The following is a 112,898-nucleotide window of genomic DNA, read 5'->3' as shown; positions in this document are numbered from 1 at the left end:
GACCGTAAGGGCTCCAGTGTCCGAGGAAGGGTTTCAGGTCGTCGGCTTGTGGCTTGGGAATGTCGGGCAGCCGGGGCGGTGTGTTCAATGGGTCGAGGCGCTCAACGGTGGCCGCTGCCCAGCTGATCCATTCCTCGGCGTCGGTTCTGGCCTGGCCCGGAGGCATGGCCTCGACTCGCGTGCGTACGGTGCTCACGTATTGGGTCAGTTGGGTGGCGTGGCGCCATGCCGATTCCTGGGCTTCTAGGTGCCTGACGCGGTACGCCTCGGCGTAGCGGATGCGGGCTTGTTCCATGGCGGCTTCCCAGCGGATGCGCTTCTGGCGTGCCGCTTCGGCCTCGTCCTGGCGTCTGCGTTCGGCGGCTTCGCCGCGGAGGGTGACCTCCTGTGCGATCTCGGCGAGCTGCTCTTCGAGGGCGCGGCCGGGAGCGTCGGCCCATTCGCTCGCCCGGTGTGGCTGGCCGCCGCTGAGGATGATACGGAGGCGTTCGGATGAGGTGTAGTCGAAGCGGGGGATTCTGACCCAGGAGTGCTTCTTGGCGTCGGCGAGTTCCTTCTCGGTGGCGACGTGCTCGGTCCGGTCCTGTTCCTGGAGTACGAGAAACCCCACGGGCTGGCCCTGTGCGGTGATGGTGAAGTGAGGATGTGCCCTGCGGCGGCGATGAGACGGGGGTGCGTAGCCGGTCTGCCCGGCTGAGCAGGTGTGTCCTTCGGCCTCGGCAGTGGTGATCAGTGCCTGGATGAGTCGGAGAGCGCGTCCTTGGACGGGCTTGGTCAGGCCGAGCGGCTGGCGTTCGTTCTGCATGGCCTGGACAACGGTGTGCGGCCGAGTGAGCCGCGAGGGCACGGGGACGGGGTCGAGGACTGCAAGGCGCCAGGCGGGGATGTCGACGAGCTTGATCTCGTACCCGTCGCGGCACCAGTTTCCGTACAGCTCCTTCGTCTCCGGGATCCTTCCGGATCTGCGTGCGGCGGCGACGCGGGACGGCCACTTCTCCAAGTCGGGACCGCTGCCGCTCTTGACGATCTTGCCGCCGGCCTCCGCGAGCTCCTGTAACAGCTGCTCCGTGAGCGTCACACGAGGATGTGAGGGAGGGCTTGGCTTCCGCTCGGTGGCCGGAGTTTCCTGCGCTCTGGTGGACTTAGGTCGTGGACCGGCGGCCTGGGTCTTCCGCGGGCGTGATCCGCGGGGAGGGTACGTGCCGTGCGCCAGGTAGTGCCGACCGACGCTTGTCAGGGCGACGCTCCACTGCCCGGCCTTCCGGGAGACCGTGACCAGGCCACGGTTGTGCAGTGCCTGGCAGGTGGTCTTGTAGGAGCTGGTCTCCCATACGCCGGCAGGGCACCCGGCTCCCACCCACTGCAACACCGACAGCTGCCGCTCACTGACCCGCCGTTCCAATGGCCCGCCTTCTACTCGAAGTGACGCACGACGGCGGCATGGTGCCAGTTCTTGGGGTAGGCGGCCGGCGCTTCGAGTCAATTCGCTCGGACGAGCGGGCTGACGTGGCTGCAAGCCAGTCAGACGGAGAAGAGTAGGTGGGCGCTTTCCTACGCAGGGGGTCTGACTCCTGAGATCTCTGACCGGGGTGTCCTGATCACACTGTGTCGACCGCCGACCCGGGGATAGTGCGTTTGCTGGTCTCGGGCTGACCGGGCGTGTCTCGATAGGGGCTTGCCGGACAGGCGTCATCACGATTCTGACCGTCCGCACGGCCCGGTGCCGGCTACGGGACAAGCCGTCGGCCTGGAAGGGGAACGAGCATGACCGGCACGTCCTCCGCTTCGCGTCCTCGTCGGCGCCGGCCAGCGGCGGAGGTGGTCCTGGGAGTGGACACGCACCGGGATGCCCATGTGGCCGCTTTGCTGTCCCTGGTGGGGGAGGTGATCGGCACCGACGAGTTTCCGGCCACCGCGGCTGGATACCGAGACCTGCTGGGGTGGGCCAGGGCGTCGGGTACGGTGCGCCGGGCCGGAGTGGAAGGGACCGGTTCCTTCGGGGCGGCCCTGTCCCGCTACCTGCTGGCCCAGGGCGTGGACGTTTTCGATGTGAACCGGTTCGACCGGGCCGACCGCCGACGGCGAGGCAAGTCCGACCCGCTCGATGCCGAGAACGCGGCCCGTGCAGTGCTGAGCGGACGGGCGCGCGCCCAGGCCAAGACTGGCGACGGGCCAGTGGAGATCGCCCGGATGTACAAACTGGCCAAGGACTCGGCGGTCAAGGCCCGCACCCAGGCGATCAACCAGCTCAAGGTCGTCCTCATCCGTGCCGATCCGCAGCTGAGAGAGGAACTTGCCGGGCTGGGCAATGCAGAACTCTTCCGCACCTGCGCACGGCTCGTCGACGACAGCCTGAACCACGAGGCCGACGAAGGGGCGGTGCTCCACGCTACGCACATCACCCTGTGCCTGCTGGCCAGGCGCATCAGTCAGCTCAGCGAAGAGATCCAGGACCTGGAAGGCCGCCTGACCCGGCTGGTGGAACGCCACGCTCCGCAGTTGCTCGCGGTGGTGGGCATCGGTCCGGATACGGCCGTCACTTTGCTGATCACGATCGGAGACAACCCGGAACGCCTGGGCAGTGAAGCGTCGTTTGCAGCGCGGTGCGAGGTCAGCCCCGTCGAGCGTTCCTCGGGCAGTCGGCAGTACCGTCGCCTCAACCGCGGCGGCGACCGGCAAGCCAACGCGGCCCTGCACCGGATCGTGCAGACCCGCCTGCGCGTCGACCCGCGCACCCAGGAGTACTACGAGCGCCGCAGCAAGGAGGGCAAGACCCGGCGCGAGATAGTCCGAAGCCTCAAGCGCTACGCGGCCCGGGAGGTCTTCCACCTGGTCAGACCAGTGCAGTCGTCACCTCCGTTATAGGGGCAGTGTGATAGGCGAGTGATACGGTGAGGCCCCGCCGGGGTCCGTCCTGACGGGACTTTGAGCCGAGCCGTGAGACGACGAAGTGCATCAGAGCGCTCCGGTGCGGCTTCGTCAGAGACCGGCTGCGCTGGCGCGCACGATGCGGTTGGCGCTTCATGCGGTCCGTGTTCCTGTGACGCTTCTAGGGTTCGCCCACTTTGCGATTGCACTCGTTGGGAGAGGAGTCCATGTATTCCGGGCGTGTGTTGTCAGTGCCCCCTTGTACCGTCCGGATGTGCCACGCAACCAGCGCTCCTTGAGCGACCAACAAGCCCAGTGGGTACTCCAGTCCATGGCCGGCGGCCACACCACCAGGGCGGAGGCTGCAGACGAACTGGGTGTATCGCGTGCTGTGATCGACGGCATCGTCGGGGGCCGGAGCTACCGTCACCTCCCCCGGCCTACGTCCCTGCCGCTACCACGACCGCGCACCTACCGCGGCAGCGCAGAAACGCCAGGGCGCAGAGCCTTGCGGGAGGCACAGTTCTGGACATCAGTGGACACGTCACCGGGCGAGACTGAATGCTGGCCCTTCCTCGGCGCGCTCAACATCGACGGCTACGGCCAGTACTACGCCGGACGGACTCTGATCGGTACCGTCAGTGCTCATCGGGTTGCGTATGTGCTGGCTCATGGCCTGGCCTCGAACCTTCCCGCACACAGGCTCGTTCGGCATCTATGCGCCAATCCCCCCTGCTGCAATCCGGCACACCTGACGGTTGGCTCGCAGCGAGACAACATGACGGACCGCTTTCGCCTTCATCGGGACCGGCCTGGCCCCCACGCGGTGCGAACCTTGATCCCACCGCCTCCCGGCGGGCGGAGGGTGACGAGCGGCGACCTGAAAGAGCTGGCACGAAAGGCACTCGAGGCGGAGTTCTGGCGGAAGATAGACCGCAGCGGCGGCGACGCCGTGTGCTGGCCCTGGATGGCGGCGAGTCGGCATGACTTCGGATACGGCTTCGTGTATTGGGAAGGTCGCCACACGCAGGCTGCCCGGGTCGCTTATGTCCTGCACCACGGTCTGACCCTGGCGTGTATCGACAGTGATCTTGTTGTTCGGCATCTGTGTCCTGGGGGCAGTAATCCGGGCTGCTGCAACCCGCGCCATCTCAAGCTGGGGACACAAAAGCAGAACATGCATGATCGTCTGGCGCAGGGCAAGTATGACCGGGGAGATGACCACTTCGCGACCAAGGTGTCCAACCGGGAGGTCAGGGCATTGCGGGAGGAGTACTGGAACGCTCCTCATGGGAAGCGGCCTAAGCTCGAAGTCCTTGCCCAGCGGCATGGCGTGTACTGGGGGACCATTCACCGTTGGTTGCGCGGGGCCGGCCGCCAAGAAGCAGGCGGCCCCACCGGCGAGCTGGAGCCCGAGGCGGAGGCACGGACAAACCATGCACGCGGCGAAGCCCACCGCATGGTGAAGATTTCCGACGCTCGGGTGCGCGAACTGCGCGAGACATACTGGAGCATGCCCACGAAGCAGCGGCCGTCCACCGTGTCGCTAGCCGCACGGCTGGGCACCGACTCCAAGACCGTGTGGAACTGGCTGCACGGAAAGTCGCGGCTATCGGCGGGCGGCCCCACCAGCTCCTCTGAGAACAGCGGGCAGCAATCCGGGAAAGAGCCCATACCTGATCGGCAGTCGTGACGAGCTGTACCGGTGTCAGCGGGATCCCTCGGGTTCGATCACCGCCGTTCGGCTCGGAACAGTCAATGGGTTGGTAGTAAGTCGTCGGCCAATCACTCACCAGCCGGTCACTGGGCCTGCGAAAGCCCACGCGCGGGCGGGTCGGGGCAGGCATGTCTCCGAGCAGCAGCTGACGGCACGCGCAATCCGAGTGCGGCGCGGGCAGGTGGTTGCGTCTCTGGAAGTGGTGTACCGGTTCCCACCTGATCCGGGTGTTTGTCCCGGCGTCGGAGTGAGGGTCCGGATATGAGAACGGCCACCGGCTGATCTTCGAGATGTCTAGGCTCGAAGGAGATCAGCACGATGACCGCACCAGACAGTCTGCCCCTGCACGCTCTCGCCGAGGACAACCTCGCCGCGGCGAGTCCCGATCTGCTGCGCGCGATGGTCAAGACGTTCGCCGACGCGCTCATGTCCGCGGAGGCCGATGCCCTCTGCAATGCCGAATACGGGCAGGTCAGCGAGGAACGCGTCAATCACCGCAACGGTTATCGCCCGCGCGAGTGGGACACCCGCGCAGGGACCGTCGAACTCGCCGTCCCCAAGCTGCGGCAGGGCAGTTACTTCCCGCACTGGCTCCTGGAACGCCGCCGGCGGGCCGAGCAGGCCCTCGTCTCGGTGGTCGCCACCGCCTACCTGCTCGGTGTGTCCACCCGCCGCGTCGAGAAGCTCGCCGAGTCCCTCGGCGTCACCCAGCTGTCGAAGTCCCAGGTCAGCGCGATGGCCAAGCATCTGGACGATCAGGTCACCGCGTTCCGCAACCGGCCGCTCGATGCCGGGCCCTACACGTTCGTCTGGGTGGACGCGCTGACCCAGAAGGTCCGCGAGGGCGGCCGCATCATCAACGTCCACGCTCTGATCGCAGTCGGCGTCAACGCCGACGGACACCGCGAGATCCTCGGCATCGACGTCGCCACGGCCGAGGACGGTGCGGGCTGGCTCGCCTTCCTGCGCTCCCTGACCGCCCGCGGCCTGTCCGGTGTCCAGCTGGTCGTCTCCGACGCGCACACCGGCCTGGTGAACGCGATCGGCGCGGTCCTGCCCGGCGCATCCTGGCAGCGGTGCCGCACGCATTACGCCCGAAATTTGCTGAGCCAGGTCCCGAAGTCCGCTCAGCCGTGGGTGGCCACCCTGCTGCGGACCGTCTTCGAACAACCCGACACCGACGCTGTCCAGGCCCAGATGCGGCACGTTCTGGATGCCCTGGAAGCCAAGTTCCCCAAGGCAGCAGCCCACTTGGACGCCGCTCAGCACGACCTGCTGGCCTTCACCGCCTTCCCACGCGAGATCTGGCGGCAGATCTGGTCGAACAACCCACAGGAACGGCTGAACAAGGAGATCCGACGTCGCACCGACGTCGTCGGCATCTTCCCCGACCGCACCGCGCTGATCCGCCTGGTCGGCGCCGTGCTGGCCGAGCAGAACGACGAATGGACCGAGGCCCGCCGCTACATGGGACTCGACCTGCTGGCCAAGGCCCGGCTCCACCCGATCGAGTCAGAAACCGACGAGACCGTCCTCCCGACCGAACTCACCGCATAGCCTCAAAACGAGATCACCGAGTGGCCGGCGATACACCACTCCAGCGGACGTGACCGGGCAGGTAAGCGAACAACAACCGTCGTACGGCGCCGGAACCCTCTGGCCTACCTCAAATCAGCACGGCCGACCGGTGCGGTCTCACACAGTGGGCTCATGACAACGGTCCGCACCGTGCGCACCTACGGGCAACTCGCGCTGCTTCCCCTCGGGTTCGCGAGCATCATGTACGGCGACCTGCTCTTCCGGGACGGCCAGCGGGGGCTCGGCAAGTTCCTCTTCATCAGCGGATGGGTGGTGGCGCTTTCCGGGATGCCAGCCCTGAACCGCTACCTGAAGGCGAACCATCTCCGTGAAGGCATCCTCAAAATCTTCGTGATCCTGTTCATCGTCGGGAGCTTCGCGGTCCCCGGCCCGATCGTCAGTCTGGTCAAGGTCTTCGACGGCACGGCGCAGCCGGTCAACTACCGGCAGGCCGCGCTCTCGCTGGCACTGATCTACATCGCGCTGACGATCACGTCTCGGATCGCCGAGCCGAAGGACCACGTCCTGGAGCGGCTCGCGAGCCGTATCCAGCGAGCGGCTGTCTTCCGGGCGCTGGCGAACGTGACCGGCATCTTCGCCGTGGTGGCCTTCCTGGGGGCACGGTTCGTCGCCACACACCCGGTGCCTCTGATTTCCACTGGCCTGACGCTCGTGGTGGCCGCCGCGGTGGTCACCCACAAGACATTCGCCCGGGCGCGGAAGCTGTGCACGCAGATCCACGCCGACACGCAGACCCTGCTGAGAGACCTCGACGAGCTCGACCAGGCACGCAGCCGCAGCACGACGAGCACGGCGAAGCCCTGGATCCGGCGGCTGCGCGGCGAGCGGCAGGCGGGCGGCGGCCACGCCGACGAGCAGAAGGCGGCGCTGCGGGCCTGGGACGCCGTCAAGCTCGGCCTGTCCACGCCCGTGGACACCGGCTACCGCCGCATCGGCCTGCCGTTCCTCACCGACGAGGTGGTGGCTGAGATTGAGGCGAAGGTGCGGACAGCCGTCCACGGCGGAAGCGCCGGCCCTGCGCGGGCGGACCTGCAGGCCATTCAGCGGGCGTGCTCGGGGCGCGTCGACGTCCTGGCCTAGACCAGTAGTTCCGTATGTGGGGGAGGGCGTCCAGCATCGGGTCGTGACGACCGAGCTAGACACCCTCTTGACCGCACTGTTGTCGTCCGAGAATGCTGGGCTCTGCATGACCTGAGAGGCGCGCAGGGTGGAGCGGCGGTGGACGACGGTCACGGAGCGGGCGAAGCGGGTGCGGAAAGTGGCTTCCTCCATGGTGGTGTCGCCCCCGCCGACGTTCTGACCGCGACGCCGTGAATGGTCCACTCAGAGGCGCGGGCCGATGAAGCACCGGTCGTAGCCGTCACGGAAGGCCACGGTCCGGGCGGGACTACGTGTCGTCACCGTCCTCGAGGACGTCGACGCTGATACTCGCGAGATTCGCCTCTCGGTGCTTCGCACCGAAGCCGTCCTCGGGGATCAGGTACTTGTCCGGTGGGAAGCCCCAGGGCAGGCACCAGGTCATGGCCTTGCCGCGCATCCCGTTGTCGCGCGTGATGACGGTGATCTGACGCGGTGCGATGGCCTGCTGCAGGTGGGCCGCGCGGGCCACGGCTTCGTCGTCGTTGTTCGGCAGGCGTCGGTGCCCAAGCTCGTCGCGTAGGACCTGGACCTCCGTGCCGTCGTGCAGTTCGAAGCGACCTTCGGTGGACAGCCCCTTGAGGACGTCGCCCAGCAGCTCGTAGACCCCGCGCGCCCGTTTCCTGATCTTTTCGCTGCCCTCGGAGTAGGACTTGGTGTCGATCTCTTCCACCACCACGTGCGGGATCACCAGCGTTGCCGGGCCCTTCCCGCACACCCGAGACCACGGGATTTTGTCGAAGCGCTGACAGTGCAGCAGGGTGTTCGCGTCCACGACCAGCACACGCTGCCGGTAGCTGCGGTACTCCTCCACGGTCTGCCGCATCTGGTTCTGCAGTTCCATGAAGTACGTCGCCAGCTCGTCCAACTCCCAGTGCAGCAGCAGCGCGGTTCGGTAGGGCGTCAGGGGGCTGTGCACGATGTGGCTGTAGTGCTCGCCGCGCAGCCGCGCTGGCACCGCCGGGTCGGCGAAGACATCCGCCAGTTGCCGGGCGGTCGTCGCGGTCCACTCGGTGTACTGCCGTAGCGTCACCACCAGGTCGGGCCCGGCCAGCTTCGAGGGTTCCACGCCCGCCAGCATCGGCTGGGCGAAGTTCGGGACGGAGTTGCGGACGTCGTTGAGGCCGCCCTGGACCAGGTCGTCCAGGAACCTGATCGCCTTCTCGCAGGTGACCCCGGGCCGCAGCAACATGGACGACTCCCTTGCTTCTCGGGCTGCCGCACCGTTGCGGGCGACTTCGCCAGCCACATCGTGGCAGCCGATCCCGGCAGGCGGCCACCGAGATCCGCGAGCCTTGAGAGCGATCAGGGCTGAGTTGGTTCGCTGGCCGAGCCTCTAGCCCCTCGCGCACCAAGGCTCTGCAGCGTAATGTCCTCTGCTGGCGTGGTGTGAGTGCCAGTGAGGTCTTCGACTACGGCGAAGTCGAGTTCGGCGGCACGCTCCCACATGTACATCTGCTGCTCAGGGGTCAGTCCCAGCGCCTCGTCAGAAGCGATGAGTTGAAGGGCGGCGGCGGCTAGTCCTGGCGCAGCCGCAGCCACGGCCTGGCGCATGGCCTCGTCGGCGGCATCGGCCGCAGGCAGGTCATCGGCGTAGCGCGCGGCCATCCCGTGGACCTCGACCGCCCGAGCGCTGATCCGCTCCAGGGCGGCGTTCGCGCAGGCATCGCCTTGGTCGGCGCGCAGCACGGGGTCCACCCGGTGGTGGCCCGTGGTCGCGGCGGCCGGTCGCGGCGGTACGTGCTCGGGACCGGATTCCTGGGCGGGCTCGGGGCGGGTGGCTGCAGCGACCCTCGGTGAGCGGCTGCGCAGCTTGTCCACGCGTTGGCGCACCCAGGCGTTGACGCGAGGGCGGGCGGTGGCGAAGCCGCGGGCCGCCGCGTCATATGCGAGGTCCCCCAACCACTGGACCACCTCGCGGGCGAGCAGGTCCCCGAGGTAACGGAGGAACTCGTCGTCGTGGGACCGGTGGTCGTAGCCGTCCTGGTAGCCAGCGGCGTACCGGTCGGGGACGTCGAAGAGTTCGGCCTGGCCGATGAGCGAGTTGTCCCGGTCGTCGCGTACGTTGCCGCGCATCCCGTTGGAGGAGACGCGGGAGTGGTCGAGGTGGGTGCCGGCGGGATACACGGCCTCAACAAGCCTGCGGTTGGGCGGCCGTTCGTTGTCAGACATGGAAGCACTGTAGGAGGCGGCACTGACAGCACGGGGGTGAAGCCACCATCGCGTGAGTGACGCCGAAGGCACCCTTGGCGGGGAGCCCCGGCTGGACACGGGGAGGCGGGCGACTCCGCCACCTCAGAACGCTGCCGTCTTCCGATCGGGAGCAAGAGCTGGGCAGGCCAAGCCAGAAGTCCGAGATCATTCACGAAATCGCGACCAGAACCAAATTCGAATAAGCCCATCAACCCGAACCGGGCAGGCGCCGGTCGCGCAGTCCTCGTCCGTGGAGTCTTCGATCGAGGTCAGCTCGTAGGCCGCGAACTCTTCGGCGGAGATCCGCTCGTACGGCGCCGGGAGTCGGGTGCCGTCGACCATGATCGTGGTGCCCTTCAGGTTACCGGCGCGCCGCCGGCTCGGTCAGCGCTCCTCGGTGGCCCGCTCGGTATGGAGTCCTCGTGGGCGGGCGCCCAGTCGAGCAGACTGGACGCCCGTTCCAGCAATGGCTTGGGTTCGGGCGACCGTCAGCAGCAGAACCTGCGGGTCGTGGCCCGGGGTTCGACGTCCGTGTAAGGCTTGAACCACTCGTCCCACAGGTCTTCTTCGGCCACGTCTGCTTCCAGGAAGTCGTGCGCCCTGTCGCTGACGTCGAGCAGCCCGCTCTCATTAGCGAGGAACTCCCAGTCATAGTCGAACCGAGAGGTCGGAAGGGTCTGATAGACCTCGTCCGCGTGGACGGACTCGATACTGAACCCGCCGATGCCATCCACGGCGTAGCCGAATAGCACGCTCTCGGCCAGACAGCGCGGCTCCGGGATACCGCCGGCAAGTAGATCGGCCGCGAGGTCGTCGTACGCGCGAGCGCAGTGAAGAAGGAACCAGTCCGACTGAGTCCCCGCGCTGACCGGAACGCTGTGCTCCCAGAAGTCGGGGTCATAAGCGGCACGGTACGTCTTGTCCGCAAGGTCCCTCAGCTGCCGATGGAGAACGAATGCGGTCCTGGGCGTTACCCCAACGCCGCCGCAGTCCCCACAGCCGCGGCCCCGGGGGGACGAGCCGCAGACGGCGCACTTCGCGCAGTCCTCGGCAACATTGCAGCCGCAGCTTAGACACCGTTTCCTTTGGCCGTAGTCACGCCAGGGTGCGGGTTCATGGTGGCAGTACGGTGGGGCCGCCCTGATCCACTATGTCTGCGAGGTTGGTCCGATCATGCACGGAGACTTGGACAGCACGTCGGCGCGGGCGCTGGCATGCTCGACTGGACTGCGGATCGGAGGGGCCCTGTACATCCTCGCTGAGCGGGCTGGACTCGCTGACCCGTACTACCTTGCCGATGCAGGTCTACGGGCCGGTCTGCGGGGCGCACCAGGTCGGACGCTCGATCAGGATGTACTGCAACATGCTCGGTCCGGCCTGGATGCTGCTCAGAGCAGCTACTCGGTGGACCGTGCCGCACCATTCACCCAGGCCGGCTTCATGCTGATGGGGCGAATCTTGCAGGCGCTTGAGCAACCTGATGAGCATTACGGTTTGCCAGAGATCCACTCCCTTGCTCGAAGCACCGCAGCCCTGTGGCCGGGTTCGATCGGCCTTGAGATTGACCCTGGCGGCAGCCTGATGTCCTACGAACGGGCCTGTCAGATCGACGCTCAGCGAGAGTTGGAGGCTGGCGGCCTTGATAGGCTTCGTCAGGTTCTGGGCGCGCAGGAGCTGGGCTATCGCCGTCTGGCCAGAGCCCTCGCCTAGGCGGCCGGCGAGCGTGCCAGCCTGCGGTGGCTGATCAAGGCAGCGGCGATGCCTACGAAGGCCAGGAAGTGCTCGGCCTTGCGCTCGTAGCGACGGTGTAGGCGGCGGCATCCGGCCAGCCAGGACACCGTGCGCTCGACCACCCAGCGGTGTCGACCGAGCCTGTGTGAGGACTCAATCCCTTTGCGGGCGATGCGGTGACGAATGCCCCGCTGTCGGAGCCATTTGCGCAGGTGGTCGTAGTCGTATCCCTTGTCGGCATGCAGTTTCGCCGGCCGTCGTCGACGTGGTCCGCGCCGGGAGCGAATCGGCGGGATGCCACACACGAGCGGCTTGAGTCCAAGGCTGTCGTGGGTGTTGGCGGCGGAGATGCCCAGCGACAGGGGCAGGCCGTTGCGGTCGGTGATCAGGTGGATTTTCGATCCGCTCTTGCCACGGTCGGTCGGATTCGGTCCAGTCAGTAGCCCCCTTTTGACGCCCTCAGGCTGACGGAGTCGATCGCGCACCGCGACCAGTCCAGGTCGCCTCGGGCACCGAGCTCGTCGAGGAGGACGCGATGCAGTCGGGCCCAGACGCGCCCCCGACTCCATTGGGCAAAGCGACGGTAGACGGTAGGCCATGCAGGGCCGAAGACCGGCGGCAGTTGCCGCCACGTACAGCCTGAATTGGCTACGAAGATGATGGCGGCCAGCGTTTCGCGGTCACCCGCCCGACGCCGTCCACCGCCCTGCGGACGCTTGATCTCCATGGGTGGCACCACTCGCCGGAACAGCACCCACAAGTCATCCGGAACCAGCCGCTCAACCAGGTCTGTCACAAATCACCCAACGACCCAGCAGCACCAAAGGAAACGGTGTCTTAGGGGGGGCACAGAGCCGCGGGCACACCCGAGTGCGTGACCTGTGAACGTCGACCGCACGACGGCCCGTCCGCTACTGATGGACTTCAATCGGGTCCCCGTCGTGCCGTCGGAGTGGGATCTTGACTCTATGGCCGCGGAGATGACGACGGCCGACGCGCCCACCGAGACCGAGTACGCCCAGTTTCGCGAGACGTACGGCACGGACGTCACCGAGGTGCGAAGGATACGAGTTCCTCCTCGCGAGTTGCGCATGGCAACCTACAAAGCCCCGTATGACGCCACGCGACCGAGTGGCAAGCAGAGGCTCAGTACCGTGTCGACTGCCTGCATGGCCGTGCAGCGCCGTGACCCTGGAACTGGAGAGGGATCCATGTAACCCTCACGAACACTCCGACACTCAGGTGTTGTAGCTCTTCAGTTTCACTTCGCTCCCCAATTGCCTGCGCCCTCCACTGGTATGTCTGCAGCGTAGCCGGTGACCTCCGCCGCCTTCTTTTCGGAGGTTGTCGGCCGCTCGTCCGGGCTGGTCCCTGGCATCGTGCACATCGACATCACGGTGCGACCGAGTCAGGTGAAGGAGGAGCACGCCTTGCCCTTCTTCTCCGACGGAACGCCCCCTGCGTCTTTCGGTTGGCCTTCCCGCGGCTCGGCATTCGCCCACGGCAGACGAGAAATAGCCCCGAAGGACTGGAACCTCCTCTGGGAATATGTCAACGTACAACGTCCCGGAAAATACCAGGTCAGTGGCGGGATTCAGGATTCCAGGCCGACCTGCATGTCGGCCATGACGACATCCGACACCTCGCGCTGCTCGGCCTCATCGCGGAGGCCCCGACCCAAGGAGCACCCCTGTCGAATGCCGCTCTCCGATCGGTCCGATTCAACGCCCCCATCTGCTCGACACTTGGCGCCCTGAACGTATGGACCACATCGGAGCGAGAGGATTGCGCCGCTCCTCCCCGGCGCTGTGCCTCTGTGTTTGTGCGACCGCGTTGACAACGGACTCGGGGCGTTCGTGACGGACGGCGCGGCCTCGTTCTCCGATCGCGCCGACTGGCCCCCTGTGTTTCGTTCGTTGCAGTCGTCCGTGAGTTGCCCTGCGGGGCGCAACATAGACCACGATCGCCGGTTGGCCAAACCGGCGATCGTGACGACCATTGAGGTGTTCTCAGCGGCTGTGCTTGGCGGTGGAGCCGTTCGGACACCATGGCCCTTCATGTCGGCGACCAGTAGTCCCCGTAACTGACAGAGTTTGCACATCAGTTGCGGCGGAGCGGTGCAAGTCGAGCACTGCTGCTTGGGCCGCCGACATATCTGGAACATCTGAGGAAACATCAATGGCTCGTCCACCTGCGCTCAAGCTCGCCGAGGTCCTAGCGGAAATCAGGATGAGCCCGTCGGCTTTCTATCGCCTGCGCGCTCGCGGTCAGGCACCCCGAATGATCAAGCTGCCCAATGGTGAACTGCGCTGCCGCCGCGCCGATCTGGATGCGTGGTGGGATGCGTGTGAAAGGGATACGCCTGGATGGCGATGAGTTATAACGTCCGCTTCTGGGAGATACGTGAGCGCCCCGACCGGCGCAAGCCTTTCCAGATTCGGTGGACGGTTAACGGGCGAGAGAAGTCTGAGTCCTTCATCGCGTTCGCGCTTGCTGACAGCCGGCGTGCGAAGCTGATGACAGCCGCGCGCGAGGGTGAGCCGTTTGACGAGCACACAGGTCTGCCAGCATCCGAGTTGCGGGCCATCAAGCAGCGCACTACGTGGTACGACCTGGTGCACGAATACATCGAGCAGAGATGGGAGCGCACGCCAGGGAACACCCGCCGCACCCTGGCTGATGCCTTCGCTACGGTCACGCCCGCCCTGGTACGCCCCGGCGCAGCGTATTCCGATCCGCGGGTACTGCGGCGTGCCCTGTACTCGTGGGCATTCAACAAGAAAGCCTGGGAGTGCGAGCCCACCGAGGAGTGGCTCCACGCGCTGGACTGGATGAAGCGTAACTCGCTGCCGGTCAGCGCCCTCGCGGAAGCCGACGTTCTGAGGCGGGCCCTCGATGCGATGTGCCGCAAGCTGGACGGCAAGGCGGCTGCGGCTAAAACAGCCCGACGCAAGAGGGCTGCGTTCAACGAAGCTCTCAACACTGCAGTGGAAAAAGGGGTACTTCGCAGAGAATCCCCTCAAGGGGCTCCGGTGGCAGGCGCCGGCAGTCAATGAGGAGGTGGATCCCGCCGCCGTTCCCAATCCGGCCCAGGTGCTTCGGCTGCTCGAGGCCGTTGCTCGCCAGCGGGGGCGGGGTCCTCATCTTGAAGCATTCTTCGGTTGCATGTACTTCGCGGCTATGCGGCCAGCTGAGGTCATCCACCTTCGGATCGAGCAATGCCACTTGCCAAAGACGGGATGGGGGATGTTGAACCTCTCGGGCGGGGTCGTCACGTCTGGCAAGGAGTGGACCGACGACGGTGAGGTGCATGAGGTGCACTCGCTCAAGCGTCGCGCGGCAAGCGCGACGCGGCCTGTTCCCATCCCGCCGCAGTTCGTACGCGTGCTGCGTGCCCGTGTGAATCGGTTCGACGTGGCACCTGACGGTCGACTTTTCCGGAACCAGGCTGGCAACTACGTGGACGCTGCCGCCTACGGCATCACATGGGCGCGGGCCCGGGAATACGCCCTGACCCGTACTGAGCGCACTTCTCGCCTGGCCAAGCGGCCTTACGATCTCCGTCACGCCGGGATCTCGTTCTGGCTCTACTCCGGAGTGGACCCGGCCGAGTGCGCCCGCCGCGCCGGCCAGAGCATCGAGGTTCTCTTTCGCCACTACGCCAAGTTCCTTGACGGCCTTCGAGAGCAGGCAAACCGTCTCATCGAGCAGTCCATGAACGAGTGGCAGCGCGTCAGTCAAGCTGACGTTCCCGAGGGCTGAACCGGGGGTTTGGTCCGTGACTGGTCCGGAAGCACTGGTCAGGAGGGGTGCAGTCGTGGGAGGAATTGGGAGTTAGTACGCAAGTCGGGCCCGGTCGAGAGTGGGTTGCACGAAGGGCGCCTGACGGGTGAAACCCCAGGTCAGGCGCCTTTCCTCGTGCCTCTAGAAGAAGCCGAGCTTCTTCGGCGAGTATGACACCAGCAGATTCTTGGTCTGCTGGTAGTGCTCCAGCATCATCTTGTGCGTCTCGCGGCCGATCCCCGACTGCTTGTAGCCGCCGAACGCGGCATGTGCCGGGTACGCGTGGTAGCAGTTGGTCCACACCCGGCCGGCCTGGATCGAACGGCCCGCGCGGTAGGCGGTGTTGATGTCGCGGGTCCAGACACCCGCGCCGAGGCCGTACAGGGTGTCGTTGGCCATTTTGATCGCGTCGTCGAAGTCGTCGAAGGACGTCACCGAGACGACCGGGCCGAAGATCTCCTCCTGGAAGATCCGCATCCGGTTGTCGCCCTCGAAGATGGTCGGCTGGACGTAGTAGCCGCCCTTCAGCTCGCCGTCGTGCTCGATGCGTTCGCCGCCGGTGAGGATCTTCGCGCCCTCCTGCCGGCCGATGTCGAGGTAGGAGAGGATCTTCTCCAGCTGGTCGTTGGAGGCCTGGGCGCCGATCATCGTGTCGGTGTCGAGCGGGTGCCCCGGCTTGATGAGGCGGGTGCGGGCGACCGCCGCCTCCATGAACTCGGCGTAGTGGCCGCGCTGGACGAGGGCGCGGGACGGGCAGGTGCAGACCTCGCCCTGGTTGAGCGCGAACATCGTGAACCCTTCGAGGGCCTTGTCGCGGAAGTCGTCGTCGTGCGCCCAGACGTCGTCGAAGAAGATGTTCGGGGACTTGCCGCCGAGTTCGAGCGTGACCGGTTTGATGTTCTCCGAGGCGTACTGCATGATCAGCCGCCCGGTGGTGGTCTCGCCGGTGAAGGCGACCTTCGCCACCCGCGGGCTGGACGCCAGCGGCTTGCCCGCCTCCACACCGAAGCCGTTGACGATGTTCACCACGCCCGGCGGCAGCAGGTCCGCGATCAGGCTCATCCAGTAGTGGATGGAGGCCGGGGTCTGCTCGGCGGGCTTGATGACGACCGCGTTCCCGGCGGCGAGGGCCGGTGCGAGCTTCCAGGTGGCCATCAGGATCGGGAAGTTCCACGGGATGATCTGCGCGACGACTCCGAGCGGCTCGTGGAAGTGGTAGGCCACCGTGTCGTCGTCGACCTCGCCCAGCGAACCCTCCTGCGCGCGGATCGCCCCCGCGAAGTACCGGAAGTGGTCGATCGCCAGGGGGATGTCGGCGGCCAGCGTCTCTCGCACCGGCTTCCCGTTCTCCCAGCTCTCGGCGACCGCGAGCGGTTCGAGGTGGGCCTCCATCCGGTCGGCGATCTTCAGGAGGATGTCGGAGCGCTCCGTCACCGACGTACGGCCCCAGCCCGGCGCGGCCGCGTGCGCCGCGTCCAGCGCCCGCTCCACGTCCTCGGCGGTGCCTCGCGCCACCTCGGTGAACGGCTGCCCGTTCACCGGCGACGGGTTCTCGAAGTACTGCCCCCGGGTCGGCGGCACCCACTCGCCGCCGATGAAGTGGTCGTAGCGCGCCTGGTAGGAGACGATCGCGCCTTCGGTGCCGGGCGCCGCGAAACGGGTCATGGTGGCCTGCCTCCTTGCAGATGCGCTGCCCGCCGTCGGGCAGCTCCCGGCGCGGAGGCTAGGGGAGCGGACGTTGCGAACACGTTGCGCCGCAGACCCGGGTCAGCCGGCCGGTGCCGTCAGCTCCGCCTCCAGGGCCGCCAGCCGGGACCGTACGACCGCCGTCGGCCGCACCGCGGCCAGCGCCCGCCACACCTCGACGTCGTCCTCGCCCCACGGGGCGTGCGCCCACTCCGCCAGCAGGTCGGGGTCCTGACATCCGATCAGCGCGGCCCGCAGCCCGTCCGCCAGCCGCTGTCTGAGCCGCACGACCGCGGGTGCCTGCGAACCCGGCAGCAACGGACCGGTGTACGCCCCTACGGCGGCCGTCACCGCGCCCGCCTCCAGCCGCCGCTGCACCACACCGGCGTCCGACTCGACCGGCGCGGCCAGCCGGTACGGACGGGAGGCGAGCAGCCCCGGCCCCAGCAGCCGGCGCAGCCGGACCAGTTCCGCCCGCAGCGTCACCGGCGTCACCGACTCGTCCTCGTACAGCGCGCACAGCAGTTCGGCGCCGGTCAGTCCCTCCGGGTGACGGGACAGCAGCACCAGCAGCTCGCTGTGCCGGCGGCCGAGCCGGATCCGGCCGCCGTCCAGCCGGAGCTCGGCCTCGTCCCGGCCGAGCGCCGTCAGCGCGGGCGCCTCGTCGGCCGGCGCCGGCGGATCGAGCAGCGCCAGCTGCGCCTCGGCGGCCCGCGCCACCGCCTGCACGAAGCCCAGGCTGTGCGGATGGGCCAGCCGGTCGCCGCCGGTGATGTCGACCGCGCCCAGCACCCGCCCGGTGCGCGGATCGTGCACCGGGGCCGCCGCGCACGTCCACGGCTGCACCCGGCGGATGAAGTGCTCCGCCGCGAACACCTGCACCGGCCGGTCCACGGCCACCGCCGTCCCCGGCGCGTTGGTCCCGACCGCGGTCTCCGACCAGCGCGCGCCCGGCACGAAGTTCATCCGGTCCGCCCGCCGCCGGGTCGCCGGATGCCCCTCGACCCACAGCAGCGTGCTGTCCGCGTCGCACACCGCGAGCAGATGCTCGCCGTCCGCCGCGAACGTGCCCATCAGCTCCCGGAACAGCGGCATCACCCGGGCCAGGGGATGCTCCGCCCGGTACGCCCCGAGGTCACCGTCCGTCAGCTCCACGCGCGCCGCGCCGTCCGGCCCCACCCCGGCCCGCGCGGAACGCCGCCACGACTCGGCGACCACGGACCGCACCGGGCGCGGCACGGTACCGGCCGTGGTGAACGTCTCGTGCGCCCGGCGCAGCACCCGGGCGCGCTCGGCAGGGTCGGACCCCGGCTCCAGGGCCACCCAGGGATCGGTCAACTCGGCCTCCCGACGGCGATGCGGCTGGGGACATCGTCATGCGGGGTGTTCGCGCCGACAACCGTTTCGACCGGCCTCCCTCCGCGGACCGAGCCCGCCGGCCTCACCCGGCCTGTCCCACCAGCCTCAGGTAGCGGACCCAGTCCCAGTGCCTGCCCGGATCGGTGTGGTCGGTTCCCGGCACCTCGACATGCCCGATGACGTGCTCCCGGTCCTTCGGGATGCCGTACCTCTCGCAGATCGACGCGGTCAGCCGCGCCGACTCGCGGTAGAGGGCGTCGGTGAAGTACTCCGGTCTGTCCACCCAGCCCTCGTGCTCGATGCCGATGCTCCGCGTGTTGTAGTCCCAGTTCCCCGCGTGCCAGGCCACGTCGGTCTCCCGCACGCACTGCGCGACATGCCCGTCGGCCGAGCGGACCAGGTAGTGCGCGGACACCCGCTTCTTCGGGTTCTGGAAGATGGACAGCGTGCCGGCGTACGCCTGCTGAGTGACATGGATGATCACCCGGTCGATCGTGTACTCGTCGGGGCGCAGGGCCGGTGTCCGGTTCTCGCTGCTCGCCGCCTGCCACTCGGCCGACGGATAGTCGACGACCCCGGTCTGCGCGCCCGCCCGGCCCGCGGGGAGCAGCGCGTACGGGACGGCGGCGAGGGCCGCGCCCTTCAGGAGCCGTCGCCTGCTGGGGAGCGGTCGTGCCCGGTCCATGGCTGGGGTGCCTTTCGGAAGCGTGCTCGAAGCACGGGGGAGTCGAGGGCGGTCAGCGGCGCAGGGCCGCCGCCGTCTCGCGCAGTCGCGCATGCAGTCCGCGGTAAGTCTCGCGCGCGGGCAGCCACTCCTTGCGGAGCTTGGCCACACACGTGTAGTTGGTGTCGCACACGTTGGCCAACGGCGATTCCACCGTCTGGGTTGCGTACTGGTACGCGTCGAGTTCGCCGAACCCGTAGTCGCGCACCAGCCACTGCACCAGGTCGAGCTGCGAAATCCGGAAGGCGTCCTCCAGCGGACGTGCCGATCCCGTCGAGACGATGTGGGTGTCCGACTCCAGCCGGGGCCACGGCGTCGCGATCCCCTTCAGCAGCTCCACGATCACGACGGTGTTCATCGCGCACTCCACGGCCACCCCGCAGGTCTCGCCCTCGCCCTGCCGGGCGTGGCCGTCGCCCAGGCTGAGCAGCGCGCCCTCGACGTTGACCCCGAGGTAGCAGGTGACGCCGGCCCGCATCTCGGGCGTGTCCATGTTCCCGCCGTGCGCGTCCGGCACCAGGGCCGAGCGCACCTCCAGGTTCGCGGGGGCCACCCCGACGGTGCCGTGCATCGGGTCCATCGGCAGCTCCAGCTCGATGCCGCCCTCGTGGGCCCGGAACAGGGCCGTGCGCCGGGCGCGGTCCAGCTGCCAGATCCAGACCGTCTCCGGCAGCGGCGGCTGGAGCGTGGCGGTGGTGTGCGTCGAGGTGAGCGCCCCGAACAGGGGGACGGTCGTGGAAGCCGCCCAGTCCCGGGCCGGTTCGATCGACACGAAGTGCACGGCGACGGTGTCCCCGGGCTCCGCGCCCTCGATGTGGAAGGGGCCGGTCTGCGGGTTGAGGAACGGGAACTCGCAGACCTCGGACACCAGGTCCTTCTCCGACCGCACCCGGCCGGCGAAGCAGTCCTCCGTGTAGAGGTCGAGGACCGTGCCGGGCGCGATCCGCGCCACCGGCGGCGCCCCGCCGAACGTCCAGGCGTAGTCGTCCGGTCCGGGCCGGACGGTGAGGATCCGGGGGTCGCTCATCGCGGTCGTGCTCCGTTCTGTGCGGTGACGATGTCAGGGGCGTCGTCTTCGAGGTGGACCCTCGCAGTCTCGGCTATGCGATCGGGGTGACGCCGGACCAGCACCAGCAGGACGACCACTCCGGTCGCCATCCACACCGCGACCACCGGACCGGCGTACGACACCGGGGCGGTCAGCTTCGTCACGAAGTCGAAGACGGGCAGCCCGGCCGCGGTGAGCAGGGCGGGGACGAACGCCACGATGCCCAGCAGCGGGAGGAGCAGGTGCCGTACCGGCTTGAGGGACGGGCGGCCGCGGCGCAGGAAGTAGCCTGCGCAGGCGAGGTTGACGACCATGTAGACGCCGATGACGACCGTGACGATCACCGTGGCCAGCAGCAGGAACGCGGTCACCGGGTCGTAGCCGAAGCCCAGCCCCAGCACCGCGCCGACCGCCACGGCCGTCTGGACCGCGATGCCGGCCGCGGGGGAGCGGTACCGAGGGTGGAGTGTGGCCAGGACACGCGGCAGGACCCGGATGCGGGCCAGTGCGAAGGCCGTCCGCGTGGAGACGGTGGCGCAGGCGTTGGCGTTGGCGATCGTCGAGTTGACGACGGCGAGGAACACCAGCACCCAGAAGAGCCCGAAGGAGGCCCGGGCGACGCCCTGCCAGGACGCCTCGCCCGCCGCCCCGAAGGAGGCGAACCGGCCGGGGCCGAAGTACACGGTCATGGCGTAGGTGGTCACCACGTAGAACAGGCCGATCCCCAAGGCCGCGCCGAGCACCGCGCGGTGCATGGTGCGGCGCGGGTCGCGGGTCTCCTCGGCGAGTGGCGCGGCCGCCTCGAAACCGGCGAACGCCAGCACGGTGTAGACGGAACCGGCGAAGACCCCGCTGACCCCTCCATAGCCGTCCGCCGTGTGCGAAGTCCCGAAGACGGAGAGGGTGTTGTGGCCGCCGGCCCGGATGATCAGCCAGCCGGCGAAGACGAGGAACACCGCGATCTCGAAGACCCCGAGCACGGTCCCGAAGCGGGCTGACGCGCGCACCCCCAGATACCCGGCGACGGCGATGACGGCGGCCCCGGCCAGCGCCCACGGCCACCACAGGCCGGCCGGGTACGAGGCCCACTCGTCGTGCAGGGTCCCCGCCGCGGTGAACCCGAGCTGGAGCAGCAGCAACGGCGGCACCAGCGCCTCCACGAACACGTACCCCCAGCCGACCAGGAACCCCACGGCCGGGTGCAGCCCCTGCGCCGCGTACGTGGCCACGGACCCGGCGGCGGGCAACTCGCGCGCCAGCTCCGCCACGCACGACGCGGTGAACAGACAGGCCACCAGAGCGATCAGCACCGCCAACGGCAGGCTGCCACCGGCGAACGCCGCCCCCGCCGGAATGGACGCGGCGACAGCGGCGGCAGGCGCCATCGCCGTGACGCTCTGGAACAGCACCTCCCGCAACCCCACCGCGTCCCGCCGCAGTCCCGCGGCCGCCTCTCCCGACATACGTCCCCCCTGACGTGCGTGTTGCCCTCGCTCCGGCGGATGCCTCGCGTGAATCACGGTACGGCGCTTGCGGGTTGGGCAGAAGAGCCCCGGGTGATCCGTGGACGGAGCGGCGACTGTGGACAACCGGGCCACCCGGGCAGGTGAATGGAGCGGGAGCCTCACCGGGCCGCAGCGGGCGCGACCCTCACGCGGGCTCGGTCAGACCCGCTCGGCCACGGTCGCCGGATCGTCCAGGACGGCACGGATCACCGAGTGGGCCGCGCCGAGGAGGGGGCCTTCCGAGCCCAGGCGGGAGACGGAGACCGGGCAGGCCGGGCCCGTGGTGCGGTCGGCCAGTTCGGCCTGCAGGGACGGGAGGAGCCACGGGGCGAGACCGGCAAGGGCCCCGCCCAGGACCACGGACTCGGGGTCGAGGAGGTTGACGGCGCCGGTCAGGGCGATGCCCAGGGCCGTACCGGCGTCCTCCAGAGCACGCCGGACGCCCTCGTGGTCGGCGCCCGCCTGCTGTGCGAGCAGTCCTACCGCGTCCTCGCGGGATTCGAGCCCGGCCGCGCGCAGCACCGCCTCCTCGCCGGCGTACTGCTCCAGGCACCCGCGTCCGCCGCAGGCGCAGGGCGGCCCGTCGGGGTGGACCGGCACATGGCCGAGCTCGCCCGCGAAACCGCGTCTGCCGCGCAGCAGCTGTCCGTCCACGACGACGGCGGCGCCGATGCCGATCTCCGCCGACACGTGCAGGAAGTCCTGGGGTGTCGCGTCCCCGAGCCACAGCTCGGCCAGGGCGCCGAAGTTGGCCTCGTTGTCCACCGTCAGCGGGAGGCCGGCGGGCAGCAGCGCGGCGAGGTCGGTGGCGTGCCAGTCGAGGTTCGGGGCGTGGACGACCGTGTGTCCGTCACGGGCCACCAGGCCGGGGACGGCGACCGCGAGACCGGCGGGCCACAGCCCGTGCCGCTCGGCGTCCTCCGCGACCCGCCGGACCAGGCCGGTCAGCTCCGCGAGCACCGGGCGCGGATCCCCGCCCCGGTTCGCACCGTGCCGCACGGCCCGCGCGCGTACCTCGCCGCGCAGGTCCACCGCACACACGGCGAGATGGTCGACCCCGACCTCCGCCCCGAGACCGGCCGGACCGTGCCCGCTCACCGCGAGCGCCGAGCCGGGCCGCCCGACCCGGTTGGGCCGCTCCGGTCCCAGTTCCTCCAGGAGCCCCCAGCGGATCAGCTCGTCGACGAGGGTCGACACGGCCGCTCTGGTGAGGCCGATGCGGGAGGCGACCGCGGCCCGCGACAGCGAGCCCTCCGCACTGACCGCGTGCATCACGCGCGCCAGGTTGCGCCGGCGCATGCCCTGCTGGGTGTCCGGCAGGGCACGGCCGTTCGCCGTCGGGCGGGCCTCGTGCAGCGGTGCGGTCATGCCTCCCTCAATCCTCTGGGACCCTATGGAATCCTCCCGGCAGTCCCCCCGCCGGTCAGCCGTTCTCCGGCGCCCGCTCCAGCAGCGGGGCCGCGTCGGAGAGTACCCCGGAGATCCTGGACAGCGTCGCCGCGTCCCGCTCCACCGCGTCCAGCACGGGCCCCGCGGCCGTGTTCCAGCGGCGCGCCACCGCCGCCGGGTCCTCGCCGGTGAGCAGCCCGGCCGCCTGCGCGGCGGCGCCGAGGGCGACCAGTTCCTTCGCCTCGGGTACCTGCACCGGCCGCCCGGACAGCCGCCGTACCGTCTCCTGCCAGGCCCGGCCCCGGGCGCCGCCGCCGATCAGCAGCAACGGGCTGGTCCGGTCGGCGTCCTCGTCGAGCACCAGGTCCAGGGCGCCCAGCAGGGCGTGCACGGCGCCGTCGTAGGCGGCCTGGAGGAGCTGGCCGGCCGTGGTGTCGTGGCGCAGGCCGTGCAGCAGTCCGGAGGCGTTGGGCAGGTTCGGGGTGCGCTCGCCGTCCAGGTAGGGCAGGAGGGTCACCGAGGTGCCGGGCTCGACGGCCTCGCGGTCCAGGCCGAGCAGTGCCGCGACGCGGTCGACCGCGAGCGTGCAGTTCAGGGTGCAGGCGAGCGGCAGCCAGTCGCCGTGCGCGTCGGCGAAGCCCGCCACCGTGCCGGTCGGGTCCGCGGGGCGGTGCCTGGAGACCGCGTACACCGTGCCGGAGGTGCCGAGGCTCAGCACGGGGGTGCCCGGAAGCAGCCCGAGCCCCAGCGCGGCCGCCGCGTTGTCACCGGTGCCGGGCGCCACCAGGGTGCCCTTGGAGAACGGCAGGTCGTGGCTGTCCCGGACGGTGCCGGCCACCTCGCCGGGCCGGACCACCCGGGGCAGGAGCGCCGGGTCCAGGCCCACGTGGGCGAGGGTCTCCGGGTCGTACGCCTCGGTCGCCGACGCCCACCAGCCGGTGCCGGAGGCGTCACCCCGGTCGGTCGTGCCCAGCCCGGTCAGCCGCTCGGTGAGGTAGTCGTGGGGGAGCCGGACCGCCCTGGTCGCCCGGACCGCCTCCGGCTCGTGCTCGGCCAGCCAGGCCCACTTGGTGACCGTGAACGAGGCGCCCGGCACACTGCCGGTGCGCTCCGCCCAGGCCTTCGGGCCGCCCAGCTCCTCGACGAGCCGCTGCGCCTGCGGCGCCGAGCGGACGTCGTTCCAGAGCAGCGCGGGCCGCACCGGCTCCCCGTGCTCGTCCAGGGTGACCAGACCGTGCTGCTGCCCGCCGATCGACACGGCCGCCGCCTCGTGCGCGGCGTCCCCGCACTGGCGCAGCGCCTCGCACAGCGCGTCCCACCACTGGCGCGGATCGCTCTCCCGGCCCGCACCGGTGGTCACGGTGTGCGGTGCCTGGCCGCTCGCCACGACCTCGCCGGTGGACGCGTCGACGACCAGCGCCTTGGTGGACTGGGTGGACGTGTCCACGCCGACGACGAGCGGACCCTCGGCTGCTGACATCGGGTTCTCCCTTTTTCCGCGGCTCGCGGTGTGTCTGACCTGCAGTTTTTCCGGTTCGTCGGGGTGTCGCGACCCGGTTTTCGTCCTTCGGGGACAGGGTGACCCTTCCCAGGGACGCGTTGGCATACTAATTTGTAAACCGCGATGACGAAATAGTCGGCACGACAGTCATCCACCGGTCATCCACCGCAGTCATCGAGCACAACCCCCGAGCAAGGAGCCGCGGCAATGAGCTTCCAGCCCACCCCCGAAGACAGGTTCACCTTCGGCCTGTGGACCGTCGGCTGGCAGGGAAGGGACCCGTTCGGCGACGCCACCCGCCGCGCCCTCGACCCCGTCGAGACGGTCCAGCGCCTGTCCGAAATGGGCGCCCACGGTGTGACGTTCCACGACGACGACCTGATCCCCTTCGGGTCCTCCGACACCGAGCGCGAGTCGCACATCAAGCGCTTCCGCCAGGCCCTCGACGCCACCGGCATGAAGGTGCCGATGGCCACCACCAACCTCTTCACCCACCCGGTCTTCAAGGACGGCGCGTTCACCGCGAACGACCGTGACGTACGCCGTTACGCGCTGCGCAAGACCATCCGCAACATCGACCTGGCCGTCGAACTGGGCGCCGAGACGTACGTCGCCTGGGGCGGCCGCGAGGGCGCCGAGTCCGGCGCCGCCAAGGACGTGCGGGTCGCCCTCGACCGCATGAAGGAGGCCTTCGACCTCCTCGGTGAGTACGTCACCGCCCAGGGCTACGACCTGCGCTTCGCCATCGAGCCCAAGCCGAACGAGCCGCGCGGCGACATCCTGCTCCCCACCGTCGGTCACGCCCTCGCCTTCATCGAGCGCCTGGAGCGTCCCGAGCTGTACGGCGTCAACCCCGAGGTGGGCCACGAGCAGATGGCGGGCCTGAACTTCCCGCACGGCATCGCGCAGGCCCTGTGGGCGGGCAAGCTCTTCCACATCGACCTCAACGGCCAGTCCGGCATCAAGTACGACCAGGACCTGCGCTTCGGCGCCGGTGACCTGCGCGCCGCGTTCTGGCTGGTCGACCTCCTGGAGAGCGCCGGCTACGCGGGCCCGAAGCACTTCGACTTCAAGCCGCCGCGGACCGAGGACCTCGACGGCGTGTGGGCGTCGGCCGCCGGCTGCATGCGCAACTACCTGATCCTCAAGGAGCGCGCCGCCGCCTTCCGTGCCGACCCGGAGGTCCAGGAGGCCCTGCGCGCCTCCCGTCTGGACGAACTGGCCCAGCCGACCGCCGCGGACGGCCTTCAGGCGCTCCTCGCCGACCGTGCGGCCTTCGAGGAGTTCGACGTGGAGGCGACCGCCGCGCGCGGGATGGCCTTCGAGCGGCTCGACCAGCTGGCGATGGACCACCTGCTGGGCGCCCGGGGCTGAGCACGCACGCGCGCGTGAGGGCCGCTTCCGCAGCGGTGCCCTCACGCGCGCGTGTCGTCTTCGATGCCCGGATCCGGTGCCCGCACGTCCGGTTCGCACCGGAAATGCTCCGGAATCGTGCGGTCCGTGGCATGAGTCCGTGTCAACTCCCGAGCCGGGCTCGCGCGGCGACCGGGACGCGGTGACTCTTGGCGGTATGGCCATGCCGCCCGTACCGCCACGACCGCCCGGCCCGCCGAACGGCTCTCCGCCGCCCGGCGGGGGCTACGACCCGCCCCCGTACGGGGGTTACGACCCGCCACCGGACGAAGGTTTCGCACCGCAGCCGCACGCCGGCTTCGGCGCTCCCCCCGGCGACCAGGAGCCGCCCACCGCCGTCGGATGGATGCCACCACTTCCACCGGAACCGCCCCGCCGGCGCAGGGGCCCGTTGATCGCCGTTCTGGCCCTGCTGGTGGCCGCGGCGGCCGTCGCCGCCGTCGTCCTGATGGTGTCCGGCGGCGACGGCTCGACCGACGGGAAACCCGGTGCGAGCAGCCCGAGCCCCTCCGGTCCGGCCCGGCCTTCGATCGGCCTCCCGAGCGGGCTGCCCAGCAGCCTGCCGTCCGGCCTGCCGAGCGAACTCCCTTCGCAGTGGCCCTCGGGACTGTCCAGTGACCTGCCCAGCGGTCTGCCGAGCGAGCTGCCGAGTGGTCTGGACTCCCTGCTGCCCTCCCTGCTGGGGTAGCCGCCCGCTCGGGTGCGCCTACCGAAGCGTCCGGAACCATCGGACCACGGCGGCGGTTCCCGCCTGCTGGGAACCGAGATGGCGGGAGCCGCGGTAGTCCGGGGTACCGAGATCGACCACCGGGGCGTCGACGCCGTGGGCGCGCAAGGCGGCGTGGCAGTGGGCCGTGTTCGTGTTGACGGCCTGCTCGTCCCCCTCGGCGTAGTAGAGCCTGACCGGAGCCCGCGGCACCCAGTCGGTGCACACGCTGTCCGTGGTCCGAAGGGCCGCCGCCAGCCGTCCGGTGGGGTGGGCCAGCATCGCCCGGCCGCGGGCGGTGAGCAGCGCGTCGAGGGAGCCCGGGGTGCCGGCCACGACCTCCTGACCGGTGTGCGTGCCGTCCAGCAGACTCTCGATCGTGCGGTCGTACGGCGCCCGGAACACCTGGGCCGGTGTGTCGTACAGGTGGTGCAGGCGGTTGAAGGCGACCAGGAACAGCGCCGTGTAGATCACGCTCGCCTTCGGGTCTGTCCGCCCGGCCAGGAGCGCCGGCAGCGCCGCGTCGCGGAACGCGTAGGCGCCGCTGACGGGTGCGACGGCGCGGATCCGGAACCGGTGGTCGGCTCCCTCCTGGAGCGACCGCGCCAGTCCCAGGGCCGCCGAGGCGCCCTGGGAGAAGCCGGTGGCCAGGACCCCGCGTCGCAATTCCCGGCCCCGCAGTGCCGCGACCGTACGGGATGCCCGCAGCATGTCCAGGGCGGCCGTCGTCTCCGAGGGCACGTCCATCCAGGCCTGGAGTCCGGGCCCCAGGCCCATGCCGAGGTAGTCGGGGAGCACCGCGGCGAACCCGGCGGACGCGTAGGTCAGGGCGGGTGCCTGGTCCCACACCTCGGCCGAGACCGAGGCGACGTCGCCCCTGAACAGTTCGGTGCCGTGCGTGAACGACACCGCCCGCAGCCGTCGTTCACCGCTGCGTGGCAGGGCCAGCAGCCCGCTGGCGGTGGTCGACCTGCCGTGCGGGTCCACCGTGCGGTACACGATCCGGAAGGTGTCCAGGCCGTAGCGCACGGCGCCGGTGTCCCAGGATCCGTCCTCGTCGCCCGCCAGCTCGGCCGCGGCCTGCCGGGCGGTCAGCGTCCGCAGGTGCTCGACGGACACCACCGTGCCCCGCGACGCGTGCGCCCCCGTCGAGGCGGAGGCGGCAGCCGTCGGTGCACCGGATCCCTGCCCGACCGCGGCCGTCGCGCCGCCGGCCGCCAAGGCCACCGAAACCGCCGAAACCACCAGTAATCTGCTGATCCGCTTCATGTTCGTTTGCTTCATGCCGTGACCGTACGAACCGCCGCAGCCACCGGCCATCCGGCCAACCGGCCTGTGCGGGTGGGGTTTTCCGCAGGGCCGGGTCGTGCCGGGCCGCTCCCGGACGTCCGGCACGGCGGCCGGGCGGGACGGTTACCCTGGGAGCGGAGCCGCTTCACAACCTGTTCGAGTCGCCGCTCGGGGCCAGTAGGGGTGGCTCGTCAGGGATGTCTCAGGGTCGTGGTCCGGAACCGCGGGAGGCGCGGGCCCGTTCTCACACCAGAGAGCGGCAAGGGCCGCGAAGGAGGCGACGCTGATGTCGAAGAACGCGAAGATCGCCGCAGGAGGTGTGGCGGTCGGGCTCATCCTGCTGATATGGCTGCCCTGGTGGGTGACGCTCCTGATCGTGGTGGGCGTCCCGGTGGCCGCGTACCTGACCCTGGATCCCTCGCAGCGGCGCAGGCTGCGCCGGGTCGGCCGCAGGGAGATCGGCCGCTGAGCCACCTGCCCGGGACCGCGCCCCACCCCTGACCTGCGCCCGGCGGCGGGATGCGGCCCGGCGGGCTCACAGGGGCCGTACGGCCATCTTGTCGAGGGCTTCCAGGAGGCCGGGGAGTTCGGGACCCCGGCCGACCGGCAGGACCTCGCCGGGTTCCTCGTCGAGGAGCACGAAGGCGATGTCGTCGGTCCGGGCCACCAGTGACCAGCCGGGCCCGTCGGCGCGCAGCGTACGTGCGTCGCCCGGGGCGAACGAGGAGCGCACCCGGCCCAGCGGCGGAGGCGCGTCCACGTAGGCCCACGCCTCGGCCAGGACCCGCCGCACTCCGGCATGACCCGCCGGGGCCTCCGGGGCCGCCTCGGCGTCCTGTGGAGCCTTCTCGGGGGCTTCCGCGGTCGCGTCGGCCGCCGCCGGGAAGTGGTCGTCGCTGATCTGCTCCCGCCAGATCGCCCACTGGAGGGCGATCTCGTCCGCGCCCAGCCGCCGCTGTGCCGGACCCCAGGTGCTGGTGTCCGGCGGGGTCAGCGGAGCCTGGTCCGCCACCTCCGGACCGGGGTCGTGCGGCGCGGGCACGTTGGGAGCCGCCACGGCGACCGCCAGCGGCCAGCCGGGCAGGGCGGCGACCACCGTGCGCTCGTCCGGCGACAGGTCGTACTCCATGCCGCAGTCCCAGGACGCGATCGCGACGGCGACCAGCGAGACGTCGTCGATCACGACCGTCCAGCGTGCCCCTTCGCCGTCCTGGCCGAGCACCAGGCCGTACCCGTCGGCGCGCGGTGCCAGTTCCAGCGCCGCGCACGCCTCCGGATAGTCGTCGCCCAGCACGCTCGGAAACTTCGCCGGCGTCAGCAGCACCGCCGTGAGCACGTACAGCGCCTCGTCCGTGGCGACGGCCTCCTCGTCGGTCCCGGCCATCCCTGCCTCCAGTGGTTCGTCCAACGGCGCGCACCCTAGTGCGACGGGAAGGCCGTTGTCACGACCGGTCTCCACACCCGAGCTGCAGGTTTGCACCGGGACGGGACGAAACGACCTCGCGGGCACGGAAGACCCACAACCTCGGCGGTGCCGGAGGGTCACGCCACCGGCAGCCCGAGAAGGTCGCGCGCCACCGCAGCCGGCGACTCGTCGCGCTCCCGGGCCAGGGCGACCACGGCCCGGCACGCCAGCTCGCTCACCCCGAACGACAGCGCCTCCGGCGACACCCAGCCCGCCGCCTCCTCGATCCGGTCCTGGTCGTCACCGGCCCGGGCCGCGACGTAGGCGGCCGCGGCCTCGAACAAGTTGTGCGCGCGCCGCTCACGGCTCGCTCGCGGTTCCGGCACCGCTCCGCCCTCGGTGCCACGCCGTCTGCCTGCGTACCTGCGGATCCGGTCGAACACGCGGGCCTCCTTCCTCCTGCCGGCTTTCGCCTGCGAACATCTGCCTTCCTCCGTCGAACGTAGGGTTGAAGCCCCGGCAACAGAAGAGGGCGTGGCGCAGAGGGGCCGGCCCCGGCGCCTTCGCCGCGGCGGTCGCCGGCTAACGTCCGCGGACCGCCAGCGCCAGGAATCGGGAGTCCTCGTCCGCGTACGACGTCATGCGCCATCCCGAGCCGGCCAGCAGCCGGCCCAGATTGCCCTCCGCGCGCAGGTCGTCCGGCGTGATCTGCCGTCCCTGGCGCGCCGCCAGGGCGGACCGGCCGATCGGGTGGAACAGGGCGAGGATGCCGCCGGGGCGTACCACACGCGCCAACTCCCGCAGGTTCTCGGCCGGACGGGGCAGATGGGCGATCAGGCCCGCGGCGAACACGGCGTCGAGGGACTCCGAACGCACCGGCAGCGCGGCGACGTCGGCGAGCAGCAGCTGCCCGTCACGGTCCCGCCCGGCCCGCCGCGCGGCCTGGAGCATCGCGGGCGTGAGGTCCATTCCGAGGACCGTGCCGGTGGGCCCCACGGCCCGGCGGAGTGGCGGCAGGGCGCGCCCGGTGCCGCACCCCGCGTCGAGGACCCGGTCGCCCGCACGCAGCCCCAGACCGGCGACGGCGGCCGCGTACGCGGGACCGTCGTCGGGAAACCTGCTGTCCCAGTCGGCCGCCCGTGCGGTGAAGAACTCCTGGACGTGTGTGTGGTCATCGCTCATGGTCCGCATGATTCCTCACCGTCACGGAGGACGATCCAGCGCGCACGTTCGAACGGGACGCGATCGTTCCGGCACATCTCTGAGTCATATTGCAACACCTTTCGAAATGCGCCCCCTTCGTGCGCCCGTGCCCTCCTAGCGTCCCTGGGCCATGGGACACCTGCACCATGCCACCTTCGGCTGGCTGACCCCCGTGCTGTCGTACGCCATGGCCTGCATAGGCGCCGCACTGGGGCTGCGCTGCACGGTTCGCGCGCTCGCCAGCACCGGCCGCTCGCGCCGCAACTGGCTGCTCACCGCGGCCTCCGCGCTCGGCACCGGCATCTGGACCATGCACTTCGTGGCCATGCTCGGCTTCAGCGTCAGCGGCACCGACATCCGCTACGACGTACCCCTGACCGTCCTCAGCCTGCTCGTCGCCGTGGCCGTCGTCAGCGCCGGCGTCTTCGCGGTCGGCTACAGCCGCGACCGCAACCGGGCACTCCTGCTCGGCGGACTCACCACCGGACTCGGCGTCGCCAGCATGCACTACCTCGGCATGGCGGCCGTCCGGCTGCACGGCGCCGTGCGCTACGACCCGATGCTCGTCGGGCTCTCCGTCCTCATCGCCGTGGTCGCCGCGACCGCGGCCCTGTGGGCGGCGCTCAACATCAGGTCGCCCGTCGCCGTCACCGTCGCCTCCCTGGTGATGGGAGCCGCCGTCAGCAGCATGCACTACACCGGCATGTTCGCGGTCAGCGTGCACGTCACGCCCTCCGGCAGCCCCCTGCCCGGGGCCACGGCGATGCAGTTCATCTTCCCCCTCGCCGTAGGCCTCGGGTCCTATCTCTTCCTCACCTCGGCCTTCGTCGCGCTCTCACCCACGGCCGGGGAACGCGAGGCGTCCGCCTCGGCCCAGCGGCCCGTCGCGGGCGCCGCGCGCTGAACCGGCGCCCGGACCCAACCTTTCCCGAGCGAGGAGGCCATGCGTACACCCCGTAGGACCCCGACAGCAGGCCCGGAGACACCGTCACCGCGGCCGCCGCGCGGCCGCCGCGCGCACGCCGGACCGCCCGCCGACGAACCCGTCGACGACGTCGTCGGCATCGCATCCGACAACGCGGCCACCCGGCCCGGCGGCTGGCGGATCCGCCCGCGGACCGTGCGGGCCAAGGTCGTCTGCCTGCTCATGGTGCCGGTGATGTCCCTGCTCGCCCTGTGGGCGTACGCCACGGTCAGCACGGCCCAGGACGTCGCCCGGCTGCGTCAGTCCCAGCGCGTCGACGCCTCGCTGCGCACCCCGGTCGCCACCGCCGTCGCCGCGCTCCAGGCCGAGCGGGCCGCCGCGGTCCGGTACGCGACCGACCCCGCCGCCGAACAGACCGCGGACCTCAGGAGACTGGGGGCCGGCACCGATCAGGCCGTGGCCGCGCTGCGGCTCGGCAAGGACAGCACCGTCGCCGACGGCGAGGAGCTGCCCTCGGGTGTCGCCCAGCGCCTGCGGGCCTTCGTCACCGGCGCCGAGCAACTGCGCGCCCTGCGTAGGGAAGTGCAGAACCGCGGCGCCGGCTGGGACGCGGCCTACGGGCAGTACACGCAGGTCATCGCCTCGGCCTTCGCCGTGGACGGCGCCCTCACCGGTGTCCAGGCCGACGACATGGGTTCCGACGCGCGCGTGCTGCTCGAATTCTCCCGGGCGGGCGAGGCGCTCGCCCAGGAGGACGCGGTCCTCGGCGGCGCCCGGCTGGCCGGCGGCTTCGACGGCGAGCGGCTGCGGCTGTTCACCGGCGCCGCCGACACCCGCCGCGTCCTCACCGACGTGGCCGTCGCCGACCTGCCCGGTGCCCAGCGCAGCGCCTGGCACAGCCTCGCCGACGGCGACGACTACGCCGCGCTGGGCGCCGCCGAGGACCGGATCCTGGCGAGCTCACCCGGCGCAAAGGCAATCGGCGCGGCCCCGGAAGCCACCTGGAACGCCGCGCACACGCGCGTGCAGGACGGCATGCGGACCATCCAGGCCGGCACGGCCCACGCGGTGGCCGGCCGGGCCGACCCGTTCGCCCGCGGCCTGCTCACCCCGGCCGGCGCCGCCGTCCTGTTCGGTCTCCTCGCCGTGGTCGCCTCGCTCGTCATCTCCGTGCGCATCGGACGCGCCCTCGTGGTCGAGCTGGTGAGCCTGCGCAACAGCGCCCTGGAGATCGCGCGCCGCAAACTGCCCGAGGCGATGCGCAGGCTGCGGGCCGGCGAGGAGATCGACGTCCGTGCCGAGGCACCCCCGGGGCCACCCGCGGAGGACGAGACCGGACAGGTCGCCGAGGCCCTCGCCACCGTGCACCGGGCCGCCCTGCGCGCCGCCGTGGAACGCGCCGAACTCGCCAGCGGCATCTCGGGCGTCTTCGTCAACCTGGCCCGCCGCAGCCAGATCCTGGTCCACCGCCAGCTGAGCCTGCTGGACAGCATGGAACGCCGCTCCGACGACCCCGGCGAACTGAGCGACCTCTTCCGCCTCGACCACCTCACCACCCGCATGCGCCGCCACGCGGAGAGCCTGATCATCCTCTCCGGAGCGGCCCCCGGCCGGGCCTGGCGGATGCCCGTGTCCCTGACCAACGTCGTGCGGGCCGCCGTGTCCGAGGTGGAGGACTACGCGCGCGTGGAGGTACGCCAGCTCCCCGAGGCAGCCGTCGCCGGTGCCGCCGTCGCCGACCTCACGCACCTGCTCGCCGAGGTCGTGGAGAACGCCGCCCAGTTCTCGCCGCCGCACACGCGCGTGCGCGTCACCGGCGAACCCGTCGGCAACGGATACGCCCTGGAGGTCGAGGACCGCGGGCTCGGCATGGGCCCGGAGACCCTCGCCGAGGCCAACCGGCGCATCGAGCAGTCCGAGGCACTCGACCTGTTCGACAGCGACCGGCTCGGCCTCTTCGTGGTCAGCAGGCTCGCGGCCCGCCACGGCATCAAGGTGCACCTGCGCACCTCGCCGTACGGCGGCACCACCGCGGTGGTGCTGCTGCCCAAGGCCCTGCTCCACGGCGGCCCGGCGGAACGCCCCGTCCGCTCGGCCGCCGACACCGGGCAGGCACCGGCACACGCCCACGCGCGCGTGCCCGGCGCCGCCCTCCCGGAACCCGCCTCCGCCGGTCGGCCCGCCCTCGCCGTCACCCACACCGCCCCGCGCCCCGCGCCCGAACCGCCGCCCCCCGGAGTCACCAGCTTGAGGCCGCATCGCCCACCGAACGACTCCGAGCCCCCCGACGAAGACCTGCCACGCCGGGTGCGGCAGGCGAGCCTCGCCCCCCAACTGCGCGATCCCCGTGCCGAGGAGCCCGCGCCCGCCCGCGGCCGGGACGAGCGCACCCCCGAACTCGTCCGCGACCGCATGACCGCCTACCGCGACGGCTGGGCGCGCGGCGGCGGCAGACGTCCAGGCCGCGGAGCCGCCCCGGAACCCGAAGACGGCACCGACCGCACCGAAGGAGACCGCCCATGATCCAGGACCCGACCCCGAGGACGGACCGGCGCTCCGGCGAACTGGACTGGCTCCTCGACGACATGGTGCTGCGCGTCACCGAGGTACGGCACGCCGTCGTGCTCTCCAACGACGGCCTCGCCGTCGGCGCCTCGACCGGCCTCAAACGCGAGGACGCCGAGCACCTCGCCGCCGTCGCCTCCGGTTTCAACAGCCTCGCCAAGGGCGCCGGACGGCACTTCGGGGCGGGCGGGGTGCGCCAGACCATGGTCGAGATGGACGACGCCTTCCTCTTCGTGGCCGCCGCGGGCGACGGCTCCTGCCTCGCCCTGCTCACCGACGTGACCGCCGACATCGGCCTGGTCGCCTACGAGATGGCCCGCCTGGTCAAGCGCGTAGGCGAGCACCTCTACACCGCACCGCGCGTCGCCGCCCGGCCACCCGCCGCCGGCTGAGCCGGAAGACCGCCACCGATGACCGAGTACACGACCGGCACCCCGCACGAACCGGGCAGCCAGTGGTACGACAGCGAGGCCGGGCCGCTGGTCCGCCCCTACGCCATGACCGGAGGCCGCACCGAACCCGGCCCCACCGGCGTGAAGTTCGACCTGATCGCCCTGGTCACGCTCGACCCGGGCAGGTCCGGCAGCGACGACGACGCCCCGCTCGGCCCCGAGCACCGCGCGCTGGTCGACCTGTGCCGGGTGGAGACGCAGTCCGTCGCTGAACTCGCCGCCGGCGCGGATCTCCCCGTCGGCGTGGTCCGGGTGCTCCTGGGCGACCTGCTGGAACTGGGCCGCGTGACGGTGAGCCGCCCGGTGCCACCGGCGCAGCTGCCCGACGAACGGATTCTGCGCGAGGTCATCGCCGGATTGCGGGCCCTGTAGATGACCATCCGGAAACAACCGGGCCCGAGCCGGTCAGAACCGACGCGTCCCGGCCCGAGAGAGAAGTGATCATGGTCTCCGAGCTCCCCGAGTCCACCGCCGACGACACGTCGGCCATGGCGCTCAAGATTCTGGTCGCCGGCGGCTTCGGCGTCGGGAAGACGACCCTGGTCGGCGCCGTCAGCGAGATCCGGCCGTTGCGCACCGAGGAGATGCTCAGCGAGGCGGGCCAGCTGGTGGACGACACGGACGGCGTGGACCAGAAGGTCACCACCACCGTCGCCATGGACTTCGGACGGATCACCATCCGCTCAGGTCTCTCCCTGTACCTCTTCGGCACCCCGGGCCAGGACCGCTTCTGGTTCCTCTGGGACGAACTGTCGCAGGGAGCCCTCGGCGCCGTCGTCCTCGCCGACACCCGCCGCCTGGAGGACTGCTTCCCGGCGGTCGACTACTTCGAACACCGGCAGATCCCGTTCGTCGTCGCCGTCAACTGCTTCGCCGGTGCCCGCTCCTACGGTGCCGCCGACGTGTCCCGCGCCCTCGACCTGGACCGGGGCACGCCCGTGGTCCTGTGCGACGCCCGGGACCGGGACTCCGGCAAGGAGGTACTGATCCGGCTCGTCGAGTACGCCGGGCGGATGCACACCGCCCGGCTCCTCGACTCGGTGGGCTGAGCCGAGCCTCAGCCCGTCAGGTCCTTGAGCGCCACGACCTTCTCCACGGTGACCCGGACCAGCAGCTCGCCCGGGACGCCGTTGCGGGTGCCGAACTCCTCCGCGCGCTCCGCCCCCATGTAGCGAGCCGCGATCCGGGTGGCCGAGTCACGCAGTTCGTCCAGGTCCTCCGACAGCCGGGCGCGCCCGTTGAGCACCACGAAGTGGAAAGGGGGCCGGTCGTCGTCCACACAGAGGGCGACACGCCCGTCACGGGCGAGATTGCGCCCTTTCACGGTGTCCTTGCCGGTGTTGAAGATCAGCTCGTCGCCGTCCAGCAGGAACCAGACCGGGGCCACATGGGGGCTGCCGTCTGCGCTGACGGTGGACAGTTTGCCGGTGCGGGTGCCGTGCGAGACGAACGCCCGCCATTCCTCGTCGGTCATCTTCTCTGCCATGCCCCCCATCCTCCTTGCCCGGACGCCGGTGGTGGGGAAGGCTGGCGGGGAGATCCTCCCGCCAGGGGGAGACGGCACACGGGGAGACGCTGACGACATGGCGCAGAACCAGGGACTCGGCTGGCTGCTCGACGACCTGACCGAACGCGTGGAGCACGTACGGCACGCGCTGGTCCTGTCGAACGACGGGCTGGTCACGGGAGCGAGCACCGGCCTTCGCCGGGAGGACGCGGAGCATCTGGCCGCCGTCGCCTCCGGGCTGCACAGCCTCGCCAAGGGCTCGGGACGGCACTTCGGGGCGGGCCAGGTGCGGCAGACGATGATCGAGTACGACGAGGCGGTCCTGTTCGTGACCGCGGCCGGAGCCGGCAGCTGCCTGTGCGTGCTCAGCGGAGCGGAGGCCGACATCGGCCAGATCGCCTACGAGATGACCCTGCTGGTCAACCGTGTCGGCGAACACCTCGCAGTGGATGCCCGGCAACCTGAGAGCTCCTCCGCGATAGACCTCTGACCTGCGAACTCATCCCTGTGGCGGAGTTATCCACAGGCCCGCCACGGGTCTCGCCGGACCGGCTACGGTTTTTTCCACGGCGAGCGCACCCGGCGCGAGCCACCCGCTCCACGGGGGAGAACGGCCATGTCCGGCACCACCCTTGTCCAGAACCGTCCGAACACCTGCGCACCGAGCCGCGCCGCCCGCGAACTGGGCCTCAGGCGGGGTGAGTTCGACCTCGCGGTACACCTCGGACGGATCCGTACCGTGCCCGACGAGGGAGGCGGTGGAGGCCGCCGTGTCCCACGGACCGAGATCGACCGGCTCCGGGGCCGGTCCGAGTCCCTCAGCGAGAGCGTGCGGGTCGTGGGGACGACCGAGGCTGCGGCCCTGATGGGGATCCCGTCGGGCAGGTTCACCCGCGTCGCGAAACTCGGCCTGGTGACTCCGGTCAGGTGGTACCCGAATCGCTATCGTGCCGTGGTCTGGCTCTACCTGGCGGAGGAGCTACGGCGGTTCGCGGCCGACGAGACGAACACGTGGCTGCTCACCGGCCGTACGCCCGCGGAACTGAGCGACCGGCTGCGGGCCGGCGCGGACCAGCGGGCCCGGAACTGGCGCGGACGCCACTGCGGCTTCCTGCTCAGGCAGGCGGACGGACCGTGGGAGCGGGCCGGGGTGGTGGCCGGCTTCCTGGACCCCGGCGAGATCGACGAGGTGCTCACCGACCCGCACGAGCGCGCCCGCGTGACGGCCCTGCGGCCGGCTCCGCCCGCCCACGGCGCGCCGGGTTCGGCGGCCGCACGGCTCGCCGAGGAGCTCATGACGGCGGCCGATCCGGACGAGATCGACTGGTTCAGGCACGACCTGGCCCGGGAGGTGGCGCAGGCCCGAGCACACCGGCCGGTGCCCCGTACCACCGCGCCGTCCCAACTCGCCGCGCCCGGCCGGGCGGCACTCGCGCGAGGCCTGCGCGGCTGGCTGCTGCGCAGAAACCCGAAGCCCGCCGCCCACTGACGGCCCCACCGACCGGCGGCCCGGACCGCGAGCGTCGGCAGCCGCGCCCGCGTGGGCATACGCAGGGCGCCAGCGTACGCACCGCGCCGGCATGCGCGCCCGCTAGAGCGCGCGGAACAGCCCCTCCTGGACGACCGATACCAGTAGCCGTCCCTCGAGGTCGTAGACCCGCCCGCGGGCCAGACCGAGGCCGCCCGTGGCGACGGGGGACTCCTGCTCGTACAGGAACCACTCGTCGGCGCGGAACGGCCGGTGGAACCACATGGCGTGGTCCAGCGAGGCGATGTCGAAGTTCCGCGGCCCCCAGAGCGGTTCGACGGGGACCCGGACCGCGTCCAGGAGCGTCATGTCGCTGGCGTAGGTCAGCGCGCAGGTGTGCACCAGCGGATCGTCACCCAGCGGACCGACCGCGCGCATCCACACGGCGCTGCGCGGCTCGGCGCCGGTTATCTCCTCGGGATGCCAGCGCAGCCGGTCGACGTAGCGGATGTCGAAGGGCTGGCGGCGCGCCATCCGCTCCAGCTGCTCGGGCAGCTCGCCCAGATGTTTGCGGATCTCCTCCGCGAGCGTCGGCAGCGACTCCGGGTGCGGCACCTCGCGGGGTTGCGGCAGCTGGTGCTCGAAGGCTCCCACCTCAGGCTTGTGGAAGGAGGCGGTCAGATTGAAGATCGTGCGGCCCTGCTGCACGGCGGTGACCCGGCGGGTCGTGAACGACCGTCCGTCGCGGATCCGTTCGACCTGGTACACGATCGGCACGCCCGGCCGGCCCGGGCGCAGGAAGTACGCGTGCAGCGAGTGCACGGGACGGTCGCCCTCCACGGTGCGGCTGGCGGCGACCAGTGCCTGGCCCGCCACCTGGCCGCCGAAAACCCGCTGGAGGGACTCCTGCGGGCTGCGGCCACGGAAGATGTTGACCTCGATCTGCTCCAGGTCGAGCAGGTCGGCCAGTCTCTCGGCCGGGTTGGTCATCGGTTGGATTCTCCTGTGCTGGGACGTGTGCGCGGGCCTGCGATCGAACCTCTGCTCGGCCCTGTTCCGGGGTTCTTGCTCAGAGCTGACCGACCCCGGTGACGCGGACGACCGCGCGGCCCTCGGCGTCGGAGGCCGTCAGGTCGACCTCCGCGCTGATGCCCCAGTCGTGGTCGTCGTTCGGGTCGTCGAAGATCTGCCGGACCCGCCACAGCCCGTTCTTCGGCTCCTCCTGGATCACGAGCAGCTTGGGACCGCGGGCGTCGGGGCCGGTGCCCAGGTCCTCGTACTCGTCCCAGTACTTGTCCATCGCCTCGCCCCAGGCGTCGGCGTCCCAGCCGGAGTCCGCGTCCATCTCGCCCAGTTCGTCGACCCTGTCGAGGGCGGCGAGCTCCACCCGCCGGAACATCGCGTTGCGCACCAGGACCCGGAAGGCGCGCGCGTTGGCGGTGACCGGCTTGACCTCGTCGGCCTTCTCCTGGGCCTCCTCGGCGGTCATCTCCTCCGGGTTGGCGAGCTGCTCCCACTCGTCCAGCAGGCTGGAGTCGACCTGGCGGACCATCTCGCCCAGCCACTCGATCAGGTCCTGCAGGTCCTCGGACTTCAGGTCGTCCGGGATGTTGTGGTCGAGTGCCTTGTAGGCGCTCGCGAGGTAGCGGAGCACGATGCCCTCGGTGCGGGCCAGCTCGTAGACCGACACCAACTCCGTGAAGGTCAGCGCCCGTTCGTACATGTCCCGGATGACCGACTTCGGCGACAGCGGGTGGTCGCCGACCCAGGGGTGGCTCGTGCGGTACGTGTTGTAGGCGTGGAAGAGCAGCTCCTCCAGGGGCTTCGGGTAGGTGACGTCCTGGAGGCGCTCCATGCGCTCCTCGTACTCGACGCCGTCCGCCTTCATGGCGGCCACGGCCTCGCCCTTCGCCTTGTTCATCTGGGCGGCCAGGATCTGGCGCGGGTCGTCCAGCGTGGACTCGACCACGGACACCATGTCGAGGGCGTAGGACGGCGATTCGGGGTCGAGGAGTTCGAACGCGGCCAGGGCGAAGGTCGACAGCGGCTGGTTGAGCGCGAAGTCCTGCTGAAGGTCGACCGTGAGGCGGACGATACGGCCGGTGGCGTCGGGCTCGTCGAGCTTCTCGACGATGCCGCCGTCGAGCAGCGAGCGGTAGATGGCGATCGCCCGGCGGATGTGCCGCAGCTGCTGCTTGCGCGGCTCGTGGTTGTCCTCCAGCAGGTGGCGCATCGCGTCGAAGGCATTGCCCGGCCGGGCGATCACCGACAGCAGCATCGTGTGCGTCACCCGGAACCGCGACGTCAGCGGCTCCGGATCGGACGCGATCAGCTTCTCGAAGGTGTTCTCCGTCCAGCCGACGAAGCCCTCCGGCGCCTTCTTGCGCACCACCTTGCGCCGCTTCTTCGGATCGTCGCCCGCCTTGGCGAGGGCCTTCTCGTTCTCGATGACGTGCTCGGGCGCCTGCGCGACCACGAGGCCGGCGGTGTCGAAGCCCGCGCGCCCCGCACGGCCGGCGATCTGGTGGAACTCACGGGCGCGCAGCGTGCGCACCCGATTGCCGTCGTACTTGGTCAGGGCGGTGAACAGCACCGTGCGGATGGGCACGTTGACGCCCACGCCCAGGGTGTCGGTGCCACAGATGACCTTCAGCAGACCGGCCTGGGCGAGCTTCTCCACCAGGCGCCGGTACTTGGGGAGCATGCCCGCGTGGTGCACGCCGATGCCGTGCCGGACGTACCGGGACAGGTTCTGGCCGAACTTGGTGGTGAAGCGGAAGTTGCCGATCAGCTCGGCGATCTGCTCCTTCTCCTCCTTCGAGCACATGTTGATGCTCATCAGCGCCTGCGCCCGCTCCACCGCCTGTGCCTGCGTGAAGTGCACGATGTACACCGGCGCCTGCCTGCTCTCCAGGAGCTCGGTGAGCGTCTCGGTCATCGGGGTGAGCTGGTACTCGTAGGAGAGCGGCACCGGGCGGGTCGCCGAGCGGACCACCGCGGTGGGCCGGCCGGTGCGGCGGGTGAGGTCCTTCTCGAAGAAGGAGACGTCGCCGAGGGTGGCCGACATGAGGATGAACTGCGCCTGGGGCAGTTCGAGGAGCGGGATCTGCCAGGCCCAGCCGCGGTCGCCCTCGGCGTAGAAGTGGAACTCGTCCATGACGACCTGGCCGACGTCCGCCTGCTTGCCGTCGCGCAGCGCGATGGAGGCGAGGACCTCGGCGGTGCAGCAGATCACGGGCGCGTCGGAGTTCACGGAGGCGTCGCCGGTGAGCATGCCGACGTTCTCGGTGCCGAAGAGCTTGCACAGCTCGAAGAACTTCTCCGAAACGAGCGCCTTGATCGGCGCTGTGTAGAAGGTGACCTCGTCCCGGGCCAGCGCGGCGAAGTGCGCGCCCGCGGCGATCATGCTCTTGCCGGAGCCGGTCGGCGTCGACACGATCACGTTCGCCCCGGAGACCGCCTCGATCAGCGCCTCCTCCTGGTGGGGGTAGAGCGTGAGACCGCGCTCCTGCGCCCAGGCCTCGAAGGCTTCGTACAGGGCGTCGGGGTCGGCGGTCGGCGGCAGCTGATCGATGAGGGTCACGCCCCCATCTTGCCTGGCCCACCCGCCGAGGGGGGAATCGGCTTCGAGCACGAAGATCATGACCGCTACGCTGTGTCGCCGACGGAGCGTCATCGCACCCGGTCAACTGGACAGCGGCATACGAGGAATGGGGCGGGCAACGGCCATGATGGGACCAGCACACTCACTGTCGGGGGCGGCCGCCTGGCTCGGCGTAGGAGCCGCGGCGGCGGCGACCGGGCATACGATGCCCTGGCCGGTGCTGCTGGTGGGAGCGCTGATCTGTGCAGGCGCCGCGCTCGCCCCGGACCTCGACCACAAGGCGGCGACCATCTCCCGCGCCTTCGGACCGCTGTCGCGCTGGATCTGCGAGATCGTCGACAAGCTGTCCTACGCCGTCTACAAGGCGACCCGGAAGCCGGGCGACCCGCGCCGTTCCGGCGGCCACCGCACCCTGACCCACACCTGGCTGTGGGCGGTGCTGATCGGCGGGGGCTGTTCGGCCGCGGCGATCTTCGGCGGCCGGTGGGCGGTGCTGGCGATCCTGTTCGCGCACATGGTGCTGGCGATCGAGGGCCTGCTGTGGCGGGCGGCGCGCGGCTCCAGCAGCGACGTCCTGGTGTGGCTGCTGGCGGCGACCAGCGCCTGGATCCTGGCCGGCATCCTGGACAAGCCGGGCAACGGCTCGGACTGGCTGTTCACCCAGCCCGGCCAGGAGTACCTGTGGCTGGGCCTGCCGGTGGTGCTGGGGGCGCTGGTGCACGACATCGGGGACGCACTGACCGTCTCCGGCTGCCCGATCCTGTGGCCCATCCCGATCGGCCGCAAGCGCTGGTACCCGCTGGGCCCCCCGAAGGTGATGCGGTTCCGCGCGGGCAGCTGGGTCGAGCTGAGGGTGCTCATGCCGGTGTTCATGATGCTCGGCGGCATAGGCTGCGCGGCCGCCCTGAACGTGATCTGAACCGGCGGTCGGGGCCTTCGGCGTCCTCGGAGGCTTTCGGGGGGCCTTGCGGGCCTTCGAGGACCACGAGGGCTTCGAGGGTCAGCCCGCCGTCCCCGAGCCGCCCCCGTAGCGGCGCTCGAACGCGGCGACGCGGCCCTCCGTGTCCACCGTGCGGGCCTTCCCGGTGTAGAAGGGGTGGCTCTCGGACGAGATCTCCACGTCGACCACCGGATAGGTCTGGCCGTCGTCCCATTCGATGGTCTGGTCGCTGGTCGCGGTGGACCGGGTCAGGAAGGCGTATCCGGCGGCGCGGTCGCGGAAGACCACCGGGTGGTAGTCGGGGTGCTTGTCCTGCTGCATGGCGGCTCCTCCAAGGACGGGACGGTAGGGCAGGGGAGGGGAGGGCGTGGTCAGCCGTAGGCGGTGTCCTCGTCGACGATGTGCATGGCGGCCTCCTCCGCGGACGCCCCGGCGCCGTCGATGCCGATGTCGGTCGCGACGAGGCCGCTCTCGTCGTCCTCGTGCACCCCCTCGTTCGGGGCCACGAGCCGGCCGGAGCGCAGGTCGCCGACCTCGTTGTCCAGGAGTTCGCCGTCGCTGCCCTGGCAGTCGCCGATGCCGTCGCCGTCGGGGGCGGCCGGTTCGGGCAGCTCCTCGGCGAGCCGCTGCTCCAGCGTCTCGCCCCGGTGGCGCTCCGCCGCGGTCACCCCGGTGTGCTCCACCGCCCACGGCCGCTCGGGCGGGGACCAGCCACGGTCCAGGGGCTCGCTGACGCCGTCGGACTCGAGCGTGTCCTCCACGTCGAGCAGCCCCGTGTCCTCACGGATCTCGGATCCGTCGGGCTGGTAGACGTCGTCCCCCCATCCGTCGGCGGTGGTCACGGCTACCTCCAGGGGGTGAGGACGCGGTCCGTAGGGCGGGCCGCCGGCATCCGGGCCAGGGGGCGCGTGCGCCGAGAGAACCGGACGGTTCCCGGCAGGCCCACGAACCGGTGCCGTTCTCCAGCCTTCCACCCCTGCTCGCACCCGCGCAACGGCACGCGGACGCCGCGGGCGCGGCCAGCGGATTCGGACCGGCCGTCCGGGGAGAGCGGGCAGACCTGTGCGGGGCGCGCATCCGGTGCCGTCACCTCCGTCCGCCGGCGGGGAGACCGACGGCTGTGGCTGTGGCTGTGGCTGTGGTCCGGGGGCCGGGTACCCGACGGACTCCGCCGGGTACAAACCTGCTGGAGCCATGAGGGAAAGGGCGGACGTATGAGGCGGGTGTTGCGCCCGGGCTCGCGGGGCGCCCGGTTGCGTTTCGACGGCTGGATCGCGGGCCTCGGCACCGTGTCCGGCACGCGTGTCGTGCTGGGCCACTGGCCCCGGTCGCCGTTCGGCCCGTTCAGCGACGTGATGCTGGAACGAGGCGACGGGGATCGGCTGCTGCTCGCTCCGACCCGGCGGACGGCCGAATTCGTCAGCGGCACGTACGGCTTCGACGCGGTGCACGTCGTACCGGTCGACGTGACTGTCCTCGCGGACACCTGGACCGTCACGGCCGGACCGCTCCGCCTGCGCTTCGCCACCGGGCGCCGCACGCTCCTCGGCCATCTGCTGCGTGCCGTCCCCGGCCCGCTCGCCGGCCGCCCGGCGTGGTCCGCGATCACCGACGGGGTCGCCCGCGTGCTGCTGCCAGGCGTGCGGACCCGCGGCACCGCGGGCAACGGCCGCAGGGAGTGGTACGGCGCGCGGGACCTGCTCGCCATCCGCGAAGTGTCGGGCACCTACGACGGCGCGGACCTGGGCGCGCTCGCGCCGGTCGAACCTCCCGTGCGGTTCGGGTTCGGCTCGGTCCCGCGCCGCCCCGCCCTCACCCGGGTCACCACGACGGTCGAGGTCGAGCGCTCCCTTCCCCTCGCCGGGGCGTCCGGGGCGGCGGTGTTTCGCGGGCCGCCCGGGTCACCCGGTGCGGTCCGAGAGGACCTCTCCGGCCCGTCGTAGCGCCTCCTGGTGGCCGAAGAGCCCGGGGAGTCCTCCGGTGTGGACGAAGACGGTGCGGTCACCCGGCCGGATGTCCCCCTCGCGCACGGCCGCGACGAGACCGGCCATGGCCCGCCCGGTGTAGACGGGATCCAGGACGAGCCCCTCGGTCCTGGCGGCGAGCAGGAGCGCCTCGGTCACCGGTTCGGTGAGGCTCGAGTACCCGGCCCCGACCTGGTCGAGCCGCAGCCGTGGCCGCCGCGGGGCGGGGGCGGGCGCGTACAGGTCCGTCAGAAGCAGGTCGAGTGTGTGTCCCGGATCCGCGACGGCGCCGCAGTGCACGCCCAGGACACGGTCCTCGCCCAGGGCACGCACCAGCCCGGCCATCGTGCCACCGCTGCCCAGCGCGACCACGGCCGTGGTCAGGTCGGGAGCCTGCGCGAGGAGCTCGCGCCCGCCGTCGACGTAGCCGAGGGCGCCGACGGGACTCGATCCGCCGAAGGGGATGAGCGCCGGAGCCGCGTTGCGCTCGCGCAGTTCCGCGACGACACGGTCGAGGACGGCGGCGAGTCCGGCCTCGTCCACCGCGCCGGCCCACACGATCCGGGCGCCGAGGAGGCCGTCGAGCGCCAGGTTGCCCGCGGCCGTGCCCGTGGGCTCGCCCGCGAGGACGAGCACCACGTCCATGCCGAGCCGGGCCCCGGCCGCCGCGGTGAGCCGGGCGTGGTTGCTCTGCGGCGCCCCGCTGGTGACCAGGGTTCGCGCACCCTCGGCGAGGGCCTGTCCGCAGGTCCACTCGAGCTTGCGGACCTTGTTCCCGCCGCCGCCGAGCCCGATCAGGTCGTCACGCTTGATCCACAGGTCGTCCGGCCCCAGTCCCAGTGCCTGCGCGAGCCGAGGGGCGGGTTCGAGCGGTGTCGGCCAGGAGGCCAGAGTGACCTTGCGGTGCTCCTCGCGCATCGTGCCCATCCGACAACCCCTTCGTCTCCGTGCCCGCGTGCCGGTCCCGGTGCATCCCATGCTCTCGCGGGGAAGCACCGGGACCGGCACAGGCCTTGCGCCGCCTCGTCCGGCGTCGGCCATGCGCCGCCCCGCCCCGGGGCGCCCCGCAGACCCGTCACCCGTGCCAGGACCGCCACAGCGCGGCGTAGGCGCCGTCGGCCGCCACCAGCGCGTCGTGGCTGCCGAGTTCGCTGATCCGGCCGTTCTCGACCACGGCGATGACGTCCGCGTCATGGGCGGTGTGCAGGCGGTGCGCGATGGCGACCACCGTGCGGCCGTCCAGGACCCGGGCCAGCGACCGCTCCAGGTGCCGGGCCGCGCGCGGGTCCAGGAGCGAGGTCGCCTCGTCCAGGACCAGCGTGTGTGGGTCGGCCAGCACCAGCCGGGCCAGCGCGATCTGCTGCGCCTGCGCCGGGGTCAGGCCGAGCCCGCCGGAGCCGACCTCGGTGTCCAGGCCCTCCTCCAGGGCCCGCGCCCAGCCGTCCGCGTCGACCGCCCCGAGCGCCGCCCACAGCTCGGCGTCCGCCGCGCCGGTCCGGGCCAGCAGCAGGTTGTCGCGCAGGGAGCCCACGAAGACGTGGTGCTCCTGGTTCACGAGGGCGACATGGGCACGGACCCGCTCGGCGGTCATCCGGGACAGCTCCGCGCCGCCCAGGGTGATCCGGCCGCCTCGCGGCGCGTAGATCCCGGCGAGCAGCCGGCCGAGGGTGGACTTGCCCGCGCCCGAGGGGCCGACCAGGGCCAGCCGGGTGCCGGGCGCCACCTCCAGGGAGACCTTCCGCAGCACGTCGACGCCCTGCAGGTAGCCGAAGCGGACGTCGTCCGCGTGCACCTCGCGGCCGGCCGGGGCCAGCGTGGCGTCCCCGGCGTCCGGCTCGATGTCCCGGACGCCGACCAGCCGGGCCAACGACACCTGCGCGACCTGGACCTCGTCGTACCAGCGCAGGATCAGGTTCACCGGCTCGACGAGCATCTGGGCGATGAGCGCGCCCGTCGTCAGCTGGCCGACGTCGATCCAGCCCTTGAGGACGAAGACGCCGCCGATCATCAGCACCGAGCCGAGGACCGTGGTGTGGGTGGCGTTGACGGCCGGGAACAGCACCGACCGCAGCCACAGGGTGTAGCGCTCCCACGCCGTCCACTCCTTGACCCGGCGTTCGGACAGGGCGATCCGGCGGGCGGCGAGCCGGTGCGCCTCGATGGTGTGCCCGGCATCCACGGACTCCGCGAGGGCGGCGGCCACGGACGCGTACCCGGCGGCCTCGGAGCGGTAGCCCGAGGGCGCCCGCCGGAAGTACCAGCGGCACACGACCACGAGGAGCGGCAGGGCGAGCAGCACGGTGGCGGCCAGCGGCGGAGCCGTGACCACGAGCCCGCCGATCAGCAGCACGACCCACACCACGCCGATCGACAGCTGCGGCACCGCCTCCCGCATCGCGTTGGCGAGCCGGTCGATGTCCGTGGTGATCCGGGACAGCAGGTCGCCCGTGCCCGCCCGCTCCAGGACGCCCGGCGGCAGTCCGACCGACCGGACCAGGAAGTCCTCGCGCAGATCGGCCAGCATCCGCTCGCCGAGCACGGCACCCCGCAACCGCACCTCCCGCACGAAGACGGACTGGATGGCGAGCGCGAGCACGAACAGGCCGATGGTCAGGCCCAGATGGAGTTCGCGGGCGCCGTCGGACACCCGCTCGACGAGCCCGCCCAGCAGGTAGGGGCCGGCCATGGAGGCGACCACGGCCACCGTGTTGACCGCGACGAGGACGATGAAGGCACGGCGGTGCCGGCGGAACAGTTCGGCCACGTAGGCCCGCACGGTCGCGGTGGCGCCGACCGGCAGGGTGGTGGCCGTCGTCGGGGCCGCCGGGTCGTACGCCGGCGGTGCGACGCCGATCATGCGCTCTCCTCGATCTCTTCCAGCGCCCTGCGGCCCCGCAGCGCGGCTTCGGTCTCGTCCGCCCTGCCGCGCAGCGCGGCTTCGTTCTCGTCCGCCCCGCCACGCAGCACGGTTTCGGTCTCGCCGGTCCCGCCCCGCAGTGCGGCATCGGTCTCGCCGGTCCTCGCGCGCAGGGGGGAGTCGTTCTCTTCGGGCGCCGCGCCCCGCAGCGCCGCCTCCTCGTCCGTCTCACGTGTCACCACCGCCCGGTACCGCCGCTCGGTGCGCACCAGTTCGCGGTGCAGGCCGACCGCCGCGACCTCGCCCTCGTGGACGAGGACCACCCGGTCGGCCCGGTCGAGGAGCAGCGGCGAGGACGTGAACACCACGGTCGTACGGCCGGACCGCAGCGCGCGGACGCCCTCCGCGATCCGCGCCTCGGTGTGCGAGTCGACGGCGGAGGTCGGTTCGTCGAGGACCAGCACGCCGGGGTCGGTGATCAGCGACCGGGCCAGCGCGAGCCGCTGGCGCTGCCCGCCGGACAGGGACCGGCCCCGCTCGGTGATCCGCGCGTCCATCGGGTCGGCGACGTCCAGCGAGCTCTGGACCAGGGCTTCCAGGACGTCACCGCACTGGGCGGCGGCCAGCGCGTCCTCGGCCCGCACGGCCCCGGAGGCCGGTACGTCGAGCAGCTCCCGCAGCGAACCGGAGAGCAGCACCGGGTCCTTGTCCTGGACGAGCACCGCGGTACGGGCGGCCTCCAGGGGCAGTTCGTCGAGCGGTACGCCGCCGAGCAGCACCGAGGTGCCGGCGTCGGCGGGGTGGCCGCCGAGCCGTTCGGCGAGGAGTCCGGCCGCGTCGGGGTCGCCGCAGACCACGGCGGTCAGCCGGCCCGCGGGGGCGAGCAGGCCGGTGGCCGGGTCGTACAGGTCGCCCTCCGGCACGGCGTCCGCCCGTGAACCGCCGGTGTCCGTGGCCCGTTCCAGGGAGAGCACCCGGGCCGCCCGTTTCGCCGACGGGCGGGAGAACGAGTAGGCCATGGCGATCTCCGTGAAGTGCTGCAAAGGGTAGTTGAGGATCATGACCGCGCTGTAGACGGTGACCAGTTCGCCGACGGTGACGCGGCCCTGCCGGGCCAGGTGGACGCCGTGCCAGACGACCGCGATCAGCATCAGCCCGGGCAGCAGCACCTGGATCGCCGAGATCAGCGACCACATCCGGGCGCTGCGCACGGCGGCGTGCCGTACCTCCTGGGAGGCGCGGCGGTAGCGGTCGAGGAAGAGGTCCTCGCCGCCGATGCCGCGCAGCACGCGCAGTCCCGCGACGGTGTCCGAGGCCAGTTCGGTGGCCCGGCCGGCCTTGGTGCGCTGGAAATCGGCCCGCCGGGTGGCCCGCGGCAGCAGCGGCAGCACGGACAGCGCGACCAGGGGCAGCCCGGCGGCGACGACCCAGCCGAGGGCCGGCTGGTAGAAGACCAGGGCGACGCCGACCACGACGACCGTCAGCGCGGCGGCGGTGAAGCGGGAGACCGCCTCCACGAACCAGCCGATCTTCTCCACGTCGCCGGTGGAGACGGCCACCACCTCACCGGCCGCCACCCGGCGGGTCAGCGCGGAGCCCAGCAGGGCGGCCTTGCGGGCGAGCAGTTGCTGGACCCGGGCGGCCGCGGTGATCCAGTTGGTGACGGCGGACCGGTGCAGGAAGGTGTCACCGACCGCGATCGCCGTGCCGCACAGCACCAGCAGACCACCCGTCAGGGCCAGCCGGGTGCCGGAGCGGTCGACGACGGCCTGGACGGCGAGGCCGACGCAGAACGGGAGCGCGGAGACGGACACGAAGTGCAGCAGACCCCAGGCCAGTGCCTTGAGCTGACCGCCCAGCTGATTCCGTCCCAGCCACCACAGGAACCGGGGGCCCGAACGCGCGTCCGGCACGCCTGGATCGGAATACGGAAGATCTTGAATCTGCATGGCGTCCCAGCGGTTCGGGTCGGGGGGAGGTGGCGACGAGCCGTGAAAGGTTCGCGTCGGAGCGTCGTCGAAATCAAACGGTTTTCCGTGCCGACCGTGGAAATCCGCCGCCTTCACGCCAGGGCTTGCCTCCCCGAACGCGCTGAATGACGTGAAATTCAGTCAAATGACCCATATGTGGTGCCAGGATGACCGGGTGCAGATCAAGAGTGTCCGGCGGACGACCGTTGCGGCGGCGGTGGTGATCGGGGCCGTCCTGGTGACCCTGAGCGCCTGCGAGGCGTCACCGGGCGGTGGCGCGAAGAACGGCCTGCCGGGGCCGCACACCAGGGCCCCGAGAGTTCCGCCGGCCCCGCGGCCCGCCGCGGCGGGCCCGGGCTGGCAGCAGCCGGACCGGTCCCTGCCCGTCGGGGATCCGGGCCGGCTGCCGGGAGTCGGCGGGCTGCTGCAGGCGGAGATCCCCGCGGACAGCAGACAGGTCGTCGCCGTGTACGGCGAGGGGGTGGACTCGGCCGACTCCACGGTCGTGCTGTACACCCGGGAGGACCGCGGCTGGCGACCGGTGGGCAGCTGGCCGGCCCACAACGGACGGTCGGGCTGGACCTCCGACCACCACGCGGGTGACGGACGCAGCCCGGTCGGCGTGTTCACCGTGACCGACGCCGGCGGTGTGCTCCCGAACCCGGGCACCCGGCTCTCCTACGCCCAGGGCCGGGACCTCTACACACCCCCGCCCTACTGGAGGCCGGCCTACCGGCACGACTTCGACTACGTCATCGCCATCGACTACAACCGCCTGCGGGGCACACCGCCGCACGACACCACGCGTCCCCTGGGCGCCGCCCGGGGCGGCGCCATCTGGCTGCACCTCGATCACGGCAGCGGCACCTCGGCCTGCATCGGCCTGCCCAGGGAGGCCATGGCGTACCTGCTGCGCACCCTCGACCCGGCCCGCGACCCCGTCGTGGTGATGGGAGACAGGCCGGCCCTGCTGTCCTGAGCCGGTCCGGTGACATCCATGGTCCGGCAGTGGTCACGGCCGTCCGAAATGGCCGGTGGTCGCGGCCGTCCGGAATGGCCGGTGGTCGCGGCCGTCCGGAATGGCCGGTGGTCGCGGCCGTCCGGGATGGCCGGTGGTCATTGGCCGTCCGGGACGGCCTCGCTCCCGGCCGCGCCCGTCGTACCGTCGGCGTGCGTGTCCAGCACGTCCACGTCGTCCGCCCTGACGTAGGCGAGCCGGTGACCGAACTGGATCTCGTAGTACCGATCCTGACCCACCACCACGGGCTGGGGGGTGGCGGAGATGGTCGACCGTTCGACGTAGGAGCCGCCCAGCTCGGACTGTGTCACGTACCGCTGGCCCGCCCGCAGGGTGTACGGCAGCGGAGCCTCGTCCTCCTCCTCCATCCCCTCCGGGTAGGCATCCTCCTCCGGCAGGGCCCGCCCGAACACCGGGATCTCGTCCAGGCCCTCCTTCGGTGTCACCATGCGGCCGCTCGCACCGACGGCCGTCGGGTGCACCGCGGGGTTCTTGAACCACGCCTTGTTGCCCTGGTACCAGATCGCCGTCCACTCGCCCCTGCGGTCGGCCACGGCGAAGGTCTGGCCGGTGGAGGCCCGCGACCCCAGGTCGCTCACGTCCTCCGTGGACGGGTCGCCGTCCGGCCTGCGGCCCGGGTCCTGGATCAGCGGAGCCTTCTCGTCCGGCCGGGTGTACAGGCGCACCGCGCTGGAGCCGTGCGGCAGGCACCGCGACCCGTCGCCCTCGCACCCCGTGTACCGCGGTTTGTGGGTGGCGTAGTCCGGCAGGATCATCACCATGGGGCTGTCCGGTCCGGCCGTGGCCTTCAGCGGTGCGCCGAGGAGGTCGAAGTAGTGCCGCCAGTCCCAGAACGGCCCCGGGTCCTCGTGCATGTCGGGGATGCTGTCGCCGGTCGGGGACGGCACGTTGTCATGGCCGAAGATGTGCTGCCGGTCCATCGGGACGTCGTACTTCTTGGCCAGGTAGCGCACCAGCCGGGCTGAGGAACGGTACATCTGCTCCGTGTACCAGGTCCCGGGGTGGGCGAGGAAACCCTCGTGCTCGATGCCGATCGAGCGGGCGTTCACGAACTGGCTGCCGGAGTGCCAGGCCTCGTCCTTGGTCCTGACGTGCTGGGTGATGTGGCCGTCGCTGGAGCGGATCGAGTAGTGCCAGGACGCCTCGGTCGGGTCCTGAACGGTCTTGAACATGTTCGGCAGCGTCGACTCGGTGTCGTGGATGACGATGTACTCGATCCGCTGGTCCCGGGGCCGGTCGGCGAGGTCGTGGTTGCCGTAGTCGCCGTCCTCGTCGATCTTCTCGTAGGGCGCGGCGAGCCAGTCGCAGGCCAGGTCGGTCGGGCACTCGACCTCCTTCGGCCGTTTGGGGGCCTGCGGGCCGGGGTGCGGGCTGATGCCGGGGGTGGCGGGCAGGTCGACCTCCTGACCTTCGGCGGTGGTCCGGTGGGCGCCCCGGCGGATCAGGCCGAAGACGTCGTTGGCGTACGTCGTTGCCGACGTGATGTCACGGGTACCGGGGAAACGTTCCACCGCCTGCCACCAGTCCTCCGGGTCGGTGCTGAGCGGCTTGCCGAGGTGCCGTTGGGTGGCGGCCAGCAGCGCCGCCCCGCCGCGTACGTTGGCGACGGCGTCCGTCCGCAGCTGTTTGGCGGGGACCTTGATCAGGCGTGCGGCGCGTTCCAGGTCGGCGGGCCGCACGGCGTGGCCGCCCGCGGCGAACGCCGTTCCGGTGAGCGGGTCGGGCTGGCCGCCGTCCGGCACCGGCGGGCCCGGTGCGGGTGACCGGTCCGGGGTGCGGGCAAGGGTGCTGTCCACCAGATGCATCGGGCCGTAGCCCCCCGCGATGCTCGGGGCACCCGGGTGGGTGTCCCAGCGTGACTGCATGTAGGACACGCCCATGAGCACACTGCGCGGTACGTGGAACTCGCGAGCGGCGTTCGTGAAGGCGTTCTGCAGGCGCTGGTCCTCCGAGTCGTCGGTACCGGACGCCGGGAGGATCAGCAGCGGTGGCAGCAGCGCGGCCGTCGCGATCAGGCAGGCCGTCAGGGTGCACGTCCGGAGGGCACTGGGCACACGTTCAGCGACAGTTCTTCTCATACCAGAGGGTCTCCAACCGCTTGCTGAGGGTCTCCAAGCACGCTCGTCGCAACCAGGGCGAGGGAGTTGCCCTTCACGTCACCCCTCGTACGTTTCCGTGCCCGGCGCGACACGGCGCGCCGAGCGTCGACCGGGTGGCCCAGCGCTCCGGCAGAGGCCACCCGGTCGGCGGGCAACGGCCCGGCGGCCGCGGGCCGGCCGCGTGGCGCGCGGCTCAGTCCTCGACGGGGTCCACCTGCCAGTCGGGATGCCCCGGCATCGGCGGCGTGTGGGACCCGTACAGCCAAGGCGTCAGAAACGGCGTCAGATCCTCGCCCGCGACCCGGGAGGCGAGCGCGACGAAGTCCTTCGTACCGGCCGCGCGCCCTCGGTACCGGGTCACCCAGGTGCGTTCGATGCGGTCGAACGTCGCGTCACCGACCTTCTCCCGCAGGGCATACAGCACCAGCGCCGAGCCGTCGTAGCGCATCACCTTGAACAGCGTCGGCGCCGTGGGCTCCGCCGGGGCGCCGTCGTCGTGGCGCCACTGGTCGTGCTGCTCGTACGCCGCCCGCATGGCGTCCTCCATGCTGACGCCGCCGTGCTCGGCGGAGTACAGCCGTTCGTAGAAACGGGCATGACCCTCGCTCAGCCACAGGTCGGACCAGCGTCTGACGGCGACGCTGTCGCCCGTCCAATGGTGTGTCAGCTCGTGCACGAGATTGCGTTCGGCGTCGACCCGGTCGCCGAGGAGGTCGCCCTTCGGTACGAGGGACAACGACTGCGTCTCCAGCGCCACCGGCAGGTCGGTGTCGCCGACGAGGATGCCGTAGCGGCTGAACGGGAACGGGCCGAGGTGCTGTTCCAGCCAGGCGAGGTGCTGCGGAGTGAGCGAGCGTTCGGCCTCGGTGTCCGTGACCAGGTCGTCCGGCACCACGTCCCGCACGGCCGGCCCGCCCTGCCCCCGGCCGGCGACGAACGTGAACTTCCCGATCGCCAGCTGGACCAGCTGGGCCGCGATGGGCTCCTCGGAGTCGTACGTCCACTGCACTCGCCCGCCGGGCTGCCGGACGCGTTCGACGAGCCGGCCGTTGGCCACCGCGCTGAGATCCTGCGGGGTGGTGATCCGGAACGTCATGGGGGCCCGCAGGCTGGGGTGGTCGTCGGCCGGGAAGACCATCTTGGCGCCGTCCGGCTGAGCACAGATCAGCGTGCCGTCGGGGGTGGGCACCCAGCCGTACGTGCGGATCGCGTCGCTCCGCTGCCGTCGCTGGGTCGGGTCGGCCGTGTAGGCGACGTGGACGGTGAACGTCCTGCCGCGCGGGATCGGCCGCGCGGGTGTGACGACGAGTTCGTCGCCGTCGCGCACGGCGCCGGCCGGCGCGCCGTCGACGGTGACCCGGTGCAGCGTGTTGCCCGCGAAGTCCAGGTCGAAGCGGGACAGGGCCTGGGTGGCGGTGGCGCTGATGGTGGTACCGGCCGGGAACGGCGTCTCGGGGGCCCGCCAGTCGAGGTCGAGCGTGTAACGGCGGACCGTGTAGCCGCCGTTGCCGTCCAACGGCATGAGCGGGTCGCCGATGCCGGGTGCGCCGGGGGCGGGGGCGCCGCCGGACGAGGCCGCGGAGGCGCCGGGGGCGGCGGATCCGTGGCCCCGGTGCGGGACACCGCCCGAACAGCCGGTGCCGGTGAGCGCGACGGCGCCGGTGAGGGCGAGGGCGGTGCGCAGGGCGCGAGCGGTCGTGATCTTCATGGCAGCACTGTGGCAGCGTTATCCGCTTATAGCACCATTTGCGCTCATCGTGGGCGCCCGTCCGGGCCTGGTGGCCGAACGCCCCGCCGTCCCCCCTCTCGCCGTTGCGGCGGGCGGCCAACTCCCCGTAGAACACCGGCCATGAGAAGACGGATCGTCATGTCCATGCTCGCCGGAGCGGCCCTCCTGGCGAGCACGCTCCTCGGTACGGGGGCGCCCGCCGCCCGTGCCGCCGACGTGCCGGCCGAGTTCGGCACCGACTGGCACGACCCGGTGACCGCGGCCCCGCCGGTCTCCGTGCCCAAGGGTGCCAGGTCCTGCCAAGTCATTCTGGCCGAGGCCCAGTTCCGTGACTTCACGCCGTACCGGGGAACGTACACGCCCCCGCGCGACTGCGGCGACCGCTGGAGCAAGGTCGTGCTGCGGCTGGACGGCAAGGTGAAGGGCCGTCAGTACGACCGCCTGGGCTACCTGCACGTCGGCGGGGTCGAGGTGCTGCGCACCTCCACCCCGGAGCCCTCGCCGGACGGCGTCGAGTGGCACGTGGAGAAGGACGTCACCCGCTACAGCGACACCTTCCGCTCCGCGCAGGACGTCGAGATGCTCATCGGCAACGTCGTCGACGACACCTACACCGGCGTCATCGACGTCAGGGCCACGCTCACCTTCTACGCGGGGCGCCCCGAGGCCCCGGTGCCCGACAAGGTGCTCACCCTGGCCGGTGACGGCACCACCCTCACCACCCCGCGCAACAGTGAACGCGTCGTTGCCGAGGTGTACGCCACCGGGTCCGGCGGCGGCTGCGAGGAGTTCTGGTACCTGACAGTGGCCGACCCGGCGCCGTACTCCTGCAAGGCGGACAAGGGTCCCTACCGGGAGGTGCAGATCAGGGTCGACGGCCGGACGGCAGGCATCGCCGCGCCGTTCCCGAACGTGTGGACGGGCGGCTGGTCCAACCCGTTCCTCTGGTACGTCGTGCCGGGCCCGCGCGCCTTCGACGTGAAGCCGATCGAGTACGACCTGACGCCGTTCGCGGGGATCCTCGACGACGGCCGCCCGCACCGGGTCGAGGTCTCCGTCGCCGGCGTGCCCGCGGGGCAGGAGGGCTGGAGCGCCCCCGTGAACGTGCTGGTCTGGCAGGACGCGCACCGGGCCCGGGTCGCCGGCGCACTCACCGGGGCCACGGCCACCGATCCCGTCAACTCCTCCGTGTACACCCCGGGTTCGGGGGAGTACCGGGTCGACACCGACGCCGGGCACCGGCTCACCGTCTCCGGATACGTCGACACCTCGCACGGCCGGGTGACCACCACCGTCAGCCGCACGCTGGTCAACAGCTCCGTGCACCGCTGGAACGACGGTGAGACGACGGACGCCCTCGACGCCACCTGGACGGACGACCAGAGCGTCACGGTCCGGGCGGGCGGTGCACCCCGGACGACCCGCACCCACCGCACGTACACCATGGACGGCGCCACCACCATCGGCTCCGACGACCGGCTGCGCACCGAACTCACCCTCGGCGACCGGGCGGCGGTCCGGCGGTCCGACGGCGGCTGGTCACGGTTCGACGACACCTACAGCGGGGACGCGACCTTCACCCTGAACGTGCCGCGTGACCAGCGGCACGCGGTCGGCACGTCGAGCGAGCGCTACCGGCTGTACGGCCCGGACGGCTGCTACGACCGCTCGCTGGCCACCGAACAGGGGGTGCTGACGGTCGACCGGAGCCGCTGCTGAGCGGCAGCCGTCGAGCGTGTCGGGTGCGGCGGGTCACCCGGCACGTTGTCTGCACGGCTGTGGCACCGCGCTCTCGAACGCGATCAGGAACGACTCCAGAGTGATCGCCACGGAACTCGCCTTCCACATCGCAGAAGTCCCGCCCGGCTTCGGCGAGTCGCTCCCCCCACGAGGAGTGCCCCTGCCGCTGTCCGCCTCGTCCGCGCCGCGTCGCGTCGCACGCGTACCGCGGACCTTTCTGTGCTCGGCATCGTCGTCGGGCGGCTGTGGCCCGGGTTCGCCTGTGAACCTCCAGCCGCTCGGCGACGTTTCACCCGGCTCAGCAAGACGATCATCCCGCCCCGCGATCAGCAGTGCTTCGCCGCCACCGGACCGTCGACCAGCGTGTCCAGGAGCCCGGCCAGCAGCTCCCGCTGTTCCGGGGAAAGCGGGGCCAGGATCTCCGCGGCCGCCGAGCGTCGCGCCGCCCGCAGCTCGCGCAGGGTCTCGTGCCCCTCGTCCGTGATCTCGATCCGGGTCACCCGGCGGTTCGTCGGATCCGGCACCCGGCACACCTTTCCGCTCGCCTCCAGGCCGTCGACCAGCGTCGTCACCGCGCGCGGGACCACTTCCAGGCGCTCGGCGAGGTCGGCCATGCGTGGGGGCGCCTCGTAGTGCGCGAGGGTGCGCAGCAGCCGAGACTGGGCGGGGGTGACGCCCAGATCGCGCGCCGCCAGATGGCGCTTCTGGATCCGCCACACCCGGCGGGTGAGGCGCAGCAACTGCTCGGCGAGCGGGCCGTCGGGGTCGGGGGTGCTCATGCGGGAATAATAACAGGACCATGTTCATTGTGAGCTTAGGTAACAGTGAGCTATGCTCCGTGAGTCCGTAGACACCACACCCATCCGTAGGAGCCATGCCCCGAGACGAGATCAACTGGACCCCTGACGGCACCTCGGCCGGTCAACCCCGCCAGGTGCGCCGCATCCTCAGGCTCTTCCGCCCCTACCGCGGCCGGCTCGCGGTCGTCGGCCTGCTGGTCGGCGCCGCGTCGCTGGTCTCGGTCGCCACCCCCTTCCTGCTGAAGGCGACCCTCGACACCGCGATCCCGCAGGGCCGCACCGGACTGCTCAGCCTGCTCGCGCTGGGCATGATCCTCAGCGCCGTCCTCAACAGCGTCTTCGGCGTCCTGCAGACGCTGATATCCACCACCGTCGGCCAGCGCGTCATGCACGACCTGCGCACCGCCGTCTACGGCCGGCTGCAGCGCATGTCGCTCGCCTTCTTCACCCGCACCCGCACCGGCGAGGTGCAGTCCCGCATCGCCAACGACATCGGCGGCATGCAGGCCACCGTCACCTCGACGGCCACCTCCCTGGTCTCCAACCTGACCAGCGTCGTCGCCACCATCGTCGCGATGATCGCCCTCGACTGGCGGCTCACCATCGTCTCGATGGTCCTGCTCCCGCTCTTCGTGTGGATCAGCCGCAGGGTCGGCAACGAGCGCAAGAAGATCACCACCGAGCGCCAGAAGCAGATGGCCGCGATGGCCGCGACGGTCACCGAGTCGCTCTCCGTCAGCGGCATCCTGCTCGGCCGCACCATGGGCCGCGCCGACTCGCTGACCGCCTCCTTCGCCGACGAGTCCGAGCAACTGGTCGACCTGGAAGTTAGGTCGAACATGGCAGGGCGCTGGCGGATGGCCGTGATCACCATCGTGATGGCCGCGATGCCCGCCGTCATCTACTGGACCGCCGGCATGGCCCTCCGGCTGGGCGGCCCGCAGATCTCGCTCGGCACCATCGTCGCCTTCGTCTCCCTCCAGCAGGGCCTGTTCCGCCCCGCCGTGAGCCTGCTGGCGACCGGTGTCCAGATCCAGACCTCTCTCGCCCTCTTCCAGCGCATCTTCGAGTACCTCGACCTGCCCATCGACATCACCGAGCGCGACGAGCCGGTCCACCTGGACCAGGTGAAGGGCGAGGTGCGCTTCGAGAAGGTCGAGTTCCGGTACGACGACAAGGGCGGCCCGGTCCTCGACGGCGTCGACATCACCGTCCCGGCCGGCAACAGCCTCGCCGTCGTCGGCCCCACCGGCGCCGGCAAGTCCACGCTGGGCTACCTGGTTCCCCGGCTCTACGACGTCACCGGCGGCCGCGTCACCCTGGACGGCGTCGACGTCCGCGACCTCGACTTCGACACCCTCGCCCGCGCGGTCGGCGTCGTCTCCCAGGAGACGTACCTCTTCCACGCCTCGGTCGCCGACAACCTGCGCTTCGCCAAGCCGGACGCCACCGACGAGGAACTGCACGCGGCGGCCCGCGCGGCCCAGATACACGATCACATCGCCGGGCTGTCCGACGGCTACGACACCGTCGTCGGCGAACGCGGGCACCGCTTCTCGGGCGGCGAGAAGCAGCGGCTGGCCATCGCCCGCACCATCCTGCGCGACCCGCCGGTCCTCATCCTCGACGAGGCGACCAGCGCCCTGGACACCCGCACCGAACACGCGGTCCAGGACGCCATCGACGCCCTGTCGGCCAACCGGACGACCATCACCATCGCCCACCGGCTCTCCACGATCCAGGGTGCCGACCAGATCGTCGTCCTCGACTCCGGACGGGTGGCCGAACGCGGCACGCACGAGGAACTGCTGGAACTCGACGGCCGCTACGCGGCGCTGGTGCGCCGGGACGCCCGGCTGGAGACGACGGGGGAACAGCCGGCACCGGAGCGGCCCGGAACCGGTGAGCCGGCCCAGCGGGAGACGGCCCTGCGGTCGGTCCGCAGGAGGGGCGACCGGGGACGCAGGCACGTGACGCCGCCGACCGGCTGAAGCCGACGGAGGGCGCCGACCGGCCATGGCTGTCCCTCGCGCCCCGTCGGTTGCCTGACGACGGCCGGCCCACCTCCGTCGGCCCGCCTGAGCCGACAAATCGCGGCCGACAAGCTGAAGATATGCCGGGTTTGTGGCGTTCTGCGGGCTAACGTGCCCGCATGCAGATGAACACTCCGTCACGGACCCGGGGCCGGCGGGCGTCCGCCGGCCGTGGCGCCTCGACGCGCGGCAAGTCGGTCCGGCTGACCCGTCGGGGCAGGCTCGCCCTCGTCGTGGCCGGCGCCGTCGTCGCCGGTGCCGCCGTGGCGGTGCCGCTGCTGTCCCTGGCCGGCGCCACGGCCGGACCCGCCACCCTGGTCATCCCGGAGGGCTGGCGCGCGTCCCAGGTCTACGACGCCGTCGACAAGGCGCTCGCCCTCCCGGCCGGAAGCACCAGGAACTCGGTCGGATCCGCGGGTCTGAAACTCCCCGGCGAGGCCGGGGGCAACCCGGAGGGCTACCTCTTCCCGGCCACCTATCCCCTGGACAAGGACGCGACCCCGCAGTCGGTGCTGCGGTTCATGGTCGACACCGCCAACCAGCGGTTCGGCTGGGCCCCCGTCGCGGCCGGTGCGCAGCGCGACGCGATGAACGTCTACCAGGCGGTGACCATCGCCAGCATCGTCCAGGCCGAGGCCGCCGACAAGGCCGACATGGGAAAGGTGGCGCGCGTCGTCCTCAACCGGCTGCAGCGGGGCATGCCCCTCCAGATGGACTCCACCCTCAACTACGCCCTCAACCGCAGCACCCTCAACACCACGGTGAACGACACCCGCGTCGAGAACCCGTACAACTCCTACCAGCGCATGGGCCTGCCGCCCACCCCGATCGACAACCCGGGCACCGACGCGATGCGTGCCGCGCTGAACCCGCCGCCGGGCAACTGGCTCTACTTCGTCACGGTCAAACCGGGGGACACGCGGTTCACCGCCGACTTCGCCGAACACCAGCGCAACGTCGCCGACTTCAACGCCGCGCAGAAGGCCAGGAGCCAGCGGTCGCCGCAGGTCTCGCTGCCGCCGCGGTGAGCGGCCGGCGCGTCACGCGGCGACCGGCTCCCCGGCCAGCAGCCGCCTGATGTCCCGTACGGCCTCGCGCCCCGCGCGGTTGGCGCCGATGGTGCTGGCGGACGGGCCGTAGCCGACGAGGTGGACACGCGGGTCGGCGACCGCGCGGGTCCCCTCGACCCTGATCCCGCCGCCCGGCTCGCGCAGCCGCAGCGGGGTCAGATGATCCAGGGCCGCCCGGAAACCGGTGGCCCAGAGGATGACGTCCGCGTCGACGTGCCGCCCGTCGTCCCAGGCCACACCGTCGGGCGTGACGCGGTCGAACATCGGCTGCCGGTCCAGGACCCCGTCCTTCAGGCCCTGCCGGATCGCGTCGTTGAGCGGAAGCCCGGTGACCGAGACCACGCTGCGCGGCGGCAGCCCCTGCCGTACCCGCTCCTCCACCAGCGCCACCGCCGCCCGGCCCGCGCCCTCGTCGAAGGGGCCCTCGCGGAAGACCGGTGGGCGCCGGGTGACCCAGGTCGTGGCGGCCGCGTACGGGGCGAGTTCCAGCAGGTGCTGGGTGCCGGAGGCGCCGCCGCCGACGACCACGACCCGTTTCCCGGCGAACTCCTCGGGCCCGGCGTACTGCGCGGTGTGCAACTGCCGGCCCCGGAAGGTCTCCTGGCCCGGATAGCGCGGCCAGAACGGCCGGTCCCAGGTGCCGGTGGCGTTGATCAGCGCCCGCGTCGACCAGTCGCCCTGGTCGGTCTCCACGAGCAGCCGCCCGCCCGTGCCCTCGCGCACCGCACGGACGTCGACCGGCCGGTGCACCCGCAGGCCGAAGGTGCGCTCGTACTCCGCGAAGTACTCCCCGATGACCTCGGCGGACGGCCGTGCCGGGTCCGCCCCGGTCAGCTCCATGCCCGGGAGCGCGTGCATCCCGTGCACCCTGCCGTAGGTCAGCGACGGCCACCGGAACTGCCAGGCGCCGCCGGGCGCGGGGGAGTGGTCGAGCACGACGAAGTCGCGGTCCGGCTCGAAACCGGTGCGCCGCAGGTGATAGGCGCTGGACAGACCGGCCTGACCAGCGCCGATGACGACTACCTCGACCTCTTGGGCCGCACGCGCGTTGTTCACGCCTGTGCCAACAGCGGAGACGGCCGCGGATCTTCCCGGCCCGGCCGTTGCGCCGGCCCCGTCGCGCATGGGACAGGATGGAGGCATGTCGGATGCCTTCACCACACGAGAACTCGACGTCGCCACCGGCAGCCGGGAGCGGGTCGTCGACCTGACCGCGGACTGCGAGGACTTCCTCCGTGAGGCCGCGGCCGGCCGCGACGGACTGCTGAACATCTTCGTCCCGCACGCGACGGCCGGTGTCGCGGTCCTGGAGACCGGCGCCGGCAGCGACGACGACCTGCTGGCCACCCTGCACACCCTGCTCCCCGCCGACGACCGCTGGCAGCACCGGCACGGCAGCCCCGGACACGGCCGCGACCACGTCCTCCCGGCGATCGTCCCCCCGCACGCGACCCTCCCGGTCATCGACGGCCGCCTGGCGCTGGGCACCTGGCAGTCGGTATGCCTGGTCGACACGAACCGGGACAATCCACAGCGAAAGGTGCGACTTACGTTCCTCGGCGGCTCCTGACCGGGTCGGGGCCGGTCAGGGCGCCGCGTCCAGGAGATCGACGGCACTCTGCTGGCGGGCGGCGTCCACCTGGTCGAGCGGCCCGTACCAGCGCAGGCCGTACTGGTCGAGGGCGTTGCGGTCGCTCGCGTGGGCGCGGTCGGCCTGCCGTTCGAGGTAGGCGGTGTAGGGGTGGTCCGGCAGGACCGAGTTGAGCTTGCCGAGGCCGCGCACGTCGGCGCCCTTGAAGGACGGGCCGTCGGCTCCGCAGTCGCCGCCCTCGCACGGATCGCGCAGGATGCCGTCGGAGGTGTGGAGCAGCGGGGTCGTGGTGGCGGCGTCGGCGATCTGCCGTGCGCTGGTGAGGAGCCGGCCGTCGCCCGTGGCCCGGTACAGCTCGGCGAGTGCGCCGAGGAGCACGCCCTGGTTGTACGACCAGACGGCCTGCCCGTTGTTGCCGCAGGTGGACAGGTCGATGCCGTCGTTGACCAGGTGCGCGCCATTGACCATGCCGGTGCCCTGGAACCAGGTCCAGCCGGCCCGGGCCCGCCCCAGGTACGTCGTGTCGCCCTGGACCCGGTTGTGGAGAGCCGCGTTGAGCTGGATGTAGAGGGAGTTGGCGATCGCGTTCTTGTAGGTCCGCGCCGTGCTCCACCACACTCCGCCGCCGCAGGTGGAGTCCCAGTAGGCGGCCATGTGGTCGGCGTCCGCGCGGGCCGTGGCCAGGTACCGGCTGTCGCCGGTCAGGTCGTAGGCGGCGACCCAGGCGAGGCCCCACCAGCCGGTGTCGTCGATGTAGTCGTTGCGGAACTGGCCGCCCTGCGCGTTGATGTTGAGGTCGTAGGTGCGGGCGACGGCGTACCGGTAACTGCCCATGCCCGTCACGCGGATGTTGTCGATGACCGCGGTCAGGGCGTTGGCCGAGTTCCACCAGCCGGTGGTGTCGAACAGGCCGGTTCGGTAGTCGTAGAAGGCCATCAGGCCGGTGGCCGCGGCGGTGCGCGGCTCGCCCGCGTTCCAGGTGGTGCGGGCCCAGGGGGTGCACGCGATCTCGGCGCGGTCCCCGGCCTTTCCGCAGGCGCGCAGCGCGCCGACGCCGAGGTTGTTCCAGTCGTCGACGTTGTACATGAGTGTGCGCCAGCCGCGCTGACCGCTGGGCACGGTGGTGTCGCCGAGCTTGCTGCCCGAACTCCAGGTGCGGCCGCCGTCGAAGGAGCGGTCGAGCCACACCTCGTCACCCGGGTTGCCGTTGTCGACGGAGGCCCAGCCCATCGCGTCGGTGTCGTCGAAGTGCAGGACGATCGACCGTGCGTAGATGCTCGCCGTGACCGGGGTGCGGTCGCCCGGGGCGAGCGCCGGGTCCCGGGCGTCGCAGTACTTGTTGCATACGGCCGCCGCCGCGCCCGTGTCGGCCGCGGCCGCCGGGGGCGTGAGGGGGACGAGGGCGGTGAACAGTGCCGGAGCGAGTGCCGCCGCCAGTCGGCGAAGGCGGCGGCTGCCCGGTCTGCGCACGGAGGGCATGGGGACCTCCCTGCTTCGGGGACGGATGTGAGAGCGCTCTCGGAACGTAGAAAAGAGAAGGGAAGGCGTCAACGTCGCGCGCGGGTACGGATGTTGCGTTCGAGTCCGTACCAACCTGCACTCAGGTCTGCACTAAAGGGCACCCGCCAGCACCTCGGCGGCGGCCACCCCGGAGGCGGCCGTGGCGCCGTGCGTGAAGATCTGGGCGGCCGAGGGGGCGACGGTGCCCGGCAGGCCCATCTCCACGACGATCGCGTCGGGCCGGGCGGCGACCAGCTCCGTGAGGGCCTGTGCCATCCACGTGTGCCGGGCGGCGTCGCGCACCACCACGACCAGGGGCCGTCCCGCGGCGGGGGCGAGCGCCCGCGTCTCCAGCGTGCCGGTGCGGGACAGCAGCTCCTCGCGGCCCACCCGGACGGAGGTCGTCCCCGGCAGCCGCTCGCCCAGCGGCGCGGCCACTCCCCACGGGGTCTCCTTGCCGATGGCCAGGTTGGTGGTGGGCGCCAGTTCCACCACGTGCGGCGCGTTGACCAGGGGCAGGGCATGCCGGACGGCTCCGGTCAGCCGGATGGCACGGCGGGCCGCCGTGAAGCCGATGCCCTCGGCGTCCCAGAGGGCGGCGCCGGCCGGGTTCAGCCCCGCCGCCCAGGCCGCGAACTCGCGGACGCGAAGACTCGCCTCGGCGAGCCGCTCCTCCGGCAGGCCGCCCGCGAGGACGGCTTCCACGAGCGCGTTGACGAGCTGGAGGGCGGTGCCCTCGTCGGCGTTCTCGCCGCCGACACAGACGGCGTCGGCACCGGCGGCGACGGCCCGGACCGTGGCTCCGCCGATCCCGTACCGGCCGGTCACGGCGCCCATCTCGATGGCGTCGGTGACGATGATGCCGTCGAACCCGAGTTCCTGGCGCAGCAGTTCCTCCAGGATGCGGCGGCTCAGCGTGGCGGGCAGGTCGGGGTCGTAGGCGGGGACCAGCAGATGGCCGCTCATCACCGCGCGGACGCCGGCGTCGAGGGCGGCCCGGAACGGCGGCAGGGCCTGCTCGGCGATCCGTTCCCGGTCGGCCTCGTAGACGGGCAGGCCGTGGTGGGAGTCGACCGCCACGTCGCCGTGGCCGGGGAAGTGCTTGGCGCAGGCGGCGACACCGGCCGACTGGAGTCCGCGGATCCAGGCGCCGGTGTGCCGCGCGACCACCTTGGCGTCGACGCCGAAGGATCTGACCCCGATGATCGGGTTGTCGGGGTTGGAGTTCACGTCCGCGCTCGGCGCGTAGTCGAGGCTCACCCCGGCCGTGCGCAGCTGACGGCCCAGGTCGGCGGCGACGGCCTCGGTGAGTTCGGTGTCGTCGACGGTTCCGAGCGCGAAGTTGCCCGGCCGGGTGGAGCCGGTCGCCGACTCGATCCGGGTGACGTCACCGGCCTCCTCGTCGATCGCGATGATCAACTCAGGGTTTTCCGCGCGTAGTTGCCCGGTCAGCCGGGCGACCTGCTCGGGCGTGACGATGTTGCGGGAGAAGAGCACGACCGATGCCAGCCCGTCCCCGATCTCGCGCAGCACCCAGTCGGGGGCCTCGGTGCCCACGAACCCCGGCTGCAGGACGGAGCGCGCCAGTCGTCGCAACTCCTGGCTGTGCTTGCTGGAGACCATAGCGTGCGCCCTCCTGTTGGTACAGACCAATGCGTCTCCGTCAGGCTAACGGCACGTGTCAAGAGGGCCCGGGGGGCGCCCTGTTGGTGCAACCCGCCCTCAACTGGGGTGTTTGACAGGATGAGTTGGTCTAGTCCAAGTTGGAGGCACGCGAGTTCGAAGAGGGGCTGGTGTGGCCCGTGGTGCAGTGACCCTGCAGGCACGGTCCCCGCCCCTCCCGCCGCGCAGTTGGCGACCCGGACGGGCCGCCGGTACCTGATATCGAGGTGTGGAGCACCGCATGCCCACGACTGACCGTTATCTCCATCGAGCCCCCTCGGACATCCCCTACTTCAGCTCGGACGGCGAGACCTACCTCGCCCAGACACCCCTGCGGGACCTGACCAAGACCCGCCCGCTGCGAGTCCTCTCCGAGGAGGACCTCGCCCACTGGCAGACGTACGGCTACGTAGTGGTGAAGCAGGCCATTCCCACCGCCGCGGCCCGCGAACTGCTCGACTTCGCCTGGGAGTTCGAGGGGCTGGACCCCGAGCGCCCGGAGACCTGGTACGAGGAGCGCGAGTACCGCTCCGACCTCGACCGGGACCTGCACGTCTACGGCTTCGTCGAGGCCTACCACCACCAGCTCATCTGGGAGAGCCGGCAGAACCGCCGCGTCTACGACGCCTTCGTCGACGTCTGGGACTGCGAAGAGCTCTGGGTGACCCTCGACCGGCTCAACCTGAACCCGCCCAACATCAGGAACCGCGACCGGGCCCTGATCCCGGGCACCGCCGAGGGCTTCGACATCGAACTGCACTGGGATGTCGACACCACGCTCGGCGTGCTGCCGCAGCGGGTCCAGGGGATCATCGCCCTCACCGACACCAGGCCCGAAGTGGGCGGCTTCCAGTGCTGCCCCGAGCTGTTCAAACGCTTCGACCAGTGGAAGGCGTTCCAGCCGGCGGACCGCGACCCGATCCGGCCCAGGATCGACCGCGCCGAGTTCCCCGTGGTGCGCCCGCAGCTCGAAGCCGGCGACCTGTTGATCTTCAACGGCCTGCTGGCCCACGGTGTCGCGCCGAACACCTCCGAACGGACGGTGCGCGCGGTCCAGTACCTGTCGATGATGCCGGCGCTGGAGTCCCACGACACGCTCAGGCGCTCCCGGGTCGAGTCCTGGCGCACCCTCGCCACGCCCGACTGGAACCCGACCCTGCTGGGCGACGCCAGGCGCCACGAGTCCCTGCGGTACGGCAGGGCCACGCTCGACGACCTCGGCGCCAAGCTGCTGGGCCTCAGGTCCTGGACCGGTGCGGACCTCGACGGTACGGACCTCGACGGCACGGACCTCGACGGTACGGAGCGGCCGGCCGGAGATGAGACATGCGCCGAATCTGCCTGACCCTGCCGACCAACAGGCCCTGCGCGGCGACCATCACGGCCCTGGCCGAGGAAGCGGCCTACGCCGTCCGGCACTTCGACGCCGAGGTGCACCTCCTGATCCTGGACTCCTGCGCGGCACCGGCCTTCGCCGAACACGCCGAGGCCGTGCGCCGGACCCCCGACCACCCGCGGATCGTCGTCCACCATCTCGACGAGGCACGGCAGCGGGACTTCCTGCGGCGCGCGATCGACCGGTCCGCGGCCACGAAGCCCGACCTCCTGCTGGACCTGATGCTTCCCGCCGGCGTCTCCTACGGCGCCTGCACCAACCGCGCCTTCCTGCTCGCCGCCGCACTCGGCTGCGAGTCCGTGCACCGCAGGGACTCCGACAGCCGGTACCAGGTCGTGGACGGCGAGCCCGTCTTCCCCGTCCACCACGAACTGCTGTCGCTCGGCAGGCGCGCGGCCGACGCCGCCCGCCACGTCACCGGGGCCGCACTCGCCGCCGACCGCATGGACCGGCGGGTGGCGATGGTCGGCAGCTCCTTCGTGGGCGAACTTTCCGTGGACATAAGCGAGATACTCCGGATCGACCCGGACGTGTACCACGACATGGTCGGCCTGTGGGCGCCCGCGCACTGGACGGCCGAGCAGAAGCGGGAACTCGCCGAGGAGTCCTTCCGGGGCGCCGGCACGGACGCCTTCACCGCGGACCACTCCATCCTGACCGTGGTCGACCCCATGCGCGTGGACATGTGCAACATCGCCTTCCACGGCGTGCACGAACACGTGCCGCTGCCGCCGGCCATCGACACGATCGGCAGCGACTACTTCCTGATCCACCTGGTCCACGACGCCGCACTGCCCGGCGTCCTGCACAACCGGAACATCGTCAACTTCTACACCGGCGAACGCCGGACCGACTCCGGCTTCGTCGCGTACCAGCTGCGTTTCGTCAAGTTCCTGCTGTCGATGCTCTACTTCAACTTCGTCTACGACCGGATGGGGCTGGCCGGCGAGTCGCTGCTCGACGGGCAGGGGCAGGTGCGCGCCTCCGTCGTGGCCCGGCTGGCCAGGGAGAGCGCGGGCCTCGACCGGGGCGAGAACGTGCACCGGCTGGACGTCCTCGACACCGCGTACCGCAGACTCGGGGGCCGGTACGCGCGGTTCGCCGACCTGCTGGCCGGACGCCGCGACCGCCTGCTGGACGAAGCACGCGGCGACATCGAGGACTTCGCCCTGCTCACGGAGGCGTGGGAGCCCCTGGTCGACGCGGCCCGCGGCACTTCCGTACCCCGGACGCCCGGGCCGCAGCGGTGACGGCGGCCATGGCCCACGTCTCCCCGCTGCGTGCCGCGCTGACGGACGCCACCGAGGACGGGATCTTCTTCGACCTGGCCGGAATCCGCCGCAGCTACCACACCCTGCGACGCGAACTGCCGGGCGTCGACGTCCGGTTCGCCCTGAAGTCCTGCCCGGTGGACGAGGTGCTCGGCTGTCTCGCGGACGAGGGCGCCGGGGTCGACGGGGCGAGCCCGCGCGAACTGGAGCAGGCGCTGCGCGCGGGTGTGCCGGCCGGCCGGACGCACTACGGCAACACCGTCAAGTCCGACCGGGACATCGCCGAAGCCCACCGGCTCGGCGTCCGGGACTTCGCGACCGACAGCATCGAGGACCTGGCCGCCATCGCGACCCACGCCCCGGGAGCCCGTGTGTTCTGCCGGCTGGCGACGAGCGGCGACGGCGCACTGTGGGGACTGAGCAACAAGTTCGGCTGCTCGCCCGCCGACGCGGTGCGCATCCTGACGGCGGCCCGGGGGATGGGTCTGACACCCTCCGGACTGTCGGTGCACGTCGGCTCCCAGCAGATGACGGCCGACGCCTGGCACAACGCCGTCGACTGTCTCGCGGACGTCCTGACCGTCCTGGGCCGGCGCGGGATCGTCCTCGACCACGTCAACCTCGGCGGCGGACTGCCGGCCCTGGGCTACCTCGACCGGCACGGCCTCCCCCTGGAACCGCCCCTGGACAAGATCTTCGCCGTCATCCGGGAGGGAATGCGGCACCTCAGGAAGGTCCACGGCGACCACCTCGCGTTCGTCATGGAGCCGGGGCGCCACCTCGTCGCCGACCACGGGGCCGTCCGCGCCCACGTCGCCCGCCTGTCCGAGCGGCGGCGGCCGGACGGCGAGCGGCAGTACTGGCTCTACCTGAGCTGCGGCAAGTTCAACGGTCTCTACGAGATGGACGCGCTCCAGTACCCGCTCGTCTTCCCGAGCCATCCCGACGCCGGCTCCGGGTACGTCCCCGCCGTCCTGGCGGGGCCCACCTGCGACAGCGACGACGCCTACCCCCAGGGACACGCCCTCGTCCGCGTCCCCCGGGACCTGGCCTCCGGCGACCCCGTCTGGGTGCTCTCCAGCGGCGCCTACGCGATCAGCTACACCACCCAGGGCTTCAACGGCTTCGCCCCGCTCCCGTACACCTGCGTCGGCGGAGGGCACCGGTGAGCGGCGACAGTGTACGCATACGCCACGTCGCCGACGCCGACTGGGACGCCATCAGCGCGATGGAGGCCCGGGCCTACGCGGAACTCGGCCTGTCCGAGGGACAGGCCGCCCTGCGGTCCAGGGCGGACGCCTCGCCGGAGACCTGCTTCGTCCTCGACGTCGGCTCCCGGCCGGCCGGATACGTGCTGGCACTGCCCTATCCCGTGTTCCGGTACCCGGACCTCGAACGGGCGGAGGAGCCCGCCGCCGGCCCCCCGCCCCGGCCACGCAACCTGCATCTGCACGACATGGTCGTGGCGGAACGGCAGCGCGGCAGGGGACTGGGCCGGCGTCTCCTGACCCATCTCACCCAGGCCGCCGGTGCCCGCGGGTTCGAACGGATCTCGCTGATCGCCGTCGGCCGCAGCGAGCCCTTCTGGTCGACCCGCGGGTTCACCGCGTACCCGGGGATCGCCCCCGGCGGATACGGCGCGAACGCCGTCTACATGTCCCGCCCGAACGCCCCGGGCGCGCACGTCCAGGACGTCCATGTCCCGGGCGACGGCCGAGCCGACGAAGCGAGTTGATGCGTGTGTTCCCTGTCCGTGACCCCTTCCAGCGCAGCCAGGTGGCGATCGCCGCGCTGTTCTGCGCCCTCGGCTTCCAGTACGCCACCTGGGCCTCCAGGATCCCCGCCATCAAGGCGGACCTCGGGCTGACCGCGGCCGAGGTGGGGGTGCTGCTGATGGCGGCCGGTATCGGAGCCGTCGCGTCGTTCCCCCTGGTGCCGGCGCTCATGAAACGGCTGGGCTCGGCACGGCTGGCCCTGCTGTCGGCCCTCTGCCTGACCCTGCTGCTCCTGGCCCTCGCGCTCGCCCCGGAATATCCGGTCGCCCTGCTGGTCATGGTCGCCGACGGCGTGTTCGTCGGGTGCCTGAACGTGGCCATGAACGCGCAGGGAACCGCTCTGGAGACCCGGTACACCCGCAACACCATGGCCCGGCTGCACGCGACGTTCAGCGCGGGCTCCCTGCTCGCCGCGCTGCTCGCCTCCGGCATGAACGCGACCACCTCCTCCGTCGCCGCGCACTTCGGGGTGGCCGCGGTGGTCCTCGTCCTCCTGGCGGCTCTGGCACGTCCCGGCCTGCTCCAGGACGAGGCTCCCGCGGCGGAGAAGGACACGGAGGGGGAGAAGGAGCGCAGGAGCCGTGCCGGATGGAGCCTGCCGTCCCGGGTCACGCTCTGGATGTGCTGCGCCATGGCGTTCGGCACGGTGACCGAGGGCGCCATGAACGACTGGTCCGCCCTCTACCTGCGAGAAGTCGCCAAGGCGACCGCCGAGTTGGCGCCGATGGGCATCGCCGTGTTCTCCGGCATGATGGTCCTGGCCCGCATCTTCGCGGACGGCTGGCGCAGCCGCTGGGGCGACGGCCGTGTCGTGCTGTTGGGCAGCGCCCTGGCCGCCGCCGGGCTCGCCTTCGCCCTGCTGACCGGGGGAGTGGCGGCGGCGCTCATCGGGTTCGCCTGCGTCGGACTGGGCTGCGCCGCCGTGACCCCCTGCGTCTACGTCGCCGCGGCCAAGCAGGGTTCGCAGGCGCTGGCCCTGGTCGCGGCCATGGGCACGACGGGCCTGCTGGCCGGGCCGCCGCTCATCGGTTTCGTCGCGGGTTCGAGCAGCCTGGTGTGGGGCCTCGGAGTCGTCGCCGCGGCGGCCGTCGTGGTCTCCCTGTGCAGTACGCGCATCCAGTGGACACCGGTGAGCGGCTGAGCGCGGGGCGGGGGGCCGGGCCGGTCACTCCGGTTTGCGCCACACCGAGATGTGCTTCGCGGCGTCCTGGGTGAACGGCGAGCCGTCCCAGTCGGCCACCCGGCGCTCCAGCGCGAGGCCCGCGATCCGGGCCATCAGGTCCAGCTCCGCGGGCCACGCGTACCGGTGCCGGGAGGCGTCGCGGCGGTAGCGGCCGTCCTCGCCGTCACGGGTGAGGTGGTGCGAGACGAGGATCTGCTCGACCAGGTCGAAGGTGTCGAAGCCGAGGTGCCCGGCTGAGACGTCGAACGGCACCGCGACCTGGCCGGGCGGCAGCAGCCGCAGCGGCGGCACCCCCAGTTCGATCACGAACCGGCCCCCGGGCCGCAGGTGCCGGGCCGCGTTGCGGAAGCACTCGACCTGCTCGTCCTGGGTGAGCAGGTTCGAGATCGTGTTGTAGACGAGATAGACCAGGGCGAACTCGCCGGGCACGGTGGTTGTGGCCATGTCCCCGATCACGACCGGCAGGGTCTGCTCGTCGGCCTTCCGCCGCAGGACCGCCGCCATGTGCTCGGAGAACTCGATGCCCGCCACCGGCACCCCGCGCTCCCGCAGCGGGACGGCGACCCGACCGGTGCCGACGGCGAACTCCAGCGCCCGGCCGTCCCCGGCGAGTTCGGCGAGGAAGTCGACGGTCGGCCCGAGCACCGCGGCCGAGGACATCTCGGTCTCCTCGCCGTCGTAGCGGTCGGCCTCGGCCCTGCCCCACAGCTCACTGGTCGTCACGGGCGGCCACTGTGCCGGGCGGACGACGGCGCTGTCCACCGGATTTCCCGGCCGCCGGCCGCCTTCCGGACCGGGCCGGACCGAGCGCCGGAACCAGCCCCAGCCGCTGGGCGTGCAGGACGGTGGCGAGGCGGTCGCGGGTGCCGAGCTTGCGGTAGATGTTCTCGACGTGCTTGTGCACCGTGCGCGCCGAGATGCCGAGCCGACGGCCGATCGCGTCGGCGGTCAGGGCGTCGGTGAGCAGGAGGAGGACGGTGAGCTCCCGGGGCGTCAGCGCGCACTCCGCCGCGCTCTCCTCCGCCGCACCGGCCGGCGCCGACGACCGGCGCCACTGTTCCAGGAGCCGGCGCTGCTGCTCGACGGCGGCCAGCACCGGCTGGGCGCGCTCGGCGATCCGCAGGTGGTCGTCGGTGAAGTCCGCGCCGGAGCGGTAGACCAGGCAGCCAGTGATCGGCGCGACGGTACCGGGCAGCGGGAGCGCCAGGACCTGGTTCAGGTCCAGGCCGTCGCCGAGCACTCGCGCGGTCTCGCTCACCGGCCAGGCCCGCCCCGCCAGCCGACGGGCCGTCACCGGCGCACGGCCGGGGCCGGCCGCGTAGTGGCGGGCGAAGGGGTAGCCGGAGCGCAGCACCCCCAGCGCCTCGTCGCCGAGCCGGTCCAACGCGTAGGTGGCGGCGGGCGACATGCCGAGCGTGCCCTCGCCCTCGCTCCAGTCGTCCAGCTTGTAGATCAGCGTCTCTCCGTCGCACAGGCCGGTCACGGCGTCGGCCAGCAGCGGCCAGAGCCGCTCGGGCTCGCGTTCGTTGAGCGCGGCGACGGCCAGTCCGGTGAGGCGTTCGTAGGCCCTGTCCAGCCCGTGTACCACGTGTTCCTCTCCGCTCGTGCCCCTACGCAGTTCTACGCATACCCAGGCGACGGCCGGGTGCCGCATGCTTCAACCGGGCACCGGCACCGGATGCGACGACTCCGGTCACGCGGGCCGCCGGCACGGGGGAGCGGCGGCCCGCATCCGGTCGTCGCCGTGCCCGGTCAGCCGCCCCAGGCGGCCGCACAGAGTACCCGGTCGACCTCGTCCGTGTAGCGCGCCGCGGTCAGCCAGGCCCGGGCGAAGCGGCCGGTGTCCGCCGGAAGGAGACGGCCGAAGGCGTCGCGCGAGCGTTCCGCGGCCGCGGCGAGCAACCCGTCGAGGATATCGCCGGCCGTACCCAGACCGTGCCGGCGCAGCCGGCGCGCGTCGGCCGCGGAGTCACCCGGGAAGGCCAGTACGCGCCGGCCGCCCGAAGCCGCCTGCTCGATCCGGCGGCGCAGCAGATGCAGGGGCGCCTCGTCGGGAGTGCGCTCCGCGTGGACCGGTACGGCCGATGCCACCGGTGCGGCGGACGGCGACGCCGGAGCCGGCAGGTCCGCGTGCTGGAGCCGGTCGAGCCCCACGTCGACACGGCTCCCGGCACTCATGGGGTGCTCCGTCGCGAGGAGCTGGGCACGGGCGTGCGGGGCCGCGACGAGGCGTGCGATCACCCGCAGCCGGCTGCCCCGCGCGGCGGCCAGCAGCCGCAGGTTGTCGCGGTGCGGGAGCGCCGGATGGTCGTGCGCCGCCGTCAGCCGCAACGGCAGCCCGCCGCAGTCGGCCAGCAGACAGTCGCCCGCCGCCTCGCGCACCGCGCCGACCGGCGTCACTTCCAGGAAGAGCAGCTCGTGGCCGCCGCCCAGGGCCCGTCCGACCTGCTCGGCCACCGGCACCGCCCACAACCGGTCCAGCGGCTCGGCCCGCCACCCGGCCCCGGACGCGCGCACCGCCCGAACCCCCGCGCCGGCGCCCAGCCGCCCGGTCGGCGACACCGTCGCCCCCGACACCGCGAGTCCCGCCCGTGCCAGCTCGCGGTGGGTGAGCGCCGTGTCCCCGATGCGTACGGCCCGGTCGGCGGCGCCCACCGCCCGGCCCGCACCGCCCGGCGCCACGTCCGAGACCGTGTACAGCCGCCCCTCGGCGTCGGCGGTCCAGGTGACGGCCCCCGCGTAGCCGCTCGCGGTGAGCACCGGCTCCGAGAACAGGCCGTACAGCCGCAGCGAACCTTCCGGCGTGTACGGCTGCCGTACCGTGCCGCGCAGCCCGGCCGGCTCGGCACCGGTGGCATGCGGCAGCCGATGGGCCACGAACAGGGCCTCCGACATGGCGCCGACGAGTTCGGCGAGCCGGAACGCCGGGTCGGCCGCGCGGGCCGCGCGCACCGCGGTGACCACGGAGACCGCGGCCGCGGCCGCCCGGGGCAGACCCGCCAGGCGCGCGGTGTGCGCCGCCCGCAGCAACTCGGCCTGGAGCACGGCACCGGAGCCGTCCGTACCGGCGTCGAGCACGGCGGCCACGGCGTCGAAAACGGCGTGGGCCGCGGCGAGTTGCGGGGGCGTCGCGGACTCGTCGAGGACGGGGACCGCACGGGCACCCGAGAGGGGCGCCGGCTGCTCGGTGGCCGCGGTGGCTCCCACGCCCGCCGTCCGGTCCGCGCCTCGTGCGCTCGCCGTGTCCGCGGAGACGTCCGCCACCGGTGCGGCCGAGGCCGCCGCCGCGCGGTGCAGGCAGTCCGGGGCCAGCAGGCAGCCGCATCGGATGGCTGCCGCGTCGGCCACGACGCCCTCCGGGGCGTGCAGTTCGAGCTCGGAGCCCTCGTCGTCGACGGCGATCCGCACGGTGTCGCCGTCGCGCACGACCGGCCGGTCCGCCAGCTTGGCGACGCCCGCGTCCAGCCGCTTGCGCAACCGGGGGGAGAGGGCCGCGACCAGCTCGGCCGTCACGGCCGGGGCGACGGCGGGCAGCTCCCGTTCCGTACTCGTGCTCATGCGATCTTCTCCCCGACCCAGCGGGCGAGTTCGAGCGGGCTGAGGGCGGCGACCGGCATCCCGGCGCCGACCAGCTGCCCGGCGACACCGGTGGAGTAGCGGGGCCGTCCCGAGTCGTCGAGGCTCGCGCAGCCCAGGACCTGGCAGCCCGCCCCGACCAGCGCCCTGACCTCGGCCAGCAGCCCGCCGACCGGATAGCCCTCCTCGAAGTCGCTCACCACGACCACGAGCGTGCGGGACGGCACCGTGACCAGCTCGCGCGCGTGCCGCAGCCCGGCCGCGATATGGGTGCCGCCGCCGACGCTCACCTCGAGGAGCAGCGACAACGGATCGTCGACGTGCCCGGTGAGGTCGACGACCTCGGTGGAGAACGCGAGGAAGTGCGTGGACAGGGTCGGCACCCCGGCCAGCACCGAGGCGGTCAGCGCCGCCCAGATCGTCGACGCCTCCATGGACCCGGACACGTCCGTGACCAGGATCAGCCGCCAGTCGGCGGCGCGCCGGGCCCGGGCCCGGAAGACCGGGCGCTCCGGGATCACCCGGACGGTGCCATCGGCCGCCCGGCGGGCGGTGGCCAGGTTGGCCCGCAGCGTGCGCGGCAGATCCAGGCCGCCGCCCGGGCGCCGGCTCGGCCGGGGCAGGACGCTTCCGTGCAGCGCGGGACGCAGCCGGGTCGCCAGCTCCCGGGTCAGCGCGTCCACCAGACGCCGGACCAGCGGGCGCAGCGCGGCGAGCCGTGCCTCGGGCAGCCCGCCCGCGTGCCGTAGCACCGACCGCAGCAGGTCCACGGAGGGCCGTACGCCGTCCGGGTCCAGCTCGGCCAGCACGTCCTGCCGTCCCGTCGCGGCGGCCGCTGCCAGCACCTCCTCCCGGATGCCCGGACCGAACAGCGCCGCCAGCTCCTCCGACCACTCCCGCACCCCGGGGTACGACGCCTCGCGCCCGCCGCCCGTGCCGTCGACGTCGCGTCGGCTGCCCTCGCCGTGTCCGCGGCCGTACAGCTCGTCGAGCGCGGTGGCCAAGGCGCGTGCCGACGTCGGGAGCCGGTCGGCGCGGCGGCCGAGCAGCAGACGCCAGCGGTCGGCGGGGGCCAGCCGGCGCTCCGGCCGGACCGCCACGGGCCGGACCTGTTCGGTCTCCCGATCCGTGCGCGGCGGCGGCAGCAGGCCGAGCACGCGCAGGGAAGCGCGAGCGGCCAGGTCCGCTCGGGTCCAGGCGGCCAGCGCGGCCGGGTCGACGGCTCCGGTGTCGGCCACCCGGTCGACGGCGAGCCGCTCCTCGACCGCGGACAGCAGCCGCTCGCGGTCGGCCGGGCTCAGCGTGTCGAAACCACCGCGCAGGGCCGGCAGCCGGTCCAGGAAGTCCTGGTCGGACAGCTCCGACACCCGCTCGACCAGGGGCTCCAACGCCGGTACGGCCGCCGCCAGCAACCGTCCGGCCGCCGTCAGCAACCCCGTCAGCCGAGCGGTGAGCGCGGACCGCGACTCGGCGTCGACCGCCCCGTCCACCCAGGAGGCCACCCGGTCGCCAAGCGCCCCCGGATCCTCCTGGCCGAGCAGCACGCGGACGGCTCCGGCGGCGCCCCGCATCAACGGGGAGCCGCCGGCGGCCAGCCGGGCCAGGGCGTCGGCGAGCCGGATGCCGCCCGACAGGTCGGCGCGGTGCGCGAGTTCGAGCAGGGCGCGGGCGTCGGCCGGGTCCTCGGAACCGGTCAGGCCGTCGACCTGGCGCACCGCGGCCGCCGTCAGCAGCTCCGCCACGGCGACGGACCTGGCGATACGGTCCCCGTCCGCGTCAGGACCGGCGATGTGCCCGCTCCGCAGCCGGTCCAGCAGGGCCAGCCCCGCGAGGAGTTCGGGCAGCGTACCGGCGTCCGGGAGCACCTCGGCGGTGTCGCCGAGCCGCTCGTCGACGAGGCCGGGCAGGCCGCAGAGCGCCGCCTGTTCCAGGCCGTCGAGCACCTGCGCCGCGGTCGGCCCGCCCGCATCCCGCTCCTTGCGGCTCCGCTCGCGCAGCAGGCCCTCGGCCGCCTGGGCGAGGGTGACCCCGCGGACCCCGGCCGCCGTCAGCATCGCGGCCGTCGCCGGGGTCCAGCGCACCTCCCAGCGCGAGGTGAGCGCGTCGGCCCCGCCGGTCCCGGTCACCGGCCTGGGCTCGGCGTACGGCACGGAGCACAACGCCAGGCGGCGCAGCAGCAGTTCGCGGCGCCGGTCGAGGTCCGAGCGGAGAGGGTCGAGCCGGAGGTCCCTGACGGCGGACCCGGTGTCCGCCGGACCGGGCAGGCCGAGCGTCGTGAGCTCGGTCTCGACGGCGGGGGCGAGACCGCTGCGGGGCGCCTCCGGCGCGGGCCGGCCGACGCGGGTGCCGACCAGGACGGTCTCCATCGCCCTCGCCACCGCCCGGCCCCGGCCGTGGGGCTCGCCCTGTGCCAGCACGGTCTGCGTCGCCTCGACCAACTCGCCGCGGCCCGCGGCGGGCAGGCCGCGGAGGCGGGCGAGGTCTCCGGCGAGGCGGGTGATCTCGCGGGCGTCGGCGGGGCCGGAGGGGTGGCCGAGGCCGCGGAGTTCGGCGCAGATGCGGACGGCCGTGCGCGTCAGCACGTCCGTCAGCGCGCCGGGTTCACCGGCTGCTTCAAGGACCATGTGCTGCCATTCGGGGTCCCGGATTCCGGCCGGGTAGCCGGAGCGCTCGTCCAGGAGGGCGTAGGTGTAGGGGATGAGGGAGGTCGTCCACTCGGGTGCGGGCGGGTGGGGGCTCGGCGCGCGGTTCCCCGCGCCCCTGAAGGGGCGCATCAGTGCCGGAGCGTGGAAGGCACCGACCACTGCGGCCGCCCGCTCACCGTTCCCCGTGGCCTCGGCCAGCCGGGAGCGCATCCACTCCTCCCGCCGCAGATCCACCTCCGACACGGCCGACTCCTCGCGCAGCGCCCAGCCCGTCAGCAGTGCGGCCCGCCGTAGTGCCTCCGGTGGCGAACCGGGCGCGACCGCTTCGACCAGGCGGTCCCAGAGGTCGTCACCGGGGCGGCCGGTGAGCCGGGAACGCAGCGCGTCCGACAGCCGGCCCGGCCCCTGGGCGGCACGCTCTCCTTCCCGCCGGCCCCGGTCCGCCATCGGCAGATCGCAGGCGACCACCGGCACCCCGCCGCGCCCGGCCCACCGCACGGCCGCCAGTTCGGGGGAGAAGTCCGCGAACGGATAGAACGCCGGGCCGCCGCTGCCGTCGGCCGGTGCCGCGGCGAGGGCGACCGGGGCCCGGGTCTCCTCGTGGGCCAGCCACGGCAGCCACTCCTGCAGCTCCGCGGGCAGCTCGACGAGGAGCACGTCCGGTTGCGCCGCGTCCAGCAGAGCCGGTACGGCGGCGGCCAGCGAGGGCGCGTGGTGCCGTACGCCGATCAGGTAGGGACCCGCCGGATCGGTGAGCGCGGCCAGCGCCGTCTCGGGGGAGTCGGGCACGACGTCACGCCTCCAGGACCGTGCGCAGGTCCCACAGCGTGCGCCAGGTCGCCGAGCCCTGCTCCGCGCGCCGCCGCACCGGACCGTCCCAGTAGCCGCGCAACCGGGCCGCGTCGGCGGGGTCGTCCTTGCGTACGACGCCGAGCAGATGGCCGGGGAGCAGGCCGAGGACGTCGCGGTCACCGGGGAAGTAGGCCGCCGCCAGGGCCAGCGCGCCCGCCACCGACACCGCCTCCGCGGTGCTCATCACCGTGGACGGGCGCTCCACCTCCCAGCCCTCCGCCGACCGTCCCTCGCGCAGGTCACGGAACGCGGTGACCAGGGCCTCCAGGACCGCGTCGTCGACCTGGAAGGGCGCCCCGGCCCGCTCCACCGACGCCCGGGCCTGGCCGCGGACCAGCGCGGTCTCGGCGTCGAGGTCCGGAATCGGGCCCACGGTCTCGAAGTTGAAGCGCCGCTTGAGCGCCGCGGACATCTCGGAGACGCCCCTGTCCCGCAGGTTGGCCGTGGCGATCAGGGTGAACCCGGGCGCGGCATGCGCCAACGCGTCCTCCGTGCCCGCCAGTTCGGGCACCGCGATGCGTCGCTCGGACAGCAGCGAGACCAGGGAGTCCTGCACCTCGGGGAGGCAGCGGGTGACCTCCTCCACGCGGGCGACGGCACCCCGGGACATCGCGGTGAGGACCGGCGAGGGCACGAGGGCCTGGCGGCTCGGGCCCTGGGCGAGCAACAGGGCGTAGTTCCAGCCGTACTTGAGCTGGTCCTCCGTCGTCCCCGCGGTGCCCTGCACGACCAGGCCGCTGGTGCCGCACACCGCGGCCGACAGCAGCTCCGACAGCATCGACTTGGCGGTGCCGGGCTCGCCGACCAGCAGCAGTCCCCGCTCACCGGCGAGGGTCACCACACAGCGTTCGACGAGGGCCCGGTCGCCGACGAACTTGCCCTCCACGACGAGTCGCCGCGGCACGCCGTCCGGTACCTCGGCGTCGTCGGGCAGCCGCAGCGCCAGGCCGCCACTGCCCATCACGAAGGTGACGACGGCCCGGGGCGTCAGCCGCCAGGCGGGCGGGCGCGGACCGGCGTCGTACGCGGCGAGGAAGGCCAGCTCGGTGGCGTACCTGTCCTCCGGCGGGACGATCTGACGCAGGGGCGCGGTGCTGACGGTCATCGGCGGTGGTCCTCCGGCGGTGCGGGCGGTGGTGCGGATCGTGGTCATCGGCGGCGGCCGCCACGGGTGGCCCGCGTGGTCAGCTGTTCGTACGCGGGGGCATCCCCGGTGCGCACGCGCTCCCAGGCACGGGCGAACAGCTCCGGCACCGGGACCAGCGGGACGGTCCGGCGACCGTCGGAGACGGGATAGAGGGCTTCCTTCCAGGTCTCCGTCGGCAGGGCCGGAGCCCTGAGGTCGCGCCACCCGCCGGGCAGGAAAAGGGTGCGGCCGGCCCGCGGGCGCTTCGCCTCGACGAGGAGGCCGGTCGCCGCCAGTTCGGCGCGCGTCTTCTTGATCCGGGCGGGCTTCCAGCCGGTCCAGCGTGCGCAGTTGCGGTCGGTGGGGTCCGGCAGCGCCAGCACCTGGAGGTAGAGCGCCGCCGCATCCGCGCCGAGACCGTGCGCCTCGGCGACCTCCGCGACCAGCGCGGGGACGGAGGCCGTGGGGTCCTGGGCGTGACCGGCCGGACCGTCGGCCGCGAGGGCACGGGCCAGGTCGTCGCCGAGGAGCGTGCGGACGGCCCGCAGCCGGGACGCCCGCCCCTCGCCGAGCAGGCCCTCCAGGAGCCCGAAGACGGGGTCGTCGGCTCCGCTCAGCGCGGCCGGCCGGAGCAGCACGTGTTCCGCGGCCTCGTACCAGGGGCGCAGCACCAGCGTGTCCCCGGCCCTCGTCAGCCCGTGCGCGTCGCCGCCGGTCTCGGGCAGGCCGAAGATCTTGCGCAACTGCACGGAGGTCGGTCCGCCCTTCTCCGTCCACTCCAGGTCGAGGTCGAGCAGCAGCTCCGGATCGGCCAGCCGCCGGCGCACCGCACCGAGCCCGTCCGGCAGCCCGGCCCGCAGCGGATGCCCGTAGGGCAGCACGTAGGCCAGCGCGGCCAGGCTCTCCACGGCCCCCGCCAGGGTGTACGAGCCGGGCACCGCGGACGGGTCGGCCGGTGCGAAGTCGCCGTCCTTGCCGGGCCGGAACACCGTCGTGCGGGCGAGCCAGGGGGTGCGCGCGGGGTTGAGCACTGCCTCGGCGTGACCGGCCGCCACGCCGGCGAGATCGGTGCTGAGGTCCTCCGGCAGACGTACCAGGGTGCCGAGGCGCTCGGCCCACAGCCGGCCCGCGGCCGCCGTGTCGGGGCCGGCCGTCCACAGCTCGGCCGGGTCGTCCGGCAGCAGCGCGCCGAGCAGTGCCCGCTGCTCGTCCTGGCCCAGCGAGGTCAGCAGCTGTGCGCCGAAGGTCCGCTGCCCGGGCTTCAGCCCGACGGCCGCGAGCCCTTCCGTGGCGGGAGCGTTCGGGTGACCGGCCAGCAGTACGGCGGCCTGGAGGGGGCCGAGCCCGCCGTTCGTCGCGGCGGCCAGCGCCTCGGGGGCCCCTGGCCGCCAGGGGGCGGCGCCCTTCTCCCGGACCAGCCGGGTCAGTTCGGCCAGCCGGTCCGCGGGAATGCCGGTGGTGTACCGCGTCTCCCGGACCAGCGTGAAGTGCCCGACGGCACCGAACGCCCCGGACGGGTCGTGGTCGAGCGCCAGCCACTCGACCGCCCCCGACCGGACGTCGACGCTCTGGCAGCCGAGCACCACCACCGTGCGCCCGTCCCGGCGGAGCACCTGGCCCACCCGCTGGTGCTTGTCGTGCGGTTCGCTCAGCAGGACTTCGCGCAGCGTGGTCCCGAGCCCGGGCAGCGGGCCCTCGGCCAGCGCCTCGAACAGCAGCAGCAGCGGCTCGCGCTGGACGTCGGTCAGGGCCGGCGAGGCGGCACGGTAGGCGAGCGGCCGCAGGGCGCCCAGGACGGGCGGCCACACCGCCCCGATGGTGGGAACGGTGTGCTCGTCGCTCTGCCAGCCGTCGCCGACGGCGGCCGACTGCTCCCGTTCCGGCAGTGGTTTCCCGTCGGCGGGCCGACCGGAGAGCACGTGGTTGACCGCGCGGATCTGGCGCAGCGTGGCCCAGCCGCCGTGCCACGCGTTCTGCAGGGACACGACTCCCGCCGTGGCGTCGTGCAGCGTCCGGTCCCCGCCGTGGGCCGGGGAGTAGTCGGCGAACATGCCCTCGGTCCGCTGCCGGGGCTGACGTGGCCGCTCCTGTGCGGGCCTGGCCAGGGACGCGGCCGTCTCGGCGATGCGCAGTGCCGCGAGGACGAGGGAGGCGACACCGGCCAGCAGCCGCCGGTCGGACAGTCCGGGCAGTGCCCGTGCCACCGCGGCCGCGGCGACCTCGTCCGTGCCCGGCACCGCGGCCCTGGCCCGTTCGTCCTTCCCGGCTTCGGCGAGCGCCTGCCGCCGTTCGTCCAGCGCGGTCGCCGTGGCCCGCATCAGCGCACCGGCCGAGTCGTCGGTCAGGGCGCGCAGTCCGGCCGACCCGTGTTCGTCACGCGGGCGCAGCGCGTGCCAGAACGCGACCGGCGGCACCAGCCGGGTACCGGCCGCGTACGCCCCGCCGGTCTCGCCGAAGGACACCCGCCCGAGCTCGGTGCCGTCGCCCGTGTGCAGGGCGACGCTCTGGTACGTCTGAACGGCGATCGGCTCGGCGCCGCCCGGCAGCCGCAGGGCGCCCAGCGGCACCCCCGGCACCCGGCCGTTGCGGGCCGCCCGCAGGGTCGCCGCCCGCCCGTCGGGCGTGCCCGCGGTCGTCCGCGCCTCGGCTCCCTCGCCCTCGGTGCGCACCCAGCGCCCGAGGACCGTACCGTCGGTGCCGAACGGGCTGCGCTCAAGGCCGGGTTGCAGCGGCAGCACCTCGCAGGAGCCGTGCAGCAGCGAGGCGCCCTCGCGGACGGCCGACGCCAGCAGCGCGGGCAGCGAGGCCCGCCCGTGCTCGCCGGTCGCCGGGTCGTACTCCAGCCACAGCGACTGCCGGCCCTGCCTGCCCTGACGCCAGTACGTGATGCCGTCGCCCAGGACCGGGCGGCTCGGCGGCAGGACGGTGTCACCGGCGTGCAGAGTGCGACCGCCCGTGGCCCGGCCGCCGGCGGGCAAGGGGATCGAGGCGTGGGCCGCGTCCATGGCGGACCACCAGTGGGGGATCTGCTCGCCGCCGAGCGGGAACACCTCCGACGGGCGGTTCGACCAGTAGCCGTGCTGCTTCGACCCGTCCCGCCACATCACCAGCAACTCGCCGTCGGCGTACCGGAACCGCGGGCGCCGCCAGCGGTCCAGGGCGGCGGGCAGCCGCAGGTCGTGGGTGAGCAGGATCCCGTCGGGGCCGACGACGACCGCCTTGTGACCGCGCACCAGGATCAGCGCGGGCCACGCCTCGGTCACCACCAGGGAGTTGTCCCGGTCCTTGCGCACCTCTCCGTCGAGCAGCTCCAGCGCCTCGTCCAGCGCGGGCCAGCCCAGTTCGTCCAGGATCCCGGCGCGCAGCGTACGGCCGAGGACCGGCACGATGTCGTACCCGGTGAGCCGGCGCACCGCCTGCGCGCTCTCCTGCACCACCGCCCGGAAGGGCCGCAGCCGCTCCAGCCTCGCGTCGGCGCCCGGCAGTCCGGCGACGGCGGCGAACTCCGCGGTGGTCTCCTGCAGCCATTCACGCAGCACGTCGCCGAGCACCGGATGCGCGGCCACCGTGGGCAGCACCGCGGGCCCCTGCCCCCGGCCGAGGCCCTCGACGGCCTCGAACAACAGCGAGCGGTAACGGGGCTCGGCGGCGACGGCCTTCAGGTCCCGCTGTCCGGGCCGCTCGTCGCGCAGCCAGAGGGCCAGCGGCAGATGCACCTGCGTGTCCGAGCCGGGTACGGCCAGTGCGATGCCCTCGGCCACGCACAGGTCCAGCAGGTCGAGATCGGCCCCCGCCTGCCAGCGCCCGGTGAACAGGTCGACGGGCCGTCCGCCCGCCCGCAGCCGGGGAGCCATCCGCTCGGCCAGCGCCAGCGTCGCGGGGGAGCGGTGCGAGTACGCCGCCCCGTGCTTGCGGTGCCGGGCCCACCGGCCGAGCCAGTCCGCCGCGTCGACCTCCTCGCCGCCGTCCTCGGTGAGCAGCAGATCGGCCCCGCACTCAGCCAGCAGGGCCAGCCAGAACTCGTCGTCCTCCACCTCCCGGCCGAGACCGGCCGGCATGATCTCCAGCAGCCGTACCCGGATCCCGGGCCGCCGCTCGGCGAGGACCGGCAGCACGCTCCGGTAGGCGTTCCAGAAGGAGGCGGGCGCCCGCACGGCGGCCGGGGACGCGAGCAGGTCGGCGACCAGCGCGCACTCCTCGGTGACCCGGTCGAGCCCGGCCGCCTTGATCAGCCCGCGCGCGTCCTGCGGCAGCGAGGCGTAGGGCGGCATGCCGGCCGCGCACCGCTCCACCGTCAGCTGCCGGAACTGCGCCCAGGCGGTGGCCGGTTCGAGCCGGCGCGCGAGGTCCTTCACGTACTCCTTGAGCGCCTTGACGGTGAGCGCGCCGGCGAAGGCGAACTCCAGGAACACCGCCCGCTGCCGCTCCTCGTCCACGGCCAGCGCGTGCACCCGCTCGGCCTCGCGCGCCTTGCCGAAGAAGGCGGCCGCGTAGGTCGTGTTCTCGTGCTGGAGGAAGATCCGGGCGGCCTGCTCGTAGAAGGTCGGCAGGAAGTGCGGGACCGCGCGGCCCAGCCGCTCGCCGAGTGCCTCGAAGCCGTCCTTCGCGTTGCCCGGCTTGGACTTGGCCTGCCGGCCCAGCCGCTCGACGTCCTTGACCAGGGCGAGGGCGTGATGGCCGTTGGCCGGGTCGTTCACCAGTGCCCAGGCCGGGAAGCCCAGGGTCTCCCGGCGCACCTGGCCGACCTCGGGCGCTTCCGGCTCCCGGACCAGACCGAGGAACTCGAGGGCCAGGTCCTCGGCCTCGCCGAGGGTGCCCGGTACCAGCCGCACCACCGTCCGCCCGTCCAGGGCGGGGTGCGTGTACGTGCGTGCGGTCAGCACGTCGGCGTCCTCCCGCGCGGTCGTGCCCGCGGGCAGGATCGCGCCGGCGTCCAGCAGCGCGGCCGTGGCGGTGTCGTCGTACGTGCTCATGCCGCCCGCTCCTCGTCCTCGATGTCTCGCCCCGCGTACAGCGCCGCCGCCATCCGCATCCCCTCCGACCAGGCGACCGGGCCGACCTGACCCAGCCTCAGCGTGCGGCCCGCCGGATCGGTCCATGCCAGCGGGCCGGTCTCGGTCTCGAAGTAGCTGTCGTAGTCGCCGATCCAGACCCGGGCCTCGACCCCGCGGCCTTCCTCCAGCACCGAGCACACCGCGTATCCGCCGCGCACGCGGTATCCCAACTGCGAGGCCCTGCCGTGCAGGAACCGCAGCTCCTTGAAGACCCCGCCCGCGTACTCCTCGACCTGGGTGCCCTCGGCGTCCAGTGCGGCCGGGCGGTGCCAGACCTCGCGGAACAGCTGCTGGGCCTTCTGCTCGACGCCGAGTTCGACGGCGAACTCCCGCAGCTCCTCCAGGTCTTCGAGGAGGACCGGGTGCGGCAGCCGGACCAGTTCGGGGGCGATGCGCACGGTGTCGCCGTCGAGATCGACCAGGCCGAGCCCGCGTTCGGCATCGGCGTCCCGCAGGAATCCGGCGACCTCGCCGTCGGCGCCGGTGACCACCAGGTCCCGCAGGGCCGCCTGCCAGGCGGGGTCGGGCCAGACCCGCGCGAGAACGGCGAGGGGCACGGGAAGCGAGCGGGTCATCCACCGTTCCACGTCGGCCAGGCACCGCCGTTCGTGCCGCTCCAGCCACTCGGCGAGCTGCCGCAGCCCCAGCACGGCCGGATCGTCCGCCAGCTTCGCGGGCACGGACTTCAGCCGTCGCCCCGCCGCGTTGCGGCAGACCACCTTCCCGTCGTCCAGGGCCACCTCGTAGTCCCCGGCCGTCACCCACCCCATGCGTGCCTCCCCGCACCGCAGTGATCAAGTGATGGCGACTGTAGGGGAGACCACTGACAACGCCTGCCGCCGTCTGTGCACGGAGAGGGAAATCGCAGCTCAGCGAAGGTTGCAGGCGGGCTGTGAGGAAGCGGGACGAGGCGGAGGCGGGCGCCGGTCGAGGGGGTTTCCGGGGGGGAGCCGGCAGGCTACGACGGGGTGGGGGACGAGGAAGCGCCGGACCGCGGACACGGCGCAGGGGCGCGGTCGGTACGGCAACGGCCCCGGGATCCGGGCGGCGGGCGCCTGGACCGGAGCCGTGGAGAATCGCGGCGGGGAGTGGCCTCAGCCCTGCCCCGACTCCTTCTCCCGCTTCAGGTTCTTCAGCCGCACGGTCTCCTTGCGGACCTCGGCCTGCGTGGCGCGCTCCTTGGCCAGCCACTCGGGCAGCTCGCGCTTGAGTTCCTCGATCTGCTCGGTGGTGAGCGGTTCCGTCACGCCGCCGCGCGCCAGCCCCGCGATGGACACGCCGAGCCTGGCCGCGACCACCGGACGCGGGTGCGGTCCGTTGGCCTGCAGCTCGCGCAGCCACTCGGGCGGATTCGCCAGGAGCTCGGTCAGCTCGGCGCGCGAGACGACGCCCTCCTGGAAGGCGGCCGGCGTGGCGGGCAGGTACACGCCCAGCTTCTTCGCCGCGGTCGCGGGCTTCATCGTCTGGGCGGTCTGGTGCGAACTCATGAGGTCAAGGGTATCGGCCGGGCGCCCGAGCCCCGACCACGGCCGATGCCGGGGACCTTCCGCGGCCGCTGCCGGACGGCCGTCCCCGGCCGGTGCCCGCCGGCCGGCCGCGGCCCGTTAACCTGGGCTGATGACAGGCTCGGAGGAAACACCGTCGTTCCGGCTCGCGTACGTCCCCGGCGTAACGCCCGCCAAGTGGGTCCGGATCTGGAACGAGCGTCGGCCCGGCGTCCCGCTCACCCTCCTCCAGGTCCCCGCCGCAGAGGCGTCCGACGTGCTGCGCGCGGGCGACGCGGACGCCGGTCTCGTACGGCTCCCGGTCGACCGCACGTTCTTCAGCGCGATCCCCCTCTACACCGAGACCACGGTGGTCGTCGTGCCCAGGGACCACGTGATCACGGCGGCCGAGGAGGTCACCCTCGCCGACCTCGCCGACGAGGTCCTCTGCCACCCCCTCGACGACGTCTTCGACTGGGACGCCCCGCCCGGCGAGCCCGCCTTCGAGCGCCCCGCGACCACCGAGGACGCGGTGGAACTGGTCGCCGCCGGTGTCGGTCTCCTGGTCGTCCCGCAGTCCCTGGCCCGCCTGTACCACCGCCGGGACCTCACCTACCGGCCGCTCACCGACGGCCCGGAGTCTGCCGTCGCCCTGTCCTGGCCCGAGGAGGCCACCACCGACCTGGTCGACGACTTCATCGGCATCGTCCGCGGCCGCACGGTCAACAGCACCCGCGGCCGGCAGGCCGCACCGGCGCCGAAGACGGCGAAGGCCGCGCCGGAGAAGGCCGGCCGGGCGCAGAAGCCGGCCGCCGCGGCCAAGGCGACGCCGGGCGCCCGCACCGCACGCGGGCGGGCGCCCGGCGCGAAGCCCGCGAAGCGCGGCAAGCCCCGCCGCCGCTCGTAGCGGCGGCGGCCACGGCCGGGGCCCCGGGTCAGGATGTCAGGCTCTCGGCCTCCGGCATCCCCTGCGCCTCCGGTGCCTCCGGTGCCTTCGCCCGTTCTCCCAGGTCGGCGACCGCCAGGCCCAGCGCCACCAGGATGAACCCCATGGAGGTGAGCAGGCCCAGCTGGAGCGCCTCGGGAGCCGGGCCGTGGTGCGCGAGGTGGGCGAAGTAGACCGAGCCCACCACCGCGATACCGGCCGCCGAGCCGACGCGCTGGCCGGTCTGCAGCACCCCGCCGGCCGCGCCTGCCCGCTTCACCGGCACCCGGGTCAGGGTGAGCGTGGTGTTGGGGGAGACCGTGATGCCGGAGCCGATGCCGCCGAGGAGCATCGGCAGCGCCGCGGCCCACCCGAAGCTCTCCAGCGGAACCAGCCGCACCACCGCGATGGTGCCGAGCAGCCCGAGCGTCACCCCGGTGAGGCCCATGACGACCACCTTCCGCCCCTGGCTCACCACCAGGCGGCCGCCGAGGGCGGCGCCGACCGCCGAGCCGATCGCGAACGGCAGCACCGCGACGCCGGCTGCCAGGGCGCTGTACCCCGCCGCGTTCTGCAGGAAGAGGGCGAGGACGAAGAAGACCGTGGTGAAGCCGGCGAAGTAGGACAGGCTGATCAGCGCGCCGAGGGTGAAGGACCGCATCGAGAACAGGTTCAGGTCGAGCAGCGGCGCCCGTCCCAGCCTGCCCTGCCGCCGTTCCCACACCCAGAACAGGCCGAGCAGCACCGCGCCCGCCGGCAGCAGCGCCCACTTGTCCCGTCCGGTCCACTGCTGCTCCTGCACCAGCGGCAGCATCAGCGCGAGCACGCCGCAGCCGAGGAGCAGCACCCCGAGCGGGTCGAACCGCTCCCGCCGGTCCGCCGACGCGGGACAGCGGGGCAGCAGCCGCAGGCCCGCGACGAACGCGGCGACACCGATGGGCAGGTTGACGAAGAACACCCAGCGCCAGCCGTCCCCGGTGCCCACGGCGTCGATGATCACACCGCCGGCCAGCGGGCCGACCGCCGTCGAGATCCCGATGACGCTGCCGAGCAGCCCGAAGGCCTTGGCGCGTTCGGAGCCCCGGAACATCTGCTGGATCAGGCCGGAGGTCTGCGGCGCGACCATGCCCGCCGCCGCGCCCTGGATCAGCCGGAACACCACCAGCCGGTCGGGGCTCGCCGCGAGCCCGCAGGCCGCCGAGGCCACCGTGAACACGGCGAGGCCGATCAGGAAGGCCTGGCGCATTCCGCGCATGTCGCCGAGCCGGCCCGCGGGGACGAGCGCCAGCCCGAAGGTCAGCGCGTACCCGGAGACCACCCAGGCCTGGGCGGCCTCCGTGGCGCCCAGACCGCGCTCCATCGAGGGCAGCGCCACGTTGACGATCGAGGTGTCGAGCAGCGAGATGAAGCCGGCCGCGAGACAGACCCCGAGCGCCTTCCACCGTCGGTTGTCGGTGGCCGGCTGCTGCGGCTTTGAGCAGGTCGTGGTCATGCGGCCACGCTATGCAGGCATTCCGGGCATCGCACGACCGGCGGAGCGAACGGATGGCCGAACTGCTCCGTCCGTGTGACGGCTCGGCGGTCCGGCGCCGCGGAGGGTGCCGGGAGACCGCCGGGAGGACACCGGGAGGTGGCCGGAGGCCGCCGTTCAGGACGACGTGAGCCAGTCGTAGGCCGCGCGTGCCGTGAACTCCGCCTGGCCGCCGGGCAGCAGGAGGCCGGCCGTGCTGAACAGGTCGGCCCGAGCGGTCGCACTCGGGACCGCGATGCAGCGCATCCCGGCCGCGTGCGCCGCCGCGACGCCAGGAGCGGCGTCCTCCAGCACCACGCAGTCGGCCGGTGCGGCACCGAGCCGGTGGGCCGCCTCCAGGAAGACGTCCGGCGCCGGTTTGCCGCGCGGCACCTCGTCCGCCGAGACCGTCGTACGCAGATGGGCGCCGAGGCCGGTGCCGGCCAGGACCGCGTCGATCGCCTCGGGAGAGGAGCCGGAGGCCACCGCCGTCGGGACGCCCTCGGCCGCGAGCAGCTCCACGAACTTCCGCATCTCGGGGTACACGCGCGTGCCGGTCCGGGCCAGCTCCAGATACCGCCGGTTCGTCTCCGCGAGCAACTCGGCCACCGGGGTCCGCAGTCGGTGTCGGTCACGCAGCAGGGCGACCGTCTCCAGCGTGCTGATGCCGACGAGACGCTCGTGCGCCGCCCAGGTGTAGTCCGTGACGCCGTGCCGGGCCAGTAGCCGCCGCGTCGCCTCGTAGTAGTTCGGCTCGCTGTCCACGAGTGTGCCGTCGAGATCGAAGATGACCGCGAGGCCGCCGAGATCGCTCATGCGACCAGGATGCCGTCATCCGCGTGCGGCCCGGCCGACGGACTCCACCAGCGGCAGCAGCCGGTGCGGGACGCGTTCGCGCAGCGCCACCTCGGTACGGGTGCGTACCACGCCCGGCAGGCTGATCAGCTTCTGGATCACGTCCTCCAGGTGCGCGTTGTCCCGCGCCACCACCCGGGTCAGCAGATCCCCGCCGCCGGTGATCGAGAAGGCCTCCACGATCTCCGGAACTGCGGCCAGCGCGTCCCCGACGTCGTCGAGATGTCCCTGGGTGACCTCGATGTGCACGAAGGCCAGCACCGGGTGGCCGAGCGCGGCGGGGGAGAGGAAGGGGCCGGTACCCGTGATCACGCCGTCGCGCTCCAGCCGGTCGAGGCGGGCCTGGAGCGTGCCCCGGGCGACCCCGAGGATCCGGGCGTACTCGCGCACGCTGGTGCGCGGCTGCTCCAGCAGCAGCCGCAGGATGCGGGTGTCGAGCTCGTCCACGGTCATGACGCACGACTGTACCAATGGCCCATCGGTGATCCTGGCTGACCTGGTCCATTGGCGATTCGACCGTCGGGCTACAGCGCTTCCTGCTGGACCATTGGCGCAGCAGAATCGACACCACTTGAGCCAGGTGCCCCTCCGGTGCTCTCATGGGTGTGTCGATGGCGCTGCGGATCCCCCGCGGCGCCTTTTGTGTGCCGTCCGCGGGAGGGGAAGCAGTGCTGAAGAGGGTGTTCGTGGCTCCGGACCCGGGGCGGGTTCGGCTGCGCTTCGCCGCGCGCGCCGTGCTGGGCATCGGCCTAGCCGTAGTGGTCTGCGCGCCGGCCGTGCACTCCGTCACGGGCGCCGTCACCGGCGGTCTCGCCGCACTGCTCGCGCTGTTCACCGTCGCGGACGCCACCGTGCGCGGGCAGGCCGTCACCACCGCGCTGCTGCCCGCCGTCGGCCTGCCCGTGCTCGCCGCCGCGGCCGAACTGCACGACGTCCCGGTCGCCCGCGACCTGGTCTTCCTCGCCGTGGTCGGCGCGGGCGTCTACGCACGTCGCTGGGGTCCGCGCGGCCACAGCCTGGGCGTGTTCGCCTTCATGACCTTCTTCGTCGCCCAGTTCCTGCACGCCACCCCCGGACAGCTGCCCGCGCTCTTCGCCGCCGTCCTGCTCTCCGTGGGCAGCGCCGCGGCCGTCCGCTTCGGCCTCTGGTGCTACGAGCGCCGCCTGCCCCCGCCGCCGGTACCCGCCCCGTCCACCGGCACCGGCCTGGCCCGGGTGACCACCCGGCAGGCGGTCCAGGCGACCGCCGGCGCGGGTTTCGCGCTGGTCGCCGGCCAACTGGTGTCCGGCCAGCGCTGGTACTGGGCGGTCGGTGCCACCTGGTGGATCTTCGTCAACACCGCCTCGCGCGGCGAGACCCTGGTGCGCGGCTTCCGCCGGGTCCTCGGCACCCTCATCGGCATCGCGCTGGGCCCGCTGGTGGCCGCCCCCGTGCACGGCGCCCCGGTCCCCACCGCCGTCCTGGTCGCGGTCGCCGTCTTCGGCATCTTCTACACGGCCGCCGTCTCCTACACCTGGATGATGCTCTGGGTGACCTTCCTCGCCGAACTGCTCTACGGCCTGCTCGGCGTCCTCACCCCCGGCCTGCTGGCGCTGCGGCTGGCCGAGACCGCGGTGGGCGCCCTGGGCGCCGTCCTCGCCGTGCTGTTCGTGCTTCCGGTCACCACCCATCTCACCACCGACGCCTGGATCCAGCGCGCCCTGCGCTGCGTGCACGCCTGCACGGCCGAGGCCGCCGCCCGGCTCGCCGGCTCCGCCGCCGACCCGGTACCCCGGGTGGCCGAACTGGAACAGCTCCTCGGCCGGGTACGGCTCTCGGTCGCCCCGCTCGTGCACCCGCTCAACCCGATCCGCGGCCGCAGGCGCCGCGCCCGCCGCGTCCTCGGCCTGCTGGACGACTGCGCCCGCGAGATCCGCGGCCTGGTCGTGGTCGCCGCCGACCCGGAGGCCTCGCACGACGCGCGGCTGGCCGCCGCCTGCTGGCGGGTCGAGGCCGCCGTCGAGGCGCTCACCAGGGGCTCGGAGCACATCACCGCCCCCACCGAGCCGCCCGCCGAACCCGCCCTCGCCCATCTGCACGGCCTGGAGCGGGCCCTGGCCGAGCTCGCCGAGCCGTTGCGGGCCCCCTCGGGCTCACCCCTGGTCGGCGCCTGAGACGCGCCGCGCACATCCTGGTCTAGACCGCCAGCTGCTACCGTCGGCCCCGGGCGGGCTCGAACCGACCCGTTCCGACACGTACCGGCTCGTGGTGGCTCGCGGCGATAGGGGACAGCGGTGGCAGACGGCGGCAGACGGCGCAGGGCCTTCATCGGGTCGTTCACGGCCGCGGGCGGCCCCGGGGTCGTGACGGCGGCGGTCCGACCGGACAGCGGTGCCCTGGCACTCCTGGAGAGCGTCGACGGCGTCCCCGACCCGTCCTATCTCGCGCTCGCGCCCGGCGGACGCACCCTGTACGCGGTCAGCGAGACCGCCGACGGCGCGGTGGCCGCGTACCACGTCCACGACGACAAGCCGCGCCTCGCCGGGCCGCCGGTCCCGGTCGACGCCAGCGGCCCCACCCACCTCAGCGTCTTCGACGGCCATGTCCTGACCGCCAACTACGGCTCGGGCAGCGTCACCGCCGTCCCCGTCCGCCCCGACGGCACGCTCGCCCCCGCCCCGTCCGGACTGCTCCAGCACAGCGGCTCGGGCCCGCACGAGCGGCGCCAGCGCGGGCCGCACGCCCACCAGGTGCAGCCCGACCCCAGTGGCCGCTGGGCGGTCAGCGTCGACCTGGGCACCGACTCGGTCCGCGTCTGCACCCTGGACCGGGGCTCCCCGGCCCTGCACCGCGAGTTCGCCCTGCGCCCCGGCTCCGGCCCCCGTCACCTTTCCTTCCACCCGGACGGCCGGTACGCCTACGTCGTCAACGAACTCACGCCCACCGTGACCGTCTGCCGCTGGGACGCCGCCACCGGCACCCTGAAGCCGCTGACCGAGACGCCGGTGCTGCCCGGCGCCCCGGCCGGCGACGCCTACCCGTCCGGCATCGCCGTCTCGCCGGACGGCCGCTTCGTCTGGACGGCGACCAGGGGCGAGGACGTCCTGTCCACGTTCACGGTCGACGGCGACCAGCTCCACCTCACGGCGACGGTCCCCTGCGGAGGCCACTGGCCCCGTGCGATCACCGAGTCGGGCGGCTTCCTCTACGCCGCCAACGAACGCTCGGGCAACATCACCTGGTTCACCCTCGACCACCGCACGGGCCAGCCCCGCTACGACGGCTCGGTCGAGATCCCGGCCCCTTCCTGCATCGTCTTCGACTGAAGCGCCACGCCTTCAGCGCCCCGTCCTTCAGCGCCCCGCAAGGGGCGCGGGGACTGCGCGCCCAGCCGCCCACCGCCCCGCAGCCGAACACCGACCGCGCGACCCCATGAAAAAGGGACCCGCTCCCCTCAAGGAACGGGCCCTCGACTCACGGCCGCCGCGCGAAGCGCATCACCGCACCGGCGTACCCTGCGGCTGCTGCGGAGCGATCCCCAGCGCCGTCGTGTACTTGGCCAGCGCCAGCTTCCCGATCGCCGGGTACGCCCCCAGCGGCTCGGCGGTGGCGCAGCCGGCCTCCTCCGCGGCCGCGGCCAGCAGCGCCGCGTCGATCTCCGGCCCTATCAGGTACGGAGCCAGCGCCAGCTGCTGCGACCCCGAACCCCGCAGCTGCTCCGCGATGGAGGCGATCGAGCCCTCCTGGTCCAGCGCGGCGGCCATCACCGGTACGGCCAGGCGCGCGGCGAGCAGCATGCCGGTGATCCCGGCGGCCTGCACGGCCTCGTCGCCGCCCACGGACGCGAGGACGATGCCGTCCGCGGCCGTCGCCACGGTGAACAGCCGGGCACGGTCGGCGCGGGCCAGACCCGCTTCGGAGAGGCGCACGTGCAGCGCCTCGGCGAGCAGCGGGTGCGGGCCGAGGACGTCGGTCAGGTCGGCCGCGATCCGGCTCTCCATGACCGCGTGGCGGACCTGGCGCAGCAGCGCGCTGTCCGGACCGGCCAGCAGCGGCACGACGACGGCGACCGGGCCGTCAGGGGCCTTGATCCCCTCGACGCCGGCGGCGACGGCCTGCTCGTAGCGGGCGGTGCGCTCCTCGGCGGCACGGGCCAGCACGGACTGGAGGGTGGGGAACTCCGCGTCGTCCCCGTCCAGGTACCCGATGCGGGCGTCCAGGCCGGGCAGCTCGGAGCGGGCGATGCTGACGACCTCCTCGGCGAGACTGCGCGTCGCCGCGCTGGGCGTACCCGGCACCGCGAGGACGAGCGCGGGCGCGTCCTCGGGAGCCACCAGCGGCTCGGGGCGGCGGTGCCGTCCGGGCTGGCGGGGGCGCGGCATTCGTACAGGCAGGCCGGCGGGCCCAGTGGGGGAGCTCATGGCGCCGCATGTTACTGGCTATCTGGGCTCCCTTGTTCGGGGAGGGTGCAGGTGAGCGGTATCCGTCCGCTTTTGTCTGATGAGTTACGCATGATTTGGAGGTGATCCCGCCACCTGTCGGACACTTCGTGCCCCAGTGGGATCAATCCCCTTTTGTATGTACAAGTTTTGTGTGTACAACGGACAGCAGTTTCTCATCACCCGGCAGGGTGAGCCGCCCGGTGACCAGGTCACTCGCGACGCGTACCGCTCCGTGCAGCGGATCGCCCTCCGCCGGCACCTGCCGCGCCTGGGGGAGCAGCCGCGCCAATTCCCCGGCCAGCGGTACGAGAAGCGGGTCGCCCAGCTTGAACAGGCCGCCGGTGCGGGCGACCAGGGGTTCGCCGTCCGCGGGGCAGACGGCGGCGGCCGACTCGGCCATGTGCCGGGCGGCGGTGCGCAGGATCGCGGTCGCGACCGGGTCGCCCGCACCGGCGCGGTCCGCGACGCACGGGGCGAAGGAGGCCAGTACGGCGGGCCGGTCGGTGCGCGGGTAGAGCTGTCCCGGTAGCCCGGGCAGCGGCCCGAACCGGTCCTCGGCGGCGGCCCGCAGCGCGGCCGAGCCGCCGTCCCGCCCGTCGAAGGCGCGCAGCGCCGCCTCCAGTCCGGCCCGGCCGATCCAGGCGCCGCCGCCGCAGTCGCCGAGCAGGTGCCCCCAGCCGTCCGCCCGCCGCCACCGGGTGAGATCGGTACCGGTCGCGATCAGCCCGGTCCCGGCGGCGACCACCGCGCCGGGGTGCGGGCCGAGGGCGCCGACGTAGGCGGTCACGGCATCGGCGGCCAGCGCGACCGTCCGAACGCCGAGTTCGCGGGCCAGCGCGCCCGGCAGCTCGGCGCGCAGCGCGTCGCCGAGACTGGCCAGTCCGGCGGCGCCGACGACGGCTGTCGTCACCTGCCCCAGCCCGTACGAGCCGGCCAGCGCCCGTGCCATGGGCAGGAGTTGTTCCAGCAGGTGCCCGGGGTCGATGCCCCGTTCCCCGGTCCGCACCGGCTTCCGGGACTCCAGGGGTGCCGACGGCTCGCGCCCCGGCACGCCCACGACGGCCCGTAACCCGGAGCCGCCGGAGTCGACGGCGAGGAAGCCCGCCTGCCGGGGCCCGCCGCCTCCGTCGCTCACGGCAGACGCCAGTCCACCGGCTGTCCCCCCTGCTGGATCAGCAGGTCGTTGGCGCGGCTGAACGGGCGGGAGCCGAAGAAGCCACGGTCCGCCGACATGGGCGAGGGATGCGCGGACTCCACCGCCGGCAACTGGCCGAGCAGCGGGCGGAGATTGCGGGCGTCGCGGCCCCACAGGACGGACACCAGTGGCTTGCCGCGGCCGGCCAGCGCCCGGATCGCCTGCTCGGTGACCTCCTCCCAGCCCTTGCCCCGGTGCGCGGCCGGGGTGCGCGGGGCCGTGGTGAGCGCCCTGTTGAGCAGCAGCACGCCCTGCTGGGTCCATGGGGTGAGGTCGCCGTTGGACGGCTGGGGCAGACCCAGGTCGGTGCCGAGCTCCCGGTAGATGTTGATCAGGCTGCCCGGCAGCGGGCGCACCTCGGGCGCCACCGAGAACGACAGCCCCACCGCGTGTCCCGGGGTCGGGTACGGGTCCTGGCCGACGATCAGGACGCGGACGTCGTCGAAGGGCTGCTGGAAGGCCCGCAGGACGTTCGGGCCGGCCGGGAGGTAGGTGCGTCCCGCGGCGATCTCCGCGCGCAGGAAGTCGCCCATCGCGGCGATCCTCCCGGCCACTGGTTCCAGGGCCTTCGCCCAGCCCGGTTCGACGATCTCATGCAAGGGTCGTGGTGCCACGGCGTCACCCTACTGCCGTACACGGGTCGGCGATCAATCCGAGGCGATCGTGGCCGCGGGACGACCGGGGACGACCGGACCGGGTCCCCGGACGACAGAAACCGTCCTGCTTCCGGGGACCTGGCGTCAGGCGACGACCGCCGCCCGCACGCACAGCACGTCCGGCAGGTGGGCGGCCAACTGGCGCCAGCTGTCGCCGTCGTCGGCCGAGGCGAACACCTCGCCGTTGCGATTGCCGAAGTACACGCCGGCCGGATCCGCGTCGTCCGTGCAGAGCGCGTCGCGCAGCACCGTGCCGTAGTGGTCCTCCGGCGGCAGTCCCGCCGACAGCGGCTCCCAGGTCCGGCCCGCGTCGGCCGTGCGGAAGACCCGGCAGCGGTGCCGGGCGGGCACCCGGTCGGCGTCCGCGTTGATCGGGAAGACGTAGGCCGTGTCCCCGCGGTGCGGATGGGCGGCCGCCGCGAAACCGAACGTGGACGGCAGCCCCGCGCCGATGTCGGTCCAGTGCGCCCCCGCGTCGTCGCTCCGGTACACGCCCCAGTGGTTCTGCAGGTACAGCCGGTCCGGATCCCCGGCGTCCTGCGCGATCTTGTGCACGCACTGGCCGAACTCCGGGTCGGGATCCGGCAGGAAGACCGCGGAGACACCGGAGTTGGACGGCGTCCAGCTCGCGCCGCCGTCGCCGGTGCGGAACACGCCGGCCGTCGAGACGGCGACCGTCACCGCCTTCGGGTCGCGCCGGTCGGTGAGCACGGTGTGCAGGCCCTCACCGCCGCCGCCCGGCACCCACCTGTCGCGGGTCGGGTGCTCCCACAGCGGCCGGACCAGCTCGAAGCTCTCCCCGCGGTCCTCGGACCGGTACAGCGCCGCCGGTTCGGTGCCCGCGTAGACCACGTCCGGCTCGGCGGCGGCCGGGTGGAGCTGCCAGACCCGCTCCAGTGAGGCACCGGTGTCCTTGGGGAACTTCACGGCGGGCCGGGCCGGTTCGGTCCAGGTGCGGCCCAGGTCGTCGGAGTGGAAGACGGAGGGGCCCCAGTGCGCGCTGTCGCCGCCCGCCAGGAGCCGGGGCCGCGCGCCCCGGGTGTCGATGGCGACCGAATAGATCGCCTGCGCGTTGAAGCAGGGACGCTCGTCGAACTCCCAGGCGCCACCTCGCCGCCTACCGAGGAAGAGCCCCTTGCGGGTCCCTACGGCGAGCAGTACCTCGGTCATGCCGATCACCTCCATGACGTCCTTGTCACAGTCCTGGTCGCAGTCCGGTTCGCCCGCCGGTGCACAGTTCCCGCCACCGCCGGCACTCGGACATCGGCCAGTCTGCACCCCACCACTGACAGTCACCCGGGAGCCGGCGTCGGCGCAGGTCGGAGCCGCCGTGTCGGCCGGCCGGACAAGACGGCGGAACGCGTTCCGAAAGACGCCTGCGCGAGCGGGGTCAGTCGTGCGACCGTCGACTCGGAGTTCGCCCGTGAGCAACAGGGCGGCCGCTCCCGTATGGGAGGGCGGTCCGGGCTGTCCGTGCGCGCGTGAGGAGGATGCCTTTGAAGGCGTTCCGTGGTCCGAAGGTCTGGCTGTGGCGCTGGCGGCGCAACCCGCTGAAGCGTCGTGCCGACACGATGGAGGCCTGGGTGCTGCTCGGCGCCTGGCTTCTGACCCTGCTGGCCGGGGTGTTCGCCGGGCTCGCGGCGGCCCGGTCGGTCGAGGACGGCCTGGCCCGCGAGCGCGTCGAGTGGCACCCGGTCGTGGCCCATGTCCTTGACAAGGCCCCCGGCTCAGCGGTGTCGAAGTCCGGCTCCTCGGCGTCCTCCGAGTCCTCCGACTCGTCGAACGGCGAACGAGTGTGGGCGCGCGTGGGCTGGACCGTGGCCGACGGTTCCGCGCACTCCGGTCAGGCGCGGGTACCGGCCGGCAGCAAGGTCGGCACGCCGGTCACCGTCTGGACGGACCTTCAGGGGCACCTCGTCACCCGGCCCGCCGGCGCCTCCGAGACCCACGTGCGCTCCGCGCTGATCGGCGGCCTGGTCGGGCTGAGCGCGGCCGCCGTCCCGTTCGTCGCCGGTCTGGTGGCGCGCGGCCGGCTGGAGCGGCGGCGGATGGACCGCTGGGACGCGGAATGGGCCCGGCTCGGGCCGCAGTGGGGCCGGACGGCCGGCTGACCCCGGAGCCCGGCGGCGTCGGCGCCCGTGTCCCGGCCGCCGGTCACCGGGCCTGCCCGTCCAGTGCCCGGCGGCAGTCGGCGAGCAGCCGTTCGTCCTGGGCGATGTCGTGGCTGCCGTACCCGCCGGGCCGCGCCGTGTGCCGCCGCGGGCAGGCGAGTTCGGCCGCCACCAGGTCGCGCAGCGGGGCGCCCGCCGGGCCCATCTCGGCCAGGCATCCGGCGATCGCGCCCCGGGTGTAGGGGTTCTCCGACCAGGCGGCCCGGAACACCGGGAGCACGGGTTCCGGATCCCCGTCGATCCGCCACAACGCCTCGGCCGCCGCCGCCCGTTCCCAGACCCTGCCGGACCGGGCCAGCCGGCGCAGCGCGGGCAGCGCGCCGCGGGCGGCCGGCCCCAGCCGGCCCAGCTGCTCGGCGGCCGCTCGCGCGCTGCGGCTGCGGCCGTGCGACAGCTCCCGCAGCAGTACGGGAAGTACGGCCGTCGCGTCCCCCTCCGCCGACCACAGCGCCCCCGCCGCCGGCGCCGCGTGCCGGGTGTCCAGGAGCCCGCGCAGGACCGGCGCCGCCGCCCGGGCCGCCGTACCCAGGACGTCGAGCGCCCGCACCGCCTGCCCGACGAGTGCTTCCCTGGCCCCCAGCCCGTCCGGTGCCCCGCGCAGCAGCCGCAGCACCTCGGGCACCGCCGCGCGGTCCTTGAGGGCGGTGACCGCCGCCAGCAGCGGCGCGGCCAGTTCGGCGGCCTCGGGCGAATCCGGGTCGACCTGGCCGAGCCGGCGCCGCAGTGCGGGCGCGAGCGGGGCGGCCGCCGGGCCCAGATGCGCGATCTCGAAGCCCAGCCCGCCGGGCACCACCGGTCTCGCCAGCAGCTGGGACAGGGCCGGCACCGCGCGCGGATCGCCACTTCTGGCCAGCGCCTTCAGCGGACCGCCGAGCGAGGGCCTGCCGCGCTCCCAGGTGTGCACCCACAGGTCGGGCCGCACGGTCACCAGCGCGTGCAGCTCGTCGGCGGCCGGCGTGGCCAGCCCGAACAGCTCCACCAGCACGGAGACCGCCGCGTCCCGCAACTGATCCTGTTCACGGCCCAGTTGCCTGCCTATCAGGGAGACCGGCGACGCGAAGTCCGCCCGCCAGCCACGGAACAGACCGGCCGACATCCACACCGCGTTGCACCGGTCCATCGGGTCCGGGCTGCCCAACTGGCCGACGAGCAGCGCGATCCGGTCCGCCACACGGTCGTCCAGCGCCCGGTGCAGGGTGCGCAGCAGGTACCCGCCCTCCTCGTCCGAGGGCCGCAGCCGCCGTATCCGCCCGACCAGGGTGTCCGCGTCCACCGGGTCCGGACCGGCCGCCCGTCGCTCCGACCGCTCCCTGAGCAGCCGGACCGCGGTCGGCACCAGGTCGGCGGGCAGCCGCTCCGGCGCGCCGAGGCCCAACTGCCCGAGGGCGGCCAGCCGGGCCGCCGGCGCGTGCGGCGGCCCGCTCTGCGCGGTCAGCAACTCAAGTGCCCCCGACGCCCGTTCGGGACGGCACCGGACGAACAGCCCGAGGGCCTCGGTCAGGGCGAGCAGTACCTGCTCGTCGCGTTCGACCGTGCTCCGCCGCCGTAACAGCGCCAGTACCCGGTCCGGTTCGTCGAGGAAGCGGACCAGGGCACCGGGCACCGCACGGCGCACCCCGGGGCACGCGTCGTCGGCCAGCGGGACGAGCGCCTCGGCGCCGGCGCGGACGGCGGCACCGGCCCGGGGACCGGCGCTCTCCGCGCCGATGCTGACCAGCAGTTCGACTATGGCGCCCCGGTCCCGCACCTCCGGGCGGGAGGCGAGCGCGAAGAGGAACGGGACGCAGGCGAGTGTCGCGTCGTACACGTTGCCCTGGTGGTGCACCGAGCCGTACATCCCGTCGAGCGCGGCCTGCCGCTCGGCCGCGTCCGCCGAGGCCAGTCCGCGCAGCAGTCCGGGCACGTCCGCCGCGCTGCCGTACGCGTGCCGCAGCGAGGTCCAGTCGACCTCGTCGATCCCCGTGAACACCGTTGTCCTCCCCGGACGAGTACCACCTGTTCCGGAGTCTGCACCACCGCACTGACAACGATGCGGAATCGGACGGCAACTGTGTGCGATCCGTCGACGGTCGGCTGCCGTCGGCGGATCGCACAGGGATCAGTTCCGGCCAGGAAGGGCCCGCTCCAGGATCGCGTCGAACCCGGTGCCGGCCGGCAGGGTGCCGAAGGCGTGCCCCCAGTCGCCGCCGAGCCGGGTCGCGCAGAAGGCGTCCGCGACGGCGGCCGGAGCGTACCGGACCAGCAGCGAGGCCTGGAGCGCGAGCGCCATCCGCTCGACCAGCCGGCGCGCGCCCACCTGATCGGTCTCGGCCAATTCGTTCTGCAGCCGGGTCACGGTCGCGTCCAGCCGGGCGTCCGCCCCGCGCGCGAGCGCGAGTTCGCCGAACAGGGCGTCGGCGGCGCCGGGTTCGCGGGACAGCGCGCGCAGCACGTCGAGCGCGTTGACGTTTCCCGAGCCCTCCCAGATCGACAGCAGCGGCGCCTCGCGGTAGTGCCGGGGCATGCCGGAGTCCTCGACGTAGCCGTTGCCGCCCAGGCACTCCAGGGCCTCCGCGGTGAAGGCCGGGCCGCGCTTGGTGACCCAGTACTTGCCGACGGCGGTCGCGATCCGCCGGAAGGCCCGCTCCTGCTCGTCCCCGCGCACCGCCCGGTCCGCCGCCCCCGCGAGCCGCAGGGTCAGCGTGGTCGCGGCCTCCGACTCCACCGCCAGGTCGGCCAGCACGTTGCGCATCAGCGGCTGGTCGACGAGCCGGGCCCCGAACGCGCTGCGGTGGCGCGCATGATGGCCCGCCTCGACGAGCGTCCTGCGCATCAGGGTCGCCGAGTTCATCACGCAGTCGAGCCGGGTGCAGTTGACCATCTCGATGATGGTCTTCACCCCCCGCCCCTCGGGCCCGACCAGCCAGGCCACGGTGCCGTCGAACTCCGGCTCCGAGGACGCGTTGGATCGGTTGCCGAGCTTGTCCTTCAGCCGCTGGATGCGGAACGCGTTGCGGCTGCCGTCCGGGAGCACGCGCGGCACGAGGAAGCAGGACAGACCGCCCGGTGCCTGGGCCAGCACCAGGAAGACGTCGCACATCGGCGCCGAGGTGAACCACTTGTGCCCGCGCAGGGTGTAGACGCCCGGCTCGGCGGTGGGCGTGGCGGCCGTCGTGTTCGTCCGTACGTCCGAACCGCCCTGCTTCTCGGTCATGCCCATCCCGGCGAGCAGCCCCGGCTTCTCCGTCGGCACGCGCAGCCCCGGTTCGTACTCCCGGCTGGTCAGCAGCGGTTCGTACACCTTGGCCAGCTCGGGCTGGGCGCGCAGCGCCGGAACGGCGGCGTACGTCATGGACGTCGGGCACCCGTGGCCGGATTCGGTGTGCCCCCACACCAGTCCGCCCGCCGTCCGCGCGACATGGGCCCCGGCCCGGTCGTCCGCCCAGGCCGCTCCGGCCAGGCCCTCCTCCACCGCCGCCCGCATCAGGTGGTGCCAGCTGGGGTGGAAGTCGACCTCGTCGATCCGGTTGCCGTACCGGTCGTGGGTGCGCAGCTCCGGCTCGTGCCGGTTGGCCAGCTCACCCCACTCCTGCGCCTCCGCGCTCCCGGCCCGCGCCCCGAGTCGCCGGATCCCCGCCTCGGCCCACTCCGCCCCTTCCCGGCGCAGCCCCTCGATCAGGGCCGGGTCGTCGGAGGCGTCGTACGGGGCGAGCGGGGGCGGCTGGTTGGTGACGTCGTGGGTGGCGTACTGCGGCTGCGGGTGCGCGGCGGTCGAGTCCATGGCTGCCATGTTGCAGTAATCCTGCGGCCGCAGCAATAGTGCAACAAGGCGCCGCACGTACAGTACGTGACCATGCGCATGAAGGACGTGTCCGCCGAGCCCGCCGACGTCGGCCTGCCGCCCCTGTCCGCCAGGTCGGTCGTGCTGAGCCTGCTCCTGGGCACGCATCCGCCGGAGCTGCCGGTGAAGGACCTGATCCGGTTCGTCGAGCCCTTCGGGGTCGGCGGCTCCACGCTCCGCGCCGCGCTCAGCCGTATGACGGCCGCCGGTGATCTGCGCCGCACCGGTGACGCCGTCTACGGCCTCAGCGACCGGCTGCTGGCCCGCCAGCGCCGCCAGGACGAGGCGGTGCGGCCCCGCACGCGCGCGTGGCACGGCGAGTGGGAGATGCTGGTCGTCACGGCCACGGGCCGCGACCCCGCCGCACGCGCCGACCTGCGCTCCCGCCTGACCTCCCTGCGCCTGGCCGAACTCCGCGAGGGCGTCTGGCTCCGCCCGGCGAACCTGGCGAGACCGGTTCCCGCCGACCTCGCGGCGACCACCCAGACCTACACGGCCCGCCCCGACCGCCCCGCCCCCGAGCTGGCCGCCGACCTCTGGCCGTTGACCACCTGGTCGGCCACCGCCCGCGCCCTCCTGGCCCGGGCGTCCGCGTCCCGCCTCCCGGCCGACCGCTTCACGGTCTTCGCGGCGGCGGTACGCCACCTGCTGACCGACCCCGTGCTGCCCCCGGAGCTCCTGCCCGCCCACTGGCCGGGCGACGAACTGCGCGCCGCGTACGCGCGGTACCGGGCGGAACTGAGCGGGCCGGCCGCAAACCCGGCCGACTGATCCCGGCTGCCCTATCCGGCGAGGCGCCTCGACCTTGCCCTCGGGGGCAGGGTTCAGCGTTCGTCGAGGTGAGAGACATGCGGATCAGTGAGCTCGCCCGCCGGGCGGGTGTGCCGGTCCGGCCGGGGCGGGCCGACCGGGCCCGGGAGGAGGCGGAGCCGCTCCAGCCGCTGTGGGACCTCTTCGCCCGGCACGGATCGCTGCGGGTCATCGCGGCAGTGGCCGCCGAACCCGGCCTCGCGCCGCACGCCAGCCTGCCCCGCCCGCTGCGCGGCCTGCCGGGCGACGGCCACCGGCAGGCCGCCGACGTACTGCGGCGGCCGCGGCCCGACGTGTGAGACCTGGCGGAGACCGGGCGCAGACCGGTGGCCCCGAGCCCCCGCCGCGCGGACGTGCTCGCGCCGGGGGAGCGGTGTACGGTCGATCTACCGTGTGCATGCGCTTCGCAGCCGACCTCAGGCCAGTGGCCCAGATGCTCCGGGAGTGCCCATGGCTCAGCAGACGAACATCGCCGCGCAGACCGCTTTCGGAGAGGCCGTCGTCGCCGGCGACCTCGATGCCCTCGACGGGATCGTCGCGGCCGACGCGACCGACCACGATCCCGCCCCGGGGCAGGGGCCCGGGCCCGGCGGGTACAAGACCATGTTCGGCGAACTGCGGACGGCCTTCCCCGACTTGAGCCTCCAGGTGGAGCATCTGGTCGCCACCGACGACGAGTTGGCCTTCGCCTATGTCATCTCCGGAACGCACCTGGGACCGCTGCTGGGGCATCCGGCGACCGGCCGGAAGGTCAGCTACCGGGGCATGCAGATCAGCCGCTTCGACCGCGACGGCAAACTCGTCGAACGGTGGGGCAGCAGCGACGAACTCGGCATGCTGCGCCAGCTCGGCCTCGTCGAGGTGTGAGGACGGGAGCGGGCCGGTGGGACCGGCGGTGAGCTAGTGCCGCAACAGGCAACGTTCGCCCCGTCACGACGCCCGGCACGCACTCTCGCCGCACCGGACGGAAGCCCAAGTACATCCAGTACGAGGACTTCCGGCCGGCACGCCGAGAGCACGCACCGGACGCCGCTCCTTGACGGGCAAACGTTGCCTGCCGCGGCACTAGGCGGACTCGGCTCCGGTGGGGACCGTTCCCGGAGCCGAATCCGCCCGCGACGGCAGGTGGTTGAAGAGCAGGTTCAGGACGAGCGCCGTCAGGCAGCCCGCGCTGATGCCGCTGTTCATCACCGTCTGGAACCAGTCGGGGAACTTCGCGTAGACCGCCGGCACGCCCACCGGCAGCACGCCGACCGCCACCGAGACGGCGACCACCGTCAGATTGTTGTTGCCGTGGAAGTCGACGGCCGCAAGGGTGCGCAGGCCGCTCGCCGCGACCGTGCCGAACATCACCAGGCCCGCGCCGCCCAGCACCGGGGCCGGAATCGCCGCGACCACCGCGCCCAGCTTGGGCAGCAGGCCGAGCAGCACCAGGATGCCCCCGGCCGCGGCGACCACCCAGCGGCTGCGCACCCGGGTCATGCCGACCAGGCCCACGTTCTGCGCGAACGCCGTGTACGGGAAGGTGTTGAAGACTCCGCCGAGGACGGTCGAGAGGCCGTCGGCGCGCAGCCCGTCGGCGAGGGAGCGCGGCTCCACGCGGCGGCCGGTCAGCTCGCCGACCGCGAGCAGGTCACCGGTCGTCTCGGTCATCGTGACCAGGGCCACCACCAGCATGGAGACGATCGCCGAGGCCCGGAACGTCGGCGCCCCGAAGTGGAACGGCGTGCTGATGCCCAGCCAGTCGGCGTCCCCGACCCCGCTGAAGTCCGTGAACCCGAAGGGCACCGCCACCGCCAGGCCCACCGCGATGCCGATCAAAACCGCGATCCGGGCGAGGTAGGCGGGCGCGAACCGCTGCACGCCGAGCACCACCGCGAGCACGAAGGCCGCCAGCGCCAGGTTCTTCGGCTCCCCGAAGTCCTTCGCACCGGCGCCGCCCGCCGCCCAGTTGCCGGCCACCGGCAGCAGCGAGACCCCGATGATCAGGATCACCGTGCCGGTGACCAGGGGCGGGAAGAAGCGCAGCAGCCTGCCGAAGACGGGCGCAAGGAGCATGATCGCCAGGCCCGCGACGATCACCGAGCCGTAGATCGCGGGAAGTCCGCCGCCCGTCGTGCCGATGAGGACCATCGGCGAGACCGCCGCGAACGTGCAGCCCTGCATGATCGGCAGCCGGACGCCAAAGCGCCAGAAGCCGACGCACTGGATGAGCGTGGCGATGCCGCACACCAGCAGGTCGGCGGTGATCAGGTACGCCAGGTCGGCGGGCGACAGCTTCATCGCGCCGCCCACGATCAGCGGGACGGCGACCGCGCCCGCGTACATCGCGAGCACGTGCTGGAGACCGAACGCGGTCAACTGCCGTACGGGTGGGACCTCGTCGACGGGATGGACGGAGGTGCTGGTGGTGACCATGAGGACTCCAGAGCGGGGACGACATCCGGACAGCACGAGACCGTAAGCGGCTTGAACAGTTTGTTGATTTCCGGTCTGTTGCCGATACGTGTCATGCCCACCTGGACGCGGACGGATCCCGTTCCGCTACGACCCGGTCCGCGCCGCCGCCAGCAGGGAGTTCCAGTCGGCCAGCTTGACCACGCTCCGGCCGAGCCGGGCGCCCAGCGCCGCCTCGGCCCGCTCGATCGCCTGCCATCCCGTCCACGGGACCGGCTCGATGCCGGCCGAGCGGAGCGCGTCGACCGGATCCTCCGGCACCGTCCTGCGCAGCAGCGCCGGCGCGTCCTCCAGGAGAGAGGTCACCGTCTCCTTGGCGTCGGGCCGGTTGGTGCCGATGACGCCGGTCGGACCGCGTTTGATCCACCCGGCCACGTAGTCGCCGGGCACGCCGAAGCAGCTGTCCAGGACCCGGCCGGCCTCGTGCGGCACGGTGCCGCTCTCCTCGTCGAACGGGAGCCCGTCCAGCGGCACTCCGCGGTAGCCGACCGACCGCAGCACCAGCTGCGCCTCGACCGTCTCGTACCGCCCGGTGCCGCGCACCCCGCCGCTGCCGTCCGGCTCGGTGCGTTCGAAGAGCACCGCGCCCACCCGGCCGCCGTCGTCGAGCAGTTCGACCGGGCGCAGGAAGAAGCGCAACCGGATGGCGCGGTCCGTGCCCCGGGCGCCGGCCTCGGCCCAGCCGCGCAGCACCTCCACGTTGCGACGCTGGGCGGCGGGCAGCGCGGACGGGTCGGCGCAGGCCGGATCCAGGGCCAGGTCCTCCGCCTCCACCCGGACGGCGGTCTCCGGCAGCCCGGCCAGCTCGCGCAGCTCCTTCGTGGTGAACCGCGCCTGCGAGGGTCCCCGCCGGCCCACCACGTGGACCTCTCTTATCCGGCTCGCCGCCAGTGCCGTCAGGGCCGCCTGCGGCATGTCGGTGGGGCTCAGCTCCGCCACGCCCCGGACCAGCATCCGCGCCACGTCCACCGCGACGTTGCCGACCCCGATGACCACCGCCGACCGGGCGTCGCGCACGAACCCGGCGTCGACGGCGTCCGGGTGCGCGCTGTACCAGGAGACGAACTCGGTCGCCGACCAGCTGCCCGGCAGCTCCTCGCCGGGAATCCCGAGCCGCCGGTCGGTCGCGGCGCCCACGCAGTACACCACCGCGTGGTACAGCTCCCGCAGCCGCTCCACCGGCAGCCCGCCCGCGCCCCCGACCCTGACCCCGCCGAGGAACCGCACCCGTTCGTGCTCCAGCACGGTGCGCAGGTTCCCCTGCAGCGACTTGATCTTCTCGTGGTCCGGGGCGACGCCGTACCGCACCAGTCCGTACGGGCACGGCAACCGGTCCAGGACGTCCACGCGGACCGTGGGGTCGAGCTGGACGAGGTTCTGGGCGGTGTAGCACCCGCTCGGCCCGGAGCCGACGACGGCGACACGCAACACGGGGAACTCCTTGCCCGAGGGGCTGGTGGTTCCAGCATCCCACCGGCCCGGCCGCCTGGGCAGGAGCCGCTGGGGTGACGTGCAGGCGTGTCAGGATGTCAGGAGTGTGATCATGCGATCGCGGCGCGTAGCCGCGAGTGGCGCCTTCTGCGGAAGTTCCGGAAGCCGGGAGCGGCCTAGCCGGCCTCGGGTCCGGGTTCCGATCCGGGCTCGGACCGGTCCTCGGTGGCGAAGAACCGGGACAGGTCCCGCCGTTCGGCCGCCGGATCGGACTCCCGGGGCAGGCCCAGCTCCCGGTCCAGCCCGTAGCGCTCGAACAGCTCCCCCCGCAGCGCCGGGACCGGCATCGGCACACCCGGCACCAGCGCCGCGTACACCGCGCCCATCAGCATGGCACGCAGCATGGGGTAGTCGGCCTCGACGTGGTGCGAGCCGTAGCGGGCGACGGTGTCGCCCAGCAGCTCCGCGAGCCGCCGCTGCTCGGGGCACTGCACGAAGCCCTCGGCCTGGAGCAGGCCCGCCATGTGCTGGCGCATCAGCACCGGCCGGTCCTGCGCGAGTCCCAGGATCGCGTCGATGGCCCGGGCCAGCCGCTCCCGCCCGTCCTCGGTGTGCGGCTCGTGCTCCAGTGCCTCCTCCAGGGTGCGGTGCATCAGCCGGTGCACGGCGGACTGGACCAGCTGGCGCTTGCCGGGGAAGTAGTACGACACCAGCCCGCGCGCCGAGCCCGCCCGGTCCGCGATCGCGCCCAGTGTGGTCGCCTCGTACCCGTGCTCGTCGACCAGCTCCACCGCGGCCTGCAGCAGCCGCTCACGCGAACGCCTGCGCAATTCTTCATTGACCGAGCGGCTGCGGGGGGACATCCTGGAACTCCTGCGTTGACTGGCTGCCAGCCAACTATAATCGACGCGGTGGGCACCGCCCTGTGCGGGGCCTGTTCAGGGCTGCCGTCCGTCCGGGGCGACACGGGGGAGCGTCTCGGGCGGACGGCGCCACAGATCAGGCCTGGGTGGGCGTGACCGGTCGGCGGGCCGCGCCCACCAGGTCCAGGACCGCGAGCAGCGCGTCCGGGCGTTCGGCCACCGGGAGGTGGTCCACGAAGTGCACGCGGCAGCCGAGCGCCGCCGCCCCGCCGTCGGCCGGCCTGCTGTCCCCGACCATCAGCGTCTCCGCCGCCCCGGCGCCCAGCGCCTCCAGCGCGACCGTGAAGAGCCTGGGGTCCGGCTTCTGGACGCCGTGCTCGTACGACAGGACGTACGTGTCCACGTAGGCGTCGAGCCCGTGCGCGCGGAAGACCGGGCGCAGGTCCCAGCCGATGTTGCTGACCACGCCGACTCCGATGCCGTGCTCGCGCAGCGTCCGCAGGACCCGCGCCGCGTCCGGGTACGGCGACCAGGCCCGCGGGTCCATGTGCCGCTCGTACAGTGCGTCGTGCAGGGCAGGGTCGGGCAGCGCCACCCGGCGGGAGAGACCGGTGTAGGCGGCCCGGTGCAGTTCCGCGCTCTCGTCGCGCACCGCCCACACGTCGCACAGTTCCGCCGGCAGCTCGGCGGGGAAGGCCCCGCCGGGCTGTGCCCCGGCCGTCTCGAGCGCTCGCGCCGCCTCGGCCAACTCGTCCTCGGAGAGCGGTATCTGGGCATCGGCGAGCACCGCCCGCAGCCAGGATTCGGTGGACTCGATGCGGAAGAGGGTCCCGGAGAAGTCGAAGAGCACGGCAGTCATGTGCCGGACTCTACCGAGCGCCGGTGCGGCACGGGCCGCGGCGGGGCTACCGGCGGGGGCGTCCCCGGCCGTCGCGCTCCCCCTCGTACGCCAGCACCGCCAGCGCCACCACCAGGGCGCCCAGCAGCCAGCCGCCGAGCACGTCCGAGGGCCAGTGGACGCCCAGCCACACCCGGGTCAGGCCGACGCCCACGACCGAGATCCCGGCCGCGGCCAGGGCCGTGCGCCGTATGGCGCGACCGGCGCCGCAGCGGTGCAGCAGCCACAGCAGCAGACCGCAGACCACCGTCGCCGTCATGGCGTGCCCGGACGGGAAGGCCGCGTACCGGGCGGAGTCGACCGGATTCGGCCACACCGGACGCGGGCGGCCCACGGCAGCCTTCAGGGACTGCTGGGCGACCGTGCCGAACACACAGGTCAGGGTCAGCCACAGCGCGGTCCGCCATGCCGAGTGCCGCCACACCAGCCACACCGCGACCGCCGCGCACAGCAGGCGCATGGTCAGCGGGTCCCAGACCCGGTCCGCCAGGACCCGCAGCACCCGTGTGGTGCCGTGGTCGGCCACGGCCCAGCGGTGGGCGGCCTCGGCGATGCCCTCGTCCACCGCGACCAGGGGAGGCCACTCGCCGGCGACGAGGGCCAGCAGCAGCGCCGACGACAAGGCGAGGACGGCAGTCGTGAGAAGGGGAGCCGGGCGGTCGCCGGATCGGGGAAGCATGCCGTGATCTTTGCCGAATCATTGCCCACGGGGCAATTCCCTTGACGGATGCGGATCTACCCGAGGGCGCGCAGGCTCGGTACGAGTGCCACCAGTACCGGGACGACCGGGACCAGGGCGGCCGTCGCGGTCAGCCGCAGCCGGTGCCGGGCGGGGAGGCGGTCCGGGGCGGTGAGCAACCGGTCGACCCGCTGCGGGACATGGGCGTGCGGGGCCGGTCCGGGGCCGAACACCCCCCGGTCCTCGTTGAGTTCGACCAGGGCGAGGGCCGTGGTGAGGCGGCCGTGGCGCCGCGAGGCCACGTCGTCGGCGGCCAGTTCGACCAGTCGGTGCATCTCCTCGCGGAACGCGGCGAACACCGGGATCTGCGGGAACCCGCCCGCCAGCGCCGCCGAGCAGTGCAGCAGCCAGTCGTGCCGGGCCTGTGCGTGGCCCTGCTCGTGCGCGAGCACCGCGTCCAGCTGACGCCCCTTCAGGCGACGCAACGCGGCCGTGGTCACGACGAGTTGGGGTGCCGTTCCGGGCAGCCACCAGGCGTCCGGGCGCTCGCCCTCGAGGACGACGAGCCGGCCGCCGGCCGGTTCCTCGCCGGGCAACAGCGGTGACCGGACCAGCAGTTCGGCGTGTTGCCGGTTGCGTCTGGTCCTGGCCCGGGCGATCTCCCGTACCAGCATCGCCCCGCTCCACAGCCCGGCGCAGGCGAGGGCCACCGCGGTCACCGCCGCCCACGGGCCGGTCGTGCCGAGCGCGTAGGCGTCCACCACCCCGCTCGGGGCGGTCGCGAACACGTGTCCGCGCACCGCCTGCCAGGCCGCCGCCGCGCTCAGCGTCATCGACAGCGCGCAGCACAGCAGAACGGCCGCCACCACGCACTGCCACACCCACAGCGCGACCACCGGCTCCCGGTCCGTCCAGTCGGCCCGGGCGAGCCGCCGGGGGCCGGCCACGGCGGTCAGGGCGCCGAGCAGCAGCAGTGCCACGGGGACCATCATGGCCAGCACCCTATGAGCGGGGGACCGTTCACGGGTACAGGCCATGACGCCAAAGTGACGCAAGCAACGTCCGTGCCGTGCGTGCCGTCAGGTCCTCACAGGGCGAGCAGCATCGCGACCATGCCGATCCCCATCGACAGCCGGCACGCCCGCGCCAACTCCGGCCGGTCGCCCCACCGGAGGGCCCCCGTCCCGGCGGCCACCGCGACCGGGACGAGCCGCGCACCGGACAGCAGCACATAGCCGGTGAAGTAGAGCAGCAGCAGTCCGGTCACCAGCGGGACTCCGGCACCGCCGTGATGGTGGGCGCCGGGGGCGGCCGCCATCGCCGCCGCCATGTAGACCATCGCCGCCGTTCCGACCAGATGGTGCAGATGGTGCGGGCTGCTGCGGGAGCTCCACAGGGCGCGCAGCGCGGCCGCGCCGAACACCGTCGCGTACAGCGGCCAGGCCCACACGGGCGGGGTGAACACCGTCGCGGGCACGGCCATGACGGCCATGCCGAACCCCATCAGCGCCTCGCCGCCCGCGGCGCGCCGCTGTTCCAGGACACTGCTGCGCATCCGCAGCAGGCAGTAGGCCCCGGTCGCCGCGCACAGCGCGACCAGCAGCCAGCCGGGCGAAGCCGTTCCGTGCACGGGCGCACCTCCCCCCTCGACGTCGCGTCGTGGATGCGATGCCCCGGCCGTACGGCGCGCACGCGAGCGCAAGGGTGTATACGGGGAGCATTCGCCGGAGCACAGCCGGTGACCAGGACCGTTCGGGAATGTTTTACAGGTAAAACACATGCTAAATTGATGGGTATGAGCACCGCGCCCCCCACGACCACCCCCCGTCTGCCCCTCGCCGGGACGCTGCGCCTCGGCCGGCCCTCCGACATCTGGTTCAAACCAGCCTGCAGCGTGGTCGCCGCGGTCGCCGCGCCCAACCTGGTCCTGCTGGCCCTGGGCCGCCTCGACCTGGCGATGTACACGATGGCCGGCTCGCTGTGCGCCCTCTACGGCCACAACTGCCCCTACCCCGCCCGCGCCCGGACCCTGGCGTGGGTGATCCTCGGCATGGTCGGCGGCCTCGCCGTCGCCCTGACCGCCGCCTCGCTCACCACCGACGCCGTCGTCCTGGTCACCGTCGGCGCGCTCATGGCCGCGGTGCAGAAGGTCCTCTGCGACGCCACCCGCGTCGGGCCGCCGGGGAACGTGGTCCTCACCTTCATCAGCTCCGCCTCCCTGTTCGCCCCGCAGACCCTCGGCCAGGTCCCCGGACACGTCGGCCTCGCCCTCACGGCGGGCGCCTGGGCCTGGCTGGTCGGCATGGCCCCCGGACTGCTGCGCCCGCACGGCCCCGAGCGCCGGGCCACCGCCCGTGCCCTGAACGCCACCGCCGCCTACGCCGACACCCGCCGCACCGGCACCGGCACTGCCACCGGCAGCGGCGACGGCCACGACCGGGCCCGCGCCACCGCGGCCACCGCCGTGCAGGCCGCCTGGCAGTCCCTGCTCGTCACCGGCGCCCGCACCGACCGCACCCGCCGCGCCCTCGAACACCTCGTCGTCCGCGCCGAGGTCGCCCTCGCCGCCCCGGCCGACGCCGACCCGGCGCTGCTGCGCGGCTGGGCCCGCGCCCTGCGCGGCACCGGACGCGTGCCGCGCGTCGCCGGCGCCGACGACGACCTGCTCGGCATCGACGCCGAGCTCTCCGTCCCGCGCCGCCCGTTGTGGCGCCGACTCGGCCCGCTCGCCCCCTTCGCCGTCCGCACCGCGCTCGGCTGCGCCCTGGCCGGCTACGCCTCCCTCGCCCTGGGTGTCGGCCGCCCCTACTGGGCGCTGGTCACCGCCGCCTCCCTCTACCAGGCCAACGTCACCCTCACCTGGAGCCGGGGCGTCCAGCGCGTCGTCGGCAACCTCCTCGGCGTCTTCGTCTTCGCCGCCGTCGTCCCGCTCGCCCACCTCCATCCGGTCGCCCTGGTGCTGTGCTGCCTCGCCTTCAACTTCGGCGCCGAGGCACTGATCGGCCGCAACTACTGGCTCGGGAGTGTCTGCGTCACCCCGATGGCCCTGCTCGTCACCGAGTTCGCCCGCACCCAGGACGCGGGACAGCTGATCACCGAGCGGGTCGTGGACACCCTGGTCGGCGCCCTCGTCGGCTTCGCCACCGCCGTCGTCGTCACCAACCGGCGGGCCGGCGACCGCATCGGACACGCTCTGACCGCCGTCGAACAGGCCCGCGAACAGGCCGCCCGCCTGCTCGCCGGGCCGCAGCCGGCCCCGCGCGCCCTGGAGACCGCCCGGCGCGCCCTGTCCGCGGCCCTGGCCGACCTGCGCGCCGCCGCCGACGCCGCGTCCGGGGAGTGGTGGCAGGGCGCGCTGCCCCAGGAGCGGGTCGTGCTCGCCGAGCAGTCCGGACACCGTACGCTCGCCGCGACGGTACGACGCCAGGAAGCGCACTCCTGGGACGGCGCGAGGACAACGGAGGACGTACGGCCATGACGGCGACCAACGGACGGCCGGCGGCCGGGAGCGACGCGGACAGGGGCGCGGAAGACTTCGTGAGCAACGGTGCGGGCGGCGCCGCCGCCCGGGACGACACGGTCGCGGCCGTGGTCGGGCAGTGGCGGAGCGTCCATCCCGCGCTGGACACGGGTCCCATGGAGGTCATCGGCCGGATCAACCGCTGCGCCGCCCTCCTCCAGCAGGCCGAGGACGCCCCGCTGCGCCGGGCCGGCCTCAGCCGCCCCGAGTTCGACCTGCTCGGCGCGCTCCGCCGCACCGGCCACGAGCTGACCCCGAGCGAACTCGCCAAGGAGACCTTCTCCTCCGGCGCCGCCGTCACCAAACGCCTCAAGCAGCTCACCGAGCGCGGCCTGGTCGAGCGGCGCGGCGACGCCCGTGACCGCAGGGTCGCCCACCTCCGCCTCACCGACGCGGGCCGCGAACTCGTCGACGGCATCCTGCCCGAGCAGCTCGCCTACGAGAGCGCCGTGCTGTCCGTCGTCGCCCCCGAGGGGCAGGGCGAACTGGCCGGGCTCCTCGCGCAGTTGCTGGGCCGACTGGAGGGGCGGACGGGGGCGCTGCGGGTCTGATCCGGCCGGTGCGGCAGCGTCCCGAACAGGCGCCGGGGGTACCCCGGCCGAAGGCTGGGGGAGGAACCGAGCGACCAGCCACGACGGCGCCGTGGACGACCTGCGGCATGGCGCGGCACTGCCGTCGGGCCGCTCAGATCCCCGGCCGGTACCGCAGCGGATGGTCGGCCGGAACCTCCACCAGCGCGATCCGGGTCCCGTCCGGATCGGCGATCCACATCTCGACCAGGCCCCACGGCTCCTTCACGGGCGGGCGCACGATCGCGACGCCCTTCGCCACCAGCTCCTCGTGCGCCGCCGCGGCGTCCGCGACCTGCAGCCACAGCTGCACGGCCGGCGAGGGCGGCGTGTCCGACCGGCCGGAGACCTCCAGGAAGCCGCCGCCGAGGAAGTAGACCGTGCCGCGCTCCGGACCCTCACCGAACTCGCGGTAGACGGCGAGCCCGAGCCGCTCACCGTAGAAGGCCCGGGACCGCTCGGGGTCGGTGGGGTGGATCAGCGTACGGCTGCTCAGTACATGCACCATGCGACCGGAGCGTAGTGGCAGGCCACGGCGGGAGCCGGGTGGCACGGGCGCCGGGAAGGGGGGCGGGGGAGCGGGGATAGGCTCGGGGCCGGCTCAGTAGCGCTCGAGAACGGAGAACCCGCTCATGGAGAACGTCGCCGCCGGACCGACCTTCCGCGACGCCACCGACACCGACGTGGCCGTCCTGGTCGCGTTGATCGAGTCGGCCTACCGGGGCGACGACAGCCGCGTCGGCTGGACCACCGAGGCGGACATCCTGAAGGGGCAGCGCACCGACCCGGAGGGCGTCCTCGACGTGATCAAGGCGCCGGACGGCAAGCTCCTCGTCGGCGAGCGGGACGGCCGAGTCGTCGCCTGCTGCCAGCTCGAACACCGCGGCGACCACGCCTACTTCGGCATGTTCGCGGTGAGCCCCGCCCTCCAGGGCGCCGGCCTCGGCAAGGTCGTCATCGCCGAGGCGGAGCGCCGGGTGCGCGAGGACTGGGGCGTGACCGAGATGCACATGACGGTGATCTCGGTGCGCGAGGACCTCATCGCCTGGTACGAGCGGCGCGGCTACCGCCGTACGGGAAAGACGACGCCGTTCCCGTACGGCGAGGAGCGCTTCGGCATTCCGCTCCGTGACGACCTGGAGTTCGAGCTGCTGGTCAAGCCGCTGGTGTGAGGCGCGGGCGGCTGGTCAGGCCGTGAAGCGGGCGGTGCGCTTGATCTCCGGGTAGTCGGTCGTCGCGCCGTCCAGCTGGAGCGCGCGCACCAGCCGCAGGTCGTCCTGGGTGTTCACCACCCAGCCGATGACCCGCAGGTCCGCCTTGCGGGCGTGCTCCACGACCTCCAGGGTCAGCCTGCGGATGTTCAGGCAGAGGGTGGCCGCCCCCGCCTCCTGGGCCCGTTCTACGACATCGGTGCCGTAGCGGCTGGCGATCAGCGCGGTGCGCACCCCCGGCACCAGCCGGGCGATCTCGGCGACCGCCTCGTCATGGAACGAGGACACCTCGACCCGGGACACCAGGTCCCGCCGCTGCATGACCTCGGCCAGCGCCCGGGCCGCGGCCACGTCCTTGATCTCGGCCTGCAACGGCGTGCGCACCGCGTCCAGGACCTCCTCGAACACCGGCACCCGCTCGCCCCGGCCCGCGTCCAGCGCGCGCAGTTCCTCCAGGGTCTTGTCGGCGATCGGTCCGGTGCCGTCGGTCGTGCGGTCCACCTCCGCGTCGTGCATGACGACGAGGGCGCCGTCCTTGCTGAGGTGAAGATCGAGTTCGATCAGGTCGAGGCCGGCCTGCTGGGCGGCGACGAAGGAACGGAGGGTGTTCTCGGGCTCGACGCCCATGACTCCGCGGTGACCGATGGTGAGGAAGTTCAAGATTCAACTCGCTTCCGTCGACGGCGGCGGTGGGGGGCAGACGTGCGGACCGTACGACGGACGTCGCTGTCCACGCTGCTGGGCGCAGCCTAATGGCCGCCCGTCGCGATGAA

General features: G+C 72.7%; 98 protein-coding genes and 2 pseudogenes (1 of these 100 cut by a window edge). 42 read left to right on the top strand and 58 right to left on the bottom strand.

The genetic code is table 11. The features are described from left to right. Positions 1-1,078 carry the 5' portion of a hypothetical protein gene (locus BLW82_RS45155; RefSeq protein ID WP_256215648.1) on the bottom strand. Its footprint begins 11 nt before the window's first position, so the window shows 1,078 of its 1,089 coding nt (coding positions 1-1,078); it begins with the start codon at positions 1,076-1,078; the stop codon falls past the left edge of the window. 686 nt (positions 1,079-1,764) lie between these two features. Here BLW82_RS45155 and BLW82_RS05015 point away from each other — a divergent pair. The 5 genes and pseudogenes from BLW82_RS05015 (at position 1,765) to BLW82_RS05000 (ending at position 7,264) form a co-directional block, all read left to right on the top strand. After that, positions 1,765-2,865 (top strand): IS110 family RNA-guided transposase, encoded by a 1,101-nt coding sequence (locus BLW82_RS05015; protein ID WP_093497655.1) that lies wholly within the window; start codon positions 1,765-1,767, stop codon positions 2,863-2,865. 142 nt (positions 2,866-3,007) lie between these two features. Then, a pseudogene (locus tag BLW82_RS46195) lies at positions 3,008-3,637 on the top strand (hypothetical protein); the annotation flags it as partial. A 96-nt stretch (positions 3,638-3,733) separates the two neighbouring features. After that, positions 3,734-4,561, top strand: coding sequence for a hypothetical protein (locus tag BLW82_RS45150; RefSeq protein WP_256215647.1), 828 nt, complete (start codon positions 3,734-3,736; stop codon positions 4,559-4,561). 342 nt (positions 4,562-4,903) lie between these two features. Then, complete coding sequence (locus BLW82_RS05005; protein ID WP_093496986.1) at positions 4,904-6,142, top strand: IS256 family transposase; 1,239 nt, start codon at positions 4,904-4,906, stop codon at positions 6,140-6,142. A 171-nt stretch (positions 6,143-6,313) separates the two neighbouring features. Next, complete coding sequence (locus BLW82_RS05000; RefSeq protein ID WP_093497654.1) at positions 6,314-7,264, top strand: hypothetical protein; 951 nt, start codon at positions 6,314-6,316, stop codon at positions 7,262-7,264. Positions 7,265-7,345: 81 nt separating this feature from the next. On the opposite strand, the pseudogene BLW82_RS43080 reads toward BLW82_RS05000, so the two are convergent. From BLW82_RS43080 to BLW82_RS04980, 5 genes and pseudogenes are all read right to left on the bottom strand, one after another. Further along, positions 7,346-7,477 (bottom strand): annotated as a pseudogene (locus tag BLW82_RS43080) (NAD-binding protein); the annotation flags it as partial. A 94-nt stretch (positions 7,478-7,571) separates the two neighbouring features. Then, positions 7,572-8,513 carry a PIN domain-containing protein gene (locus tag BLW82_RS04995; protein ID WP_006143213.1) on the bottom strand — a complete coding sequence of 314 codons (942 nt, stop codon included), beginning with the start codon at positions 8,511-8,513 and terminating at the stop codon, positions 7,572-7,574. Between the two features lie 113 nt (positions 8,514-8,626). Continuing rightward, positions 8,627-9,493 (bottom strand): hypothetical protein, encoded by an 867-nt coding sequence (locus BLW82_RS04990; RefSeq protein WP_256215646.1) that lies wholly within the window; start codon positions 9,491-9,493, stop codon positions 8,627-8,629. Positions 9,494-9,679: 186 nt separating this feature from the next. Beyond that, a complete protein-coding gene (locus BLW82_RS04985) occupies positions 9,680-9,856 on the bottom strand; it encodes a hypothetical protein (RefSeq protein WP_202799563.1) in 177 nt (58 codons plus the stop codon). A 146-nt stretch (positions 9,857-10,002) separates the two neighbouring features. Then, the gene (locus BLW82_RS04980) at positions 10,003-10,266 is read right to left on the bottom strand and encodes a hypothetical protein (protein WP_093497652.1); all 264 of its coding nucleotides are present in this window, start codon (positions 10,264-10,266) and stop codon (positions 10,003-10,005) included. 433 nt (positions 10,267-10,699) lie between these two features. On the opposite strand from BLW82_RS04980, the gene BLW82_RS43840 reads away from it, so the two are divergent. Next, entirely contained in the window at positions 10,700-11,224 is a 525-nt protein-coding gene (locus BLW82_RS43840; RefSeq protein ID WP_143063620.1) for a hypothetical protein, read from the top strand. Here BLW82_RS43840 and BLW82_RS04970 read toward each other — a convergent pair. After that, positions 11,221-11,972, bottom strand: a protein-coding gene (locus tag BLW82_RS04970; RefSeq protein WP_371131269.1) for an IS5 family transposase whose coding sequence is annotated in 2 segments (ribosomal slippage) — positions 11,221-11,684 and positions 11,684-11,972 — 753 coding nt in all. Because the reading frame shifts where the segments join, the coding sequence is not laid out codon by codon here. The two genes, BLW82_RS43840 and BLW82_RS04970, sit on opposite strands and share 4 nt — an antisense overlap. 1,451 nt (positions 11,973-13,423) lie before the next feature. On the opposite strand from BLW82_RS04970, the gene BLW82_RS45145 reads away from it, so the two are divergent. The 3 genes from BLW82_RS45145 to BLW82_RS46185 are packed head-to-tail and all read left to right on the top strand — an operon-like array spanning position 13,424 to position 15,007. Next, positions 13,424-13,621: a helix-turn-helix transcriptional regulator gene (locus BLW82_RS45145; RefSeq protein ID WP_073946053.1), complete on the top strand. Its 198-nt coding sequence runs from the start codon at positions 13,424-13,426 to the stop codon at positions 13,619-13,621. Next, positions 13,612-14,301: a hypothetical protein gene (locus BLW82_RS46190; RefSeq protein WP_177232839.1), complete on the top strand. Its 690-nt coding sequence runs from the start codon at positions 13,612-13,614 to the stop codon at positions 14,299-14,301. The genes BLW82_RS45145 and BLW82_RS46190 overlap by 10 nt, the downstream gene beginning before the upstream one ends. Positions 14,302-14,305: 4 nt before the next feature. Next, a complete protein-coding gene (locus BLW82_RS46185) occupies positions 14,306-15,007 on the top strand; it encodes a hypothetical protein (protein ID WP_371131300.1) in 702 nt (233 codons plus the stop codon). Positions 15,008-15,169: 162 nt separating this feature from the next. Here BLW82_RS46185 and BLW82_RS04950 read toward each other — a convergent pair whose 3' ends face one another. From BLW82_RS04950 to xylB, 7 genes are all read right to left on the bottom strand, one after another. Next, positions 15,170-16,693: an acetaldehyde dehydrogenase ExaC gene (locus BLW82_RS04950; RefSeq protein ID WP_093497650.1), complete on the bottom strand. Its 1,524-nt coding sequence runs from the start codon at positions 16,691-16,693 to the stop codon at positions 15,170-15,172. Between the two features lie 102 nt (positions 16,694-16,795). Further along, positions 16,796-18,052 carry a GAF domain-containing protein gene (locus BLW82_RS04945; RefSeq protein WP_093497649.1) on the bottom strand — a complete coding sequence of 419 codons (1,257 nt, stop codon included), beginning with the start codon at positions 18,050-18,052 and terminating at the stop codon, positions 16,796-16,798. Between the two features lie 103 nt (positions 18,053-18,155). Beyond that, positions 18,156-18,758 (bottom strand): N-acetylmuramoyl-L-alanine amidase, encoded by a 603-nt coding sequence (locus BLW82_RS04940; RefSeq protein ID WP_093497648.1) that lies wholly within the window; start codon positions 18,756-18,758, stop codon positions 18,156-18,158. A 52-nt stretch (positions 18,759-18,810) separates the two neighbouring features. Next, on the bottom strand, positions 18,811-19,824 hold the full coding sequence (locus BLW82_RS04935; RefSeq protein ID WP_093497647.1) for an acetamidase/formamidase family protein: 1,014 nt from the start codon (positions 19,822-19,824) through the stop codon (positions 18,811-18,813). Next, positions 19,821-21,308 carry an APC family permease gene (locus BLW82_RS04930; RefSeq protein ID WP_093497646.1) on the bottom strand — a complete coding sequence of 496 codons (1,488 nt, stop codon included), beginning with the start codon at positions 21,306-21,308 and terminating at the stop codon, positions 19,821-19,823. The genes BLW82_RS04935 and BLW82_RS04930 overlap by 4 nt, the downstream gene beginning before the upstream one ends. A gap of 201 nt (positions 21,309-21,509) precedes the next feature. Then, entirely contained in the window at positions 21,510-22,718 is a 1,209-nt protein-coding gene (locus tag BLW82_RS04925) for an ROK family transcriptional regulator (protein WP_093497645.1), read from the bottom strand. A 55-nt stretch (positions 22,719-22,773) separates the two neighbouring features. Further along, on the bottom strand, positions 22,774-24,219 hold the full coding sequence (gene xylB / locus BLW82_RS04920; protein ID WP_093497644.1) for a xylulokinase: 1,446 nt from the start codon (positions 24,217-24,219) through the stop codon (positions 22,774-22,776). A 228-nt stretch (positions 24,220-24,447) separates the two neighbouring features. Between xylB and xylA the strand changes: the two genes are divergently transcribed. Together xylA and BLW82_RS45135 are read left to right on the top strand one after the other, a co-directional pair. After that, positions 24,448-25,614: a xylose isomerase gene (xylA, locus tag BLW82_RS04915; protein ID WP_093497643.1), complete on the top strand. Its 1,167-nt coding sequence runs from the start codon at positions 24,448-24,450 to the stop codon at positions 25,612-25,614. 430 nt (positions 25,615-26,044) lie between these two features. Next, complete coding sequence (locus BLW82_RS45135; protein WP_256215645.1) at positions 26,045-26,341, top strand: hypothetical protein; 297 nt, start codon at positions 26,045-26,047, stop codon at positions 26,339-26,341. Between the two features lie 18 nt (positions 26,342-26,359). Here BLW82_RS45135 and BLW82_RS04905 read toward each other — a convergent pair whose 3' ends face one another. After that, positions 26,360-27,478 (bottom strand): alpha/beta hydrolase family protein, encoded by a 1,119-nt coding sequence (locus BLW82_RS04905; RefSeq protein WP_256215644.1) that lies wholly within the window; start codon positions 27,476-27,478, stop codon positions 26,360-26,362. Between the two features lie 4 nt (positions 27,479-27,482). On the opposite strand from BLW82_RS04905, the gene BLW82_RS45130 reads away from it, so the two are divergent. Both BLW82_RS45130 and BLW82_RS04900 read left to right on the top strand, forming a co-directional pair. Then, a complete protein-coding gene (locus BLW82_RS45130; protein ID WP_256215643.1) occupies positions 27,483-27,650 on the top strand; it encodes a hypothetical protein in 168 nt (55 codons plus the stop codon). Positions 27,651-27,935: 285 nt separating this feature from the next. Then, entirely contained in the window at positions 27,936-28,118 is a 183-nt protein-coding gene (locus BLW82_RS04900; protein ID WP_093497640.1) for a hypothetical protein, read from the top strand. A 66-nt stretch (positions 28,119-28,184) separates the two neighbouring features. Here BLW82_RS04900 and BLW82_RS04895 read toward each other — a convergent pair whose 3' ends face one another. The 3 genes from BLW82_RS04895 to BLW82_RS04885 form a co-directional block, all read right to left on the bottom strand. Beyond that, positions 28,185-29,033: a hypothetical protein gene (locus BLW82_RS04895; RefSeq protein WP_093497639.1), complete on the bottom strand. Its 849-nt coding sequence runs from the start codon at positions 29,031-29,033 to the stop codon at positions 28,185-28,187. A gap of 158 nt (positions 29,034-29,191) precedes the next feature. Then, positions 29,192-29,497 carry a hypothetical protein gene (locus tag BLW82_RS04890; RefSeq protein WP_093497638.1) on the bottom strand — a complete coding sequence of 102 codons (306 nt, stop codon included), beginning with the start codon at positions 29,495-29,497 and terminating at the stop codon, positions 29,192-29,194. Between the two features lie 139 nt (positions 29,498-29,636). Further along, the gene (locus BLW82_RS04885; RefSeq protein ID WP_093497637.1) at positions 29,637-30,236 is read right to left on the bottom strand and encodes a class I SAM-dependent methyltransferase; all 600 of its coding nucleotides are present in this window, start codon (positions 30,234-30,236) and stop codon (positions 29,637-29,639) included. A gap of 151 nt (positions 30,237-30,387) precedes the next feature. Between BLW82_RS04885 and BLW82_RS04880 the strand changes: the two genes are divergently transcribed. From BLW82_RS04880 to BLW82_RS04860, 5 genes are all read left to right on the top strand, one after another. Next, positions 30,388-31,161 (top strand): MHYT domain-containing protein, encoded by a 774-nt coding sequence (locus tag BLW82_RS04880; protein WP_093497636.1) that lies wholly within the window; start codon positions 30,388-30,390, stop codon positions 31,159-31,161. 39 nt (positions 31,162-31,200) lie between these two features. Beyond that, positions 31,201-33,705 (top strand): sensor histidine kinase, encoded by a 2,505-nt coding sequence (locus BLW82_RS04875; RefSeq protein WP_093497635.1) that lies wholly within the window; start codon positions 31,201-31,203, stop codon positions 33,703-33,705. After that, positions 33,702-34,139: a roadblock/LC7 domain-containing protein gene (locus BLW82_RS04870; protein WP_093497634.1), complete on the top strand. Its 438-nt coding sequence runs from the start codon at positions 33,702-33,704 to the stop codon at positions 34,137-34,139. Before BLW82_RS04875 ends, BLW82_RS04870 begins: the two co-directional genes overlap by 4 nt. A gap of 18 nt (positions 34,140-34,157) precedes the next feature. Further along, positions 34,158-34,571: a DUF742 domain-containing protein gene (locus BLW82_RS04865; RefSeq protein WP_093497633.1), complete on the top strand. Its 414-nt coding sequence runs from the start codon at positions 34,158-34,160 to the stop codon at positions 34,569-34,571. A 71-nt stretch (positions 34,572-34,642) separates the two neighbouring features. Then, positions 34,643-35,248: a GTP-binding protein gene (locus tag BLW82_RS04860; protein ID WP_093507863.1), complete on the top strand. Its 606-nt coding sequence runs from the start codon at positions 34,643-34,645 to the stop codon at positions 35,246-35,248. An 8-nt stretch (positions 35,249-35,256) separates the two neighbouring features. Here the strand turns inward: BLW82_RS04860 and BLW82_RS04855 are convergent, their stop codons facing one another. Next, on the bottom strand, positions 35,257-35,685 hold the full coding sequence (locus BLW82_RS04855) for a PPOX class F420-dependent oxidoreductase (protein ID WP_093497632.1): 429 nt from the start codon (positions 35,683-35,685) through the stop codon (positions 35,257-35,259). 97 nt (positions 35,686-35,782) lie between these two features. Here BLW82_RS04855 and BLW82_RS04850 point away from each other — a divergent pair, with 97 nt between their 5' ends. Beyond that, positions 35,783-36,196, top strand: coding sequence for a roadblock/LC7 domain-containing protein (locus tag BLW82_RS04850; RefSeq protein ID WP_093497631.1), 414 nt, complete (start codon positions 35,783-35,785; stop codon positions 36,194-36,196). 126 nt (positions 36,197-36,322) lie between these two features. Beyond that, complete coding sequence (locus tag BLW82_RS04845) at positions 36,323-37,195, top strand: DUF6397 family protein (protein ID WP_093497630.1); 873 nt, start codon at positions 36,323-36,325, stop codon at positions 37,193-37,195. Between the two features lie 102 nt (positions 37,196-37,297). On the opposite strand, the gene BLW82_RS04840 is transcribed toward BLW82_RS04845, so the two are convergent. Both BLW82_RS04840 and BLW82_RS04835 read right to left on the bottom strand, forming a co-directional pair. After that, positions 37,298-38,164, bottom strand: coding sequence for an acyl-CoA thioesterase (locus tag BLW82_RS04840; RefSeq protein WP_093497629.1), 867 nt, complete (start codon positions 38,162-38,164; stop codon positions 37,298-37,300). Between the two features lie 79 nt (positions 38,165-38,243). Continuing rightward, positions 38,244-40,757: a DEAD/DEAH box helicase gene (locus BLW82_RS04835; RefSeq protein ID WP_177232838.1), complete on the bottom strand. Its 2,514-nt coding sequence runs from the start codon at positions 40,755-40,757 to the stop codon at positions 38,244-38,246. A gap of 145 nt (positions 40,758-40,902) precedes the next feature. Here BLW82_RS04835 and BLW82_RS04830 point away from each other — a divergent pair, with 145 nt between their 5' ends. Next, the gene (locus BLW82_RS04830) at positions 40,903-41,697 is read left to right on the top strand and encodes a metal-dependent hydrolase (RefSeq protein ID WP_093497628.1); all 795 of its coding nucleotides are present in this window, start codon (positions 40,903-40,905) and stop codon (positions 41,695-41,697) included. An 81-nt stretch (positions 41,698-41,778) separates the two neighbouring features. On the opposite strand, the gene BLW82_RS04825 is transcribed toward BLW82_RS04830, so the two are convergent. Continuing rightward, positions 41,779-42,039, bottom strand: a complete 261-nt coding sequence (locus BLW82_RS04825; RefSeq protein WP_093497627.1) for a type B 50S ribosomal protein L31 — start codon at positions 42,037-42,039, stop codon at positions 41,779-41,781. Between the two features lie 50 nt (positions 42,040-42,089). After that, positions 42,090-42,560: a DUF5709 domain-containing protein gene (locus BLW82_RS04820; RefSeq protein WP_093497626.1), complete on the bottom strand. Its 471-nt coding sequence runs from the start codon at positions 42,558-42,560 to the stop codon at positions 42,090-42,092. Positions 42,561-42,932: 372 nt separating this feature from the next. Here BLW82_RS04820 and BLW82_RS04815 point away from each other — a divergent pair, with 372 nt between their 5' ends. Continuing rightward, positions 42,933-43,661 carry a hypothetical protein gene (locus BLW82_RS04815; protein ID WP_256215641.1) on the top strand — a complete coding sequence of 243 codons (729 nt, stop codon included), beginning with the start codon at positions 42,933-42,935 and terminating at the stop codon, positions 43,659-43,661. Here the strand turns inward: BLW82_RS04815 and BLW82_RS04810 are convergent. The 3 genes from BLW82_RS04810 to BLW82_RS04800 all read right to left on the bottom strand — a co-directional run bounded on the left by BLW82_RS04810 (position 43,620) and on the right by BLW82_RS04800 (position 48,488). Then, the gene (locus BLW82_RS04810; RefSeq protein WP_093507861.1) at positions 43,620-44,600 is read right to left on the bottom strand and encodes a D-cysteine desulfhydrase family protein; all 981 of its coding nucleotides are present in this window, start codon (positions 44,598-44,600) and stop codon (positions 43,620-43,622) included. The genes BLW82_RS04815 and BLW82_RS04810 overlap by 42 nt on opposite strands. A 157-nt stretch (positions 44,601-44,757) precedes the next feature. After that, on the bottom strand, positions 44,758-46,539 hold the full coding sequence (locus BLW82_RS04805; RefSeq protein ID WP_093497625.1) for an ABC transporter ATP-binding protein: 1,782 nt from the start codon (positions 46,537-46,539) through the stop codon (positions 44,758-44,760). After that, on the bottom strand, positions 46,536-48,488 hold the full coding sequence (locus BLW82_RS04800; protein WP_093497624.1) for an ABC transporter transmembrane domain-containing protein: 1,953 nt from the start codon (positions 48,486-48,488) through the stop codon (positions 46,536-46,538). The genes BLW82_RS04805 and BLW82_RS04800 overlap by 4 nt, the downstream gene beginning before the upstream one ends. Before the next feature lie 196 nt (positions 48,489-48,684). On the opposite strand from BLW82_RS04800, the gene BLW82_RS04795 reads away from it, so the two are divergent. After that, the gene (locus BLW82_RS04795; protein ID WP_256215639.1) at positions 48,685-49,488 is read left to right on the top strand and encodes a L,D-transpeptidase family protein; all 804 of its coding nucleotides are present in this window, start codon (positions 48,685-48,687) and stop codon (positions 49,486-49,488) included. 137 nt (positions 49,489-49,625) lie between these two features. Here the strand turns inward: BLW82_RS04795 and BLW82_RS04790 are convergent, their stop codons facing one another. Both BLW82_RS04790 and BLW82_RS04785 read right to left on the bottom strand, forming a co-directional pair. Next, entirely contained in the window at positions 49,626-51,626 is a 2,001-nt protein-coding gene (locus tag BLW82_RS04790) for an N-acetylmuramoyl-L-alanine amidase (protein WP_177232837.1), read from the bottom strand. 214 nt (positions 51,627-51,840) lie between these two features. After that, the gene (locus tag BLW82_RS04785) at positions 51,841-53,355 is read right to left on the bottom strand and encodes a M1 family metallopeptidase (protein WP_256215638.1); all 1,515 of its coding nucleotides are present in this window, start codon (positions 53,353-53,355) and stop codon (positions 51,841-51,843) included. 141 nt (positions 53,356-53,496) lie between these two features. On the opposite strand from BLW82_RS04785, the gene BLW82_RS04780 reads away from it, so the two are divergent. Further along, on the top strand, positions 53,497-55,095 hold the full coding sequence (locus BLW82_RS04780) for a peptide-N4-asparagine amidase (protein WP_256215637.1): 1,599 nt from the start codon (positions 53,497-53,499) through the stop codon (positions 55,093-55,095). Between the two features lie 347 nt (positions 55,096-55,442). Here the strand turns inward: BLW82_RS04780 and BLW82_RS04775 are convergent, their stop codons facing one another. Further along, positions 55,443-55,895, bottom strand: a complete 453-nt coding sequence (locus BLW82_RS04775) for a MarR family winged helix-turn-helix transcriptional regulator (protein WP_093497621.1) — start codon at positions 55,893-55,895, stop codon at positions 55,443-55,445. A gap of 95 nt (positions 55,896-55,990) precedes the next feature. Here BLW82_RS04775 and BLW82_RS04770 point away from each other — a divergent pair, with 95 nt between their 5' ends. Then, positions 55,991-57,907 (top strand): ABC transporter ATP-binding protein, encoded by a 1,917-nt coding sequence (locus BLW82_RS04770; RefSeq protein ID WP_256215636.1) that lies wholly within the window; start codon positions 55,991-55,993, stop codon positions 57,905-57,907. A gap of 161 nt (positions 57,908-58,068) precedes the next feature. Then, positions 58,069-58,977, top strand: coding sequence for an endolytic transglycosylase MltG (mltG, locus tag BLW82_RS04765; RefSeq protein WP_256215635.1), 909 nt, complete (start codon positions 58,069-58,071; stop codon positions 58,975-58,977). Between the two features lie 12 nt (positions 58,978-58,989). On the opposite strand, the gene BLW82_RS04760 is transcribed toward mltG, so the two are convergent. Next, positions 58,990-60,075, bottom strand: a complete 1,086-nt coding sequence (locus BLW82_RS04760) for an NAD(P)-binding domain-containing protein (RefSeq protein WP_093497620.1) — start codon at positions 60,073-60,075, stop codon at positions 58,990-58,992. An 85-nt stretch (positions 60,076-60,160) separates the two neighbouring features. Between BLW82_RS04760 and BLW82_RS04755 the strand changes: the two genes are divergently transcribed. After that, a complete protein-coding gene (locus BLW82_RS04755; protein ID WP_093497619.1) occupies positions 60,161-60,589 on the top strand; it encodes a secondary thiamine-phosphate synthase enzyme YjbQ in 429 nt (142 codons plus the stop codon). Positions 60,590-60,604: 15 nt separating this feature from the next. Here the strand turns inward: BLW82_RS04755 and BLW82_RS04750 are convergent, their stop codons facing one another. Both BLW82_RS04750 and BLW82_RS04745 read right to left on the bottom strand, forming a co-directional pair. Beyond that, a complete protein-coding gene (locus BLW82_RS04750) occupies positions 60,605-62,089 on the bottom strand; it encodes a glycoside hydrolase family 76 protein (RefSeq protein ID WP_093497618.1) in 1,485 nt (494 codons plus the stop codon). A 132-nt stretch (positions 62,090-62,221) separates the two neighbouring features. Further along, the gene (locus BLW82_RS04745; RefSeq protein WP_093497617.1) at positions 62,222-63,733 is read right to left on the bottom strand and encodes a glycoside hydrolase family 3 protein; all 1,512 of its coding nucleotides are present in this window, start codon (positions 63,731-63,733) and stop codon (positions 62,222-62,224) included. Positions 63,734-64,013: 280 nt separating this feature from the next. Here BLW82_RS04745 and BLW82_RS04740 point away from each other — a divergent pair, with 280 nt between their 5' ends. The 5 genes from BLW82_RS04740 to BLW82_RS04720 are packed head-to-tail and all read left to right on the top strand — an operon-like array spanning position 64,014 to position 69,355. Further along, the gene (locus BLW82_RS04740) at positions 64,014-65,117 is read left to right on the top strand and encodes a phytanoyl-CoA dioxygenase family protein (RefSeq protein ID WP_093497616.1); all 1,104 of its coding nucleotides are present in this window, start codon (positions 64,014-64,016) and stop codon (positions 65,115-65,117) included. Further along, the gene (locus BLW82_RS04735) at positions 65,099-66,418 is read left to right on the top strand and encodes a DUF6271 family protein (protein WP_093497615.1); all 1,320 of its coding nucleotides are present in this window, start codon (positions 65,099-65,101) and stop codon (positions 66,416-66,418) included. The genes BLW82_RS04740 and BLW82_RS04735 overlap by 19 nt, the downstream gene beginning before the upstream one ends. Before the next feature lie 8 nt (positions 66,419-66,426). Further along, positions 66,427-67,608: a type III PLP-dependent enzyme gene (locus BLW82_RS04730; protein ID WP_093507856.1), complete on the top strand. Its 1,182-nt coding sequence runs from the start codon at positions 66,427-66,429 to the stop codon at positions 67,606-67,608. Positions 67,609-67,667: 59 nt separating this feature from the next. Beyond that, positions 67,668-68,174, top strand: coding sequence for a GNAT family N-acetyltransferase (locus tag BLW82_RS04725; protein WP_093507857.1), 507 nt, complete (start codon positions 67,668-67,670; stop codon positions 68,172-68,174). Then, positions 68,174-69,355 (top strand): MFS transporter, encoded by a 1,182-nt coding sequence (locus BLW82_RS04720; protein ID WP_177232836.1) that lies wholly within the window; start codon positions 68,174-68,176, stop codon positions 69,353-69,355. The genes BLW82_RS04725 and BLW82_RS04720 overlap by 1 nt, the downstream gene beginning before the upstream one ends. A 24-nt stretch (positions 69,356-69,379) precedes the next feature. Here the strand turns inward: BLW82_RS04720 and BLW82_RS04715 are convergent, their stop codons facing one another. The 8 genes from BLW82_RS04715 to BLW82_RS04680 form a co-directional block, all read right to left on the bottom strand. Then, positions 69,380-70,120 carry a class I SAM-dependent DNA methyltransferase gene (locus tag BLW82_RS04715; protein ID WP_093497614.1) on the bottom strand — a complete coding sequence of 247 codons (741 nt, stop codon included), beginning with the start codon at positions 70,118-70,120 and terminating at the stop codon, positions 69,380-69,382. Continuing rightward, positions 70,107-70,985: a helix-turn-helix transcriptional regulator gene (locus tag BLW82_RS04710; RefSeq protein ID WP_256215633.1), complete on the bottom strand. Its 879-nt coding sequence runs from the start codon at positions 70,983-70,985 to the stop codon at positions 70,107-70,109. The genes BLW82_RS04715 and BLW82_RS04710 overlap by 14 nt, the downstream gene beginning before the upstream one ends. 164 nt (positions 70,986-71,149) lie before the next feature. Continuing rightward, on the bottom strand, positions 71,150-72,955 hold the full coding sequence (locus BLW82_RS04705; protein ID WP_093497612.1) for a hypothetical protein: 1,806 nt from the start codon (positions 72,953-72,955) through the stop codon (positions 71,150-71,152). Next, on the bottom strand, positions 72,952-76,407 hold the full coding sequence (locus tag BLW82_RS04700; RefSeq protein WP_107408498.1) for a vWA domain-containing protein: 3,456 nt from the start codon (positions 76,405-76,407) through the stop codon (positions 72,952-72,954). The genes BLW82_RS04705 and BLW82_RS04700 overlap by 4 nt, the downstream gene beginning before the upstream one ends. Before the next feature lie 4 nt (positions 76,408-76,411). Beyond that, positions 76,412-77,575 carry an ATP-binding protein gene (locus tag BLW82_RS04695; protein WP_093497611.1) on the bottom strand — a complete coding sequence of 388 codons (1,164 nt, stop codon included), beginning with the start codon at positions 77,573-77,575 and terminating at the stop codon, positions 76,412-76,414. Between the two features lie 44 nt (positions 77,576-77,619). After that, positions 77,620-82,569 carry a hypothetical protein gene (locus tag BLW82_RS04690; protein ID WP_093497610.1) on the bottom strand — a complete coding sequence of 1,650 codons (4,950 nt, stop codon included), beginning with the start codon at positions 82,567-82,569 and terminating at the stop codon, positions 77,620-77,622. Next, positions 82,566-83,420 (bottom strand): DUF4132 domain-containing protein, encoded by an 855-nt coding sequence (locus BLW82_RS04685; RefSeq protein WP_093497609.1) that lies wholly within the window; start codon positions 83,418-83,420, stop codon positions 82,566-82,568. The genes BLW82_RS04690 and BLW82_RS04685 overlap by 4 nt, the downstream gene beginning before the upstream one ends. Before the next feature lie 324 nt (positions 83,421-83,744). Further along, a complete protein-coding gene (locus BLW82_RS04680) occupies positions 83,745-84,137 on the bottom strand; it encodes a DUF5997 family protein (protein ID WP_093497608.1) in 393 nt (130 codons plus the stop codon). A gap of 130 nt (positions 84,138-84,267) precedes the next feature. On the opposite strand from BLW82_RS04680, the gene BLW82_RS04675 reads away from it, so the two are divergent. After that, positions 84,268-85,041 (top strand): LysR family substrate-binding domain-containing protein, encoded by a 774-nt coding sequence (locus BLW82_RS04675; RefSeq protein ID WP_093497607.1) that lies wholly within the window; start codon positions 84,268-84,270, stop codon positions 85,039-85,041. 28 nt (positions 85,042-85,069) lie between these two features. Here the strand turns inward: BLW82_RS04675 and BLW82_RS04670 are convergent, their stop codons facing one another. The 3 genes from BLW82_RS04670 to BLW82_RS04660 form a co-directional block, all read right to left on the bottom strand. Beyond that, on the bottom strand, positions 85,070-86,551 hold the full coding sequence (locus BLW82_RS04670) for an MFS transporter (protein WP_093497606.1): 1,482 nt from the start codon (positions 86,549-86,551) through the stop codon (positions 85,070-85,072). 156 nt (positions 86,552-86,707) lie between these two features. Further along, entirely contained in the window at positions 86,708-87,385 is a 678-nt protein-coding gene (locus BLW82_RS04665; protein WP_093497605.1) for an HAD family hydrolase, read from the bottom strand. Between the two features lie 15 nt (positions 87,386-87,400). Then, positions 87,401-87,877, bottom strand: coding sequence for an Lrp/AsnC family transcriptional regulator (locus BLW82_RS04660; protein WP_093497604.1), 477 nt, complete (start codon positions 87,875-87,877; stop codon positions 87,401-87,403). Positions 87,878-88,092: 215 nt separating this feature from the next. Between BLW82_RS04660 and BLW82_RS04655 the strand changes: the two genes are divergently transcribed. Next, positions 88,093-89,577 carry an FUSC family protein gene (locus BLW82_RS04655; RefSeq protein ID WP_093497603.1) on the top strand — a complete coding sequence of 495 codons (1,485 nt, stop codon included), beginning with the start codon at positions 88,093-88,095 and terminating at the stop codon, positions 89,575-89,577. A gap of 120 nt (positions 89,578-89,697) precedes the next feature. After that, positions 89,698-90,729, top strand: coding sequence for a lactonase family protein (locus tag BLW82_RS04650; RefSeq protein ID WP_093497602.1), 1,032 nt, complete (start codon positions 89,698-89,700; stop codon positions 90,727-90,729). A 171-nt stretch (positions 90,730-90,900) separates the two neighbouring features. Here the strand turns inward: BLW82_RS04650 and BLW82_RS04645 are convergent, their stop codons facing one another. The 4 genes from BLW82_RS04645 to BLW82_RS04630 all read right to left on the bottom strand — a co-directional run bounded on the left by BLW82_RS04645 (position 90,901) and on the right by BLW82_RS04630 (position 94,866). Next, positions 90,901-91,824: a sirohydrochlorin chelatase gene (locus BLW82_RS04645; RefSeq protein ID WP_093497601.1), complete on the bottom strand. Its 924-nt coding sequence runs from the start codon at positions 91,822-91,824 to the stop codon at positions 90,901-90,903. A gap of 142 nt (positions 91,825-91,966) precedes the next feature. Next, positions 91,967-92,980 (bottom strand): N-acetylglucosamine kinase, encoded by a 1,014-nt coding sequence (locus BLW82_RS04640; protein ID WP_093497600.1) that lies wholly within the window; start codon positions 92,978-92,980, stop codon positions 91,967-91,969. Continuing rightward, positions 92,977-93,654, bottom strand: coding sequence for a uracil-DNA glycosylase (locus BLW82_RS04635; protein WP_093497599.1), 678 nt, complete (start codon positions 93,652-93,654; stop codon positions 92,977-92,979). The genes BLW82_RS04640 and BLW82_RS04635 overlap by 4 nt, the downstream gene beginning before the upstream one ends. Positions 93,655-93,780: 126 nt before the next feature. Continuing rightward, complete coding sequence (locus BLW82_RS04630; protein WP_256215632.1) at positions 93,781-94,866, bottom strand: WD40/YVTN/BNR-like repeat-containing protein; 1,086 nt, start codon at positions 94,864-94,866, stop codon at positions 93,781-93,783. A gap of 320 nt (positions 94,867-95,186) precedes the next feature. On the opposite strand from BLW82_RS04630, the gene BLW82_RS04625 reads away from it, so the two are divergent. Next, positions 95,187-95,807, top strand: coding sequence for an Rv1733c family protein (locus BLW82_RS04625; RefSeq protein ID WP_177232835.1), 621 nt, complete (start codon positions 95,187-95,189; stop codon positions 95,805-95,807). Positions 95,808-95,850: 43 nt separating this feature from the next. Here BLW82_RS04625 and BLW82_RS04620 read toward each other — a convergent pair whose 3' ends face one another. Both BLW82_RS04620 and BLW82_RS04615 read right to left on the bottom strand, forming a co-directional pair. Further along, positions 95,851-97,836: a PBS lyase gene (locus tag BLW82_RS04620; protein ID WP_093497596.1), complete on the bottom strand. Its 1,986-nt coding sequence runs from the start codon at positions 97,834-97,836 to the stop codon at positions 95,851-95,853. Positions 97,837-97,965: 129 nt separating this feature from the next. Further along, the gene (locus BLW82_RS04615) at positions 97,966-99,627 is read right to left on the bottom strand and encodes a DNA alkylation response protein (protein WP_371131475.1); all 1,662 of its coding nucleotides are present in this window, start codon (positions 99,625-99,627) and stop codon (positions 97,966-97,968) included. Between the two features lie 72 nt (positions 99,628-99,699). Between BLW82_RS04615 and BLW82_RS04610 the strand changes: the two genes are divergently transcribed. The 3 genes from BLW82_RS04610 (at position 99,700) to BLW82_RS04600 (ending at position 101,364) form a co-directional block, all read left to right on the top strand. Continuing rightward, entirely contained in the window at positions 99,700-100,458 is a 759-nt protein-coding gene (locus BLW82_RS04610; RefSeq protein ID WP_093507853.1) for a PaaX family transcriptional regulator C-terminal domain-containing protein, read from the top strand. 77 nt (positions 100,459-100,535) lie between these two features. After that, positions 100,536-100,796, top strand: a complete 261-nt coding sequence (locus BLW82_RS04605; RefSeq protein WP_107408496.1) for a hypothetical protein — start codon at positions 100,536-100,538, stop codon at positions 100,794-100,796. A gap of 151 nt (positions 100,797-100,947) precedes the next feature. After that, the gene (locus BLW82_RS04600) at positions 100,948-101,364 is read left to right on the top strand and encodes an ester cyclase (RefSeq protein ID WP_093497594.1); all 417 of its coding nucleotides are present in this window, start codon (positions 100,948-100,950) and stop codon (positions 101,362-101,364) included. A 198-nt stretch (positions 101,365-101,562) separates the two neighbouring features. Here BLW82_RS04600 and BLW82_RS04595 read toward each other — a convergent pair whose 3' ends face one another. From BLW82_RS04595 to BLW82_RS04565, 7 genes are all read right to left on the bottom strand, one after another. Then, on the bottom strand, positions 101,563-102,915 hold the full coding sequence (locus BLW82_RS04595) for a nucleobase:cation symporter-2 family protein (RefSeq protein ID WP_093497593.1): 1,353 nt from the start codon (positions 102,913-102,915) through the stop codon (positions 101,563-101,565). A gap of 126 nt (positions 102,916-103,041) precedes the next feature. Then, positions 103,042-104,385, bottom strand: coding sequence for an FAD-dependent oxidoreductase (locus BLW82_RS04590; protein WP_093497592.1), 1,344 nt, complete (start codon positions 104,383-104,385; stop codon positions 103,042-103,044). Positions 104,386-104,561: 176 nt separating this feature from the next. After that, positions 104,562-105,248, bottom strand: a complete 687-nt coding sequence (locus BLW82_RS04585; protein WP_093497591.1) for a TetR/AcrR family transcriptional regulator — start codon at positions 105,246-105,248, stop codon at positions 104,562-104,564. A gap of 136 nt (positions 105,249-105,384) precedes the next feature. Then, a complete protein-coding gene (locus BLW82_RS04580; RefSeq protein ID WP_093497590.1) occupies positions 105,385-106,107 on the bottom strand; it encodes an HAD family hydrolase in 723 nt (240 codons plus the stop codon). Between the two features lie 46 nt (positions 106,108-106,153). Further along, on the bottom strand, positions 106,154-106,825 hold the full coding sequence (locus BLW82_RS04575; RefSeq protein ID WP_093497589.1) for a phosphatase PAP2 family protein: 672 nt from the start codon (positions 106,823-106,825) through the stop codon (positions 106,154-106,156). 56 nt (positions 106,826-106,881) lie between these two features. Further along, positions 106,882-107,817: a M56 family metallopeptidase gene (locus BLW82_RS04570; RefSeq protein ID WP_093497588.1), complete on the bottom strand. Its 936-nt coding sequence runs from the start codon at positions 107,815-107,817 to the stop codon at positions 106,882-106,884. Between the two features lie 95 nt (positions 107,818-107,912). Continuing rightward, positions 107,913-108,455 carry a DUF5134 domain-containing protein gene (locus BLW82_RS04565; RefSeq protein ID WP_093497587.1) on the bottom strand — a complete coding sequence of 181 codons (543 nt, stop codon included), beginning with the start codon at positions 108,453-108,455 and terminating at the stop codon, positions 107,913-107,915. A 165-nt stretch (positions 108,456-108,620) separates the two neighbouring features. Between BLW82_RS04565 and BLW82_RS04560 the strand changes: the two genes are divergently transcribed. Both BLW82_RS04560 and BLW82_RS04555 read left to right on the top strand, forming a co-directional pair. Beyond that, complete coding sequence (locus BLW82_RS04560) at positions 108,621-110,303, top strand: FUSC family protein (protein ID WP_177232834.1); 1,683 nt, start codon at positions 108,621-108,623, stop codon at positions 110,301-110,303. Further along, on the top strand, positions 110,300-110,896 hold the full coding sequence (locus tag BLW82_RS04555) for a MarR family winged helix-turn-helix transcriptional regulator (protein WP_093497585.1): 597 nt from the start codon (positions 110,300-110,302) through the stop codon (positions 110,894-110,896). The genes BLW82_RS04560 and BLW82_RS04555 overlap by 4 nt, the downstream gene beginning before the upstream one ends. Before the next feature lie 133 nt (positions 110,897-111,029). Here the strand turns inward: BLW82_RS04555 and BLW82_RS04550 are convergent, their stop codons facing one another. Beyond that, on the bottom strand, positions 111,030-111,422 hold the full coding sequence (locus tag BLW82_RS04550; RefSeq protein ID WP_093497584.1) for a VOC family protein: 393 nt from the start codon (positions 111,420-111,422) through the stop codon (positions 111,030-111,032). A gap of 124 nt (positions 111,423-111,546) precedes the next feature. On the opposite strand from BLW82_RS04550, the gene BLW82_RS04545 reads away from it, so the two are divergent. Next, the gene (locus tag BLW82_RS04545) at positions 111,547-112,086 is read left to right on the top strand and encodes a GNAT family N-acetyltransferase (RefSeq protein WP_093497583.1); all 540 of its coding nucleotides are present in this window, start codon (positions 111,547-111,549) and stop codon (positions 112,084-112,086) included. A 15-nt stretch (positions 112,087-112,101) separates the two neighbouring features. On the opposite strand, the gene BLW82_RS04540 is transcribed toward BLW82_RS04545, so the two are convergent. Next, complete coding sequence (locus BLW82_RS04540) at positions 112,102-112,785, bottom strand: glycerophosphodiester phosphodiesterase (RefSeq protein ID WP_093497582.1); 684 nt, start codon at positions 112,783-112,785, stop codon at positions 112,102-112,104. Between the last annotated feature and the right edge of the window lie 113 nt (positions 112,786-112,898).

This window comes from Streptomyces sp. Ag109_O5-10 (genome assembly GCF_900105755.1).
GTDB lineage: Bacteria > Actinomycetota > Actinomycetes > Streptomycetales > Streptomycetaceae > Streptomyces.
Note: the sequence above shows the minus strand (reverse complement) of the source record. Positions and strands in the feature narration are given on the sequence as shown.

What these genes read in the sequence shown, in the direction of transcription:
- BLW82_RS04885 (WP_093497637.1), bottom strand. Translation starts at nt 30,236, where the DNA reads ATGAGCGATGACCACACACACGTCCAGGAGTTCTTCACCGCACGGGCG.
- BLW82_RS04850 (WP_093497631.1), top strand. Translation starts at nt 35,783, where the DNA reads ATGGCGCAGAACCAGGGACTCGGCTGGCTGCTCGACGACCTGACCGAA.
- BLW82_RS04595 (WP_093497593.1), bottom strand. Translation starts at nt 102,915, where the DNA reads ATGGTCACCACCAGCACCTCCGTCCATCCCGTCGACGAGGTCCCACCC.
- BLW82_RS04745 (WP_093497617.1), bottom strand. Translation starts at nt 63,733, where the DNA reads ATGGTCTCCAGCAAGCACAGCCAGGAGTTGCGACGACTGGCGCGCTCC.
- BLW82_RS04625 (WP_177232835.1), top strand. Translation starts at nt 95,187, where the DNA reads ATGCCTTTGAAGGCGTTCCGTGGTCCGAAGGTCTGGCTGTGGCGCTGG.
- BLW82_RS04575 (WP_093497589.1), bottom strand. Translation starts at nt 106,825, where the DNA reads ATGCTTCCCCGATCCGGCGACCGCCCGGCTCCCCTTCTCACGACTGCC.
- mltG (WP_256215635.1), top strand. Translation starts at nt 58,069, where the DNA reads ATGCAGATGAACACTCCGTCACGGACCCGGGGCCGGCGGGCGTCCGCC.
- BLW82_RS04780 (WP_256215637.1), top strand. Translation starts at nt 53,497, where the DNA reads ATGAGAAGACGGATCGTCATGTCCATGCTCGCCGGAGCGGCCCTCCTG.
- BLW82_RS04545 (WP_093497583.1), top strand. Translation starts at nt 111,547, where the DNA reads ATGGAGAACGTCGCCGCCGGACCGACCTTCCGCGACGCCACCGACACC.
- BLW82_RS04740 (WP_093497616.1), top strand. Translation starts at nt 64,014, where the DNA reads ATGCCCACGACTGACCGTTATCTCCATCGAGCCCCCTCGGACATCCCC.
- BLW82_RS04645 (WP_093497601.1), bottom strand. Translation starts at nt 91,824, where the DNA reads ATGAGCTCCCCCACTGGGCCCGCCGGCCTGCCTGTACGAATGCCGCGC.
- BLW82_RS04605 (WP_107408496.1), top strand. Translation starts at nt 100,536, where the DNA reads ATGCGGATCAGTGAGCTCGCCCGCCGGGCGGGTGTGCCGGTCCGGCCG.
- BLW82_RS04695 (WP_093497611.1), bottom strand. Translation starts at nt 77,575, where the DNA reads ATGACCGTCAGCACCGCGCCCCTGCGTCAGATCGTCCCGCCGGAGGAC.
- BLW82_RS04940 (WP_093497648.1), bottom strand. Translation starts at nt 18,758, where the DNA reads ATGGACCGGGCACGACCGCTCCCCAGCAGGCGACGGCTCCTGAAGGGC.
- BLW82_RS04615 (WP_371131475.1), bottom strand. Translation starts at nt 99,627, where the DNA reads ATGGACTCGACCGCCGCGCACCCGCAGCCGCAGTACGCCACCCACGAC.
- BLW82_RS04580 (WP_093497590.1), bottom strand. Translation starts at nt 106,107, where the DNA reads ATGACTGCCGTGCTCTTCGACTTCTCCGGGACCCTCTTCCGCATCGAG.
- BLW82_RS04665 (WP_093497605.1), bottom strand. Translation starts at nt 87,385, where the DNA reads ATGAGCGATCTCGGCGGCCTCGCGGTCATCTTCGATCTCGACGGCACA.
- BLW82_RS04925 (WP_093497645.1), bottom strand. Translation starts at nt 22,718, where the DNA reads ATGACCGCACCGCTGCACGAGGCCCGCCCGACGGCGAACGGCCGTGCC.
- BLW82_RS04840 (WP_093497629.1), bottom strand. Translation starts at nt 38,164, where the DNA reads ATGACCAACCCGGCCGAGAGACTGGCCGACCTGCTCGACCTGGAGCAG.
- BLW82_RS04855 (WP_093497632.1), bottom strand. Translation starts at nt 35,685, where the DNA reads ATGGCAGAGAAGATGACCGACGAGGAATGGCGGGCGTTCGTCTCGCAC.
- BLW82_RS04935 (WP_093497647.1), bottom strand. Translation starts at nt 19,824, where the DNA reads ATGAGCGACCCCCGGATCCTCACCGTCCGGCCCGGACCGGACGACTAC.
- BLW82_RS04570 (WP_093497588.1), bottom strand. Translation starts at nt 107,817, where the DNA reads ATGATGGTCCCCGTGGCACTGCTGCTGCTCGGCGCCCTGACCGCCGTG.
- BLW82_RS04705 (WP_093497612.1), bottom strand. Translation starts at nt 72,955, where the DNA reads ATGAGCACGAGTACGGAACGGGAGCTGCCCGCCGTCGCCCCGGCCGTG.
- BLW82_RS04875 (WP_093497635.1), top strand. Translation starts at nt 31,201, where the DNA reads ATGCGTACACCCCGTAGGACCCCGACAGCAGGCCCGGAGACACCGTCA.
- BLW82_RS04930 (WP_093497646.1), bottom strand. Translation starts at nt 21,308, where the DNA reads ATGTCGGGAGAGGCGGCCGCGGGACTGCGGCGGGACGCGGTGGGGTTG.
- BLW82_RS04865 (WP_093497633.1), top strand. Translation starts at nt 34,158, where the DNA reads ATGACCGAGTACACGACCGGCACCCCGCACGAACCGGGCAGCCAGTGG.
- BLW82_RS05015 (WP_093497655.1), top strand. Translation starts at nt 1,765, where the DNA reads ATGACCGGCACGTCCTCCGCTTCGCGTCCTCGTCGGCGCCGGCCAGCG.
- BLW82_RS04725 (WP_093507857.1), top strand. Translation starts at nt 67,668, where the DNA reads ATGGAGGCCCGGGCCTACGCGGAACTCGGCCTGTCCGAGGGACAGGCC.
- BLW82_RS04845 (WP_093497630.1), top strand. Translation starts at nt 36,323, where the DNA reads ATGTCCGGCACCACCCTTGTCCAGAACCGTCCGAACACCTGCGCACCG.
- BLW82_RS04680 (WP_093497608.1), bottom strand. Translation starts at nt 84,137, where the DNA reads ATGAGTTCGCACCAGACCGCCCAGACGATGAAGCCCGCGACCGCGGCG.
- BLW82_RS04735 (WP_093497615.1), top strand. Translation starts at nt 65,099, where the DNA reads ATGCGCCGAATCTGCCTGACCCTGCCGACCAACAGGCCCTGCGCGGCG.
- BLW82_RS04895 (WP_093497639.1), bottom strand. Translation starts at nt 29,033, where the DNA reads ATGGCCGGGACCGACGAGGAGGCCGTCGCCACGGACGAGGCGCTGTAC.
- BLW82_RS04755 (WP_093497619.1), top strand. Translation starts at nt 60,161, where the DNA reads ATGTCGGATGCCTTCACCACACGAGAACTCGACGTCGCCACCGGCAGC.
- BLW82_RS04860 (WP_093507863.1), top strand. Translation starts at nt 34,643, where the DNA reads ATGGTCTCCGAGCTCCCCGAGTCCACCGCCGACGACACGTCGGCCATG.
- BLW82_RS04600 (WP_093497594.1), top strand. Translation starts at nt 100,948, where the DNA reads ATGGCTCAGCAGACGAACATCGCCGCGCAGACCGCTTTCGGAGAGGCC.
- BLW82_RS04770 (WP_256215636.1), top strand. Translation starts at nt 55,991, where the DNA reads ATGCCCCGAGACGAGATCAACTGGACCCCTGACGGCACCTCGGCCGGT.
- BLW82_RS45145 (WP_073946053.1), top strand. Translation starts at nt 13,424, where the DNA reads ATGGCTCGTCCACCTGCGCTCAAGCTCGCCGAGGTCCTAGCGGAAATC.
- BLW82_RS04900 (WP_093497640.1), top strand. Translation starts at nt 27,936, where the DNA reads ATGTCGAAGAACGCGAAGATCGCCGCAGGAGGTGTGGCGGTCGGGCTC.
- BLW82_RS04805 (WP_093497625.1), bottom strand. Translation starts at nt 46,539, where the DNA reads ATGATCGGCGTCGCACCGCCGGCGTACGACCCGGCGGCCCCGACGACG.
- BLW82_RS04810 (WP_093507861.1), bottom strand. Translation starts at nt 44,600, where the DNA reads ATGCGCGAGGAGCACCGCAAGGTCACTCTGGCCTCCTGGCCGACACCG.
- BLW82_RS05005 (WP_093496986.1), top strand. Translation starts at nt 4,904, where the DNA reads ATGACCGCACCAGACAGTCTGCCCCTGCACGCTCTCGCCGAGGACAAC.
- BLW82_RS04830 (WP_093497628.1), top strand. Translation starts at nt 40,903, where the DNA reads ATGATGGGACCAGCACACTCACTGTCGGGGGCGGCCGCCTGGCTCGGC.
- BLW82_RS04750 (WP_093497618.1), bottom strand. Translation starts at nt 62,089, where the DNA reads ATGCCCTCCGTGCGCAGACCGGGCAGCCGCCGCCTTCGCCGACTGGCG.
- BLW82_RS04995 (WP_006143213.1), bottom strand. Translation starts at nt 8,513, where the DNA reads ATGTTGCTGCGGCCCGGGGTCACCTGCGAGAAGGCGATCAGGTTCCTG.
- BLW82_RS04690 (WP_093497610.1), bottom strand. Translation starts at nt 82,569, where the DNA reads ATGAGCACGTACGACGACACCGCCACGGCCGCGCTGCTGGACGCCGGC.
- BLW82_RS04610 (WP_093507853.1), top strand. Translation starts at nt 99,700, where the DNA reads ATGCGCATGAAGGACGTGTCCGCCGAGCCCGCCGACGTCGGCCTGCCG.
- BLW82_RS46190 (WP_177232839.1), top strand. Translation starts at nt 13,612, where the DNA reads ATGGCGATGAGTTATAACGTCCGCTTCTGGGAGATACGTGAGCGCCCC.
- BLW82_RS04985 (WP_202799563.1), bottom strand. Translation starts at nt 9,856, where the DNA reads ATGGTCGACGGCACCCGACTCCCGGCGCCGTACGAGCGGATCTCCGCC.
- BLW82_RS04560 (WP_177232834.1), top strand. Translation starts at nt 108,621, where the DNA reads ATGAGCACCGCGCCCCCCACGACCACCCCCCGTCTGCCCCTCGCCGGG.
- BLW82_RS04730 (WP_093507856.1), top strand. Translation starts at nt 66,427, where the DNA reads ATGGCCCACGTCTCCCCGCTGCGTGCCGCGCTGACGGACGCCACCGAG.
- BLW82_RS04800 (WP_093497624.1), bottom strand. Translation starts at nt 48,488, where the DNA reads ATGCAGATTCAAGATCTTCCGTATTCCGATCCAGGCGTGCCGGACGCG.
- BLW82_RS04585 (WP_093497591.1), bottom strand. Translation starts at nt 105,248, where the DNA reads ATGTCCCCCCGCAGCCGCTCGGTCAATGAAGAATTGCGCAGGCGTTCG.
- BLW82_RS04670 (WP_093497606.1), bottom strand. Translation starts at nt 86,551, where the DNA reads ATGACCACGACCTGCTCAAAGCCGCAGCAGCCGGCCACCGACAACCGA.
- xylB (WP_093497644.1), bottom strand. Translation starts at nt 24,219, where the DNA reads ATGTCAGCAGCCGAGGGTCCGCTCGTCGTCGGCGTGGACACGTCCACC.
- BLW82_RS04555 (WP_093497585.1), top strand. Translation starts at nt 110,300, where the DNA reads ATGACGGCGACCAACGGACGGCCGGCGGCCGGGAGCGACGCGGACAGG.
- BLW82_RS04550 (WP_093497584.1), bottom strand. Translation starts at nt 111,422, where the DNA reads ATGGTGCATGTACTGAGCAGCCGTACGCTGATCCACCCCACCGACCCC.
- BLW82_RS04720 (WP_177232836.1), top strand. Translation starts at nt 68,174, where the DNA reads ATGCGTGTGTTCCCTGTCCGTGACCCCTTCCAGCGCAGCCAGGTGGCG.
- BLW82_RS04660 (WP_093497604.1), bottom strand. Translation starts at nt 87,877, where the DNA reads ATGACCGTGGACGAGCTCGACACCCGCATCCTGCGGCTGCTGCTGGAG.
- BLW82_RS04870 (WP_093497634.1), top strand. Translation starts at nt 33,702, where the DNA reads ATGATCCAGGACCCGACCCCGAGGACGGACCGGCGCTCCGGCGAACTG.
- BLW82_RS04815 (WP_256215641.1), top strand. Translation starts at nt 42,933, where the DNA reads ATGAGGCGGGTGTTGCGCCCGGGCTCGCGGGGCGCCCGGTTGCGTTTC.
- BLW82_RS04630 (WP_256215632.1), bottom strand. Translation starts at nt 94,866, where the DNA reads ATGACCGAGGTACTGCTCGCCGTAGGGACCCGCAAGGGGCTCTTCCTC.
- BLW82_RS04790 (WP_177232837.1), bottom strand. Translation starts at nt 51,626, where the DNA reads ATGAGAAGAACTGTCGCTGAACGTGTGCCCAGTGCCCTCCGGACGTGC.
- BLW82_RS04990 (WP_256215646.1), bottom strand. Translation starts at nt 9,493, where the DNA reads ATGTCTGACAACGAACGGCCGCCCAACCGCAGGCTTGTTGAGGCCGTG.
- BLW82_RS04675 (WP_093497607.1), top strand. Translation starts at nt 84,268, where the DNA reads ATGACAGGCTCGGAGGAAACACCGTCGTTCCGGCTCGCGTACGTCCCC.
- BLW82_RS04685 (WP_093497609.1), bottom strand. Translation starts at nt 83,420, where the DNA reads ATGGGGTGGGTGACGGCCGGGGACTACGAGGTGGCCCTGGACGACGGG.
- xylA (WP_093497643.1), top strand. Translation starts at nt 24,448, where the DNA reads ATGAGCTTCCAGCCCACCCCCGAAGACAGGTTCACCTTCGGCCTGTGG.
- BLW82_RS04825 (WP_093497627.1), bottom strand. Translation starts at nt 42,039, where the DNA reads ATGCAGCAGGACAAGCACCCCGACTACCACCCGGTGGTCTTCCGCGAC.
- BLW82_RS04950 (WP_093497650.1), bottom strand. Translation starts at nt 16,693, where the DNA reads ATGACCCGTTTCGCGGCGCCCGGCACCGAAGGCGCGATCGTCTCCTAC.
- BLW82_RS04775 (WP_093497621.1), bottom strand. Translation starts at nt 55,895, where the DNA reads ATGAGCACCCCCGACCCCGACGGCCCGCTCGCCGAGCAGTTGCTGCGC.
- BLW82_RS04785 (WP_256215638.1), bottom strand. Translation starts at nt 53,355, where the DNA reads ATGAAGATCACGACCGCTCGCGCCCTGCGCACCGCCCTCGCCCTCACC.
- BLW82_RS04880 (WP_093497636.1), top strand. Translation starts at nt 30,388, where the DNA reads ATGGGACACCTGCACCATGCCACCTTCGGCTGGCTGACCCCCGTGCTG.